This is a genomic window from Pandoraea sp. NPDC090278 (genome assembly GCF_044772185.1).
GTDB lineage: Bacteria > Pseudomonadota > Gammaproteobacteria > Burkholderiales > Burkholderiaceae > Pandoraea.
In genome coordinates this window covers 1556037-1671379 of the sequence record NZ_JBIVYJ010000001.1, presented here as the reverse complement: position 1 = coordinate 1671379, position 115343 = coordinate 1556037, and the positions used below count along the sequence as shown (strand labels likewise).

Here is a 115343-nt window from a genome sequence, read left to right as displayed (position 1 = left end):
GCACTCGCCACTGGAAGCGGTCGCCAGTTGGCGGGTAGAGCGGCAAGGTGGGGGCAACCAGGTTTTGTACGGCGGCGACGCTCGGGGTGTTCGATGCCAACTCACTCAGATTTGCTGCGCGTAACGACTTGCGAGGCAACATACCGTTTGTACCCGTCAAGTGTAGTGAGAGGCTTTCTTCTGGTAGCTCGTCCATCGTTTCCCAGGCGTGGCCGCCCAGTACAAGCCAGGTCTCATGCTGGCCCGAGGCACCGGTGCGCACGCGCGTGTGGAAGTATCGCTCGGGCGCCTCATGGCGCAGCATGCCGCCGCGGTGCTTGAACGACGAGAACGGTACATAGGGATAACGCTGCGCCGACGTCTGCTCGAAAGCGTCGACCGCGTCCACGGCGTAAATCTCGGTATGCTCGCCTGGATGACCGGCCGGCAGCACACGGTACTCGGTGCTGTGATGGTCGACCGCGATGGGTTGGGCGTCGAGCGAAAACAAATTGATGACTGGCGCACAGAAAAGACGTACGTTCGTTTCATCAAATGGTTGGTCGACCGGGTACGGGTGCGATAGGACGAACTCAAATTCGAATGCATGGGCCTGCTGCGGAAGGCTGGCGATATCGAAACCGCAGAGATCGACAAACAGGAATTTCTCTCGAAACGAGAAGTACTCGAGCAGCAATTGATAGCCTGAGAACGCGTTCTCAGCCTTCGGCCAGAGACGTTCGTCGACCGAGAAACCGGCCGGAGTCACCGAGATTCCTGGCAGAGACACTGCCTCACCACCACGGACCTCGGGAATTCGGCACAGCACCGCATCGACGTGCCGAGTCAGCGCGAGGTGCACGGAGAAGGCCGTCGGCAAGTCGGCATTCAGAAAGAGGCGAAGGCGGGCGAGATCTGTCTCGCCGCGAAGCGCTGTGGTGTCGATGGAGAAACCCAGACGGATAATCGAGCGGCCATCCTGTCGGACTGCCGGGGCCGCATGGGTTATGCGAATTGGGTGGAGTGCAACTGGCTGAGTCGTTCGGTACTCGCATTGCACGTTTCGCGGCGGGGCGCCCTCATGTGCGCCCGGCACAGCAATAGCCGACGAGCGCACCACCACACCAGGATCCACCAGCTCGGTGCTCTGGATCTTGTCTGCCTCGGGGCGTAGCTCCACGATGGACAGCGAGGGAATCATGCGCAGGTAGTGGGGCCAGAGCAGGCTCACCAAACCTTCGGTGAGCTCAGGGAGCTCGTCGTCAAGCTTTTGGCGCAAACGGCCGGTGAGGAACGCGAAGCCTTCATACAGGCGCTCAACGGCAGGATCGAGTGCACCGACACGGTCCATGTTGAGCATGCGCGCGCGGTCTGGGTGGGCACGTGCGAACTCCTTACCCGCCTCGCGGAGGTAGCGCATTTCGGCCTCGTAGTAACGCAGCGTCGGATCGTCGTTTTGCATGATCTATGGGGCTTATTGCGAAGTGAGTGACCGAATCGGGTCGAGTACCGTCATGTCAGCGCGAAGGTCGGCGATCCGACGGGTGAGCGCCATCTTGTCAATGTCTTTACGAGTGCTGGAGGCCTTGAGGGCTTGTGCCAACTGTTGCTTGATGTCAAAGGCGAGTGTCGGCTCCCACTGGGTCAGCACAAACGAGCGCGTGGCGCTGTCGAGTTCGCTGAATAGTGCGATGGCGGTATCGCTTCGGCCAGCCTTCTCAGCCACGCGAGCCATGACGAGGCGTTGCAGGAAGCGGTGACGGTGCGACGTCATTCCAGGCAGGGCTTCGATCCAGGCGAACGCGGCTTCCAAACCCTCGTTAGCGAGTTTCTCGCGCGATTGCGTTTCGATTTCGCGCCAGCCGCCGACAGAGTCCGTTGTGTCCGATAGAACCTCGGCAAATACCGGAAACGATGCGAGACTTTCCCCTGCGGCCAGATCATGTACAACCGCGTGTTGTGCGAGCCACTCGCGCGTGACGTCGTCGGCAAATGGAATGCCGTCGTCGAATGTGAGACGTTCGATGCCCGGAAGCCGCTGCAGGAACAATGCGATGTCTGTGCGCAGCAAATCCGCCCAAGCGGAATGGGGTGCGCCGGAGTGCCCAAGTGCGACATGCTGAAAGTACTGAAGGTCGAGCCAGAAATGATTCGCCAACTCCACGAACGCCTCCTCAACGCGTTCAAGCAACTCGGGCCATTGCTTCTGAAGCATCAGACGTTTGAGGTGCTGGCGAAGCTCTGCACGGGGCGCGGCGAGCCGGGACTTCCCGGTGACGTCTGTCGGCGGCAAATCCTGCAAGGTGTCCCAGCGAACGCTTCTGACGAGGCGCGCCGCACTCAAGTAGCCGTGTTCTTGACTGCGCAGCCACCGCGCCATCACGCGAGCCTGTGCGAGCACATCGTGCGCGGTTTTCACAGGCTCAATCGATGCAGCGACAGGCGATGCCTTCGTCGCCTCTGAAGTGTTATCGGCGGTCGCGCCGGCGGCTGACACAGTGCGTTCAAAATGCGAAACGAGCGCTTGCAGGTTCGGTCGCGATGTCTCAGGCCACGTGCTGGCGTGCGCGAGCAATACGTCGAGCGCGGCCATCGTGCGCTCCAGATCTTCACGCGTGATGGGGCCGCACGCCGCAAGCTGTTCAAGTACGCGCGGTGTGCTCAGCATGTCGAGCGCACCGCAGCGCGCTTGCGCCCGCGTGGGGAGCACTGCATCGCTGAAGCGATCGACGAGTGCGGCAGCGAGTTCCAGTCCGTCGGAAAAGCCGGCGATACCGTCTCGGCGAAGACGTGCCGTGGCGTAGTACCCAGCGAGACGAAGATCTTTGCCCACAACTTTGATGAGGTGCTCGCAGTGATGCGTGATCGCGTTATCGTCGATTTCCGATAACTTGCCTGCCTCGTCCTTGACGGTGAAGAACAGTTCTTCGTAGGCAGGATCCCTGCCGGCGCCATTCTCGTTGCCGCTCCTGTCTGGGAGTGGTGTGAGCCAATCGCTCCACGCGTCGAGCCGGGCGCGAGCGAATTTCTCCGCATGGCGAATGGCTGGGAACAAGCGGTTGAGGAGTCCGGCGAGCATCATTCGACCCTCACTTCAACGGGGGTACCCTTCCTGGTGCCTTGGCGTGTGCTCGCGAGTGTTTGCGCATTGATCGTATCGATGGAGGCACGCCTGTCGTGTTTCGGTTGAGCAAAGGGCCGACCCGCCCCCGTCGTGAAGATGCGCGAGGGCAACTTGAAGTGCCGCAATGTCAGCACTTCGAGTGGACCAGCACCGACGTCGCTACGTAACTGAACACGCAACGGCCTGCCCGCAGTCTGGTCGGGCACCCAGCTCAGCACGTAGCGTGCGCTGTCTTGCTGCGTCACCTGCGCACGTTCGAGCAGGCGGATCAGGCCGAACCGGCCTTGCGCATCGAGTGCTGAGCGCAGGCCGCCCTGCGCCGTTTGCCATTCCACATGCGTGACGTTTTCCAGCGTCTGACCCGGCCACTCAAATGGCTCCCAGGCCTCGCGTTGATTGAAGTAGTGAAAATGTTTGTCGGAGAGCACGAAGCGCACGTCGGTAATGCCAGGGGTGGGCACGCCGCGCAATTCATATCGCATGCGAGCGTCGCCAGAGGGGAACAGTACGATCGCCACGCGTGTAAGCCGGTTCAAGCCATCCAGAAATGCCGGATCGACGCTGAGGCCACCCTGATTTGCCCCCTGAGTGGCCACCCAGCGGTCGCCTTGTCGCTCGATGACGCCGGCGAGCTGCGTGGCAGCAAACTGCGCGATCACGCCATTGTCCGCGCGCATGAAGCGGGCCATCTCGGGCAGGGACGCATCGTTGTCGGAGTCCGCAAACGGATATCGCCCACCGAATGCCTTGTTCCAGTCGGCGACGATGGCGGTGCGCCACAGATCGTTCAGGTTCGCCGCCGCTGGCTGCACTACGACTTGCCACGCCTGATCGAGCGGGGCTTGCAATACGTCGCCAAAGCCGGACCACTGGCCGCCGAGACTGGCAGCGAGACGACTGGCGTAGTCTCGACTGTCGGCGATCTCGGAGGTCTTGCCTTGCAACACGGCTTGGGCGGCCACGCGCGACATGGCATCAGGGTCGTTGGACGCCACCATCTGCTGAAGCTTTAGACGCATCGCCGTGACGCGCTCCAGGTATCGAGACAGGCTCAGGTCACCGGCATCGGTCAGTGGAGATGTGCGGTTCGTGTGGCTGCCTGCGCGACCATTGCCTGCATTGACGAGATCGCTACCGGTCAGTCGCAGGATTGGGCCAAAGGCGCTCGCTAGCGGCGCGGTCGTGGTGGGGCCGCGCTTGGTCGGATCTTGTTCGTGCCCCACCAGTTGTTGCGCCCGGCCCAGCAGGTCCGCTGCCAGTGACTGAGATGTGACCCCTGTACCGGCCTGGTAAGTGATGGCGTTCATGAGTGCGACCATCGGCGAGCGCTGCGGGTCACCCAACAGCAGCAGTTGGTCGACAGTGCCGGTCAGTGTCGACGCGCTTTGCCAGCGCAGGCTGTTGAGAAACTGCTCCCACGCGCGTGCGTAGTCGTCGAAATAGCGCTGCTGTAGTTCGGCCTTCAGAGCCGAGGTGTCACCCTGGTTGCTCGTGCTATCCGACAGCACCCAGTCTGCGCCGACGTCTTGCCGTGCGCTGGCTTCGTCGATGGCGCGCGAGATGCGCTCGTCGAAGGCCGCGCGGGTGAACACGCCGGGAACGGTCTGAGTGGTGCTGAACAGCCCTCGACTCGACGTATCGCCGAGCAGGCTCGTTAGGGTGATCGGTGGGTACTTGGCCTGTGCTTCGTCGATGATCTTCTCGTAGATGGCATCGGTGGAATTCTGGATGCCGCGCACGCTGACAATCGTTTGTCGGGTGGAGGCCACAAGGCTTTGATCGGCGGGTGTCGCCAACGATACGCCGCCGCGTGAGGTGCCGAGATGGGAGGCGAGGAACGCGAGCGTTTGCCCGCGCAGGTCGTTCCAGGTACCGGCAGAGACATCGGCGTTATCGGGGCGCACGGGTTCGTTTGTCGCCATGAGCTGCGGTGTGAGGAACGCGCTATTAGCGCGTGCCGGTGTGGCAAGCATCAGGTAGGCCTTGAGCGTGTCGTAGGCGACGTTGGCCTGAACGTTACCGCTGTCGGCGATCTCGGCGTCGGAGAGAGACGCGAGGCGCATCAGGCGGGCTTCGAGGGCCTGACGCACCGGTGTCACCAGGAGGACCTGGGCCGCGTGGACGTAGCCAGGCCACACGGCATCGAGAATCGCACTATCCCGGTTCAGACCGAAGCGTGTGGACCAGGGCGCACCGTTGCGTTCCCGTACCTCAAACGTGTCGATCTGACGGTCAAGACTATTGAGTGCGAGCATCTGCTGCCCACGGTCGGGTGCTTGATTCCATTGGGTCAAAGCGTCCGAGACCGATCTGATCGTGGCTCGGTTGTGCAGTCCGGATAGATTGACGCCCAGTATCCAGATGAACATGGCGCCGGTGACGAGCCAGGCAACTGTGCCCGATGGTGAGAAGCCGACGCGGCGGCCATGCAGCTTGCGGCTGTGCTGAGCAATGGTCTGCCAGAGCTTGGGGTGCGCGATGCCAGACGTGGTTTGATCTGACACGGTGCTCGCTGGGGCGAGTGGCGCGAAGAAGATGCCGTGGACAGAGTGGCGCCAGAACGATGAGGCGGCGGTCTGACTGATCAAGGTGCACAGGGTGTCACACTTATGTGTGACATGCTGGGCTAGGGTGGCGACGGTTCGCTGGTGCGGATCCTCACTCAGGCGGGCCACACCTGCGTCTGAGAGGGTGTTGGCCAGCATGGTCATCGAGGCCTTGACGCCGTTCTCGCTGATGCGCTCACCCGTCCAAAGCAGACCGACGATTTCGCTTGCGTCCTGTGCGTTGACCTGCCCGGTGGTGTGATCTGCGCCTTCCAGTCGAGCGACGTCGAGTAGATAAGCAGGGGCAGCCCATCGTAGCGCTCGGTTGATCCGGGCGAGTTGTGGCGCCAGATTCTCGGGTGTAAGTGAAGTGTCGCCGTCGCTGATCGCATCGCTGGAAGCAAGCGCGACAATGGCATCGATCGGGCGGCGGCGCCGCATGCGGCGAATTTGCTTGAGCCACTCCTGATCGTGCGCGTCGAGTTTGTCTGCGACGAAAAGCAGCACAGACTCGGCTGTGAGTACAAAGCCGGTTGAAGCAAGCGCGGGCGACAGTCGTTGGACGAGCGGCTTGGGGCCGGTGACGAGGATCCATCGCTCGCGATGTCGCCAGCGCCGGCCGTGACGTTCCCTGAGTTGACTGAGCAGCGAGTCATGCCTGGAGTCGGCCATACTCGAATTGGGTGCGAAATCGGCGGGTGAGACCTTGTCTGCGCTTCCTAGGGTGCTACGAAAGCTCGACAGCACTTCCAGTGAAGCCACCCACCGGACAACCAGCTCCAGATACTTCAAGAGAAGCAGAATGACGAGAAGACTGCAGAGCAACGCGAGTTCGATCGTGATGCGTCGCTCCAAAGACCAGCCCAGGTGCAATCCTCTTACCCAAAGCGTAACGGCCACCACCAGAAAAAGGATGCTCGCGCCAAGCCCGAGGTAGAAGCCGGCGGATCGTGCTTTTGGTGATTTCATACGTGATTTCTACAGACGGATGCACTGAGCGTCCCCTGTTCTGCACTCAGAACAAGTTGCGGTGTTGCGCATGTGCGGGTGTTCTCTAGAGCCAGCGCGAGCGCGAGCCACGGGCCGGTTAAGGCGGTATCGCCTACCGAATCTCTCAGCGGACGAAAATCGACCTGCTTAGAGAATCCTTGCTGGCGGATGGGGCCTTCCTGATCGCCGGCAACTCCGTGTGCCCAAACTCGCGGGAGACATTGCGGATCACATCCACCCCACCGGGACGCGAGAGAAATGACGGTTGTTGCGTCGTCCATGGATCCCAACGCCGGGCGGTGAACAAGCAGTGCTGGAGTCTGCGGCTTGCCTCGACAGAACAAAATCGCGACGCCTGCTTCAGCAACTCCATTGGAGAGCACCTGACTTATCGCTGGCAGTAGGTTCAGGCTGACGACGAGTTTCGCTGCGGGTGAGGCGGGCTCATCCAACCATGCGTCGAACTTAAAAAAGCGGAATACCTTGCGGGAATGGCGTGACTAACACCTTCAGATCGGGACGGAGTCTGCGGATATGGTCCTCGAGCGCTTGAATAGCCCATTCCAGTTCGACCGATGCTGAGACGTGCGCAGCAACGTCGAGGCGGGCATTTGCAGGTAGCGCTTGCAGTGCATCAACAATGTGCTTGAAAAGGTGCTCATACAACCAGTCGACGAGTCGTGTGTGCCGTCCAAATTCGTTCAGCATGTTGCCTGCGGCATAGGTGCGCCCTGGCATGTCGATCCAGCGTGCCTTGACCTCGACGCCTGCTTGCGCAGCACTCGGACGAGCCACTGCTTTGACCGAGCCGTCCAGAATTCCGGCAAGCTGGTTTTCTACGGGATCGGAGGAAAAGCACCAGGTATGACCAAGCACGATGAGCGGCACACTCGCCGCGTTGTGGCATCGCTGTTCTAGGGCATCGCATTCAACGTTATAAGCAACGGCACTGCTGCGCGTTACGTCCGCATACCCGAGCCAAATGCAGCATGAGAACGCCCATGCCGCGACGGATAGTCCAACTGCATATGCCAGGAGCGAAGGCGTGTTGCTTGACACGTCGGTAGGCCACAGCGCGAAAGTCAGTGCTGCACCGACGAAGAGTGTCACGGCGAGCGTGGCGATTGCTGTGATGAACGACAGTGATGCCGGTTCCGGAACGGGCTTACGCGCGGGTACGCGCTCAAATTCGATGGGCATTGAGACTTAGACCACCTTTGCGCCGCCGGATGATGCGATCAGATGCGCACCACAACGGGTTCGATGCCCATCGCAGGAAAGCAAGGTCGTACCGAACTTCATTCGGCGATTGCCTTCAACGATCTCGTTCTCACCGTGTATCGGGCACGACACCCTGGCACCCACATGGGCTGCTCGGCGGCCATTGACCGTGATGCGTTCGGTGCCGGACAGGACTGTGCCGCCGTGAGTCGTGGCGTCGCCTTCGTATGCGAGGTTATTCATCAATGTGGTGGCCGAGCCTGGGCCTGTTAGCTATAGAAAGAACTGCGATGATCGCGTGTGGCACGTTTCTGTTTATGCGAAATCGCCTCTCCCCTTCATTGGTTGATAAGTTCTTTAGTTATCGAGGATCTTTCCTTGAATGGGTAGTTAATTGAAGACCCGGTTTTAGATGTTCCATCAATCCCTGGGGGGGGATTTATTTTCGATTTCTTTGTTTTCAATAAATCTCTTGGGAATTGTTTTTTCGTTGTACGTATATGCGGAAATCTTGTGGTGGTATCCAAGATATTCTGCGGATTGGGAGTTCATTGGCCATCTCGCTTGTATGACGATATTCATACTATTGAAATATAAAATTGAGGTGATTTCCGGGCTTGCTCCATTTATCGGAAGTTCGTCGATTGGAAGGTTTTCTCCATCGACGCATTGCCAAGAAATAATTAATGAGTATGGCGGTGTGCTCAAGGGGTCATTCTTATCATATTGATAATTCCTGTTAATATGAATTGAGCAGCCGGAGCGAATCTCGTCGGCCGAGATGATTCTGGGGGATCTGTCTGTCAGACTTGATGCCGCTACTGTGCCGCAGATCGTAGAGAGAAATAAGATGATTGCGACGATATTCTTCACCATCCATTCTCCGATGTGAGGTTTTGGTCCCAGGCGTCCTTGCAAGGTTGGACGCCTTTATTTATAGCTGCGAAAGCTCTTTCTGCTGCGGCCTTTCTTCGGGAAAAGTCTTTCATATCAGGATCGAGCGGTGAGTTGCGTCGATGTTAACTTTTGCCAATTTGGGATGTTTTCTGGGGTGCTTAATCGCACTCGACGTTATGAAATTCAGCGTGAATCTATTGGTTTGAAATTTTCCTTGATCATGTTCTTATATGCGGCAGAGTTGATCGATGTTTCATTCTGGCAGGTGAGATTAAATTTATTTTCGCCGTTTTTATGTATTGCGATTCCAGAATTTAATTCCGGACCATCATCGGTTCTAATGGTTTTGTCGTATAGGTAGTAGGTGTATTCAAAATTGGAAAACCGAACGTGCGCTTCCCCACCGCCAGAATATTGCGCGTAGGAAAAAAAGAATCGGTCTTCGAGCCCATTACCATTCCCTGAAATCACAAGGTCGATCTTCCCAGAATTTCCATGGTGATACGAAAACGACGTATCTTTTCTCGATTGGCAGAGCGATGATGTTGATGGCCCATTTATGCAACTAAATACAGTTGATTATTCGTCCAAGCACAATCCTTCTGTGTGAGAATTGTTTGAGAGGAGCAGAAATATTGCAGGAAAAACCAATGTCCTTATAAGTTTTGGTAGGTCATTCCGGTAATAAACAAAGTAGTGGTGCAATTTTGTTGTGCCTTGCATGTTTGTCTTCCATCCATTCTTGTTGACATTAAAATGTAACAATCGTTTTATTTTTGATGTTTTTAATTTAATTAATTCGATAAAATTTGTTTTGTTGAGAATTTTGAATTATTTTTTTGCGAATTTCGGTGTTAAATATTGTTGGAATTTAGTGGGTGATGTTATTGAGAGGCTGGTGATGAGTCGGCATACTTCTCGTAATGGCTCGTTCTGGTATTTTTCTTTCAAGTTTTCGGGCCTTCATGTCGGAGACGTACTGTGCATAGAAAATTTCGGCATGCGAAAACATTTCCATAGACCAATAAGCGTCGGCGAGATTTAGCTTGGCCACTGTGCGTTCTGGAAATTTCTCAATTATTTGCTCGAGAATGGCCCTTGCATCGGAACTTCTGCCGCCTCGAATTAAGAAGTATCCAAGGTCGTTTATGTCCCTGACGTTTTCTTCCGTGATGTTCGATATCATCTCCGAGATTTGGTAATCGAGAAGGGAGGAAAGGTACATCTCTAGGGTCTTGGGGGTTGATATCGCGCTTCGAAATCTCCTTAACTCGGTCGCGATTGCCGCGCGTACGATCTTCGGCGATTCGTAGGTGTACGGTCCCCGCTCCCCGGGGGGGAAGCACGGTTTTACGCGTGCAACTTTTTGCCAGCGAAGGGGAGGGGAGTCCAGCTTCTCAGGCCGTTCTCCAGTTATTTCTCGCGTCAAACACCAATTCTCTCTCTCAGGGATCCACTGGTATACATAACGATAAATTTGGCCTCCTCGACTTATACAGCTCCCGTCGATGGCGACTTGCTGGGTGCCATGTATAGGGAAAATGGACATTGAGCTACATTCATCGAATTTTTCGACATAATATGAAAGTGGTTCTTTCAATGACTGGGAGCGGTATTCAATCATTAGTCCAGAATTGTTTGGAGTAGATTGAAATGTGAATTTTCCAAAGCTCCCTGTTTCTTCGAAACTTCCGGAGAAGAAATTTGACTGACTTTTCGCGGAAATCGGAAAGTAAACGGAAAAAGAAGAGAGCGATAAAATTGCTAGTATTCTCAGCGTTCGCACTATGGCTCCTAGATTTTCAAGATAACCCTAAAATTCGTAATCTCGTCTGGACATACTCTCGGACGGTGAAATTCGTAGGGATGCCGTACCACCCCCTATCCTCTTTTTTGCCACTTTCCTCGTATAGGGCGACATAGCGCTTGTATCCCTTGGCTGCTTCGCTAGCAGATTTAGTAGCAATTCCGTGTTTTCGGAGTCCGGGGTCGTTCCACATCCCCCAGGCTACTGATGCGCGTTTCTCGTCGTGCGCTGTGCTTTCTTCGAATTTGTAGGATCCATTTCTATTGAGGCGAAGGCAATTTGTGATCCCAAGAACGTCAACTGCACGCATAAAATACGATAATCTGTCATCGTATCCATTAAATCCGCCATTGATTTTTCGTGTTAACCATATAAAGTCATCGCCATCGCCATCGCTGATGGGGATGAGGGAGCTATTAATGCTGTAAAACCAAGCGGCAGAAAGCATGGCGTGTGGCGATTGAGAAAGTTTATTCATTGCGTCGGTGTTGGAGGTGAAATCCTCGCCGGAATATTCTTCATAAGCTTTATAGTTATTCTCAAATGTGAGTTGCAGTAATCCTCTGCCTCTCCAAGGATCATATGGAAGTGACCCTCTGCCCGATGATTCCACTGTTGCACTAAACTCTGCGCTTTCGTGTAATATTTGCGCCAAAAAATGCGCTCTCGATATGCACGAATTAAAGTGGAAATCATTGAATGCTGTATTGAGCGATTCGATGTAGCTGTCTAGGCGGTCTTGTCTTGCATGCGAAGCGATTCGCCGTAGCTGTGTGACGGACATCTCTCTGCCGTTGCACTGGCAGTCTGCTGCCGTCTGAAAATTCGCCGCCAGCGCAATCGGATTAATGTGGAACACGGAATTCGCCGGAAACCCCGGGACCTTCCTGCTGACGTCCTCCCACCAAACCAGCTTCTCGATGCGCTTCTTTTCCTCGGCGGATTTGGCCGATGGACCTGTTTTCGCTTCTAGGGCAGCAAATAGCGCGGTCCATCTGGAGGGAATCGACCACTCACTCTCGTGCTTGACGATCAGTCGCGATGCGGCGCGCATAGACCATGGGGAGCGCTCCGTACTGCTTGAAACGGGCATGTGGGTCAAGTCAAACGCGGCTCGTTCTCCGTTGCCCGTCTTGAAGATGGCGTCGTGTACCTTTTGCATAAGCGGGCTGAGCTTGGCTCGCGCACCCACGCCCGGCGTGTCTGGTGCCGCCGCATATTCAACCCAACTTGCAGCGTCGGTGAAAATCGTACGGGACGTATCGTGATCGGCTGCGATGCACTCGAAGTCAGCCCATTCCTGCGAAAACTCGAGCGTCACCTTCCCCGGCGAATGGTTGAAGTCGCGGACCCAACCTTCGATAGGCTGTCCACGCGAATCCGCGCTCTGGACGCGCCACCATGCGACCTTCCGACCAATACTGGCGTCGACTTTTGGCTCGGTATGCGTTCGCTCCTTGTCGCGACCTAGCGCCACCGTTGCGTAGGTCTGGACCACTTCTGTTTTGCCCGTCTGCGGTTCTGTCCCTTTGGGCTCACCGTTTCCCGGTCGCGCGTAGAGCACGGTGCCGGGCGCAACTCGCAAAATTGTTGGCTCGGAGGGCAATCCGAGCTTTGCCCAGTCCTTTGGATGGGCTCCATGACTGCGAACCCAATCGCGAGACTTGTTGATGTATGCACCGATGTCGCTTGCGGCGAACGTTTCGATGTGGACCTGGCTATTGGCACCAGACCCCGGTTCGAGCTTGTCGTAGCGTCCGAGATGGCCTACAAGATCACCGGCCTTGATCGGGACAGGCTTGCTGGGAAACTGTATGTTGTCGAAAACATCGCCCGGCATCATCTCTTGAACGAGCGGACCGCCGTTCTCCTCGCCTATGCAAATCCACCCGCCGGTTATCGTGTCCAACGTCGCATGTTCTCCCTCACGACGAGCAATAATTGTCTTTCCTTGGAGGTCTACCGTCTTGAGCTTTGCCCAGCCATCCTTGGGCGTCTCCAGAGTCACGCGTGCGCCCTGGGGCAGGATGGCGAGAGCACGGCCATTGGCCCGAGCGCGTACCCGCAGACCGCGCTGCGATGTATCGGGCAACTGACCTTGTTTGCCTTTTTCGGGGGAATCCTGTGCGTATTGCGAGACTTCCCACTGCTGCGGCCAATAGGCCGGCTTTGCCCAAGACGAATGCTCCCGTTTCAGGTAATCGTCGTAGGCCATCAAGTGCATGTACAGGCTGAGGAACTCGAGCGTTTGGTTCTTCGGAAACTCCATCTTGTGCCGCACAAGCGCGAAACCGGTACTGTATTGCGCCGCTGTCGTCTCGGATCCTCCACCCTCGGGGCGTTCGCTTGTCAGGTTGCGTTGATTGAACCGGTAGGCAACGACTTCGCCATCGGCAATGCATCGCACGCCAGCGGCAAGATCCAACTGGCGTCCGAAGCCTGCAGCCGTGACGTGAATCCCACCGTGCCACATGCCAAACCGACCGACGAGATAGGCACCGGACGACTCGCCACTGAGTAGCCCTTGGTAGATTTCGTGTTCGTCGGAGAATTGAGCCGGCGAGCTATTTCCAGCGTTTCCCTTTTTTTGGAAGGGGAAAGCAAACGGAAGAGGCTTCACTTTTGTGTCGTTGCCTGATGCAGGGCCAACTGCAGGTACTGAAGAATTCGTTGTCATGCCTGTGTGTTACTCAGAAATACTGACGTTCGTTTGGCGCTTGAGCGGCTCAGGTTGCGAGGCAGTCCAGGAGGTGAACCTGAACGAGCCGCCTTCTGGTGAGAGCACGCTCAGATCTCCGTGCAGGTTGATCTCCCCAGCAGGACTACCCATCACAATCTTCCCGCCTGACAATTTGATATAGGCCCCCGAACCATCGCCAATCGTCACGCACTTCTTGCCCGTGAGCAGGAGCTGACCGTCGGCCGAACTGACGGACATGTCGCGCAATGCCTGCAACTCCATGGCATCCGACTGTGCCTCGATCTGAACCTTGCCTTTGGCGGCGAACAGACGAATGCCGAGCTTGCCGGCGAGGAACGACAGTGCCTCGCCAGCGGCAACGGTGATCCGCTTCATGACACCGATGTCGATCCCATCGCCCGCCGTCACAAACATCTGCTTCTGAGCGGCGAGCTGCATGTCGCGCCCGCTGGTGACACCGACACCTTCCGGTGCACTCGCCACAATGGCAGGGCGTTGCAACTGACTCAGATGCTGCTCAATCAGTACGCGTTGCGCGTCGACGTCGGCCAGCACTGCGTTAGCGGCAGATGCCACGGTGTTGAGGGAGCTCAGAATCTGTTGCGCTTGACTGAGCGTTTGATCGGCAATCGGCATGGCCAGATGCTGCCCCGTAGCACCCGCTTGCGCCTCGGCGGAGAGCAACAAGCCCTTGGCGCCACGTGCTGCAGCGTACCCGTCGGTTCGAAGCTCGGCCCCCGTGCCGCGGACCTTCGCTTCCAGATCCACCATATGCCCAAGATTCAACTCACTGGCCTGGTAAGGCGTCGAGAGATGAACGTGCTCTGAGCCGCGCAGATCTTCCATGCGCTGCACGTTGCCTGCTGCGGTGGTGATCAGGTTGCGCGTCTTGTTCTTGCTGGTGACGAGGTCGGCCTGCTCGCTGTTGTGCATCGCGCCGATGATGACGGGGCGATCCGGGTCTCCGTTGGTGAAGCTCAACGCAACTTCGGCACCATCGATCAGAGGGAAGTGATGCCCGTACTTGCCGCCGCTGTAGGGCTTGGCCATGCGCACGGGGCGGCTGGTACCGCCCGGGCTCCATGCATCCAGATCGAACGGCAGCTTCACGACATAGCGACCATGCTCGTCGAGGTAGGCGTACTGATAGCTGTTCGGGGAGGTAATGCGAGCAGGCAATATGCCGTCAACAACCGGCTGAGTGATCGCATCGAGGTGAGTCCGCCACACACGCTCCGACGGAATCCCCTCGAACGCGGTCCAGAACGCTTCGCTGCGGCTGCCACGCGACTTGATCGACGTCACGAAGATGCCGTGCTTCGCGTCGCCGGGTTTCGGCTCGACGCCCAGCACCTCACCCGTTTCCAACCAGAAGGGATTGCCCGTGCCGGAAAACGTCAGCTGACGCGCGAGGTGTGCCTCGTGACGAATTCGCGCAATGCGATCACCTTCTTCCGGTGTCTCGTAATGCTCACCCGAGTGATAGTCGATCGCGTTGGTCGTGTCGTCATCGCGCACGGCGCTTTGCTCGACGAGCAACGAGGTATCAGCCGCACGATGATTGTAATCATGCAGACGGACTGCCTCGGGCACGCGACGCGTACGCTTGTGCAGTGTCTTGATGGATTCGGCGCTGCTAGATTCCAAGCCGCCGTCGGGAACATATGGCAGTGAGCGCTGCTTGCGCGCATAGGCGTCAACGTCATCGCCAAACACGATGACCGCTCGGTCCTCATGCTGTTCAAACCGGAACCACACGCCTTCCTGCGCGCACAGGCGCTGAATGAAGGCGATTGTGGTCTCGCGGTACTGTGTGACGTACTCGCGCCGCTTGTAGTCCTGGTCGCGCAACTTGAAGATGAAATCGACACCGGCAGCGTACTCCTCGTGCCGCAGGATCGAGGTGACGATCTCCTCGAAGTTCTGCTTCTGGAAGAGCCGCGTGGACACCGCCCGATTCAGGTCGGCCAGAGTGGGTTCGAGCACGACGCGATAGCGTGTCTGATCGGGCGTCATCTCGAATTCCTCAAACTCCGTAATCAGACCGTGAATGGTGTACGCCGGTGATTGCAGACTCGCTGCCGCCTGCGCGAACGCTTTTTCGTATGCATCCGGGCCGACCGGCTGAATGCTGAAGCGAGCCGGTCGTCCCAGCACGGATGCCATTGGGATGCCGGCAGCGGGGCTTGTGAATTCAATCTCATAGCGGTAGAGCTCGCTGATCCGGTCGGATCCCGTGAACTTCAATACCGAGAATGGCGCCGCCTCGGGGTGGGGCGCCAGTTTCAATTCATAAGCCTGAGTGGGCAATATCGACACGTCAGCTCTCTTGCAAAAAAAGGCAGGTACGAACAGCTTCACGGCATGCCAACTGACATGCCGTGAAGCCTATGTGGTCAAGCGGGACTTACCCCTTCGCCTTCGGCAACTGCGACACCAAAGAAAGACCGATATCCATGCCTTCCACCTGGAAGTGCGGCACGATGAAGAGCTTCGTACGGAAGAAACCTGGGTTGTCGTCGATGTCTTCGACGATCACCTTCGCTTCACGCAGCGGATGTGACGCTTGCAACGCATCACTCGGGTCGTTCATTTCCGTCACGAGCCCCTTGATCCAGCTGTTCATCTCGAGCTCCAGCACACGACGGTCCTTCGTCATGCCGATGTTTTCTCGCTGAATCAGTTTCAGGTAGTGGGCGATTCGCGAGAGCAGGAAGATGTACGGCAGGCGCGCGTTGATACGGCTATTGGCCGTGGCTTCCTTCGTCTCGTACAGCGCGGGTTTCTGCGTCGAGCTTGCCGAGAAGAAGCACGCGAAGTCGTGGTTCTTGTAGAACGACAGCGGAATGAAGCCGAGATTGGCGAACTCGAATTCGCGCGTCTCCGGAATCAGTACCTCGGTCGGGATCTTCGGTTGCACACCGGTGCCCAGGTCGTACAAGTGCACCGGCAGGTCATCCACGCGACCACCGGCCTGCGGGCCGCGGATCTGCACGCACCAACCGTTGTTCATGAAGCTGCGCACCATATTGGCCGCGAACGCAAACGACGCGTTGACCCACAGGTACTTGTCGTGGTCCGGTCCCTTGACGGCTTCCTCGTAGTTGAAAGCACGCACTGGCGTGGTGTCGCGGCCGTACGGCAAGCGACCCAGCGTGCGCGGCATGGTCAGCCCCACGTAACGCGCATCGTCCGTCTCACGGAAGCTCTTCCACTTGATGAACTCCGCCCGGTCGAGATAGTTGCCGATGTCCTGAATGGCGGCGACTTCCTCCATCGTCTTCTTGCCGAAGAATGCCGCGCCGACCGACCCGATAAACGGCATGTGCGCGGCCGCTGCAACCTTAGAGATATTGCGCAGCAGTGCCACGTCCATCGGCGAGTTCTCGAACTCAAAGTCGCTGATCATGGCGCCAATGGGTTCACCACCCGGCGTGTCGTATTCGTCAACGTAGGTCTTGCGATACAGGCCGCTTTGAATGAGCTCCGGCGCGTCGTCGAAGTCCTGCTGCAACGCCGCTTTCGAAACGTCGAGCACTTCGATCTTCACGTTCTTGCGGAAGTCTGTGCGCGAGACCAACATCTTGAGCCCGCGCCAACGGCCTTCGAGCGCTTGGAATTCCTGCGCATGCATCACAGCGTCGAGCTGACGGCTGATCTGGCGATCCAGTTGGCCGATGTGGAAGTCCAGCAACGACTTATCCAGACGGTCGACCCCTTGGCTGGATTTCGACACCAGTTCGAGAAATGCGCCCATGCCGCGAGCGATACGCTCGTCAGCCGACGCTTCAGCGAGCATGTCGTTATCGCGAAAGGCTTCAATCGGACGCGCTTGCGTCACGGGCTGGAGGTTGATCTTGCTGCACAGCGAGGCATACACGCTGTCGTGGGCAGCCTTGGGCGTGTCATGAGCGTCCAGCGCCACTGCCTTGGGCGCGGCTTGTTGCGATTCCTTCGACTTCATTTCGGTTTCCGCCTGCGTTCGTGGATTGACTTGATGGTGAGATGCGGTGAGCGCCCGTTAAGGCGCCTCGCGCTCAGGCGTGGCCTTCGGGCTGTGTGGCGGCCGTGGCGATTTGAGCCAGCTCTCCACGCAGCTTGTCGGACAGGCGCTTGTCCTTGAGCACCTTCTCGAACTCGCGGCGGAATCCGGTGTTGTCGAGCAGATTGGATTTGAGATCGCGCAGCAGATTGCGCATGGCAAGCAACGCTTGCAGTTCCGGAATCTGACGAGCGACCTGCTCCGGCTCAAAGTCTTTCATCGAACGGAATTGCAGGCTCACCGGCATATCCGAGTCGTCACTGGCGAGCGTATTGGGGGCGGCGAATTTGAGGTCTGGCGCGTAGTCGGCGAGCACCGCATCGAAGTTGTTCTTGTCGATGTTGACTTTGTCGCGCTCGGCAAGCGGGGCCTGCTCGCGACCGGCACTGAAATCCCCGGCCACCAGCATCTTTAGCGGGAGTTCGACCTTCTTCTGGGCACCACCGGTGTGCAGGTCAAGAGTGATCGATATACGGTTGCGCGGAATTTCTCTTTGAAAGCTGTCCAATTTACTCACTTTCCATTTCGGCGTTGATGAATGCCATCGCTTGATGCGGACTGCTGAGCGATTAGGCGAGAGAAAGGAAAGCTATGTAACACGCTCAATTTGTTGGAGTCAAAAAGCGAAGCGGTTAGTGCAATTCGCCTAAGTGCTCACTATTTGGGAGATTGCTCATTGACGCTTAATGGATGAATTTTTTCTTAAAATGAAGTCGTTGTCAGATCTCTATGTCCGGGAAGGGGTTTGCGCAAATTTCGATACCGATCAACGCTGTATTGTCGATATCAAAAAATGAGAAAACTAGATATAGGATAAAACTTATTTTCAAGTTTTTTTGTAGTTCCATTTTGATCGATTGTTTGGGTTTTTAGACTTGTTTTTGATCGGCATCTGTTTAGAATTCGCCGCCTTAGGTGAACGGCTCTAGGGCAATTTTGATGCGCATCGAAAAACCGCTTTGGCACGAAGGGCTGATTCTCTCGCCCCAGCATTTTCAGCAGCAGGATCGTTGGGCCGGATTCTCGCTTCAGCAGATCATTGGTGGCACGCTGACGTGTCCATGGGGAACGCTCGATGTGGAAGTGGATGAGCAGGCGCTCGAGGCGGGGCGGCTCAAGCTCAGCCGTCTCAAGCTTCGATTTCCCGACGGGACGCCGATCGACACCACGCTCGCAGACACATTGCCCGTAGCGCGTGATCTTTCGCATGGGCTAGCCCCCGACATTCAATCGCTCACCGTGCTCGCTGCCTTAGCGCTGCCGGACGCCAATGGCTCGAACTGCCAACTCGAAGCCACACCTTCCTCGCGCCCACGTCGTTCATTGCGCGACTACGTCAAAGTCATCGACCAGTTCGGTACCGAGTCGACAGAGATTGCGGCAGAGCGACACGCGGTGCGATTGCTGTTCGACTTCGAGTCTCACGCGGATGACACGGTGTGTGCCATTGCGCGTCTCTCACGCGCTGCCAGCGGGCAGTTCCGTGTCGACCGCGAGTTCGTACCGCCTTGCCTCGCGCTCGCTGGCCACATACGACACGTTGAGCGGATGGGGCGAATCGGGGACATCCTGCACGCCAAAAGCCTGACGCTCGGTACACGGCGCAGCGAACGGCTCGACCAGGTGGCGCAGATCACTGAGTACGGCGTGGCTGACGTCCAACTTTTCTGGCTGCTTCACTCAATTCACCAGGCGTGGCCTCAACTCAGGCACTTTGCGCGTTACCCGAACCGTCCTCCCGAAGCCCTGTATGTCACGTTGGCACAGTTGACGAGCACGCTGATGACGTTTTCGACGCAAGCGCACATTGGAGAGATCCCCGAGTACGACCACGAACGCGCCGATGAGGTGTTTGCCACACTCGAATCAATCATTCGCGAATTGCTGGACGCGATCATTCCGTCGCGCGTCGTGCCGATCGGGATGCAGCGAAAGTCTGCGTCCACCTGGACGGGGCAGATTCTGGACGAGCGGATTGTCGAAGGAGCCGTTGACTGGTACGTGTCGGTCAATGCGCCGATGCAGGCGGCGGATATTACGCAGCACTTCCCACGACTGTGCAAGATCGGTGCGCCGGATGATGTCGAGCGCATTGTGAATTCCGCGCTGCCGGGCGTTCCTGTCAGTGCAGTCCAGCGTGTGCCGTCTGCGATCCCGGTGCGCCTGGACAACCAATACTTCGCGCTCGATGGTGCGAGCGAAGCGCTCTCCCGCATGCTGGCGGCGCGGGCGTGTCAAATCTATTTGCCGGTGTCCCTTGCGGAAGCGTCGGTGGAACTCTATGCGGTGCTGCGCTCATGACCTCGACTGTAATTGAACCTGCTGGCACGGAATCGTCTGACGTTTCAACGGCATCAGCGAATGTGACACCCTCGAGACTGCCCGCTATTCGGCCGTTCGTGCGCGACGCAGCGTTGCTGGTTGCAACACTCGCCGCCGGGGGCAAAGCGCCGGATCCCATTGGGCTGGCTCAACGTGCTGCGGAACTACTGGACGCGTTCGACGCAGCACTCCTGCAGACTGGGATCGACGAGCAGGTCAGAACGGACGCAAGCGTGGCGCTATGTGCATTGCTGGACGAGACTGCGTTGCGCCATATGGACGAAAGGGACCGTGCGGCCTGGGAGCTCTCGCCATTACAGGTGCAGCGCTTTGGGGTTCACGATGCGGGCGAGCGCGTGTTCACCCGCCTGGATACGTACCTCGCCATGTCAACCACAGCAGTGGAAATTTTCGAGTTCTACAGCGCCATATTGGGCCTCGGATTTGTCGGGCGATACATTCTGCTCGGCGACGCTGAGCGACGCAAGCTGATGACGGTGGTGGACAAGCGAATTGCTCAGCACCGTCCACATGTGCACCCATCGTTCGTCGTCGAGCGGACAAGCCGACGTTTTTTAGATCGGCTCTTCCATCTGTCGCCATGGATGATTGCAGGATTGGCGTGTCTGGTGGCCGTTCTTGTCTGGGGCGGCTGGAACGCAGCGCTCGACGCGCAGGTATCTCACCTGGAATCCACGCAGGGAAGGGCGGTGCCCGGTGCCACGGGGAGCGTCGGTGAGTAACTTGCGCTCGGTGTGGCCGTCAGCGTACCCACATCGCACTATTGCGATGCTGGCCACAACGCTCCTGCTGTCCGTGCTTTGGTTACTCAGCCCGATAGTCCCAGCGTTGTCGATCCTGCTCACGGTGGTGATCGTTGGCGTTGCGTTCCTATTCCTTTGGCTGCGTGCCAAGGGATCGTCTACGCCGCACGACGAGGCGGCGGGGGAGCTCGAGGCGTCCTTACGCTCGGCGCTTGGTTCCGCCACGGGTGACTCGCTTGCCTGTACGCCGGTCTTGCTCGTTGTGGGGGACGGTCTCGACGCCATTTTCGACCGGAGCAGTCGCAATAATTTCGTCCGGCACGCGGGCGGTGCCATCTGGCTGCGCGTGGACAATCCCGCAGATCTGCCTCGACTCGTGCGTGCAACCTCGCGATGGCGAGGCGGCGTCGTACCTGACGGTATCGCCATCACTGTATCTCCCGCGCTCCATTCGGATACGGACGCACTGGAACAAATGCTGCGTGGCGTGCGTCAGGCTTGCGCCGATGCGTCGCGGATTGTCGGCCATGGACTTCCCGCATACGTTGCCATCTATCAACGCCTGTCTCCCGTAACCTCCGATAGCGAGCCGCAATGGTTTGGGACTGCCTCGCAGGGTGCAGAAATTGATGCATCGCGGTTGGAGGGCGTTGTGGTGGCGGCAGAGCAGGCCGCGCAGCGCTCGGAAGGCGCCGTAGCGGCGGTGCATCGCGCGGCTGCCATGGCGTCAATCGTGCCTTGGTCGGTTCGCGTCATTCGGGAAGTGCTGACGGGGGGCGATGTGCCCACGCGTCGCGTGAATGTTCGGGGGATTGCATGGGCTGATTGCGGCCCTGCGCTCCATTGGGAGCGCCCTTGGGAGCGAAGTGCGGCAGCGCATACCCGCGTACGGATTGCAGGCGCACCGGCGACCCCCCAGCCATGGCCATTGCCTATCCCTTTTGCAGACGCGATTCGCCCCCGTGCGCATTTGTCTGTGTTCTCACGAACCGTGCTTCACATGCTGACACTGACCGCTTGCACCGCCGCGCTCGCCTTTTGGGCGGTGGGCAAGAACAACGAGTCCTTGCTTCAGCGTGTCGAGACCCATCTCCAGCGATACGCCGCCGTTGAGCAGGCGCACGCCGCAGAAAAGCGCGACGCGCTGAAAACACTGGTCGACGATCGCGATCAGATCGATCGTTACGACCGTCTTGGCGTGCCGTTGCGGCTGTCATTCGGTCTTTATCACGGGGCGCACCTGGTCCCGCCGCTGGGGCGTGCCATTGCCTCCTACGTGCCACCAGCCGCACCACCTGCGGTCATCACGCTCGACAGCATGTCGCTATTTGACACCGGCAAAGCGTCACTCAAGGCGGGCTCGACCAAGCGCATGGTCGATGCCGTTGAGATGATCAAGGCGCATCCCGACAAGCGCGTGCTTGTCGCAGGCTACGCGGACAACGTCGGATCTGCCGATTTCAACCTGAAGCTCTCGAACGCGCGAGCCGAAGCCGTGCGCGACTGGCTGGCAGAGGCGTCGGGCATTGCTTTGACGCAGTTCGCGATTCAAGGCTACGGCGAGACACGTCCGATTGCGAGCAATGAGACCGATGCCGGGCGCACCAGGAACCGGCGTGTCGAGATCACATTGGTGCCCGACGCCGGAACCTGATTCCCGTAGATGTGTCCCCGAACCCGCCGGGTTTCGGGATTGAACCGCCCGAAGGCATGTCCTTCGGGCACTTGTTGCAGCAACCAAGGAGCAATGCATGGCAATTCCTGGCTACATGTTTTTGACTGACGACGCAGGCAAGAAGATCGACGGTTCGGTGACGGTCGGTGGCCGCGAGGGCAGCGTGGAACTCGTGGCGTATGAGCACGACGTCTACATCCCGACCGACGGCAATACCGGCAAGCTCACGGGCACGCGCGTGCACAAGGCGTACCGTCTTACCAAAGCCAAAGACAAATCCACGCCGGAGCTCTACAAGGCTCTGACGTCGGGCAAGACGCTTCAGACGGTCACGATCAAGGAATACGAGATCGACAGCGCGGGCAAGGAAGAGGAGTATTTCACGACCGTGATGGAGAACGTCAAGGTCGTGAGCGTGAAGGCCAAGATGCTCGACATCAAGGATCCGGCCTATGAGAAGCACAACCACCTCGAAGACGTGGAACTGCGCTACGAAACCATCCAGTGGAAGTACGCCAACGGCAACATCCAGCACAAGGATTCGTGGAATGAGCGCGGCGGCAAGGCTGCCTGATGTTGTAACGCGTGTCGTAACGCGTTAGCGAACGGCTGGTTACCGGTGCGGCCGTATGGGCGCACCGGTTCGGTCATCTTCCCCGCCCCTCGGAATACTCCCCCGGTTCGACATGACCTCTCGCGATACCCCCTACCTGCTGCAACACCTGAACACCCATTGCGCGACAGCGCTCGAATCCGCCGCAAGTCTTTGCAGAATGCGACTCGCCGATGAAATTACTGTCGAACATTGGCTGTTGAAGCTCCTGGAGGCAGGGGACGGAGACATTCCCGAGATCCTGCGTCACTACGGCATCGAAGCGGAGACCGTCTGGGACGCGTTGATGACTGCAATCGACCGCGCACCGCGCAATTTGCGAGACAAACCAGCATTGTCACCACAACTGGCTGCCGTGTTGTCTGACGCGTGGACGCATGCCAGTGCTGAAGGCACTGACGTGTCGATTCGCTCAGCCAACGTGCTTCAAGCGATTGTTGATGCGCCGCACGTTCTGCGTGCACGAGGCGCATGGCCGCTACTGAGTGTGAGCAGCGCGCAAATCGCAAGACTTCTCCTGCGGCTTGGCGACCGGACCTGTGAGAAGCAGTCGACACTTGATTCTGCGCCTCTGAGCGTTGGAGACTCGCCGGTGGCGGAGAGTGCCGGTACTCGTGACAAAAAGATCCCGGTGACGAACGTGACCGCTGGCGCATCCGTGCCGTCGCAGTCCGACGCCTTGACTCGCTATGCAATCGACCTGACCGAAAAGGCCAAGGAAGGCAAAATCGACCCGGTTTTCGGCCGCGACCGCGAGATTCAGCAAATGGTCGACGTGCTGGCCAGACGTCGCAAGAACAACCCGATTCTGGTGGGCGAACCGGGCGTGGGTAAGACGGCGCTGGTCGAAGGGCTCGCACTGCGCGTGGCCAATGGGGATGTGCCGAACGTCATCCGAAACGTGCGCGTTCTGACGCTCGATCTCGGATTGTTGCAGGCGGGGGCCGGGGTCAAGGGCGAATTTGAGCAGCGGCTCAAGACCGTCATCGAGGAGGTGCAGGCTTCCAGCGTGCCTGTTTTGCTGTTCATCGACGAGGCGCACACGCTCATCGGAGCTGGCAATGCCGCTGGCGGTGCCGATGCAGCCAACCTGCTCAAGCCCGCGCTGGCGCGTGGCGAGCTGCGCACCATTGCCGCGACGACGTGGGCCGAGTACAAGGAATTCTTCGAGCGGGACGCCGCGCTTGAGCGTCGCTTTCAGATGATAAAAGTCGACGAACCTGACGACGACACCGCATGCCTGATGCTGCGCGGGCTCAAGGCGCGCTATGCATCGTTTCATCAAGTCCATATTCGCGACGAAGCGCTGGTCGCTGCGGTAAAACTCTCGCGCCGCTATATTCCGGCACGTCAGTTGCCGGACAAGGCCATCGACTTGATCGATACGGCGGCGGCGCGGGTCCGTATGAGTCTGGATACGGCGCCGGTCGAATTGCAGCGAGGGATCGCCACCGTGAGTGCGCTGGAAATCGAACAGGCAGCGTTGACGGCGGATGTGGTCGAGGGCATTGGTGTGGCCGATGGGCGGCTCGATGCCACTGAGCAGGCGCTGAAGACTGCGCGTGCGCACGTCGAAACACTCACGGCGAATTATGCGAAGGAGCAACGACTCGCCGTCGCCGTGCTCAAGCACCGCGACGCCCCTCCTGCCGAGCGCGACGGGAATGCGCTGTCGCATGCATGTGTTGCGTTTGCCGAGGCGCAAGGGCAGATACCACTCGTGTGCGTTGATGTGGATGCGCAGTCCGTTGCGCGCGTGGTTGCGGAATGGACGGGGGTTCCGGTCGGGAATCTGGTGTCGGACGAGGTGAATAATCTGTTGTCGCTAGAAGCGCGACTTGCCGCTCGTGTGGTCGGCCAGAACGAAGCTGTCGAGGCAATCGCGGAGAACCTTCGCACAGCTAAGGCAGGGCTGAGCGCCGAACACGCGCCGTTGGGCGTGTTTCTGTTGGCCGGGCCGTCGGGCGTCGGAAAGACGGAGACAGCGTTGGCGCTTGCCGACGTGCTCTTTGGGGGCGCTGCCGCGCTGACCACGATCAACATGTCGGAATATCAGGAGGCTCACACGGTCTCTCAGTTGAAGGGCTCGCCGCCGGGCTATGTCGGCTATGGCCGGGGTGGGGTGCTGACTGAGGCCGTGCGTCAACGTCCGTACTGTGTGGTGTTGCTCGACGAAGTCGAGAAAGCGCACCGCGACGTTCTGAACATGTTCTATCAGGTTTTCGACCGTGGCAGCATGCGCGATGGGGAAGGGCGTGAGATCGATTTCCGCAATTGCGTGATTTTGATGACGTCCAATCTGGGGAGTGCCACGATCGAGGCGACCACCGAAGAGAATCCAGACATCGCGCACGGTGCGTTGCTCGATGCAGTGCGTCCGGAGTTGGTCGCTCATTTTCAGCCGGCGCTGTTTGCACGTTTTCAGACGGTGCTTTACCGCCCTCTGACCGGGGAGGCGCTGTGCTCGATTGTGGAGAAGAAATTTGAAAAAGTGGCCGCCCGGGTTGCTTCACAGTACGGCTCCATGTTCGCGGTGGACGAAGCGCTGGTGCAGAAAATTGCGCAGGATTGCGGCAGCTTTCAATCCGGTGCGCGAAGCATCGATGCGCTGATGAATCGGCGGATTCTGCCATCCATTGCGCGTGAGCTGTTGGTCCACACGGCGCACGGCGATGTGCCGAAGTCCATTTCGCTGAAACTGGCGGCCGATGGCCAGATCGATATCGACTTCGTCCACGATGGGCGTAACAGCCAAGATCGGGTGGCTGAGTCGGTGGACAACGCGTGACGGCGGGGCCATCGCTTTACGACGTCTTGTTGGGACACATTGACGGGGAGCCGATCGCTGCCCATGACGACAAGACGCTCGAAATACTGAGCGTACAGCGTAACGTGCATCGCATTCTTAATACCCGTGCTGGGGCGATGAAACATCTGCCGGACTACGGGTTGCCAGACCTGAGCCGAATCTATCGCGTGCTTCCCGCATCGGCGACTGAAATTCAGGCGCAGTTGGAGAGGACATTGCTTGCCTATGAGCCTCGGATCAAGGCCGTAGAGATCGCGTCCGTGAACGACGCCGATCCAGGTGTCCTGATAAGTTTCGAAATGACGTGCTATCTGAGGAAGACTGGATTGGTTCGTTTCGGCACCTATTTCGAGCCTCGTGGGCACGTGAGACTGGTCAGACGGCGTGACGGGATGTGACGCCGCCCTTGTTGAGACAAGATTGCACTGTCAAAACGCGGAACTGAACACCTAGCAAGTGGGCGGTGAGCGATGTTCGCAAGCCGCCCACCGCGCAAATGAGGGATGCTCATCGTCCCTTATCAACAGGCAAGAGGCGGGCGACACGACACACACGCGTGTACCCATCTCGCTGCACCACGATGACTACTCCCTCGCTGCAATCCATTCACTATCCGGTCGTCTTCACGGAGTCGTCGTGCGAGCCGATGAAATGCCAAACGCCTTGCGGATCCGAAATACCGCACAGCGTGCGCGAATCACGGACGCTCGCTGACATCCTTGGTCCGACGTCCGAGCGTGGCTCACACGGGGAGGGCGACGCTGGGGCGGTATTCGATGATCCTCAGACTCCCGGATTTGTCATCAAGGTCTCACATGCCGGGGCGACCGACGTAGACGCCGAGTTGGCGGCTGTGCAATGGAGTGCGGAAAAGTGGACGCGGTTCTACGGCCACGGCAGCGCGGAACCGTTCGTTACTGCGGACCATCGTGTTTGCGTGCGGCTGAAAAAGATTCCGGGGCAGCCGATGCACAAGATTTGGCCGTCCGAGTACGGCACGTCGAAGCACGACATCATGCTCTCCATCGACTTGCTGCAAGGGCGACTCATCGATGTTGGCCTTCGGCACGAGGATATTTCCACGAGCAACGTGCATTTCGACCTGGAAACGAAATGCTTCTGGCCGACCGATTTCGACACTGCCTCGACGTTCACATCTTCTGAGATGACGCCGGAGGCGGCATCGCCCGGCCCGCTGGCGTCTGACCACAAGATGTTTTCATCGCTGCGCAAGCGCGTGGCTGCGCTCATGGACAGCCACGCCCCGGAGGTTGTCGAAACGTATGCCGTACTTTCCGAACTCATCGGTCCGGACGCCGTCGTCAGTCACGACTTGCAATGCGGACAGATCTTTCCCGATCCGAAAGACGATACGCGCGTGTACAAGCCGCTGTTCAAGTTCGAGTTTGACGATTTCGCGCCGGGCGTCGAAACAGGGCCGAAGGAATTGTCGCGGGCCGTCAATGAGAAGCGCATGTTCGAGCGCTACTACGGCGAGGGCTCCGCAGATTTGATACGCACGAGAAACGGCTACTACCTGCTGCACATGAAACGGGTGCCGGGCGTGACGCTCGATGCATCGGCACCGACGCCGCAGAGGGCCATCAAGCCGCCTATCGGCTGACGCGTTTGTTCTTGCGCTCAGTCCTTACGGAACAGTGACAGCAGGCCGTCGAGTCCTGCGTGGTTGAAGGCGACCGAGGCCTTCTCCCGCACCACCGGTTTGGCCCGGAATGCCACCGACAGGCCAGCGATGGCCATCATCTGAAGATCGTTCGATCCGTCCCCCATCACGATCGCCTGCGCAGGCGTCGCGCCGAACTGCGCCGCCACTTCGGCGACCGTGCGCGCCTTGACTTCCGCATTGACGATCTCGCCGAGCACGCGTCCGGTGAGCTTGCCGTCGACGATTTCCAACGTATTGGCGCGGGTGACGTCGAGATTCAGACGCGGCTTCAGACGATCCGTGAAGAACGTGAAGCCGCCCGAGACCAACAGCGTGCGAATGCCCAGTGCCTGAACGCCACGTAGCATTGATTCGGCACCCGGGGAAAGCTGCAAACGCTCCTCGTAGACTTTTTCAAGCGCACTGGCGTCAAGTCCCTTCAACAGCGCCACGCGTCGCGTCAGGCTTTCGTTAAAGTCCTTGATCTCACCGCGCATGGCGGCTTCGGTGATGGCCGAGACTTCCGCCTTCAGCCCGCAGTAGTCCGCAATTTCGTCAATGCACTCAATGGTGATGAGTGTCGAATCCATATCCATCGCAACGAGCTTGAAGTCCGTCAGTCGTCGCTGGCTGTCGACGATCGCGACGTCCACGCCGTATTGCTGCGCGAGCGCGTCGATCGCGCTTCTGAGGGCTGGCGTATCGGTGACGTCCCGAACGCGTGCAACCCCTTGTGCCATATCGAGAGCGCTGTGTGGGGCCAACGCCTGAATCGCCGCTTGCGGCACAGGCAGCGGTGCGTCTGCCGGTTGCGTTGCTGCGCCCGAGCCGGGGTTGGCGGCCGTGTGGGGTCCCAATATGACGAGGTCGTGAGCCATCTGAAAAGGAAAGTAATCGATTGCGCAAATATCGCGTGGAAATCCCCGGTTTTGAGGGCGTCGCGTGCGAATGGAACCGCATTTTACCGTGTTGCGACATTGGGAGCTGCATTTCCCAATGCGTCGAAGTTGGGCGAAAAGTGAACGCAGCGGCATTCCTCCCGGCAGGAGTATCGGAGCGCCGTTACCGATCGTCCTCCGAAGGAGAGAATGTGCCGATGCTTCCATCGCTATTGCATTACGCACCGACCACCTACGCGCCCCCCTCAACCAATGTGTCGCCACCTGACGACCGATCCCAGCGGACATCGGCCCGTCGGACGCTCGCGAACGAGACATCGGCCGAGACTGCCGTCGACAGCTCACCGCAGGCGGTTCCCATCGAAGCGGTGCTTCCTGAGTCGCTGGCCGGGCAGGACTGGCGAGCCCGTGTCGTCTGCGGTCTGGTGTTGCGCGCGCCTTCGCACTGGGGGCCAGTGTCCTCCGACATTGCATTTGCGCTGCTGGATCGGCGCGACGACCTGCATGACGCTTCCCGGCAACACGGACTGGCCCGGTTGGCCGGGATGATGGGGGCGGCGGGGTTTGTACTGCGTGAGGGGGAGGGGGGAGCGCCGAGAGCGCTGCTGTATGAAGGCGGTCGTTTTGGCATCCGTGTACGCCGAGAGAGGCGATGGGCTTCCGGCGACATGCCGTGCGATGGCCTCTGGCATGCCGTGCTGGCGGCGCTTGTCGCAACGGAGTTGGGGGACATCGATCCGTCGTTACTATCGAAACTCCCCGGCTTGTTGGCACGCTTGGTAGCGGAGGACCCCGGTTTCGCCGTCAATGCGTGGCAGTCGCACCTTGCTGGCAACTTGTCGGAATTTACGCCGGACGCCACCGCAGCGCTGGGCGACGTAGCGTTGCAGTGCGGTTCACGGCTGGTGGTAGCTGCAGCCGCTGCGATAGGCCTCACGTATGGCCTCGCTCCAGACGTATTGCATTCGTCAGCAGTCACAGCGGGCGACGACGCGCCGCTGCCTTCCACCGAACTGATCGGGGCCGAGGCGCCGGGATGCCACGCAGGGACTGGAGTGTTGGGGACCGTCGTGCCGCTGGTCGGCGCGTTCGCGTGTGGCGCGCTGGAACTGGCGGCGGCGGCTCGACTGTACGCCGCCGTTCCTTCCGAGCGCGCGGCAGTGGCCTTGCATCGCGCACAGCATCTGTCTGCCTATGCGCTTTTGCTGCCTTCGTTGACGGCGGACGAATTGCGGCTCCTGATGTCGACACTCGGCGAGAAGTTCGCCGAGGTGGATGTCTTCGACGTGGTCGCGACGGTGCAATTTCGTCTCAGAGAACGACCGACGCCGATGACACCGACCGGCGTGGTTTCGTCCATCAAGTGGCAAAAGCTGGTTCGCAAGGCACGGCAACGTGAGCACAGCCGGTTTCACTTCGAAGCGCCCGGTTGGGCGCAAGCGCTTGAGTCTGCGTTGCAACTGGCGCAAGGGGCGAATTTGCTGACGCCGTTCGGGAACGTGGTTCAGGAGGCGCATGCCCAGCGCCGTTGGGCGCAATGGAACGCCGAATGCGATGCATTGGATGCGCAAGCGCTTGAGAACGCGCCGCGTCGCTTGCCAGCCTTTGCGGGCGAGCCGCCATCTGTCGCGACACGCCCCAAGGGCAATGTGTCGTCGCGCGTTCCGGCGGATCTGTACGACGGTGGTCCATACGATTGGCAACGAGACCTTTCAGTGAGGCGCTTCGGTCTTGCGTCGTCAGAGAATGCCTGCTCGGATTCGTCTCATTGGCTTGTGACGGCAGTTTCGCAAGCCGTTATGACTTCGTTGAGCCCGAGTGCATGGGGGCGCCGTTGGCTGCCGGTGACCGGCGTGCTGAGCCTTGGCGCGGTCGCGGGCGACGTCATGCGAAACCGCTTTCTCTCAAGGGGCGACCTTGCCGAGTCGACATCCGTCGACACCGATGCGCCGCACAGGGTGCCGCGAGAGCTTCGACCTTTCCACCACCTTGCCCCGCAGCGCGAGGGAATAGAGCTGGCCCAGACCGAGGAACCGGAAACGCTGGAAGACATGCTGAATCTGGTCGACGCGACCAACGCTATCGAAGCATCTGCCAACGTGATGGAAAAGCACCGCAGCCAGGCGCAGGCGGTCATCGAAAAGCAGATGGAAACGGTGCTGCGCAAGCAGGGAAAGGGAGCGACCGCCCTAGGGTATCGCACGGCATTGCCGTGGAGCGCAGAAGTCGAGGTGACCTACAGCAAGGCCGGACGCTCGCCGGACACCCGAGGATTTACGTTTGCGTTCAGTGAAGAGTACGAGACCAAACGTTTCACAGTGCGCGACATCGCGATAGGCGCGCACTATTCGGACGAGTACGAAATAACCGGCGGCTACAGGCGCGTTGCCTCGTTGCGTGTTTTCGACAACGCGGCCGTCCCTTTGCTGATGGCCGTGAACCGGGACGACTTCCGAACCAGACTACAGGAACGGGACGAACGGCAACTCAGTGCACTGGAAGCGTCGGGCGAGCTGATGGCCGAGTACGCGCGATATGTGCAAGAGGTCTTCACAGGCGTGCTGTTTAACGCGACGTCGTTCGATTGGGAGCGCCAGATACCCCCTGGTAGCCGGGCCGGGAGCTCCATGCTGGCCCATCCGCAGACTGTCGGAACACGTACGCGCGTCCGGGTCGGTCAGGGGCCTGTGCGCCTGATTTCGTTCGACGGCGAGATACTGCCGGACTTGCTCTCCGTGCAACAGCCGGACGGCAATGCGGTGCTGCTGATTTCGATCAAACACGCGACGTACTTCTGGTGGTGGCCCGGTGTCGAGGCGACGCTGGAGTTTCAGGAGTTCATCAGCCTGCACATGTCGCCCATCGACTTGCAGCGATTGGAAAGTCCGTTACGTCGAAGTCGCATGAGGTATCAGATCGACCCGGGATCTACGAAGAGCCATTGGGCATGTGCACCGTCCAACCGGGAAGTCGGCGAGGCAGCGGCAACGGCATCGCCTCGTGGGGCACTCGACGCGCTGTATGACGAAGTCACGCTCAAGCCTTACTTCAAGTTCGAGACCTGTCCGTCGCTGCACCACGCCCTTTGGACGGCAAAACTGCGCCGGGCGCATAGTGACCGCGATCTCGTGATCGTCACGCAAAAGGTACGCGACGCACGCCGTCTGAACAGCGTTCAGCAGATTGTGCTCAATTACGTGAAGCTACTGGGGCCCGCCATGATCGCGGCCTTTCGGAGCAAGGGGCGTATCGCGAGCGCCATCATGTCGCTGGCGTTCGAAGTGGGGCCGTACTTTGGCACCTACGCGTTGCTCGCCGAGCGGGCCAAGTCGGCGGATCTCGAAGAACTCAAACGTATTCATCGCGAGATGTCGGTGTCGTACGCGGTGGCCATGATGCTTCGCGCGGTGAACTCTCCGACGCTCGACGCCATCGCCGACATGATCGTTGGAGATAGGGAATCGACACGCGTCGCATCTCAGCACCTCAGGAGCTTCATGGAGGCGTGGCCGTTGGTGAGTGAACAGCGCAAACAGTTTGCCGACGACGTGCGCGCCATCGTCAGGGGGGAACGTCGTGAAGGCTCCCTCAACCGGCAACCGGCGTGGACCATATTCACGGGCATCAAAGCCTACCGGAATCTGCTGACCGACGGTGCCCAAACAGAACCGATGACGGCGGACGAGCGGCACGTCGACCGGTTTCTTGGGGTCGGTCGAAGGCAGGTCATGACGCATCGTGAGCTGATGCGATTGCCCGAAGGCTACTGCGTCGCGCTGACGTATCCCGATGGCATCATGTTTTTTGCAGCGGTGACGAGTGGATCGGGCAAGCTGTTGGGGGCCGCTACCGACGACGGTGACGGCACCATCATGCGACGCACGCAACTGCCGATCCTTCGCATGGAACGCATTGCGCAGGATGTCATTGCCTTTCTCGACGATGGCAGCGTCATGTGTGGCTCCATGAAGGCGCATCTCTACGTCGAGCCCTTGCGCGACCGCGTGCCGCTCTGGCGGCAATCCGAGCAGAGTGAGAACGGCGTCTGGCCGCGAGTGCCGACACCTCCCACGCTCTCCACCTCGACGCCTGCGTCGCCCGAGCTCGCATCGAATCGCGCCGCCGAGAGCGGAGCGGGATCACGGTCCGCCGTCGGTCGTTCGAAGCGTGCGCTCGACCAATGGGGAAAATTCGTGGATGCCTGGTATGCGCGAGCCGGACGTATCGTGCCCGGCGGGTCCTTGACGGGGACGCCTGCGAACAAGGCCTCATTGCCGCTTGCTGTTGCCTCGGTGAGCCCGATGACCCCGACACCTTCGACACCTTCGACACCGATGAGCATCGTCTCGCCGAGCGTCGGTGCGTCGACGCCGTCGCCTGTGGCGATGGCGGCCTATTGGAATGCGCCGACCTTCAGGTTCGCGTTCGAAGAGGTCGTTTCTCGCGTCACACGAGGGCTGCTGCTCTGGCATTTGCAGGCGTCACCCGTTGCGCAGTCGGCGCCGACGGCGCAACACCGATTGATATTGCGCGCGCTACAGGACGACATGACATTCCGTCCGGTCACGGTGAATGCCGTGCGAGTACCCGGGGTGGTCGGAATCATCGGCGACGAGGGTTGCTTACTCCTTTCGTTGACGACCTGCGAAGCAATAACGGCGAGTGGGGAAGGCGAGGGCACATCGACGCCGCGCATTTCTGCAGACGCGAGCGAACCGCTGCGAAGGTTCGTCGGGATGCACGTGACTGAGGATATCGCCGAGCGCCTGCGTGGCCAGGCGATGAGCGTCGCGCTCGATGTCGCGCAGGCGAGCGACGCGCAGGCGGGCAATCGCGACACTCGCCGGATCATCGACGATCTTCGCAATCGGGTCGAGCGGGCGACGCAACGCGGACACACGGTGGACGGCGGAATTCTCAGACTGATAAGGCACGCCGTGCGCGCATTGTCGGGCGTCGATGCAGCGGCATTCGCCGCTGGCATTCGGGGCGTGACCCGCGAGGTACCCCATAGCGCGTCGGATGTCGTCTATCTCAACGAGCGGGTCGACGGGCCACAGTCTGCCCCGAGCGTCGAGCTGGCCTACGACCTCGGTACGGCGATCAGAGAGTTTTCCGACGAGGTGTTCCTGCGAGCGTCGTCCGACGAAAGTCTTGCCGACGCGATAGTGTTTGCGACAAGGTTTGTCGACCCGGTGCAGCAGTGCCGCATTCTCGCGCGGGTGAGCAACGACGTTGCGAGCCTGATCGAGTCGGGGATGGGAGATACCGAATTCGTGACGGCGATGCTCGCGGCCGGACGCGGTTTGGGTGATGGAAAGTTCGGTGCCGCGTTTGCCAGCATGTGGGAGCAGGTTCCCCGGAATATCGGCGCTTGCGGGCGACAGACGACGGCGCCGCAACTCGTGCAACTGCGCGGTACGCGTTCACTGCAACAAGTGCCTCGGGGTCACCGCATTCTCGCGAGACTGGCTTCTGCTGACGACGACCCTCAAGGGGGCTACGACGACATGTTGAGTCTGGGCGAAGGGCGTGTCGCCGTGGCAAGTCCTGTGGGCACCGAGCTTGCGCCGCGCTTTAATCTGACGTCGTTCGATCTGACGCGCGCCGATAGCGATATTGTCTGGTCCGACGACGTCGGTGCCTGGCGTCGCGACGCCAGGCATTTCGACTTCTGGATACAGAGCGACACCCCGGGCGTCTTCGCCGAACCGATTCAGCAAGCACTGGAGACCGGGAGCCTGAACTCTGCCGCGTTGACGGGCGCGCTGCTCGCGCATTCGAGCCTGACGGCATTGCAAGCCGAGCGCGCTGGGGCGAGTGGGTGGGTGTTGGACGACACGACGATGAGGATGCTCGAAGCGTCGACCGAAATATTCACCGGGTATGGGTTCAGGGACATTCGATATCGCCTGATTGTGGCCTGGTCCGAGCCCGACCAGTTTAAGCCTGCGCTGTCGTTTGCCTTGGTCGGTATGGGCGTAGGGGAGACGTTCAGGTCGTGGGTGACGAGCGGCTATGTCGATCGCGTCGTGGCCGATCTCCTGCCGAGGCGGACCTTGGGAAATGCGCCACGGCTCACCGACGATATCTGCGTTGCGAGTGAGGTCGACTGGGCCTACCTCTATCAGGAGCACAGCGCGACGCGGTGCATCAAGTACGTCGATTTCGACACGGCCGATGCTGCACTCGCTGCGGCGCGCGCCTACACCACGCTGCCCGGCGTGTTGCCCGGCGACTTCATACCGGAGGGCATATTGCTCCGGATGCCTGTCTGGTCGAGCGGTTCGGCTTTGACACCCTGAAAAGGGGTACGTCAGTCGGCGATCCGTCGCGCCCGGCTTGGCGGCAGCGCGTCGAACTTGTGCCACACGCGTCGCAGGTGACGACTCGATCCGAATCCCGCACGCTGCGCAATGTGTTCGAGATCGAGATGACTATTGCCGAGCATCTCGCGGGCGAGCGCGATGCGCAGCCGATGCAGGTAGTCGATGGGCGCGACACCCGCGTGCTCGCGAAACAGACGCGTCACGTGTCGCTCGCTGGTGCAGGCGATGTCTGCCATCGCAGCAAGGGTCCAGTCGTGCGCAGGGTCCGCAGCGACGGCGTCCTGTACGCGATGCAGGGCGGGGTGCAGATGGTTGCGGCCTTCGAGCCACGGCGACAACTGGGGATCGGCACCGGCGCGTCGCGCGTACACGACCATCTGACGGGCGACGGCTGCAGCGCAAAGCGGGCTGGTCGCGTCGGCGATGAGGGTGAGCATCAGATCGAGACCGGCGGTGACGCCCGCACTCGTCCAGACGTTACCGTCACGCACATAGAGCCGGTTGTCGGCGACGCGCGCGCCCGGGGCCAGTGAGCGAAGCTCGTCGCAACTGCCGTGGTGTGTTGTGCAGGCGAGCGTGTCGAGCAATCCCGCGCGTGCCGCAAGCAGCGAGCCTGTGCAGATACATGCCAATTGGTGCGTCGGGCGGACGACCCGACGAAGCCATTCGACGGCTTGCACTTCGGCGTCCGGCGTCGGGGATGTGCCGTCCGATGGCACCGGGAGCGGCTTCTCCACGGTGCCAGTGACGACCAGCCATGCGTTGTCCGGCACCGAAGCGGGCAGCACGTCGAGCGGCGAGAGGCGCAGGCCGATCGACGTTGCCACTGTCGGCTGCGTGCCGACGTAATGCAGCTCGAACCGAACCTCGTCCTGTTGATGGTTCGCGATGCGCAACGCTTCCGCCGGTGCGGCAATATCGAGCAGCAGCGCATTCGGCATCGCGAGAAGATACACGGGTTGAAGTCGTGGCATTGCAGCAACCGTTTAGGACGGATTCAGACGGAGGTTCCCAAACGTTACACCGCCGCGAGCGCCTCCTCAACCGTCACGATCCGCGCGAAGCGGTCGACGAGCACCGTCTCCGTGCGTTCCTTGAGTTCTTCGACTGACAGTTCGCGACCGGTGCGCGGGTGCTGCATCGGGAACGTGAGCGTGGCTTCGGTGACGAAGTCGACGGCGTAACCGGCGTCGGAGGCGGCACGCGTCGTCGTCTCACAGCACTGCTCGGTGCGAATCCCGGAAACGATCAAGCGGGTGATGCCATGATCGACGAGCCATGCCCCGAGCGTGGAGCCAGCCAACGCGCTGTGCTTGACTTTGTCCACCGTAAAGTCCGGTGCAATACGCAATTCTTCGAGCGTACGCACGAAGCCGGAATCGCGGGAGAACGTGCCGGAGCCGATGTGGAAGACCTGCACCACAGGCACGCCACGTGCTACCGCGCCGTCGACGAGCGCTTGCTGACGGGCGAAGTATTCGGAGAGGTCGTCTTCGCGCCAGTAGGGGCGGGTGCGGAACGATTCCTGGGCGTCGATGACGAGCAGGGCAGTGCGCGACGTTTGTTGGGTTTGCGACATGATTGCGACTCCATTACGTGGGTGACGATGGTGCCATCTTACGTGTCTCCCGTGTGCTCCAATAGACCAGCCGAAGACCAGAATCGGACGGATTCAGACATTGGTGTTCACTTCGTGCTGTGCCGCTGAATGGCGGTAGTTGGCTGGCCTGTCGAGCGTATTCCCAAACGCAAGCTCATGCGTGACCGCAAGCGATACCTGATGGTGACGGGGCACGTTGTCGCGTGACGATGGCTGGCATCGATGACGTCAAGGAGTCCTGAATGGAGATCAATCCACCGAGTCAGATGCGGTGCGAAGTACGCGCGACAGACACGCCGCACGTGGCGGCGTCACGCTTGCACCGCCAATATTCGGCGCAAGGCGCGAGCATGTCCGCGTGCCTCGATGGCCTGGATTGGCGGGTGCAGGTCGTGTACCGGAACATCATGACGTCCGGGCACTGGGGGGAGGTGGCTGCCGCGCTGGTCTGCGAACTGCTGGGCATCGACGCAATGGCGGGCACACGAGGCAGCGCCCCGCTTGAGACGTCGGTGGCCAGGATTTGCGACGCATTGCTGCCCGGCATGACGAGCGTGGCGGTTTCGATGGGGGACTGGGTCCGACAGTTCGACGACGCATGGCCGATCTGCTTCGACGGGCGGCGCTTTGGCGTGTGGTGCAACGGCGGGCCGGTCTGGTCGCCCGAAGCGCAGGGTTTCGGCGGGTTGTGTCACGCGCTGTGCGCGGCCGCCTGGAAGTGTGATTTGGCGAGTATCGAAGACATCGACATCGCCCCGATGCTGCATGCACTTCCGACGCTGATCTTGCAGAATCCGGCGGCAGCCGCTGCCGCGTTGGAGGCTGTGCTTAATCACCGGCAGCCGTCGGCACAGGGCGGGTTGAGTCCCGTGCGAGCTCTGAAGCTGGGCGGCGCTTTGCTCGCAGGCGGGGCGTGTCTGGCGATGGCATGGCCAGCAGCGTTCTTGTTGGCGGGCGCAGCGGAAGCGGCGGCTGTCGGGGTAATGCTGTCGTCGTTGCCGCGTGGCCGCGATTCGACAGAACGTATCCGGTTGGCGGGGTGGCTTTCCATTGTGTTGCCCGAATTGACGGTCGATCAGATCCATCGGCTTTGCGATCGCCTGGAGGGGTGTGACGCCCGGATCGATGTCGTGCTCCTGGTCGCAGAACTCAAACTTGCGCTCATGGACGGCAGTGGGCGCTCCCCGAATGAGGTGATCGAACAGCTGCCCGTCAGCGCGATGGAGCAGGAGGCGATAACGCGTGATCTTGACGCCCGGTCGTTGGAGCGTCTCACGCACAGTCACGCGTTGGAGGCAGCGTTGTATTTCTTGTTAGACACGGGCGTGCTGACGCGCTCGTCGCAGGAAATCTCGACCCGACCGTACACCCTGCGTGTGGGGGATTGGTACGAATGGCTCGAACAACTCGACCGCAATAGTCCCCACGTCTTACGACTTTCCGATCGTGCCGCACCGCCAACCTGCGCTGCACAGAGCGAATGGCGAAAATTTCGCTCCAACCATCTCACCCCTGCGGCGCAAGAGACGGCCCTATCTACTGATCGGCGTGCAGCGCACGTGATCTTCCCGCCCGCGAATCACTCGACTGCGCGTGCATGGATCGCGAGCGTACGAGCCCCTGGTGCGAAGACGCCCGCCCCAACGTCAGGCGGATCTTGGGGCGGAGTGTCGGCGGCACCATTTGAGTCGGATCCGATGTTGCCACCCACGGTGGATCAGCAGGATCGTGTCAGTGAAGCATTCACGAATGCGGGACGCGAGGTTGGAGCGATGACGGCAGGCGCCGTGCTACGTCGATTGCGTGAGGGGGCGGCGAATCACGGCACCTTGTTGATGACCGCTGGCGGTGCCGTGGTGACCACCTCGCTGCTACTTCTCGCCTACCTTATGGGCCATCGCACAACGCGTAGTGATGACGTTGACGCGCAAGGGCATGCGGTCAGTCCCGAGACCTCCGGCGACGATCCGTCGATACCGGAGGTTCCGCTCGCCCTACCCGTCGCACAGCATCGAACCGATGACGATGTGTCGGCTAATGGACCGGCTGTCGTGCAGAACGACGCGCCTGTGACTCGGGCCGAGGTCGATATTCGTGCGTCGCTAACGCCGCAGCAGATACTCACGCTGTCCGAATGGGTTGGATGGCATGGGACTGTGGGGGGCGCCGCCGAGTATCGTCGTTATCGAGAGCAAGCGGTGTTGCACACGAAAGAACTTGTGCAGGAAGCCTACGTCGCGTTTCACAAGGAACGCAACGATCCCGGCGAGGTGGATTGGGACGCCAGAGTGGAAGTGCAATATCAGGAGCACGGCTTTTTTCCTGTCGCAGGCAACACCGGTGTAGGGCTCAAATCCCGACGTGAGTTTAGTCTTTTGCAGATCGCATTCGGACATCACTATTACGAGGAGCGTCTGTCGATCGGCGGGTCATGCAAGGTGCGCGCCGTTCGCGCCAGTTCTGCAAACGGGGCCGACGCGTTCGAGCGAACGCAAGAACTGCTCAAGACGGTCAATAGCGATGCATTTCGTATCTCGTTGCACAAGCTCGACCTGGAACGCATCGAAACATTGAGTACGTCGGAGGACGCGATCGCCGGTTTTTCGCAGTACGCCAAAGCCATCCTGGTGAACTTGCTCATCAAGGTAAGGGATGTCGATCGGCCTTCCGATGCCTTCTGGAAGGCGGCACCGGATAAGTTGCAGTCCTGGGAGATGATCGAGTCACAGCTTCAACTTCAACTGTTGACGTATCGAGGGACGGTCACGCCGGGTCTGGTCGCCTTGACGCACGCCCCCAGTCGTACGGCGTTGATCTTGTCTATCAAGCAGCAGAAGTGGTTTTGGTGGCGAAAAGAAGTCGAATTGCGCGATGATTGGCGAGATTTCATGCGGGACCACCTCTCGATACGAGACAGGGTCGAACAGGGTAATGCGTTGTATTTGATGGAATCTCGTCAATTCTCCATTGGCTCGGTCTGCGATTCTGGGGAGGGGTGTGTGCGAGTGAGACCGGGATTGCGAAAAGCTTTTGGGGGTGTCGACAGATTCAGTTCTCTCGTGCCTGGGTTTTGGGCATTCGTCGAATCCTCCGACATCGAGAAGGCGTTGTGGCGGGCCGAGGTCACTCGGATGCGTCAAAATCTCGATATGCAGGTGGTCACCCCTGAGATACGTGGTCGGCGCGACTGGGACGATTTTCGCGTGGCTGTTCTGCAAGGCTCGATGGTATTTTTTCCGATTGCGGGTGGCATGTTTCCGGCGGCTTCGGCAGCGGTCGACTGGTCGTTCAGACTCACCTACGCGGGCGTGACGGCCGTGCACCTCTCCGTGCTTTCTGAGCGTGCCGAGCACGCAACCCTTAGCGAGTTGGAGTCGATATATTCGAACATGCGTTTCGGCATGCTGATGTTGCTGGTGAATCAGATACCAGCGGCGGAACCGCTTGCGAAATGTGTACGCCTGGGCCTCGGCTTCGCTAGCAATGCGGGTCGCCAGATCCTCCGGCAGGTGAAACATCTGGCCAGAGCGGGCAAGCCGATGATTGCGATGCGGCGAAAACTATTGGCGGATCTGGCGAAAGAGCTGCGAATCGCTCCGCTGCCACTCCGGCAGCTTGAGGCACCATGGGTCCCGTTGAAGGCGCTGAAGAGTCGGGTCCATGTATCGGAAGATGTGGTGCGTGGATCGGCATCCCCGGCGCCGACAGTGCCTACCGCTGTCTTGCACTTCATGGGCACGAGCGCAACGCTGGTCGATTCGGAAGACATGCTTCTGCGCATGCCGCCCGGATATCTTGTCGCTTTCGTTTCAATCTCAGTGGCGCCGACGGAGCGCATCATTTATGCGGGTATCACCTGCGGCAGCGGCACAATTCTCGGAAGCTGTACCGAAGCCGATGTGGAGCCCTTGCCCTACAGGCGATTCGATATGCTCGAACTTCGGGGCAAACATCGAGGAGCGTTGTCGTTTTGGGACACAGGCGTCGTGGAGTGCGACGCCGAGTTGTTCTCCGTCTGGGTGGAATCGCCTGTCGACGCGTTGACCGAAATCAAAGTGAGTGAGGGGGTTCTGAAGCGCGTTCGCTCCGAGGTCGAAAGGCAACGCTCTGCGCCCCCCGTGCGAAACATGCCCATGGACAACATCGTTCGCGCCCCTCGCGGCGACCTCGCTCACGCAAGCGATCCGAGCGTGCCGAAATGGGACGCGATGGTTTCGAAGTGGCGGGCCTGCCGGTATGGTGCCGCAATGGAGGCTTCTCCATCGAACGATGCGAGCGTTGCGGCGCAGGCGATGACGTCCACTACCGCAACGCTTTCCGAAAACCCCGGTGGGGCGACGGGGGCATCGATTTCGACGATGGTGTTGAACCACCACTGGACGCCCGCCTTCAAGACGGCACTGAACGACATCTTCGAACGGGTCGAGGCAGGGTTGCTCCTCTGGCACTTCGGGCGTACGCCGGCGGCACAGCGGACCATGATGAGCGCACGTCTGAAAGGCGCGACCGGCGTGCGCACCCTCTCGCTCGGCGGTATCGAGATACCGGGCGTTGTCGCAATGCAAAGTGGGCAGGACCATTTGCTGATGTCATTAACGACCGGTGAAGTGTCCTGGGAAGGCGGCCTCCAGGTGGCGGCAAATGCGCCGTTGCGACGCTTCTTGCAACGACACGTCAGCGACGCCGATGCCGCACGGCTGGCAAACCTGCTGACAGGAGACGCGCAGTCCGCGCCGGGGCAACGCCCTCACGAAGTCGTTTTTCAACCGCCTGCCCGCGATTTCATGGCGCTCGTGGATCGATCGAACGCTTGGCTGGCCAATCAGATTTCCTGCTTTGGCAACGTTGACCCGCCTTGCGAACCTGTCGCACGGGATCACGATTTTCCGTACCTGATCGCGGCGGCGGCAGCGCATTGCCCCGACGGTGAGGGACAGACGATCGTCAATCTGGTGAACGCGCTTGCTAGGCCGAACGAGCGTGACGACTTGCCCACCGAGCACATCTTCCGTAGAGACGCCGACAGTCCTTGGCGCGAAACGCCGGGGTTGCCGTTCGCTCGCTATCTCGGTGAGTCGATTGCAGGGGCCGCTTCCGATCTCTTCGTGTTGGATCGCTTGCCAGGCAACACCGTATCGATGGAGCAGCGAGTGTCGGATCACGTCGCGCGCAGCCGTGAGCGCTATGCCTTGCATGTGATGCGCAGCGAATTTGCGGATCTTGTCGGATTCGGCGTCGGAGACGAAGCGTTCGGCGTGGCGATGTCCGTGGCTGCCGACACACTTCAGGAAGGTCGTTTCGGACCGGCACTCGCGACGGTAAGCGGTGACCTGTTGCCGGGATATTCCGACTGGGCTGACATGCGGCAAGCCGACGAGCCGCGTCGCATTGCCGACGTATCCGACATGCGACGCATACCGCCGGGCTACCGGATTTTTCTGACGTCGGAGAACGCGCTCGACGAGCGCGTGACCGGTATCCGTGACGAAATGCTGAGTTTGGGCAATGGCACCGTCGCCGCATGGCGTATCCAGGGAGGGGGCGTCAGACCTTCGTTCGCGCATCGACGACTGGATCTGCTGTCGGAGAACGGCTGCCTGAACGTCGCGAGCGACGGGGTAACACTGGTCGATGGGACGCCAGTCGAGCTATGGGCCGAACCGGGCACGCCCGGCGTATTTGGCAGGATGCCTGAGGACGCACCGGCAGGCGGTCGCATAACGGACGTCGGCATTTTGGCTTCGCTGCGGGCGAATCGCGTGGTCGATGCGCAATGGCGGCGCAACGCCGGGGAGGTGGGCTGTCGTTTCGGCGATGACACGACGACGCTGATGGCCACGATGGCGCGGATTCTGGCCGAAGGCGGCGTGGTCGATATCAAGTACCGTCTGGTGGCGAGTTGGTCCGGTCCGAATCAGGCCTTTCCGGCAGTGTCGCTGACGCTCACCGGTCAGGCACCGCAGACGATGCTGGCGAACGGCGAATCGGGGCGTCTGGTTGTGGATCTTTTCATGTCTCGACCCTTGGGGAACGACGTCTCGTCGGCGCAAGCCATCCAGAGCGAGGGCGACTGGCTATCTACCTATCGGCAGCATGCCCGGGGCCGGTATATCCAGTTCCGGGAGTTCGCAGACGTGTCCGCCATCGTCACCGCACTTCGCGAGTACGAGACGGTGCCGGGGATACTCGCGCACGATTGGCGGGAGGGGACGGTGCTGATCAGCCCGCCGCAGTGGGGTAGTCACCACGCGCCGGGCTGGCACCCGAATCGTCGGGCGAGCGTATGTCTAACGACCCGCGCGCCCGACTCGCGCCCTAGATCGTAGCGCGTACGCCGACGTTGTCCGATTGCGCCCGATGATAGAGCGCAGCGGCCAGTGCAACGTCCTGCGCACCCATGCCGAGCGACTTGAAGAGCGTGACGGATTCGGCGTCGGTGCGTCCCGCGTGCGTACTGATGACCAGTTCGCCGAGTTCGGCAAGCAGGTCGTCCGGCCCGATGCGGCCTTCGGCAGCGGCGGCCAGATAGTCGCCCGATTCGTTGATCGTCGATTCGCGACGGTCGACGAAGAGCTGCGCACGTGCCATGAGCGACGTGTCGGCCTCGCGATGGCGCGGGGTGCTGCTGCCCACCAGATTGACGTGGGCGCCCGGTGCGATCCATTCCGCTTGCAGCACCGGATCGGTTGAGTTCGTCACCGTCACCACAATGTCGGCGTCGCGCACGGCCGCCTCGACACTCTGCGCCGCTTCAAGGCGGAAACCGTAATTCGGTTGTTCCTTGTCGACGAACGCCTGCGCCGAGGCGAGCGAGCGGCTTGCCACACGCACATGTCGCAGCGGGCGAGCGGCGGCAAGTGCAGCAAGATGCCAGTGCGCCTGATGGCCAGCGCCGATCAGGGCAAGACGGGACACGTCATGTCGGGCGAGCAGACGCGTCGCCAGTCCCGTCACTGCGGCGGTACGAATGCCGGTGATCTCGGCGGCGTTCATCACGGCGAGCAGTTCGCCCGTCTCGCCGCTCATCAGCAGCACGCAACCCTGGTGGGGATCCTTGCCGTGCGCGCTGTTCCCCGGGAAAAAGGTGCCCACCTTCGCGCCGTAGACCGGTGTGCCGGACACCGTTGCGCTCAGGAACGCAGGCATCATCCCCAGCAGGCCCTTTGCGCCGAGCGTCTCGGGAGGCCGGACGATCTGACGCAACGGCAGGTGAATCTGCTCGCGAGCGAGCGCACCGAACATGTCGGACATGACAGGGATTGCATCGGCCACCGGCATGAGCGCGGCAATTTGCGCAGCGTCGAGCAGGAGAACGGGCGGCGAGGAAACAGTGGCGGACATTGGGAATCCTGGTCAGCCGTTCGCTTCGGCGGCGAGGGCGGCTTCGATGTGGCGGTTGAACGTCGCAGTATCGGTGTTCGTCCCGCACAGCAGGACACCCACGCGCTTGCCCATGAGCTTGTCGCGCAGCGGGCCCATCAACGCAGCCGTCGCAGCCGCACACGCCGGTTCCACTGCCAGCTTCAACTGACGGAAGAGCGTGAGCATGCCCGCGCGCATTTCCTCGTCGGTGACGGTCACCAGTTCGTCGACGTGACGACGGCACAGCGTGTAGCCGTACAACTCGGTGTGCGGCGCCATGAGACTGTCTGCGATCCCGGTCATCGGCCCCATCTTGATCGGGCCGCCCTGCGCGAAGCTCTGGGCCATCGCGTCGGCGCCCGCAGGCTCCACGCCGTAGACCTTCACGTGCGGTGCGAACAGCTTGATGGCGGTGGCGACACCCGAGATCAGACCGCCGCCGCCAATGGGGACGATCACGGCGTCGAGGTTCGGGGCTTGCTGGATCCATTCGTAGCCGAGCGTGGCGGTGCCGAGAATCGTGCGATAGCCGTTGAACGGGTGCACGAAGTAGCGGCCTTCCTCCTGTTCCACGCGCTTGACGATCTCGAACGCCTCATGGACGTTTTCGGCGAGGATCAGGTCGGCGCCGTACTCGCGGCACAGCGACGAGCGGGCCGGGCTGGCCGTCTTGAGCATGACCGTCTTGGCGCCCACACCCATCGCCTGCGCCGCGTAAGCGACCGCCACGGCGTGGTTGCCAGCGGATACGCACGTCACGCCTGCCTTGCGTTGTGCATCGTCGAGCGAGAGCAGGTTCGAGAACGCGCCGCGGGCTTTGAACGTCCCCGACGCCTGCAACAGTTCGTACTTGAACGTCACTTCCGTGTTGCCGAGCGTCGGAAAATCGCGGCGCGTGAAGACCGGCGTCGTGCGCACGAAGGGCTGCAGCTTTTCGTGCAGTGCGGCGATGGTGTCTTTCGTCGGGACGGGTTGGCCGTCGATGATCTCGTCGTGCAGGGCAGGGGTCGATTGCGTCACTTGAACTGTGTCTCCGTAGTTAGGGAATCCGGCGCGATGTCGGTGCTATCTCACTGCGATGCGGGGCAGGCAATGTCGCCAGCCCCGCATCGCTGCACCGATGATCGGACTCGGACTCAGCGCATGCCGATCTTACGGCTGCGCAGCAGCGCGGTAATGCTGATGAGCGCTGCGAAAATCAGATAGAAGCTTGGCGCGAGCTTGTTGCCCGTAGCGCCAATCAGCCACGTGATGATAAACGGTGCGAAGCCGCCGAACACGGTCGCAGCGATGTTATAGCCGAGCGAGAGGCCCGTGGTACGCACCTGCACCGGGAAGAGTTCCGTGAGCAGGGCGGGCAATGCGCCGAAGTAGGTCGTCATCAGCAGGCCGAGCACGATCTGGAACACCATCAGCGAGCCGAACGTCGGGTTCGCGTCGAGGAAGCGGAACATCGGGTAGACGAGCACCAGCAGCGCCACGGCGGCTGCGAGCATCGGCTTGATACGACCGTGCGTGTCCGACCAGTGACCCACGATTGGCGCGACGATCAGTTGCACTACGCCGGTGAGCAACACCGCCGAGAAGGCGGCCGACGACGGCAGCCCCAGTTGCTTGACGGCGTACGTCGGCATGTACAGCACAAGGTAGGTCGCAACGGTGGCCATCACCACCACGCCGATGGCGAGCAGCAGGCGTTCCTTCTGGTCGGCGAAGGTGTCGCGCAGCGGGTTTTGCGTCGGTTCGATGTCGAGGAACTCGGGCGTCTCGTCCAGACGGCGGCGAATGTAGTACGCCACCGGGCCGATCAACAAGCCGAAGAAGAACGGCACGCGCCAGCCCCACGAAGCCATTGCTTCGGGCGACAGGTTGCCCGTCAGCAACGCGCCGAAGCCTGCGGCCAGCAGCGTCGTGAGACCTTGCGACGCGACCTGCCAGCTTGAGAAGAAGCCACGACGCTGCGGCGCGTGTTCAGCGAGGAACGCCGTTGCGCTGCCGAACTCGCCGCCTGCCGAGAAGCCTTGCACCATACGGGCGATGACGATGCCCACCGGCGCGAGTACACCGATGGCGGAGTACGTCGGCATGATCGCGATGAGCAGCGTGCCGACCATCATCATCAGGATCGAAAGGGTGAGGGCGGCTTTACGTCCCGCGCGGTCGGCGTACGCGCCGATCACGATCGCGCCCAGCGGACGCATGAAGAACGACACCCCGAACGTGCCGAGCGTGAGCAGCAGCGAGACCGTGTCGTTGCCAGTCGGGAAGAACAGTTTCGCGATGGTCACGGCGAAGAAGCCGTACACCACGAGATCGAACCATTCGAGCGCGTTACCGATCGAGGCCGATACGATCACACGCCAGGCGTGTGGGGAAGTGCGGCCGGCCTGTGCCGTCGCGTTGGGGGCTGCGCTTGCGCTCATGGGCGAGATCTCCAAAACCTGTCTGGCGTACGTACTTGTTATCTTGCGGATGGATGTCCTGTGCGCCCTTGTTTTTTTTAGGCGTCTGTTACTGCGTGCTTCATTGGGACTACCTGGGTCTTGCCTGAAACCGGTAATGCACTTGCTGCGAAGGCAACGGGCCGCATCCGACGAACGGAATACGGCCCGGTTGGACGGCGCTCGCGCCGACCGCGTCCCTGAATTGTTGTATCGGCCCGAAGCGATCCGGGCCGACAGTCACACTCAGGCGCCGACGGTGTTGCTGCGCAGCAGCTTTTGCAGGAACGACTCGCACTGCGCGATCTGTTCGAGCGATACGAACTCGTTCGGCTTGTGGGCCTGTTCGATGTTGCCCGGGCCGCACACGATCGAGGGCACGCCTGCGAGCTGGAACTGACCCGCTTCGGTGCCGTAGGCGACCTTGCGCTTGTCGGTGTCCTTGGTGAGCGCACGCACGAGTTGGGTGATGGCGTCTTGCTCCGAGGCGTCGAGCGCCGGGGCCGCCGCAATCTTCTTGAACTCGATGCCTGCGTTCGGATGCTCCTTCTGCATCTTCGGCACCAGCTCGTTCACGGCGTATTCCTGAATGCGCGCGAAGATGCCGTCGGCGTCGACACCGGGCAGGTTGCGATATTCGAAGACGAACTCGCACAGGGCCGGAATCGTGTTCAGGGCGATGCCGCCCGAGATCGTGCCCGTCTGCGCCGTGGTGAACGGCACATCGAACAGTTCGTCGAACGGGCCGTTCTGCTTGAAGTGATCGGCCAGATCGCGGATGTAGCAGATCAGGCGCGCGGCGTACTCGATGGCGTTCGACCCCTTCGGCGTGAGCGACGAGTGCGCTGCATGACCGCGCACGCAGCACTGGTACGCGTTGATGCCCTTGTGCGCGACGATCACGCGCATGCTCGTCGGCTCGCCCACGATGCAGCCGTCCGGGCGGATGCCGCGATCGCGCAGTTCGGCGAGCATGACGGGCGCGCCTACGCAGCCGATTTCTTCGTCATACGAGAAGGCGAAGTGGAACGGCGTCTTGAGCTTGGCGTCGCGCATCTGGGGCAGCATCGTCATGACCGAGCCGATGAAGCCCTTCATATCGCACGTGCCGCGGCCGTACAGGTTGCCGTCGCGCACGACCGGCTTGAACGGATCGGTGTCCCATGCCTGGCCGTCGACCGGCACGACGTCGGTGTGACCCGAGAGGACGATGCCGCCTTGCGTGTTGCCATCGGCAGCGGGCAGGGTGACGAACAGGTTGGCCTTACGCTTCGTGGCGTCATACGACAGCCACGGCTCGACACCGGCGTGTTGGAGGCTGTCGCGCACCGTCTCGATCAGGCCGAGGTTCGATTCGCGGCTCGTGGTGTCGATGCTGACCAGCTTCGAGATCCAGTCGACCGATGCCGGCTGAGCCTCGTTGGTGGCCTGCGGGGCGATAGCTTGGGAAGCGCTTGTCATTCGAATCTCCGGGAATCTTCCAGTCATACGATCAATACGTTCAATGCGTCGATCACGTTGAATACGTATTGCTACTGGGAAATGTTACTCAAAAATAATTTAGAGGTAAAAGGTTGTGTGAACAACCATTCTTGCCTCGCGGGAAAACACACGCCGGGCGCGGGTTTGCCCGGACGTGCGAAAAAGCGGTGAGGTGGAAATTGCTGCGGTGCACACGAGGTTTGCTCGTTTTATTTGGCTTTCGCGGTGTTCCGGGCAAGCATCGTGTGCAGGGGATGGCATGAGACTCAGGCAGCTTTCGCGCTGGGTGACCCGAGCGCGCGCAGCGTTTCCTTGATGGCCCGGACGCGGTCGGTGAGTTGCGCATGCTTCACTTCGATGCGCAGCTTGTCTTGTCCGGCGAGCTTGATGTGGCGGTGTTTCTGCACCAGTTCGATGATGCGCATCGGGTCGACGGGGGGCGTCGGTTCGAATTGCAGCGCGATGGCTTCTTCGCTGGCGTCGATCTTGATGATGCCGAGCGGTTTGGCCAGCAGACGCAGCCGGTGCGTCTCGATAAGCGCCTGCGCCTGTTGCGGCAGCTTGCCGAAGCGGTCGACGAGTTCTTCCTGAATCGTGTCGATGGCGTCGGGATGCGTGCCGTTCGCGAGACGTTTGTATAACGAGAGACGCTCCTGCACGTCGCCGCAGTAGTCGCTCGGCAGAATCGCAGGCACGTGCAGGTTGATCTCCGTCGTGGCGGCGAGCGGGGCGGTGAGGTCCGGCTCGCGACCGGCTTTGAGGGCGCTCACGGCGTCCGCCAGCATGTCGGTGTAAAGCTGGAAACCGATCTCGTGAATTTCCCCGGACTGCTTGTCGCCCAGGACTTCGCCCGCACCGCGAATTTCCAGATCGTGCATGGCGAGGTAGAAGCCCGCGCCGAGTTCTTCCATCTGCTGAATGGCTTCGAGACGGCGCTGCGCCTGCTTGGTGAGCGACTTCGGGTCGTGCACGAGCAGATAGGCGTAGGCCTGATGGTGCGAACGCCCCACGCGGCCGCGCAACTGGTGCAGCTGCGCCAGACCGAACTTGTCGGCGCGATGCATCAGGATCGTGTTGGCCGTGGGCACGTCGATGCCGGTCTCGATGATGGTCGTACACAGCAGCACGTTGGCGCGTTGTGTCACGAAGTCGCGCATCACGCGTTCGAGATCGCGCTCGTGCATCTGGCCGTGGGCGACGACGATGCGCGCTTCGGGCACCAGCGCTTCGAGTTGCGCCTTGCGGTTCTCGATCGTCTCCACTTCGTTGTGCAGGAAGTACACCTGCCCGCCGCGCTTGAGTTCGCGCAGCATGGCTTCGCGGATCACGCCGTCTTCCTCGCGTCGCACGAAGGTCTTGATCGCCAGACGCTTCTGCGGTGCGGTGGCGATCACCGAGAAGTCGCGCAAGCCTTCGAGCGCCATGCCCAGCGTGCGCGGGATCGGCGTGGCGGTCAGCGTGAGCATGTCCACTTCGGCGCGCAGCGCCTTGAGCGCTTCCTTCTGACGGACACCGAAGCGGTGTTCTTCGTCGATGATCACAAGGCCGAGGCGCTGGAACTGGATGTCGTTCGAGAGCAGCTTGTGCGTGCCGATCACGATGTCGACCTGACCTTCGTTGATCGCCTTCACGCTCGCGTTCACTTCCTTCGTCGTCTTGAAGCGTGACAGCTCGGCGATGCGCACCGGCCAGTCGGCGAAGCGGTCGGAGAAGGTTTGCGCGTGCTGTTCGGCCAGCAGCGTCGTGGGCGCGAGAATAGCGACCTGTTTGCCGTCGAGTACGGCGATGAAGGCAGCGCGCAGGGCGACTTCGGTCTTGCCGAAGCCCACGTCCCCGCAAACCAGACGGTCCATCGGGCGGCCACTTGTCATATCGCCCATCACGGCGGCAATGGCGGCGGCCTGATCCGGCGTTTCTTCGAAGCCGAAGCTGTCCGCGAACTTCTCATAATCGCGCGGCGACAGTTCGAACGCGTAACCCGAGCGTGCGGCACGGCGGGCGTACAGGTTGAGCAGTTCGGCAGCGGTGTCGCGAATCTGTTGTGCGGCTTTGCGCTTGGCCTTCTCCCACTGGCCGGAGCCGAGTGAGTGCAGCGGTGCGGTGTCCGGATCTGCGCCGCTGTAACGCGAAATCAGATGCAGTTGCGAGACGGGCACGTACAGCTTGCTGTCGCCCGAGTATTCGAGATGAAGGAACTCGGTTTCGCCTTCGCCGAGATCCATGCTGACGAGGCCGTGATAGCGGCCGATGCCGTGCTGACTGTGGACGACCGGGTCGCCGACCTTCAACTCGGCCAGATCGCGCACCATCGAGTCGACCGAGGTCGCCTGCTCCTGGCGGCGCTTGCCCGCACGGCGGGCGAGCCCTTCGTACAGTTCGTTCTCGGTGACGAAGGCGAGGTCTTCCGTCGGCAACAGGAAACCGGCGGCCATCGGGGCGACGCCGATCGCGAAGCGCGTGTCCGACGTCAGAAAATCTTCGAACGATTCGACGGTTGCCGGACGCAAATCGTTGTCGTGCAGCAGTTGCAGCAGCGTCTCACGACGGCCAGCCGAGTCGGCGCACAGCAGCACGCGCGCGGGCGTACGTGCCAGATAGGCGCGCAGGGCGGCGAGCGGGTCGTCCGCACGACGGTTGATGGCCAACGGAGGCAGCGGAATCGCCCAGCTACCGTCGCCGGGCGTGGGCAGCGTCAGTCGCGCGAAGGGTTTGGCGAGCGTGAAGAAGTCCTGATCGAGCAGGAACAACTGCTCCGGCGGCAGCACCGGACGCTCGCGGTCGTGCGACAGGAAGTTGTAGCGCTGGCGCGTGTCGTTCCAGAAGCGGTTGATGGCCGCGTCGAGATCGCCGACGAAAACGAGTTGCGCGTCTGCGGGTAGATAGTGAAACAGCGTGGCTGTCTCTTCGAAGAACAGCGGCAGGTAGTACTCGATACCGGCCGACGGCACGCCGCTGCCAATGTCCTTATAGATCGGGCTGCGGCTGGGATCGCCTTCGAAGACTTCGCGCCAACGGCCCCGGAAAGCCGTGCGTGCGGGTTCGTCGAACGGGAATTCGCGGCCGGGCAGCAGACGGACTTCCTTCACCGGATACAGGCTGCGCTGGGTGTCGGGATCGAACGCGCGAATGCTGTCGATGGTGTCGTCGAACAGGTCGAGACGGTACGGCAGTGGCGAGCCCATCGGATAGAGGTCGATCAGGCCGCCACGCACGCAGTATTCGCCGGGGCGCATGACCTGACTCACGTGCTCGTAGCCCGCGAGCGTCAGTTGCGACTTCAGACGCGCTTCGTCGAGCCGTTCGCCCTGCGTGAAGAAGAACGTGTAGGCCGCCATGTAGCTGGCGGGCGCCATGCGATAGAGCGCCGTGGTTGCGGGCACAAGCACAATATCGCAGCGCTTTTCGCCCAGATCGTGCAGCGTGGCAAGACGCTCGGAGACCAGATCCTGGTGCGGCGAGAACGTGTCGTAGGGCAGTGTCTCCCAGTCGGGGAGCAGGCGCACGCGGGCTTCCGGCGCGCACCACTTCAGCTCCTGCTGAAGACGTAGGGCGTCGGTGGCTTGCGCGCACACCACGGCCAGCAACGGCAGGCGCTCGCGATTCTCTTCGAAATAGCGGGCGATGAGCAGGGCGTCGCTCGATGCGTGCGAGCCGGCGAATGCGTAACGCTGTCCCGCTTTTACGAGCGGCACAGGCACGGTATTACGGGATAGGGCGTTGGCGGAGGACATAAGAAAACGTTGCAGAAATGGCAAAGCACGGGGCTCCATTCGCATGGGGCCCCGTGACAGTCAGTGTCTATTATAAAATCCCTGCTTTATCCTTACCTGCGTTTTATCGTGAGCGATCGACTTTTTGCCGTGATCCCGTGTGCCGGGGCCGGTGTACGCGCCGGGGCCGACGTGCCCAAGCAATACCGAAGCGTCGGCGGACGTCCCATGCTTCACTATGCGCTCGCCGCGTTCGACGCCTGTTCCGAATTCGCGCAGACCGTGCTGGTGCTGGCGCCGGACGACAATCATTTCGACGGACGACGCTTCGGCACGTTGCGTTTCGCCGTGCGCCGCTGCGGCGGGCCGTCGCGCCACGCGTCGGTGCTGGGCGGGCTTCAGGCGCTTACCGAGTTCGGCGCGCAGGACACCGACTGGGTGCTCGTGCACGATGCGGCGCGCCCCGGTATCACGCCTGAGCTGATCCGTACGCTCGTGGGTGCGCTGCGCGACGACCCCGTCGGCGGTATTCTGGCGTTGCCGGTTGCCGATACGCTCAAACGTGAGCAGCCCCCGGTCGAGAAGGGCAAGCTGGCGGCGATTCAGGCGACCGAGTCGCGCGACGGGCTCTGGCAGGCGCAGACGCCGCAGATGTTCCGTCTCGGCATGCTCCGTCACGCGCTGGAAGACGCGCTCGCCGCCGGGGCCGAAGTCACCGACGAGGCCAGCGCCATCGAGCGCATCGGTCACGCACCGAAGCTCGTGCGCGGCAGCCTGCGCAACTTCAAGGTGACGTATCCCGAAGATTTCGCGCTGGCCGAGGCGTTCCTCGGCACGGCCAAACCGGCCTGAGCATCGACCGGCCGACGTGAACTGACGTCCCGTATTTCCGCCTCTGGCGATTTCAAGATTCCACATGACTGAACAAGCTGTTTCTCCTGTTTCGCTGGCCGCGCTGTCCAAACTCCGTATCGGTCAGGGCTACGACGTGCATGCACTCGTGCCGGGCCGTCCGCTGATCATGGGCGGCGTGACCATTCCGTTCGAGCGCGGCCTGCTCGGCCACTCGGACGCCGACGTGCTGCTGCACGCCATCACCGATGCAGTGCTCGGTGCTGCTGCGCTGGGCGACATCGGTCGTCACTTCCCGGACACCGACCCGACGTTCAAGGGCGCGAACAGCGTCGTTTTGCTCAAGGAGGCGATGCGCCGCGTGCGTGAGCAGGGTTACGAGATCCTGAACGTCGACTGCACGGTCATTGCACAGGCTCCGAAACTCGCGCCACATATCGCAGCGATGACGCAGTCGATTGCGGACGCACTGGGTGTGAGCGTCGCGCAGGTGAATGTCAAGGCGAAGACAAACGAAAAGCTGGGCTACCTCGGACGTCAGGAAGGCATCGAAGCGCAAGCGGCTGCGTTGCTGATCGGACGCTGATGTTGTCGAGAATCGCTTAAGTCGCTGGCCTTACCGTCAGCCGGACAAAAGCAAAACGGCGCTACCGGGTTCGTCCGGTAGCGCCGTTTTTATTGGGCGACGACGTGTGTCGTGCGCCGCATCGAAGCTTAGGCAGCTTCGGCAGCGATCACCTGAGCCGCGGCATTGATGACGGCGGCGATACGGCCGACGTCACGCAGTTGCGCGGTGCTCATGCCGTGCTCGGCGGAGAGCAGATGCGCGTGCGACTTCACGCAGAAGTGGCACTTGCCGACGATGGACGCGGCCAGCGCGTACATCTCGAAGCGACGCTGGTCGACACCGCCACGCGTCGCGTAGCCGTTCATGCGCAGTTGGGCCTTTTCGTTCTTGAGCTCGGCGTTGTCGGCCATCTCGAGATACGGATACCAGGTGTTGTTCATGCCCATGAGCGCGGCTGCGGTCAACGCGCCTTCAAGCTCTTCCGGGGCCAGCACGCCGGCTTCGCGAATTGCCTTGACGAGCGGCTGGCTCTTGGCCGCAAATGCGGCGGCGAGGGCCACGCCAACGGCGTCATTGCCTTCCAGCGAGGAGCGGACGATGGTGCCGTCGAGGTTCAGGCGGATGTCCTTGGCGTAGTCAGGGATCTGCGCCTTAATCGCGGTGATGAATTCCATAAATTTCTCCTATTGCTTTGGGCTGAAAAAGCCCGCTTGCGCGGGCTTCGGGAGACGCTTAGAGCGTTTCACCGCCGACTGCACGGTTGCACGGGCAGAGTTCGTCCGTTTGCAGACCGTCCAGAATACGCAGAACTTCTTCCGGGTTACGGCCGACGTTCAGGTTGTTCACCGACACGTGCTGGATGACGTTGTCCGGGTCAACGATGAACGTTGCACGCAGTGCCACGCCAGCTTGCTTGTCACGCACGCCCAGTTGGTCGATCAGAGCACCGGTCGTGTCGCCGAACGAGTAGTGGTTCAGCTTGTTCAGGTCCTTGTGCTCACGGCGCCATGCCAGCTTCACGAATTCGTTGTCGCCCGAGCCGCCGAGCAGCACTGCGTCGCGATCCGAGAAGTCGTTGGCCAGCTTGCCGAATTCCACGATTTCGGTCGGGCACACGAAGGTGAAGTCCTTCGGGTAGAAGTAGATGATCTTCCACTTGCCCGGGAACGAGGCTTCGGTGATCGTTTCGAAAGCCGACACGCCGTTTTCTTCGTGGTTGTTGAAACCAGGCTTGGCCGCTTCGACCGAGAACGCTTCGAGTTTATCGCCGACAGTCTTCATCGATTACTCCTAAATTAGTGCGGTTTATGTCGTGATGTCGCAGAGACATCAAAACTAGCAACTGACCGAGTTCACGCGATCCCGGTCAACCAAAGCAGTATACGCTATCAAACCTATGATAGCAATAGCTTATTTTTATGCGGGGGATAGTTAAAACAAATCCCGTCGATAGGATTTTGCGGCTTCGGGCGAGGCCAAGCCTTGAGCATAGCCAAATTTTCGCCCGATCACATCAAACACTTATTTAGCAAGCGGAAATGACACCGTGATTTCAAGTCCGGAGCCGGGGTGCACGTTACGCAGCGAGGCGTGGCCTTTGTAGCGCGTTGCGATGCGCTGCACGATGGCCATGCCCAGGCCCGTCCCGTCGGCCTTCGTGCGGGCAGTGTCCACACGATAGAAGGGACGGAACACGAGGTGCAATTGTTCCTCGGGGATGCCGGGGCCGGTATCTCGCACGCGCATCTCGACCCGTTCGCCGAGAACGCGCGTGGAGATGTGGACGTTGGCGACGTCGGTTTGCGCGTCGCGGCCGTACTTACGAGCGTTTTCGATCAGGTTCGTGAGCAGGCGCTTGAGGTCGGTACGCTCGGCCAGGATCAGCGCGGTATCGGCAAGTTCGACGCTGATGTTCAGCTCTTCGCGTCCGTCGAAAGCGCTGGCCGTATCGCGCGCGATTTCGGACAGATCCACGGCCTGTGCCGCGCGCGAAGCGGGGCGTGCGTAATCGAGGAAGCGGCCGATGATCTCGTCCATTTGCTCGATGTCGCTGATCATGTCGCGTTTGACCGTTTCGTCCGACGGACTCATTTCGGTCTCGAGACGTAAGCGCGCGAGTGGTGTGCGCAGATCGTGTGAGATGCCCGCGAGCATTAGCGCCCGGTCGGACTCGAGCCGGTCGAGTTCCTGCACCATCTGATTGAAACTTCGGTTGGCCTCGGCCGCTTCGCCCATGCCGCGCTCGGGCAAGGGGTCGGGACGCTGACCTTCACCGATAGCGCGAGCGGCGTGGGCGAGTCGCGCGAACGGCCGGTTCACGAGCGCCGTGATGAACGCCGCGCCGATAAGCGAGAGGGCGAGCGCGAACGTCCCCCAACTGAACAGTTGAAGGCCTGTTGCCGTGTCGATCCGGTCTTGCTCGATGGCGACCCAGTAGTCGTCTTCATCGATCTTGAAGCTGATCCACATGGCGGGGATCTCGTTGACCGAGGCGGCGATGACGGTGTCGGTGCCGAGGCGTCGCTGTACGTCGCGCACGATCAGGTCTTGCACGACGCCGCTGGGTTGCTTCTCGATCGAGTCAGCCGGTTCGCGCGGATAGACGCGAATGCCTTCGTTGCTCTCCAGATCCTGAAGGAGCGCACGGCGCAGGTCCGGCTCGGAATAGAGCAGGGCGGTGCGTGTGAGTTTGACGATGGAGACGAGTTGCTGCGCGACGCGCTGTGCACGCGGCTCGCGTTCGATCACGCGAAAGCTCTGATACCACGCGGCGAGGCTGACGCCGATGAGCAGTGCGATGAGGAAAAAGGTACGCCAGAACAGACCGCCGAACAGCCCGCGTACCATCCGAATCGGATGCATGGGGTTGCTCCGTCTAATGCGTGACGTGGGCGGGTCGGAAGGTCCGAAGCGCGCAAGATTCGAAATGACGGAGGCTCATGGGAGCCACGGCGAACGACATGAATTGCAAGAATTGCGAGGTGAGGCAAGACAAGACGCCGGTGCGCGAATGGGTCGCGACCGGCGTCGTTTTGCAGCGCGAGACGTGATGCGCGATCACGCGCCGCCGTCCGGGATGAACACGTAGCCGAGGCCCCACACCGTCTGAATGAAGCGGGGGCTGCCCGGGTCCGGTTCGATGAGCTTGCGCAGACGCGAGATCTGCACGTCGAGGCTTCGGTCGAAGACTTCGTATTCGCGGCCGCGCGCGAGCTCCATGAGCTTTTCGCGCGAGAGCGGCTGGCGCGGATGACGCGCGAAGACCTTGAGGACCGAGAACTCGCCCGTCGTCAGGGCAATTTCCTGGCCGTTCTTGGTGAGCGTGCGCGTGGCGAGGTTCAGGGCGAAGTCACCGAACTCGAACGTCTCCATGGTTTCGCTGGGCGCGCCCGGGAGTTCAGGCGGGGCCTGGCGACGCAGGACGGCGTGAATGCGCGCGACGAGTTCGCGCGGATTGAAGGGCTTGGGAAGATAGTCGTCAGCGCCCATCTCGAGGCCGACGATACGGTCGACATCCTCGCCTTTGGCCGTTAACATGATGATCGGCGTGCGGTCATTCGCGCCACGCAGACGGCGACAAATAGAGAGACCGTCTTCACCGGGGAGCATCAGGTCCAGCACGAGCAGATCGAAGCGCTCGCGCACCCAAAGCTTGTTCATGGCCGTTGCATTTTCGGCCACAAAGACATTGAAACCCTGTTCCCCGAGGTAACGACGAAGCAGGTCGCGCAGGCGCGGATCGTCGTCGACAACCAGAATTTTGGGAGAGTTTTTGTTTTCCATGCCACGTATCTTAGCCCGAAATGTTGCGAACTGAGGAGGCCGCCAAAGCGGGTTACAAAGGGTTACACAATTTACCCTACGGCTTGTGCGCTGACCATAGGCAGTGGGTACACTTGCACCCCTGCCAGGGCAAAAACAGCCGCATGGCATGAAGGACATACGCACAAGATGAGATGGGCTGCTGAGTTTACGCTACTGTTCGGGGGAATCATGCTCTGGGGACACCTGGGCGTGACCTATGCCCGTCCCGTCGCGCATTTCAGTACGCAGCATCAGGGCGCGAGTGGCCCGCAGGTGCAGCGCGCGGCCCCGGCGCCTTCGCCGCGCAACCCCTCCAAGAATGCCCCGGCGAGCGATCCCAACGCCGATCGCCGCAACGACGACCTCCCCAATACGCCCCCTGGGCGACGTCCTAATGGACATATGTCGCCGGAAGATCGACGATTGCTGCGTCAACACATTCAAGACGCCGTGCGTGAACTGTATAGTCACTGACACGACGCTCGCGTTTCCCCTTGTCCGATCCGTTCGGGCCAGATGGGATACGCCGCGAAACGCTTCTTCCGAAAACGCCAGTGACGCCACTTTGACGAGAGCGTGACATGAAGCAAAACCGAACCCCGCCAGCCTCTGCCGACGCTGGCTTTTTTTGCGTCCGAAAAACCGAGTTCGGTGATGAATTGCCTATTTCGATGGCGTCTCCCGGGACGGTCGGGGCATCGGCACCCTCGGTCGCGTCCCGATCGCCACTATTAATTAGGGCGAAAATCCTTTCCGTGCGTGCGACGGTTCTCTCGGGGGCGGCAGCGGCGGTTTGCCTGGCGTCGCCGGTCGCCTATGCCGCCGGTTCGCGTCACGCGGATCCGCAGCACGCTACCCAGTCGACGCGTACCAAGACATCGAAATCGACGACGTCCGCGGTCGATGCATCCCGGCGCGAACTGACGGCCGATGACGCACGCTATCTGCTCACGCGCACCGGCTATGCGCCGGACGCCCGTGAGTTGGCCCCCTTCGTCGGCCTGACCCGCGCGCAGGCCGTCGACCGGCTGCTTGAGCAGACGCGGCGGACAGCGGTCACGCCGCCTCCGGCGTGGGTCTCGGAGCCGCCGTTGGCCAGTGTGCCCGTCAAGGACCTGACCGACGCGCAGCGTCGCGAGCAGAACGAGCGACGTAATCGTATGGCGGCGTCGCTGGCCGCGTGGTGGGCCCAGGAAATGGCGACCACGCCGTCGCCGCTGACCGAACGGATGACGATGTTCTGGCATAACCACTTCGTCTCGAGCGACGACAAAGTGCGTGAGCCGTCCGTGCTCTATCGCCAGAACGTGCTGCTGCGCGCGAACGCGCTGGGCAACTTCGGCGTGATGCTGCACGAGGTGTCGAAGGACCCAGCGATGCTCATCTATCTGGATGGTGCGAACAGTCGCAAGGGACGACCGAACGAGAACTTTGCACGTGAGGTGATGGAGCTCTTCACGCTGGGGGAAGGGCATTACACCGAACAGGACGTGCGCGAGGCGGCCCGCGCCTACACCGGTTGGAGCATCGACAGGCCGACGATGACCTACGTCTGGCGTCCAAATTTCCACGATACGGGTGTGAAGACGGTGCTGAACCAGACGGGCGACTTCGATGGCGATCAGATGCTCGACGTTCTGTTGGCGCGCCCCGAAACAGCAGTGTTCGTCACCGGCAAACTGTGGCGCGAATTCGTGTCGGCGACACCTGACCCGGTGCAGGTCGAACGGATTGCTGCGGCGTTCCGAGAGAGTGGCTACGACATTCGGGTCGCGTTGCGCGCCTTGCTGCTCACGCCGACGTTTTGGGATGCGCGTGCGCGTGGTGCGCTGGTGAAGTCACCTTCCGAGTTCGTGACGGATGCGGTGCGGCAATTCGACATCGGCTATGACGATCCGCAGATGCTCGCGCAGCAGATGCGTGTGCTGGGGCAGGACCTGTTCCGTCCTCCGAATGTGAAGGGCTGGCCGGGCGGCGACGCGTGGATCGACAGCACCACGCTGCTCGCGCGCAAGCAGTTCGTCGAGCGCATGTTCCGTGCGACGGAGAACGCCAACGCTGGTGGTCCGTCGATGACGGCACCGTCCATGTCGGCGAGTCCGGGCGTGCAGCGCGCGGCGCTACGTCCCGTGCAGCCGATGCCGCGAACGGTGGCGGGCGCGCGTTTCGATCTGTCTCGCTGGCTGCAGCCTTATACGCTCGGGCCAGTCGATGTGCCAGACGTGGGGGCACGCGAGTCTTTGCAGCGTGCTGTGTTGCCGCTGGCACCGGCGGCACCGCAAACGCCGGGCGTCAACAGTGCGGCGTTTCTGCAAGCGCTATTGATGGACCCTGCGTATCAGTTGAAGTGATCGAAACGATGATGCCGATCGCGAAGACTGGTGCTATGGGAGTGGATGCGACGACAGGGACGTTCGAGGCAGGTCGGGCGACTGAGACGATTCGGGCGCTTGGGATGCAGGACGATGGCGAGTTTGGTGACGGGTATGTTTGCGACTTGCGCTTGGGCGGTGAGTCCGGGCGAGTCATGAGAGGTGTGAGATGCGTCGACGCGATTTTCTGACGTTCGCAGGTGGTCTCGGGGCGGCTTGGCTGGCACCGACGCCCGTGTTGGCCGCTGCGCGCGATCTGTCCGGGATATTGCCGGGTGGTGGCGGCAACTACGGCAATTTGCTGATCCTGATCGAGCTTAAGGGCGGCAACGATGGCTTGAACACGGTCATCCCTTATGCGGACGCGATGTATGCGAGCTTGCGTCCGACGATTGGCATCAAGCGCGAGCAGGTGGTGCAACTGGACGAGCACAGTGGTTTGCACCCGGAGATGCGGGCTTTGTTGCCGATGTGGCAGGCAAAGGAGTTGGCGATTGTGCAGGGTGTGGGGTATCCGCAGCCGAATCTTTCGCACTTCCGGTCGATTGAGATATGGAATACGGCGTCGCGCTCGGACGAGTATTTGCGTGACGGATGGTTGTCGCGGGCGTTCGCGGAGCGGTCGGTACCGTCCGGTTTCGACGCCGATGGTGTGATCGTCGGCAGTGCGGAGTTGGGGCCGTTGAGCGGTGGCGCGCGGGCGGTGACGCTGACGAATCCGGCGCAGTTTTTACGCGATGCGAGTCTGGCGTCGACGAATGCTGCGCAGGTGAGCAATCCGGCGTTGGCACACGTGCTGCGGGTGGAGAACGACATCGTGAAGGCGGCGGACGGTTTGCGTCCGCGCCAGGGACAGTATGTCTTGCGCACGCCGATGCCGCAGGGAGCTTTCGGCAATGTGGTGAAGACGGCATTGCAGGTAGTCGCCGCGGCGGATTCCCCGAGCGGTGTGCCGCAGCCGGGGCGTGGCGTGGCGGTATTGCGTCTGACGCTCAACGGTTTCGATACACATCAGAACCAGATGGGGCAGCAGGCGAACCTGTTGCGTCAGTTGTCGCAGGGGATGATGGCGTTGCGGGCTGGGCTGACCGAGTTGAACCGATGGCAGTCGACGATGATCGTGACGTACGCCGAGTTCGGACGGCGTCCGCGTGAGAATCAGAGTGGCGGGACGGATCACGGCACGGTCGCGCCGCACTTCATCGCGGGCGGACGTGTACGCGGTGGCTTGTATGGCGAAGCGCCGAGACTGGATCGACTGGATGGCAACGGCAACTTGCCGTTTGCCGTCGATTTCCGCGACGTCTACGCGACGGTACTGCAGCGCTGGTGGGGCCTGAACGCGCAGCCCGTGCTGGGCGGCGCATTCAAGCCGTTGGATGTGATGCGGGTTTGAGTGGTGGGGCGCGACTGCTTGGGCTGCGGCGGTCGCGGATCTCTGGCGCAGCGGCACGCGCCGTGTCACGCCCAAGTCGCGACGTCCCAATTCGGCACGCTCAGCGCGCGCGCCACGCTCGCCAGAATTTGCGCAACGGCGTCAGGTCGATGCGCTGGTGGAGCACTTGATAGTCGCTCGCGGCGACTTCGTCCATCAATGCCAATTGCAGCGCCGCGAGGGCGAGCAGCGGACGTTGCTTGCGACGATCCTGTTTAGGGATCGCGGCGGCGGCGCCGGTGATGGCCTGACGTGCACGTGCGTGCTGGAACTTCATTAGCTCGACGAAGGCGGGCGAGTACTTGCCGTTCTGAATGTCGGCGGCAGTGACGCCGAAGCGCTGAAGTTCGTCGATGGGGAAATAAACGTAGCCGGAGCGCGCGTCGACACCGGCGTCGGTGACACGTCGACCGAGCGTGATGGCGTGGCCGAGGGCGCGCGCAAGCGCGGGCGTTTTCGGGTCGTCGAAGCCGTAGACTTGGGACGTGAGTTCTGCTGGGGCACCACCAGCGGCGTCGCAGTAGTGTGTGAGGCCTGCGAAGTCGAGATAGCGCATCTGCGAGAGATCCATCTCGGCGCCGTGCAGGACGGCTTCGAAAGCTTCGCGCGAGAGCTTACTGTTCTGCACGACGGGAAGGAGTGCTCGCGTGACCGGATGTGCGGGGTTGCCAGCGAAGAGGCGAGCCAGTTCCTGACGCCACCAGTCGAGCTTGGCGTGTGCGACGCCGGGGTCATGAACGGCCGAGTGAATATCGGCGATTTCCTGACAGAAGGCGTGGGCGGCATAGGCGGCGTCACGCTTGGACGGCGGCAGTTGGAGCAGGGCGTAATAGAGCGCGGATCCGGGCGGGCCTGCTTTCTGGCGGCAGTATGCGTTGGCCTGTGTGGCGTTGGCGGGGGAGCCGGAGGCGTCGTCGGCGGTCTCGTGGGGTTGCATGCGAATGGGGTATCGGTTTGGTCAGGTGCCCGGAAATCGGTGCGCAGGCGCTTGGGCGCGTAGCTGAGCACTGGGGGGCAGAAGCCATGAATTGGTGCGAATTCTAGCATTGCGAGCCAATCGGACGCGTGGGACGGTGTGGGCTCGAGCGGAGATTGCCGGTCGAAATCGGTTCGTGTAGAATACGCGCCTGCTTTGACGCATGCAGCGGGGCGGCGACAAGTCGCCCTTTTTCATGTCCGACAGGACGCAAGCATGTCGTCGACCCGATGCCGGGATGTCGCACCTAAAAGGTAACGACGCCCACGGGCTGCGAGGATGGCGAAATTGGTAGACGCACCAGGTTTAGGTCCTGACGCCCGAAAGGGTGTAGGGGTTCGAGTCCCCTTCCTCGCACCAACTCCCCGTTTTGGCATCGGTTTCGTAGGTCTCACTTCTTCCCGAAATATCTCGCAAACGACCTGCCTGTAAGGCTTGGCGGGGTTCTTTGCGCGAATTCCGATTGTTCGCCGTACGTCCCCGATTTCATCGCTTCACGGGCAAACGCATCATCCATTTTGATGAAGACGCAAACGCACCGAAGCATCTAATATTCCGCAGCGAAAAGGCCGGGCAGGGTGACCGGTCGAAAAATATAACTAAGGGGAACTCGATGATTCGCGCATACCAACGATGGATCCTGTTGGCAACGGTCCTTTGCGTTCAAGCTGCGGTTTCCGATGCGGCAGGGCTGAAGACGGGAGACACGCGTCAAGCTTCGGGGACGTCCAGTCCAGCGCCCTCCGGAAATACCTCGGGAGGCAACGTGAATGTTCAGATATTGATGAATACCATCAATGCTCTCCAGCAGCAGAACAATGCGCAACCAACCCCGACACCTACACCAGCGCCGTCCGCCGCCCCCTATGTCAACACCGCAACGCCTGAAATTACGCCTGCGCCCACGAGTGCGGGATTTGATTGCCAGGCGCTAATCGCGGAAGAAATGGGGCGTGTTCCGAAGCAGGATATCGTCGAAGCGCGTTTCAATATCGCGAGCATCGAATGGCGCGACGTGTATCAATGGGCGCGAAGTGACAACGCCGACTATGTCAGATCGCGCTATGACGAGTTGGCGGCGCGGCTGGCGGACCCCCAATTCGCGAATCGGCGGGCGTCTACGCAATGCAAAATGAACGCACTCGCCGCCAGACTCAATGAACTTGGTGCCAGCGTAGCAGACCCTGGGTCGGTAACTTCACGCGGATCCGTCCCGAATGCCGGGAGCGACGCCAAAGCGGTCACGCAGGCCCATCGGGCGCGCATGAGGGACGTCGTGAGTTCGTCTGCCTCAACTCAGAGCAGCGGCGCCGGCCGGAAGCGGAAAGTGCTGCCCCAGTACGCGAGTTGCTTACGCATCGTCGATGTTCGCTCCGACAGCGACGTCAAGAACATGTACTGGTACGCCGTTGAGAACACGTGCGGCGAGGCACTCAGCGCGCATTGGTGCGAGGGGAAAGGATGCTCGAAACCTACCCAGGCGGCTGACATTGCCGCCGGTAACAAGGAGCCGAGCTGGATGCATGCGGCCAGCGTCTTAGACGTGCGCTTCCGCGGTACTGCATGCATGCAGCAATACAACGGGAAGAACGTCCAATACGATAAGCAGCGCAACCAGTGCTGGATCTTGACCGACTGAGTCCAGAGAAGGATCAGCATTGGAACACGGCGCCCCGGGCCGACTCAGACGAAGTTGACTCCCGGCGGCGCTGCCTCTTTTCAATCCAAGCGACGTCCCATATCCGAAGGGCACAGCCACTTAAACGTCGCGATGTTGCCCCTCAGAGCTATGCCCTTACACGAGGGTGCAGCGGATTCAGGGGGCTGAGGAATGCGCTGATCGCCATGAGTCCGAGAAGACCATCCCAAAAGCTACCGCGCGTTTGATGCTGGAAGGGAGCGAACATACGCGTTGCTTGAGCAACTTGGCAAAAGTGAGCCTACGTATCGTAGCCCTAGTTTGGTTTATCTACGCAGCTAGCACACGTTCAAGCGGATGGTTCGTGGTTGCTCATAGTCTTTGTCCTAGTTCTTGCTATCGTCGCGCGACGAAGTGGATCCTCATCGCTTCGTCGGAACTCAATATTGACGGAGATTTCGGGCAAGTCGGCGACTCCCGAGCCACACGTCCGTGTCCGTAGCTGAGTCCCTACGCACCCCATCCGAATTTCAGCCCCTAGACTCTGTTCATGCATGGCAGTCCCCTGTCGTGTGTGTCGTGAGAGGAAGTGCTTGCCCCGGCATTGACGAATGTCGGGGCTTTTTTATTGCTCGGTGAGGTACGCGAGTTGTCGGTCGCCTTTGGTCTTCTTCTTAGATTTCTCTTGGCAAGCGACGCGTGCTCTTGATCGTGCGTACCCGTCAAACCCGTGCGAGATGGCGATGTCGGGGGGATTCGAATTCGAGATGGCGGCGCTAACGTCGCATCCCCAAATTACGGATGTGACCCGCGAGTGATGCCGCTCACTACACTCGCTTTTGCATGGTCGCTCCTTCCCGTCCATGTGGTGGTTTTGGCCCCGACGATCTCGCCGTCGGGGCATTTTTTTGCGTCGTGCATGGATGTCAACGAAGTTCAATTACTCCCACTCAAACGCTTTCTTTTTCCACTCGTAGGCGAAGCCGAGAACGAGCACACCGAGAAACGCGATCATCGCCATCAGGCTCACCATGCCTGCTTCGCGCAGTGAGACCGCCCAGGGGATGGTGAAGGCCAGTTCAATGTCGAAGATGATGAAGAAGATTGCGACGCGATAAAAGCGGACGTCGAACTTCTTGCGCGCGTCGCCGAATGCGTTGAAACCACATTCGTAAGGGGAGTTCTTTGCGTCGTCAGGCCTGCTTGGCCGGATGGGTTTGGCTACGAAGAGTAAGCCCACTCCCATCACCAACGCCACGATGAGAAAGAGAAGTGCCGGGTAGTATTCAGAGACGTCCATCAATCGATCCAATCAAAAGAAGCGCGCGCCGGTGGCAACGCAAACGTGCGAACGCATACCTTCGCACACGCCAACCGGTGCATCGAAGCGAATCCCAAACCAAGTCATAAGCAACACCAACACGAGACGCGCAAGCGGCTCGCCGGTTCTAAAGGCCTAAGAATGGGGTTGTCGATTACGACGAGAGTTTCATGAGGATCAGGCCACTGACGATCAACGTTGCGGCGGCGATGCGGGCGGTGCTGACGCTTTCGCCAAGCGCGAAAATGCCGACGACAAATGCGCCAACGGCACCGATGCCAGTCCAGATCGTGTAAGCCGTGCCCAGCGGAAGGGATTTCATGGAAACCGATAGCAAACCAAAGCTAGCGGCCATCGTCACGAGAGTGACTACAGAGGGAATGAGCTTCGTGAAGCCAGCAGACTGCTTCATCGTATAAGCCCAAAGGACTTCCAGAACACCTGCAAGCGTGAGATAGATCCAAGCCATACGGCTCTCCAAAAAAGAGCCGGGCCGTCCCGGAGTGTCTCGTCACAGGTGAGGTCGTCCCCACGCCCGCCACTATACGAGTTCAACCGATTCTGCGCAATGTCTCCACGGTTTATCCGAGATTGATGGGTAGGATCGCTGGCGACAGATGATCAGGATCGTCATTGGCATGTCGTCAGTGTGTCCTGAGTGGTCGGAGCAGCAATGGAGCACCCCGGAAGCCAGGATATGCGCGAGGCCATCGAGCGCCTAGCCACCGCAATGGACAGGTCGCGCAAGGAACTGGAAGGTCTCGCCAGACGCGACGTGGCACTGCGCGCACGGTATCGCACCTCAGTCGCACGCGTCGCAGAGCTCGCTATTCCCGATCTCCGTCGTAGGACGCTCGAACAACTGCTCACCGAGCATCGCCTATTTGTCGACGACGCGGTGCTCGACGTCTTTGCCCGAAATAGCGTCATGGCCCGGATCTTCAACACGCGCCGGTATGCCGCGTCGGTAACCTCATTGCGAGATAGTTTCTGCGACTACATCGGTCGCTCCGGTAAGGCACCGTTCGCGTCGGCGCGTGCGGAAATCGCTGCAATCGAAGCATTGATGGTAGGTGCGCGAGCGGAAGAGGCCGATGCCGCCGGTGTCCTGGCTGGTATGCGGATCGTGCTTGCCAACGAGATCCAGATTCCTGGCGAACTTGTTCCGGATATTCGGCTTGTCTGTCGTCCGCGATCGAGAAAGGCAGCCAGCGTCGCGACGTCCATCGAGAGCGGTACAAGCGGTGTTGTCAGTGAGCATTCCGGCATCCCGCAAGCCGTCCGTCAGTTTGCGCTCTCGGTAGCCGTAGCGTGACGGAAGTGCAACCGCGACGAACTGAAGCAGAAGGACAGCAGGACGTAAGAACGTCAACGTGAAAAGTGCGATGAGCGGGGGATCAGGGCCCTGTTCTGAACCGAGTTGGGTCTATGTCTGAGGGGCGGAATAGGGCCCTGGTCCCCCGCGGGGTTGAATCCGGAACGTGAAGCAAAAGCCCGAAACAACACCAAAGCCGATCAGCAATACAAACCAATACAAAACAGCGAACGACCAACAAACGCTCAACGCAATCGAGGGCTATCGTCGAAAGCCGGGTGATGACATCGGCATCGGCGTCGTCGGGTGATTTCGTAACGTTTGGAGAGATCGTGTTGTCGGCAAAATTCTCGTTGTTTGGGGCGCGTATGCGCGCGCTTAATCTGACCTTCGTGGCGTGTCTTGGCGCTCCGGTCCCCGGCCTTGCACAGGGCGTAGAGCATGGGGGCACGATGAGCATGGTGCACACAGGCGACGACGTAAGCGCGGTAGCAAAAGTCGTCGGTGATGCGTGTCAGATCGACGTGCAAGGTCGTCCCGGCAAGAAGTTCTCGCCCACGCACATCAGTGTGCCGTCGGCGTGCAAGACACTCACCGTCCAATTGATCCACACGGGCAAGAAACCCAAGCTGGCCGCAGGGCACAACTGGGTGTTGGTCCGCGAGAGCGACGTCCATGCAACCATTGCCGATGGTCTCGCGGCGGGTCCCGACAACGAGTGGGTCAAGCCGGGCGACGAACGCGTGATCGCGAAGACTGCGATGATCGGTGGCGGTGAGCGGACGTCGGTAACCTTCGATGCATCGAAGCTCTCGCGTGGCACCGCCTACACCTACTTCTGTTCCTTCCCGGCCCACGCCGAAATGATGCGCGGCACGCTATCCATCGACTGACCGAGCCTCAGCCAATCCGGAGCATCGGAATCTCCGTCGAAAGCGCGTCGATAGCGCAGCGCGTCTTCGACGGCAGATAGGGCGACTTCGGCCACACCACGTGAATCGCTTGCGGACGCACCCCGCAACGGCTACGCACCACCACCAGCCGTCCTGCCGACGCATGTTTCTCCAGAAACCAGCAGGGCAAATACACCAGCCCAAGCCCGGCAATCCCTGCATCGGCAATCGCCTGAACATCGTCGAGACTGAGCTGACGCGTGATCTGCAATGCGTGCTCGACGCCGTCGTCGTCGAGCATGTGCCACCGCGCCATCGACCCGCTGCGCGAATACGAGATGCCGGTGTGGGCAGCGAAATCGTCCGGCTTGACGGGCATGCCGTGCTCCGCGAGATACGAAGGCGACGCACCGATGCTCATGTACTGCGTGCCGATGCGTCGGGCGTCGAGCGTAGCGTTATCGCGTAACTCGCCGATGCGCACCGCCAGATCGATGTTCTCCTCGATGAGATCGACGCTCCGGTCGGAAAACGAAATATCGATTTGCAGCTTGGGATGCTGACGCGCCAGTCCGAACAACACCGGCGCGACGCATTGATGGCCGAACGCAATCGGCACACTCACACGCAGGCGTCCGCGCGGCTCGCTCAACCCGCTCTCCACCTCCGCTGCGCCTGCGTCGAGTTCGGCAAGCGCCCGCACGCATCGCTCGTAATAGACACGTCCCGCTTCCGTGAGCGTGTGACTGCGCGTCGTGCGATGAAGCAGACGCACCCCGAGCCGCGCTTCCAGTCGCGAAATCACCTTGCCGATGGCCGAACGCGTCAAATGCATGCGCTCCGCCGCGAGCGTAAAACTGCCAGCTTCGATGACCTGAACGAAGACGGCCACGCCGTCGAGTTTATTCGTCATATTGGGTCTTTAGAGTCGCGTATTGCGGGAAGAAATATCAGTAATAGGGAATCTGGTTCCCGATATATTACCTCTGACTTCATTCCTGTTCGCGAATCCCATGACACCCTCACGCGCGTCCCAAAACGCACTGGCGCTTGCCGCCGTCTGCCTGACATCGCTGATGTTCGGCCTTGAAATCTCCAGTGTCCCGACCATCCTCTCCACGCTGGAACGTGTACTGCCTGCGGATTTCCGGGAAATCCAATGGATCATGAACGCCTACACACTCGCCTGCACCACGGTGTTGATGGCGACAGGCTCGCTCGCCGACCGGTTCGGACGACGTCGCGTCTACGTCATCAGCATTGTCGTGTTCGCGCTGACATCGCTCGCCTGCGGGCTGGCGCAGAGCGCGCCGGTGCTGATCGTCAGCCGCTTCCTTCAGGGGATGGGCGGGGGCGCGATGCTGATCTGTCAGGTTGCGGTGCTCTCGCACCAGTTCCGCGAGGGACGCGAGCGCAGCAAGGCGTTCGGCGCGTGGGGCATCATCTTCGGCATCGGTCTGGGCTTCGGTCCGATCATCGGCGGCATGATTGTTGCCGTGGCCGACTGGCAATGGGTCTTCCTCGTGCACGTAGTGCTGTCGATCGTGGCACTGGGGCTCGTGTTTGTCGGTGTGCAGGAGTCTCGCGACCCGCACGCGAACTATCTCGACGTCCCGGGCATCGTCACGCTGTCGCTGGCGACGTTCGGTCTCGTGTATTTCATCACGCAAGGGCCGGATCTCGGGATGGGCAGTCCGCAGGCGCTCGGCATCGCAGCGGCGACCCTCGTCAGCTTCGTCGCCTTTCTCTGGATCGAGAAGCGAAGCCCGCGGCCGATGTTCGATTTTTCCGTGTTCCGCATCCGCCGCTTCTCCGGCGCGATGTTCGGTTCGATGGGCATGAATTTCAGCTACTGGTCGTTCATGATCTATCTGCCGATCTACTTTCAGGGCGCACTCGGTTACAGCAGCGTGAACGCGGGGCTGTCGCTGCTGGCGTACACATTGCCGACGCTCGTGGTGCCGCCGTTCGCCGAGCGCTTGTCGTTGCGCATCGATGCCCGCCGCGTCATCCCGCTGGGTCTGTTCACCATCGGCCTTGGCTTCCTGCTGATGAAGATCGGCTCAGGCATGGCCCAAGCCAGTTGGCTCACGATGTTGCCCGGCAGTCTGCTTTGCGGCGTGGGCCTGGGCATGACGAATACGCCCGTCACCAATACCGCCACCGGCGCAGTGTCGGCCAATCGCGCGGGGATGGCGTCGGGGATCGACATGAGCGCGCGACTGATCAGCCTCGCTATCAACATCGCGCTGATGGGCTTCATTCTGCTCAAGGGAGTCACCACGTCGCTGGCAAACGCGTTGCCGGGCATCTTCGACGCGTCATCGCTGCGCACGCTTGCTGAGAAAGTGGCCGCCGGAAGTCTCGAGCATCTCACGCAAAACAACGCGGCGCTCGCAGCAGCCGATCCGCAGGGGCAGATCGTGCAGGCCGCGCTGGTGCACGGCTTCGGGTGGGTGATGGTGTACGGCGTGGTGGGTGCGTGGGTGCTCGCGCTGCTGAGCGTGGTGGCGTTCGGGGCGGGCGGTCGAGACGTCGAGGTGACGTCGGCCGCCGAGCGAGTGTGTGAGCCGATGCTGTAACGCGCTTGGCCGCCAACCCGCGACAGTGCTTACGCCCGAGTCCGGTAAGCCTTGAGTTGAGGAAAGGTCTCCTCGTCCAGCGAACCGAATTCGCCGCGCTGATAGGCCGACATCCGGTCGTTGAGCTGTTCGACCGTGTTCATGACGAACGGGCCGTGTTTCGCCAACGGCTCGTCGAGCGCCGGTCCGGACAACACCACAAAGTGGCAGTCCGGCCCGGCACGCAAACCGATGGTGAGGACGTCGGTCGTCGCGCGCTTGCTCAAGCCGACGGCGACCGCTTCGCCAGCGCCCAGTTGCCGGGTCGTGCCGTCGGCATCGACCTGCAAATGCCCCGTCACCACGGAGACGGTGGCATTCCAGCCGCGCGGCAAATCGTGGTGGAAGCTGGCGCGATCCGTGAGGAACCCGTCGAGCAACGTGAACGGTTGGGGAAGCTCGTCGTTCTTCCGCGCCGTCACCCCGTTGCTTGCACCCAAAACCACTCGCACACGTACACCGGGTGACACTACCTCGGGGATTTCCGAGGGTTCGACGTCGAACGCATACGGCGCGTCGTACTTCTGCGACGCGGGCAGATTGACGAAGATCTGCAATGCATGCACGTGATGATCGTCACCTTCGGGTTGCTCGGTGTGCACCGCACCGCGTCCGGCGGCGAACCAGTGCAGAGCGCCCGGAACGATGGGGCCGTAGTTGCCGAGCGAGTCGTAGTTGACGTGTGCGCCGACGGCGTCCTCGAACATGTAGGTCACCGCCGAAATTCCGGCATGCGGATGCGGCGCAAAGGTCGGGGCCGTCATGTGGAAATGATCCAGCATGACGACCGGGTCCATCAGCCCACCGAACGTCTGTTCGGCGAAATGCTTGGCGCGAAAGCCATCGCGAATGGTCATGTCGTGACCGCTCACGACCTCCGAGATCCGCACGAATTCGCTGCTATTGCCGACGTTGCTCATGTCATCTCCCCGCATCTTGAATGGGGTCAATCATAGCGACGCGAGCCACGACGGAATATAGGCGGTTCGGTAACTCGAAGTTACGCAGACGGAACAATCGCGATGGCCAGTGCTTTAGAACCGATAGCTCATCACCAGCTCCGCACGACGGTCGTTACCCAGCAGCCACTGGGTGTTGTTGTAATAGGCCGTTTGCACGTAGTGCCGATTGAAGACGTTGTAGACGCGTCCGGTCAGCGTGAGATCGCGACGCGGCTTCCACGCAAGCGCCAGATCGACGGTCGTGTATGACGGCAGCGTCAGCGTATTCGCGGTATCGGCGTAACGCTTGCCGACGTACTTCAGCCCGCCGCTGGCCGTCCACGCCTGTGCGAAGCGCCAGCTCAGCCACAGATTCGCCATCTGCTGAGGCACGTTCACCGGAATGTTGCCCGCCCGCGAGACGGACACACCGCCCACGCTTTCGTCGAACTGGTCGTACTTCGCCCGCAGCCACGTTCCATTGGCGTCGATGCGCACGTCGCGCGTCAACTGCGCCCCCACGGTCAGTTCCACGCCACGCGACGACTGCTGGCCGACCTGAAGACTGACCGACGGATTGAGCGGGTCGACGGTCAGCAGATTGTTCTTGACGATGCGATAGACCGACAGCGTGCCGTCGACGCGACCGTCGAGCCAATCCTGCTTCACGCCGAACTCGATCTGCTTGCCCGTCGCCAGATCGAACTTCGCTTTGGCCGGTGTGAGCGAGAGCAGTGACGTGATGGGGTCGGCGGCGACCGAGTACTGGCCGTACACGCTGGTGTTCAGGGTCACGTCATAGACCGTGCCCACGCGCCAGCCGGTGTAGCTGAGGTCCTTGGAAAAGGCAGTGCCAGCGATCAGATCGTCGCGATTGATGCTGGCGTGGTCGTAGCGCACGCCGCCGATGACCGACCAGCGCGACGTGACCTTCAGACGGTTCTCAGCGAAGAACGCATATTGATTCGCCTGCGACCGGTACTTGGGAAAGGTGCCTGTCACGTTCACGAAGTTGCCGGGGGCGGGGTTGTACAGATCGACGAGCGACGTGCCGGAGTAGGGCGAGTTATTGGTGTGCTGGAACGTCGTGTGATTGAACTCGAAGCCTGCCGACACGGCGTTTTCCATGCCGAATACGTGACCCTTGAGCGTCGCGGTCGTGACGTTACCGATCTGTTCCTGATCGTGAAGGATCTCGGTGTAGCTGCTGCGCTGCACGAGGCCGGAGGACGGCACATAGTTGTAATACTCGGCGTCCTTCCAGTGGCGCTTGCTCTTCATGCGATACAGCGTGCTCGTGATCGTGAGATTGTCGATAGGGCGCCACGTGGCCCCCAGCGTCGCCCAACTGTCACGAAACGTGATGAGCGAATCGCCCACGTTGTAGTTCTTCTGATAAGTCGCTGGATCGAGACGCCCGTTCACGAGCGGCACGCCGAAGTACTGCATCGGATGCTGATTGCCCTCGGCGAGTGTGGCCGTCACGGAAAAGCGCGGCGTGAAGTCGTACTTGATGGCAGCCGAGAACGACGCGTTGTGCGAGTTGCCCCGGTCGACCCAGTTGTTCGAACTGTTCGCGCTCGCATCGAAGCGATAGGAGAGCTTGTCGGTGATTGCGCCGCCGCTGCCGAACGCCGCGCGGCCGGCTTTCTCGGTGCCGATGCCGAGCTGGATTTCGTTCTCGATGGGCATCTGCTCGGGCTTCTTCGGCACGATGTTGACCACACCGCCGATTGCGCCTTCGCCGTAGATGACCGAGGCCGGGCCGCGCAAGACCTCGATCCGCTCGACGGACCACGTGTCGAACGGGAACGTGACGCCAATCGCACCGTATGGACGCACGCCGTCGTAAAGCTGTGTCACGGACGCGCTGCCGACGAAGCCGCGCGCGCCGAGTTCCGATCCGCCATTGCCCGGATGGGGCGATGCGTTGATGCCGGTAGCGCGACTGACGGCGTCGACGATGTTCGCATCGCCGCGTTCCACGAGTTGCTGCCGGTCGATGACCTCGACGCTCGCGGGCGTCTCCTTGATGGAGAGGCCGAGACGACTACCGGTTTGCACCGGTTCGTCGAGCGGTTTCACGATGTTCGCCTGTACCTGCGTGGCAGGGAGTTCGACGTTTTGCGCGCCGTTATTTGTGGTGTTGGCGTTGTTGCTGTTGTCGGCAGCGTGCGCAAGGGCGCACAGCGAGCCAATGGCCACCGCGATGGCGGTGCGCACTGGAATTGACGTTTTCATGACGCTGTCTGGTTATCGTTGTCGGGCACACGCGGGCCTTAGGTCGCTGGGGTCGCTGGGGCCACTGGACAGCGATGGGCTGACGTGTGCAGGCCGCCGCCGGTCGGTGTGCGACGGGCGTCAGCCGTGAAAATCGGAGTCGATGCAATGAGACGATCGAACGCGCCCGCCCGCGCATCTACATCGCCTTGGATATAGGCGACGCGACATGCGGGACATCGGTGAGACGAACGATCTGAGGGCGTCAGGCGCGCGGCGGGGCGCGCGACGGCGGGGTGAGACGCAGCGGCGTGCCGCTATGGGGCAGCGCTGGCGACAGCGTGACGCGTGGTCCGCCGACACGTATGTCGGCCAGCGTCAGCGGAGAAGGCGGAAGGGGTGGCGTGTGCGCGAGCAGCGAGCAATAGCCGCAGGCGGCGGTCGTCGCGTGCGTGACCGGCGCGTGCCGACCCTGTGCTGCCGCTTCGTCGAGGCTGGTACAGAACGCGCTCGACAGCGCGTCGTCGATGGACGACGGGTGCGCGCGTAGATACTGGCTGATCAGCGGCGCGCAAAGCAGCATCCACATGGCGGCGAGGCCGACCCATGCGAAGCGTTTGCTGCGTGACCATACCGGCATGTTCAGGGCGCGCGGCGACAAGCCGCATTCGTGACGACGAGCGGCGATGCTATCACGCGGTCACATCCGACAATTCGTTGTCCCGGACAAATTCACGACGGATGCGACGCCTTGCGGCAATTTGTCGCGCAGTCATGGCAACACCCGCTGAGCGCGCCTGGAATCGTTGAGCTTCGTTGAACAAGGTCGTGAGCCGTTGCCGTGAAAACGCATACCCGTTTCGTGTTTCGAGACGCGAAAACGCTAAAATCGTAATTTAAATAACTATTTGTTAGGAGTTCGTCGCATTTTGAAAGAAGTTCCCGAGAAATTCGCATTAGGCATCGTGTAAGGCTTTGTTAGACTTCATCGGCATCCTAACGGCGATGGAGACTTGCGATATGCCCCCTAGTATCGAATGTCGTACCCGTGGAACCGTGTTGTGGAGTGTGATTGTCGGTTTGACGGTGTTTCCTGCGCCGGTCGCGTGGGCGGCGGGTGGTTCAGGTGCTTGTTCTTCGACGCCCGGGGCGACATGCACGGGCGGCACGGCGGGAAGTCCTAACGGTGGCGCGGGTGGCAATGCCAGTGACGCCAACGGGACTGGCGGTAGCGGGGGCGGTGGCGGCGGTGTCGATGCCAACGGCAATGGTGGTAGCGGTGGCGCGGGTGGCGCAGGCGGCACGGGGGCCGGTGGTGGCGGTAACGGTGCCAATGGCACGGCGGGTTCCGGTGCCGCGATTTTCCCTGGTGGCGCGGGTGGCACTGGCGGGACCGGGGGTAATGCCAACACTACCGGGACGACAGGCAACGGTGCAGGCGGTGGTGGTGGCGGTGCAGGTGGCGCAGGTGCTGTGCTCTCCGCCGGTGGGACGAACACCACGACCGTGACCGGCGGCAACGGCGGCAATGGCGGTGGTGGCGGAGGCATGGACTCCCTCGGTACAGGCGGCGGTGGGAATGGCGGTGGGGGTGGCGCAGGCGGCGCAGGCGTCGTGCTTACGTCGACCGGTGAATCGGCCAACAATGGTGCCGTCGTCGGTGGCAATGGCGGTAACGGCGGCGGAGGCGGCGGTTTTGGTAGCACTACTCAGCAAGGTGCCGGTCACGCAGGCAATCTCATCGCGGGCAATGGCGGCAACGGCGGTACGGGCGGCGACGCCGTCGTCTCCGCGCAAGGCGGGACGTTCACCAACAACGCGGGCGCGACCGTCACCGGCGGCAACGGTGGCAACGGCGGCGGCTCCGGCTCGGTCAGTGCCGCGGCGGGTGTGACGCCCTACGGCGGCAACGGCGGTAACGCAGGCGCGGGCGGTAACGGCGCGACACTCTCGGGCGGCAGCTCGGTCTCCAACAGCGGCACGATCTCCGGGGGTAACGGCGGCAACGGCGAAAACGGCGGGTTCGCGCTCGCCACGTCCGGCACGTCTGCCATTGCGGGCAACGGTGGTCTCGGCGGCGCAGGTGGTGTCGGCGTGTTGGTCAACGCCAGCGGCAACGTCGTCAACCAACAGAGCGGGACGATTCGCGGCGGCGACGGCGGCACCGGCGGTGGTGGGAACGCGCAGAGTCAGGTCGCGCCGGGTGGCAACATCACTGGGGGCGTCGGTGCCGATGGCGGCGCTGGCGGCGACGGCATCCGGCTCAACGGTGGCGGCACCGTCACCAACAACGGACAGATTCTTGGCGGCGCAGGCAACCGGGGCGGCGGCGCGGGCAACAGCACCGGCGCGGGCACGGGCGGCGAAGCGGCCTCAGGCGGCAACGGCATTACCCTGAGCGGCGGCACGGTGACCAACAATGCGACGGGCCGGATCGTCGGCGGCACGGGCGGTGACGATAGTGCAGGCGGGGGCGGCAGCGGTGGCGTCGGCGGCGACGGCATCACGATGACCGGCAGCGGCACCGTCACCAACGCGGGCACGGTCCTCGGCGGCGAGGGCGGCAACGGCGGGAACGGGTCGAACACCGCAGGTGGCTCGGGCAGTGAGGGCGGCGCTGGCGTGCGCATCGGCGGCAGCGGTACCGTCACCAATGTGGCGGGCGGAAGCGTCAAAGGCGGCGCGGGCGGCACAGGCGGTGGCGCAGGAAATGCGACGTCGGCCGGTGGCAGCGGCGGCGTGGGTGGCGCGGGCGTGATCGTGACCGACGGCGGCACCATGACCAACGCGGGCACCATCACCGGCGGCGACGGCAATCGCGGCGGTGGCGGTGGTGCGAGCAGCGTCGGTGGGACCGGCGGCGCAGGTGGCGCGGGCGTGCTCGTGACCAACAACGGCGGGCGCATCGTCAACACCGGCACCATCAATGGCGGCACCGGTGGCGGCATCAGTACCGGCGGAACGGGCGGCCCGGCAGGCGTGGGCGGCGTCGGCGTTCAGGGACAGAACATCACTGTGGTGAACAGCGGCACGATCAACGGCGGGCTGTCGGGCGCGGGTGTGCAGACGGATGCCGTGCGCTTTACTGGCGGTACGAACTCGCTCGAAATCGATGCCGGTTCCGTGATCAGCGGCACCGTGAACGCGAATACCGGCACGAACACTTTCATCCTTGGCGGAACGCAGAACTCAGCGTTCGACACATCGTTGATCGGTCCCGCTGCGCAGTACCAGGGGTTCACCGCGTTCCACAAGACCGGCACGAGTGTCTGGGCGCTCAACAACGCAACCACGGCCCTGACACCGTGGACGCTTTTCGCAGGCACGCTCGTCGTCAGTCAGGATGCCAGCCTCGGCGCATCGAACGGCACGTTGACGTTTAATGGCGGCACGCTGCAACTCGGCACGAGCTTCGATCTGGCGGCGAACCGTCCCGTGGTCCTCGATACCGGGGGCGGCACGATCGACACGCAAGCGTTCAACTCGACGCTCTCCCAAGGCATCACCGGCACTGGCGCGCTGACGAAGCTCGGCTCGGGCATGTTGCTGCTCAACGGCAACAACAGTTACAGCGGGGCGACGAACGTCAACGCCGGTGTAATGGCCGTGGGCGATGCCACACATCCGACGGCCGCACTCGCTGGCGGCGGCACGGTCACGGTGGTGAGCGGTGCGACGCTCGGTGGCTATGGCAGTGTGACCGGCAACGTACAGAACAACGGCACGCTTGCCGTCGCCAACGCCGTACCCGCATTTGCATCCAGCAGTGCGGGCAATTTCACGGTGCAGGGCACGGTGACGAACGCGGGGTTGCTGCAGCTCGCGGGCAGCACCGTGGGCAACACGTTCACGGTCGCCGGGAACTACGTCGGCCAGAACGGTCGGGCGACGTTGAACACGCAACTCGGCGCCGACAATTCGCCGACGGACAAGATCGTCGTCAGCGGCGGCAGCGCCAGCGGGTCGACGGCATTGCGCATCGTCAACGCGGGTGGCACGGGCGCTCAGACACTCGGCGACGGTATTCAGGTCGTGCAGGCGACGAACGGTGCGACCACGTCCACCGGTGCGTTCAGCGGCGGCAACGCCAATGCTGGCGCTTATACCTACTACCTCTATCGGGGCGGAGTGAGTGCGGGGACGCAGAACAACTGGTATCTGCGCTCGACGACGCCGGACACCGGCGGTACCTTGCCGCCGCTCGTCGTCGACCCGGTCGTGCCTATCCCGCCAACGACACTGCCGGGCACACCGCTGTATCGCTCGGAAGTGCCGGTGTACGGTGCGATTCCGTCGCTGATGCGCGAATTGGCCGTGCAGCAGATCGGCACGTTTCACGACCGGCTCGGCGGACAGTCGTTGCTCACCGAGGACGGCAAACTCGGTGCCGGATGGGGGCGTGTCTGGGGTGATCACATCTCGCAGGATCTCGGTGGCGGCGTGAATCCGTCGTTCAGCGGCACGATCTTCGGCTTTCAGGTCGGGCAGGACATTTACGCGGCGTCGACCGAGAGCGGGCATCGTAATCACTACGGGCTTTTCGCAGGCTATGCGCGCGCCAGTGGCGACGTGAGCGGGTTCGCACTCGGCGTGCCCGATCTGGCGGTCGGCTCGTTGCAGATGAATGCCTTCAGCTTCGGGGGGTACTGGACGCATATCGCGCCGAGCGGTGCCTACACCGACACGGTGTTGATGGGGACGACGTCGTCCATCAGCCCAAGTTCATTGCAGGGCAATACCGCGTCGACGCGCGCGAACGCGTTCACGGCGTCGGTCGAAGGTGGGCTGCCGTTCGCGGTGGCGCGCGACGTGACGCTGGAACCGCAAGCGCAGTTGATCTATCAGCACTCGCACATCAACGACCTGACTGATCCGGCGGCGAAGGTCACCTTCAATAGCGCGAACGAGTGGATTGGCCGACTTGGCTTGCGTCTGCAATCGCAGTTCCAGGCCAGCGGGGTGAACTGGAAGCCCTATCTGCGGCTGGACGTGCTGCGTTACTTCGGCGGCACCGACACGGTGACCTACTCGGGGCAGGACAGCTTTTCGACAGGCGTCGGGTCCACGCAAGGGCACGTCGGCGGTGGGGTGTACGCGCGGGTGAACCAGAAGGTGAGCGTCTATCTGACGGCTGGCTACTGGTTCAATCTGGGCGGTGACCACCGTCGCACGGTCGAGGGGAACGCCGGGGTTCGCTTGACGTGGTGAGCCTGAGGCGGATTTAGCGGCGCAGGCGAGACAATTTGGCGGCGGGCTGGTAATATACGTTTCGTAGCTATTTCGTATATAGGGGCCCGCCCAATGGGTATCGTCAAGATATCGGAGCAAATGCATGAGGCGCTGCGCAATACCAGCGGCGCGCTCAGTCGCTCGATCAACGCGCAAGCTGAACACTGGCTGCGCGTCGGCATGCTCGCCGAATTGAATCCCACGTTGAGTTACGGCGAAATCTGCCGTCGACTCATCGAATCCGATGGCGCGCCGGTCAGTGAGACCGGCGCTGCCGCTTCTCCAGCAACCGGTGCACCCGTCACCGTCATGAATAAGGTGGCCTAATGGTGCGCGAACGCGTTGTCATCCGCTCGAACGAAGAAATTGCCCTGTCGCGTCATGCCGGGGAACTGGCCGCACAAGTGCTCGCGATGATCGGCGAGCATGTGAAGCCCGGTGTCACGACCGACGAACTCGATCGCCTTTGTCACGACTTCATCGTCAATGAACTGAAGGCGATCCCGGCCAATATCGGCTATCACGGGTATCCGAAGACGGTGTGCGCATCGGTCAATCACGTGGTGTGCCACGGGATTCCGGGCGACAAGAAGCTGCACGACGGCGATATCGTGAACATCGACGTCGCCCTCATCAAGGACGGCTGGTTCGGCGACACGAGCCGCATGTATTACGCGGGCAAGCCGAGCATCATGGCCAAGCGTCTGGTCGACACGACCTACGAAGCGATGGTCGCAGGCATTCGCGCGGTGCGCCCCGGTGCGACGCTGGGGGATGTCGGTTACGCCATTCAGTCGGTCGCGCATCGCGAAGGCTTCAGCATCGTGCGCGACTACTGCGGGCACGGCATTGGCACGACCTATCACGACGATCCGCAGGTGCTGCATTACGGACGTCCGGGCACGGGCCTGACGTTGCGCCCGGGCATGATCTTCACCATCGAGCCGATGGTCAACGTCGGCAAGCCGGATACGAAGCAACTCGCGGACGGTTGGACCGTCGTCACGCGCGACCGCTCGCTCTCGGCACAGTGGGAGCACATGGTGGCCGTCACGGAGACGGGTTTTCAGGTGCTCACGCAATGGCCGGACGGGCTTGGCGAATATGCACGCTACGGTGCGCTCGATGGGAGCACGGCGACGGCGGCGAATGCGGCCTGATTGGCGGCGGCGTCGGCACGACGCAGGACGTCATTGAAATGAAAAACGGGGCGCAAAGTTTGCGCCCCGTTTCGTTATGCGTCGCGATTTACAAATCGTCCGGCGCGCCGTCCATCAGCAGTAACTGATTGGCATAGCGGTGATACAGCCATCCGCCGACGCCGCAAGCCACGGCGAGCCACGCAATCGAGAACACCGTCTTCAGAATCAAGGAGCCGAGTACCGCAACAGTGACTTCCGGTATGAATTTGAGGACCACCGCCAGCAACACTGTGATCACGATACCGGTGCCGAAGAGCGGCAGGAACGTCACGAATGCGGTTCCGAACATCGACCAGAAGTGTCCGCGCGAATCCTGCCACGCGGCGCCCCAGCGTTTGCTGCGTCCAACCGCAACCTGCGCATAAATGAGTGAGATGCGCGTGATGACGAAGACCGCAGCGCAAGCCATCAATGCGATGAACGTGGCGAGCAGGGCGTAGGAATGGCTGTTTCCGCTCATCCGCGTGGCGAAGCCGACGATAAATGCGGGAATGAAAACCGCGATCATCATGGCGATCACGAGTTGCAGCGATAGCCAGATATAACGCCACACGTCGCGACCGTACCAGGGCGATTGCCGGGCGACTTCCGGGCCGAGGATGACATAGCGCAGGATGTGAACGGTAAGTACCGCGAACGCGATCAGATTGACGAGTCCGACGCCAAGCGACATAAGCGCGATGTTGAGGCGGTAAATCGCGTCGCCCCCTTGCGCGGCGGCGCTGGCGAGTTGCTTCAGCGAGATGCCAAGTGCCGATGACACGAGCACAATGATGGTCACTATCAGACTGAGTAGCGGCCGATTACGTAACGCGTTAAAACCGTCGATCCATGCGCCTACGAAACACTGCTTGAACGTTATCGGTTCCATGTCGCCCCCTGAGCGATGGTCACTTCGTTGATCGAAGCTTGTACGGCGTCAGTGCGTTACAACGCAGCCATTCTTGCAGATCGGTTCAGGGCTGACAATCGTGGTAGGGGAGTGTTGGCGGCCTGCGACGCCGGACCGGCACCGCAGGCAAATGCAGGGTGGACGCTTCAGGCGTTCACGACCTTGCGCAGCACGTCGGCGTGCGTGACGACGCCCACGAGCCGGGCGGCATCGTCGAGCACAGGCAGGGTGCCGTGGCGTTGCGTCGAGAGGAGCGCGACCAGTTCGGAGAGCGGCATGCCCGCGGTGGCCGATTTGAGGTCGCCCTGCATCAGATCTCGAACGGCCGGGCGTTGGCCAGCCCCCAGCGACACGCCGAAGCGCGGCCAGTTCTGACGGCGCGCACGTCGCGTGTGCAGATCGTGCCGCGTCAACAGTCCGATGACGCGTGCTTCCGAATCGACCACGGGCACGGCGTCCAGTCCATGACGTTGCAGCAGACGCCACGCCGCAGGGACTTCTTCATGCGCCTGTACCTTGGCAAGCGGCGGGGCCATCACGTCGGCCGCCGTCAGTTCCTGGGCGCGACGGGCGAAGGCTTCGCGCTGCGTGTCGCGCATCAGGCTGGCCAGATCGTCGGCCGAGATGTCGAGCAGTTCGCTGCGACGGGCGAGGGCCTTTTCGGCATCTGCCGTCGTCACGGGAATCGCTTGCGCATTGACCGGACGCGCCGGTGCCTGCGCCTTCATCGCGTGCGGGTAACGGTGGCCGGTGATCGCGTGATAGCCGATGGCCGAGCCAAGCAGCATGACCGACTGAAGCGCAATCGGTTCGAGCACGAAGCCGTAGCCGAGCGCATGAACCGCCGGGCCGCCCAGCACTGCGGTGAGGGCGACCGCGCCTGACGGCGGGTGCACGCAGCGAAACGTGAACATCAGCGCGATGGACACACCGACCGCAGTCGCGGCGGCAATGACGGGCGTCGGAATAAACATGGCGCACGTCACGCCGACGACAGCCGCCACGAGATTGCCGCCGAGAATCGACCAGGGTTGCGCGAGAGGACTGGCGGGCACGCCGAAGAGCAGAACGGCGGACGCGCCCATCGGGGCGACCAGCCAGGGGATGTAGGAGGCGGGGCCGAGCAGCCACAGCATCAGGCCGCCGGTCACGGCGATACCGCATAGGGCACCGATGCCTGCGCGCAGACGCTCGCGCCAGTGAACGGCCACCACGGCGGGCAGAAAACCCGCCATCCAATCCTTCACATCACGTCGTGTCATTGCCATGTCGTCCCGCTCCATCGAACGCACCTTTCTGGGGCGTCGTCTTGATATTTTGTGCATGATATATCGTATATCGATGAATTGGGAGGGCAGGAGCGCGTGATTTTAATGCTGCAACGCAGCGAAATCACCGCCCGAAGCCAGCGGGCATCAAAGCGGCGCACCAAATCGAGGAAAACGAGACGGAAAGGGCGTGAAGCTTGCTAAGGCAGGAGGGATTGGGCGGGGCGGGAGACGGGAGTGGGGCGCATGCAAAAACGAAGCATCAACGAAATACGGCAGGGCGCGATGCCCTGCCGTACGGCTGGCGAGTCAGCGGAAATTCACGACGCCGACGAGTGGTCAGGGCGTCGGTCGGCGATCAGCGCCCGCCGACGATCTGGACGATCACGCCCGAACCGTTGACCAGCAGGAAGTCGCCGCCCACGCCCACCCAGTGGTGGCCGCGTTTCGGCGCGTCGAGATGGTACTGACGGTAGTCGTCGACGCGGTATTGCGCATCGCGGTATTGCTGCGGCACGCGGTCGCCCTTGCGCCAGTCGGGATGCTGCCACGCGGAATCGTCGCCGGGGCCGCGTTGGGCTTGCGGGGGCGGCCCACCATGCGGACCTTTTTGCGGGCCATGACCCGGAGGACCACCATGCGGACCACCCGGCTGATGTCCCGGGGGCGGGCCACCCGGGCCACCCATACCACCCTGAGGCGGCGGGCCGCCCTGTGCCAGGACGAGAGAAGAGGAAACCGCCAGACCGGCGGCGAGGCACAGCGACAGTGTCTTGCGCATCTTCATTATTTGCACTCCTTATCGTAGGGTCGGGGGACCGAACGCGGGGGAAGCATTCGAGATGACTTGCCAGCGACGGCCGTCGCCTTTGCGCCGTTCGCATCGCGCACAAAACAGCGCAAATGACGAAAACGAGGCCAAAAAGACGAAAGCCGTGCGTCCATCCTACCATCGCAACGCAAAAAAAAGCCCGGACATGCCGGGTGTCGTTTGACATAGGGCATGCGCCGGGCAAGCAGGGACGCAGGGAAGAAACCTTTGGGATGGGGCTCGACGGTGCGAGCGCACCGCACGAGGCGCATCGAGACCGGCGGCTCGCCAGGCACGCGTCGGGGGCAGGTCAGCGCGCCTCTCGTCTTGGGGGCACGAGCGCGGCCGCCGGTTCGATGCATCCATCAGGGCGCGACGTTCCCGGGGGGAAGAACGCCGCGCCTGCTGCCGGGACATGTCATTCAACACAACATGCCCCGACCGTTCACGACGCGTTTCAACGCGCCGCGATACCACTCAACTCACAAAGCCGTCACTCAGCGGGCCGCCACCGTTGCACCAGTCGCGTTCGCCGTCGGTATGGCTGCGGGTGCGCCGTCGGCGGGCGGCTTGGGCAAATCGCCCCAGCCGCCGCCCAGTGCGCGGATCAGGTTGACGGTCGACACGGCTTGCGCACCGGCCAACTGAACCGCGCTGCGACGTGTTTGCAGCACCGTGCGCTCGGCGTCGATCACATCCAGATACGCAATCGAGCCTTCCTGATACTGCGTGCGCGAGAGCTGTGCGGCGCGGCCCGACGCCTTCACGGCATCGTCCTGCGCACGCGTTTGCTGCGCGAGCAGACGCAGATTCGACAGGTTGTCTTCGACTTCCTGGAACGCCACGAGCACTTGCTGACGGTAGTTCGCGACGTCTTCTTCGTACTGCGCACGGGCACGCGACAGATTGCCGCTACGCGCGCCGCCATCGAAAATCGGCATCGAGAGCAGACCGCCGACAACCGGACCAAGCAAGAACGTGCGGCTCGACCAGTTGAACAGATCGCCCAGCGTGGCCGCTTCGAATCCACCCGAACCGGTCAGCGACAGCGAAGGGAAGAACGCCGCCTTCGCGACACCGATGCGCGCATTCGCTGCGGCCATCGCCCGCTCGGCCGCCGCGATGTCCGGGCGACGTTCCAGTAACGCAGACGGCAGACCTGCGGGCACTTGCACAGTGACCGGCACGAGCGGCGAGGGCGCGAACGAGAACTCCGCAGGCGTCTTGCCGAGCAGAATCGCCAGGCTGTGTTCCGACGCGGCACGCAGACGCGCAACTGCCAGCGCGTCGGACTGCGCCGTGGCCAGTTCGGCCTTGGCGCGGGCGACGTCCAGCTCGCCGATGTCGCCTTCGGTGAAGCGTCGTTGCACCAGCTTCAGCGCTTCTTCGCGCAATGTGACCGTCTGCGTGTACAGCGCCTGCTCGGCGTCGAGTTCGCGCAGATTGAAGTAGTTCTGCGCGACGTCGGCTTGCAACGCCAACTGCACCGAGCGGTACAACGCTTCGCTTTGCTCCGCGTCCGCGCGGGCGGCAGCGACGTTGTCCGACACACGGCCGAACAGATCGACTTCATAGCCGACGCTCGCTTGCGCACGCCACAGCGTGTACGGCGCGATGTTCGTGCCGTCCGGCTGCAACTGCGAGGCGGGCGAGATCTTCTGACGCGACGGGCCGAAGCCAGCGTCGAGCGTCGGGAACAATGCCGCACGGGCCTGGCGCTGCACGCCGCGCGCTTCCTGCACGCGGGCGGCGGCCGCCTTCAGGTTCTGGTTGGCGGACAAGGCATCGGCTTCGAGCTTGTCGAGCGTTGCGTCGCCGAACACCTTCCACCATTCGCCGCGCGCCAGCGCTTCCGACGGCTCGGCCGTCTTCCACGTGCCCGCTTCACCTGCGGGCAGTGCGGCTTCCTTGAAGGCCGTCGGCGTCCCCTTGTCGGTCACCGTCGGCACTTCGTACGTGGGAGCCATCGAGCAGCCCGCCACCACCAGCAGGGTGGCGAGCAAACCCGAGACGCCCAGACTTCTTTTCATCCATTGCGCTTGCATGATTGGCATCCTTCAGACTTCGGATTTGACGTTGGCGGGCATGGTCGAGGCGTGCGCGCTATGCAGCGGCTTCTTGCCCGCCAGCGTACGCAGCAGCACGTAGAACACCGGCGTCAGGATCAGACCGAAACCGGTCACACCGATCATGCCGAAGAACACGGCCACACCCATCGCATGACGCATTTCCGAACCTGCGCCCGACGACGTCACCAGCGGCACCACACCCATGATGAACGCGATAGACGTCATCAGAATCGGGCGCAGACGCAGACGGCTGGCTTCGATAGCGGCAGCGATCGCCGTACGACCTTGCATTTCCAGTTCCCGCGCAAACTCCACGATCAGAATCGCGTTCTTCGCGGATAGCCCCACCAGCACCATCAAACCGATCTGCGTGAAGATGTTGTTATCCCCTCGCGTGAGCCACACACCGAACAGCGCGGACATGATGCTCATCGGCACGATCATGATCACGGCCAGCGGCAGCGTCAGGCTTTCGTACTGTGCAGCCAGCACCAGGAACACCAGCAGCACCGAGATCGGGAACACCCACAGCGCGGAGTCGCCAGCGAGGATCTGCTGATACGTCAGGTCCGTCCATTCGAACTTCACACCGCGCGGCAAGGTTTCCGCCGCGATACGTTCCACAGCCGCTTGTGCCTGACCCGACGAGTAACCCGGGGCCGGGCCGCCGTTGATGTCGGCTGCGGTGTAGCCGTTGTAACGCACCACCATTTCCGGACCGTACGTCGGCGAGACCTTCACCAGCGACGAGAGCGGGACCATGTCGCCATTGACGTTACGCGTCTTGAGCAGGCCGATGTCGTCGGCGTGCGCACGATACGGCGCGTCGGCTTGCACACGGACCTGATACACGCGACCGAACTTGTTGAAGTCGTTCACGTACAGCGAGCCGAGGTAAATCTGCATGGTGTCGAACACGTCGGTGATCGGCACACCCAACTGCTTGGCCTTCACACGGTCGAGGTCGACGTTCAGTTGCGGTACGTTGATCTGGTACGACGAGAACGTCGGGCCCAGTTCCTTCGTCTGCGAAGCCTTCTTGATGAACGCCTGCGTGGCGTCGTTCAGCGCTTCGTAGCCGAGTGCGCCACGGTCTTCCACTTGCAGCTTGAAGCCGCCGAGCGTACCCAGACCCAGCACCGGCGGGGGCGGGAACACGGCAATGAACGAGTCCTTGTTCTTCGCGTATTCGCCGTTGAGCTTCGCCGCGATGGCACCGGCCGACAGCGACTTGTCCTTACGCTCGCTGAACGGCTTGAGCGTGACGAACACGATACCGGCTGACGACGAGTTGGTGAAACCGTTCACCGACAGACCCGGGAACGCCACGGCATTCTTCACGCCAGGGGTCTTCAGCGCGATTTCCGACATATCGCGAATCACCTTGTCGGTGCGGTCGAGCGACGCACCGTTAGGCAGTTGTGCGAAGGCGATCAGGTATTCCTTGTCCTGCGCGGGCACGAAGCCACCCGGAACCACCTTGCCCAACAGCATCGTCACGCCCAGCAGCACGGCGAAGATCGCCATCATGACGGCCTTGCGACCGATCACGCGGGTCACGCCCTGACCGTACTTTTCCGAGCCGCGATGGAACACACGGTTGAACGCGCCGAAGAAGCCACCCAGATAACGGTTCATCTGACGCGTGAGCCAATCCGGCTTGGCGTGATGGTCCTTGAGCAGCAGGGCGGCCATAGCCGGGGAGAGCGTCAGCGAGTTGAAGGCCGAGATCACCGTCGAGATGGCGATGGTCATGGCGAACTGCTTGTAGAACTGACCCGTCAGGCCCGACATGAAGGCGAGCGGCACGAACACGGCAACCAGCGTCAGTGCGATGGCGATAATCGGCCCGCTCACTTCACGCATGGCCTGATACGTCGCTTCCTTCGGCGAGAGACCGGCGGCGATGTTCCGCTCGACGTTTTCCACCACCACAATCGCATCGTCCACCACGATACCGATGGCTAGCACCATCCCGAACAACGACAGCGCGTTGATCGAGTAGCCGAAGCCGAGCAGCAGGGCGAACGTACCGACGATGGACACCGGCACGGCGAGCAGCGGGATGATCGACGCACGCCACGTTTGCAGGAACACGATCACCACCAGCACCACGAGGGCGATGGCTTCAAGCAGCGTGTGCACAACGGCTTCGATCGACGAGCGAACGAACTGCGTCGGGTCATACGCGATGCGGTATTCCACGCCCGGGGGCATGTCCTTTTGCAGGTCGGCCATCGCGGCACGGACGTCGTCCGAAATTTGCAGCGAGTTGGCGCCCGGCGACTGGTTGATACCGAGACCGATGGCGGGCTTGTTGTCGAGCAACGAGCGCAGGCTGTACGACGACGCGTCAAGTTGCACGCGGGCCACGTCGCTCAGGTGCGTGACAGCTCCGTCAGGCGAGGTCTTCAGAACGATGTCGCGGAACTCTTCTTCCGTATTCAGACGACCGCGCGTATTCACGTTCAACTGCAACGGCGTATTCGGACCGGCGGGCGTTGCGCCGATCACACCGGCGGCCACCTGCACGTTCTGTTCGCGAATGGAGCGCACCACGTCCGACGCCGTCAGGCCGCGCTGTGCGACCTTGGCCGGATCGAGCCAGACACGCATCGAATAGTCACCGGCGCCCCACATCTGCACTTCACCCACGCCCTTGATTCGCGAGAGGCGATCCTTGACGTTGATGAGCGCGTAGTTGCGCAGGTAGGTCATGTCGTAACGGTCGTTCGGCGAGATCAGGTGCACGACCATCGTGAGCGTGGGCGAGGACTTGATCGTCGTCACGCCCAGGCGCTGCACGTCGTCCGGCAGGCGCGGCAGCGCTTGCGAGACACGGTTCTGCACGAGCTGCTGAGCCTTGTCCGGGTCAGTGCCCAGACGGAAGGTCACCGTCGTGGTGAGGTTGCCGTCGCTGTTGGCCTGCGACTGCATGTACAGCATGTTTTCCACACCGTTGATCTGCTCTTCGAGCGGGGACGCAACGGTTTCGGCGATCACCTTCGGGTTAGCGCCGGGGTATTGAGCGTGCACGACGACCGACGGCGGAACCACTTCCGGGTATTCCGAAATCGGCAACTGGAACACGGCGATCAGGCCGGCCAGCAGCGTGAGGACCGAAAGCACGCCCGCAAAAATGGGCCGGTCGATGAAAAATTTTGAGATGTTCATGACGAAACTCTGGGGTGTCGTTCAGCGTGCAATGTTGCTGTGTGCCTGCACGCGCATTTCTCGCATCAAGTGCTCGACAGTCGTTGCAAACTTACGAACGCGATGCGGTTTTTGCCACGGCTTTCGTAGCTGCGACCGATTGCGTCTTGCTGTCGTTTTGCGAAGTCTTCTGGGTCGTCGGCGCGTCGTTAGCGGCGGCTGCGGGTGCCGGGGCAGGAGCCTTGGCGGCGTCGGCCGTACCGGACGGTGCGGTCGTTGCAACGGCCGTCGGCGCGATGTCGTGCGCGTCGCCCGTGTCACCGGCCATCTTCACCACCTTCGGCGTGACGGCGTCGCCCGGACGGATGCGTTGCAGACCGTTGACGACGATGCGCTCACCGTCCTTCAGACCGCCTGCGATTTCCACCAGGCCGCCGTGGCGTTCGCCGAGCTGCACTTCGCGGTACTGCGCCTTGTTGGCCTGATCGACCACCATCACGTACTTCTTGCTCTGGTCGGTGCCGACAGCGGCTTCGTCCACCAGCAGTGCCGGGTGCGGCTCGCCGCCACCGACGCGAATCCGTGCATACAGCCCCGGGAGGAGCGCGCCATCGGCGTTGTCGAAGCGCGCACGCACGCGGATCGTGCCGGACGTGGTGTCGAAGCGGTTATCCACCGAGTACACCGTGCCCTTGCGCGAATAACCCGACTCGTTGGCGAGACCCAGATCGACCGGCACGCCGTTCGTCTTGGTGTCCTTCGCGAGATAGCGCAGGTACGTTTGCTCGTCGACGTCGAAGGCCGCGTAGATCGGCGAGACGGACACCACGGTCGTCAGCGCAGGCGATTGCGCGCCTGCCGAGACGGTGTTGCCGACGGTGATTTCCGCGCGCGAGACGCGACCGGCCACCGGCGCCACGATCTGCGTGTAGCCGAGGTTGATGCGGGCCGTTTCCAGCGCCGCTTGCGAGGCCTTCACGTTGGCGACGGCTTCGCGTGCTGCGTTTTCCTTCTGGTCGAAGTCCTTCTTCGCGATGGCGTTATCCGCGATCAGGCGCTGCGCACGCGCGAGGTCGGTGCTGGTGAAGACGTCACGCGCCTGCGCCGACGCGAGTTGTGCTGCGGCACGGTCGACTTCGGCAGCGTACGGACGCGGGTCGATCGTGAAGAGGGCGTCGCCTTTCTTCACGAGCTGGCCGTCCTTGAAATGCACGGCGGTGATGGTGCCTGACACGAGCGGCTTGATATCGACGCGATCCACGGCGTCGAGACGGCCGGAGTAGCTCTGCCAGTCGGTGACGGTGCGCGAAAGGACGTTGGCAACGTCGACTTCGACGGTCGGCATGACTTGCGCGGCGGGCGTGCTGGCATCGACGCGCACGACAGTGAGCGTGCCGATAGCCAGGAGCGCGGCCGTGGCGGCAGCGGCGATAAGTACGGGTTTGCGAGCGAGGGTGGTCATTATTCAAATCTCCGGGATCGGATTGGACTCACTGGGTAGAGCCGGTGGCAGGCGGTGCCAGCCGACGTGTCAGGAAGGTGGCCACCTCCCGCAGCGCTGCGGGCAGGGCGGCCAGGCCGTAATGGGACGCGCTGCGATGGCGCGTAACTTCTGTCGGCACGCCGGCCGCGATGAGTTCGGCAGCGTATTTTTCAGCTTCGACGTGCAACAGGTCGTGTTCGGCGGAGGCGATCAGCGTGGGCGGCAGGCCCGCGAGACGGCGCGATTCCAGCGGCGCGGCGTACGGATGCAGACGCTGCGTCGCGTGCGGCAAATAAGCGCGATAGCAACGGGCGCACTCGCTGGCTTCGATGTCGCTCGGCGTGCGACCGTCGGCCAGACGCGTCATGCTGGGATCGAGCAGCGGTGCGAGCAGGGCCTGTGCCGACACGGTGATTTCGCCCCGATCTCGGGCAATCATCGTGAGAGCGGCGGCAATGTTCCCACCAGCGTCGTGCCCAGCCACGGCCAGACGGCGCGGGCTGGCGCCGTAACGGCGAGCGTGACGGTGCAGCCAGAGAGCGGCGCACCAAGCGTCTTCGGGGGCAGCCGGGAACGGGTGTTCGGGGGCGAGCGAGTAGCCGACCGAGACGACCAGCGCCGGGACGTTGGACGCAAGGTAGCGTGCGGCGGCGTCGCCATCGTCCAGCGAGCCTTTGCAAAAGCCGCCGCCGTGGAAATACAGCACGGCGGGCAGATGCGCTTCAAGCGGCACAACAACACCCGGCTGACCGGCATGTGCGTCGGCAGCGCCGGGCGTGGCGAGGCCGACCGGCCGGTAAAGGCGCAGCGTGACCGGCGCCGAATGGCCCGGAATGCTGACCTCTTCGATGCGCAGTCCGTCGTCGGTGCTGAGCAGCTTGCCGGTTTTACCGGCTTTACCCGGTTGTACCGACTTTCCCGAGGGCGACTTGGCGTTGGCTGACATATGGCTTCGGGTTCGCGCGAGCGATACCCCTCTGATGACATTCGATGGAGCGAAGTCTAGAGGCCACGGACATTGGGATAAACGCCTATAATTTGGCAACACTGTTCGGCCAGCTCGACTAATCGGTCTCGGCCTTATGGGCATTGGCTTATGCCGTCGACCAATAAGCATATGCAGTCGCGACGGGGGCGAGATTTCCTGAATTTCGTCCGTTCGGCCAGTGCAACAGTGTCTTCAATGGGGAAATATCATGGATCGCTTGCAAGCGATGCAGGTCTTCACGCGGGTGGTCGAGGCGAACAGCTTCTCGCGTGCCGCCGACAACCTTGGGTTGCCGCGTACCTCGGTGACCACGATCATTCAGAATCTGGAGTCGCATCTGGGCACGCGTTTGCTCCAGCGTACGACCCGCAGACTCAACCTGACGCCCGACGGCGCGGCTTATTACGAGCGCTGCCTGCGCATCCTCGCGGATATCGAAGAGACGGAATCGTCTTTCCGCGAAAGCAGCCAGCGTGTGCGGGGCAAGCTGCGTATCGACATGCCGGGCTCGCTCGGCAAGCTCGTGGTGCTGCCGTCGCTGTGCGAATTCCACGACCGCTATCCGGAAATCGAATTGATGGTCGGCATGGGCGACAAGCCCGTCGATCTGATTCAGGAAGGCGTGGATTGCGTGTTGCGCGTGGGCACGCTTCAGGATTCGAGTCTCGTCGCGCGACGCGTGGGCATGTTTCAGAGTCTGACATGCGCGTCACCGGCTTACCTTGAGCGCATGGGTATGCCCCATACGTTGGACGATCTTCAGCGCCACACGGCCGTGCACTATTTTTCGAGCCGCACGGGCCGCGTGATCGAAGAGCAGTTCGTCGTGGACGGCAAGGAAGTCGAAATCCACATGCAGGGCTCGGTCGCGGTGAACGACGCCGAGGCGTATCTGCAACTCGGTCTCTCGGGCTTCGGCACCGTGCAACTGGCGCGCTTCATGGCGTTGCCGTATCTGCAATCGGGCCAACTGGTCGAGATCCTGCACCAATGGAAACCGCCCCCCATGCCGATTTCGGCGGTGCACCCGCATAATCGCCATTTGTCGCCCAAAGTGCGCGTATTTGTCGACTTCATCGCCGAAATCTTCGAGCGCTGCCCGTTGCTTCAGGGGCTCGACGAAACGGCCGGGCAGTGCAAACCGACCGTGGCCGCGGCCGACGACAGCGATATTCGGTGGGCGGCGTACGGCACGGAAATGTCGCCGCAAGAAGTGGTGGTTTGAGCGATTTCTGCGCGCGTGTGAAATGGCCTCAATGGAAAAATTGGGCCCTTTCATCGCAAACAGATGGGGGGCGTCCTATCCGCTCCCCCGCTCAATACCACCATGCAGTTCAACCCCTCTCTGGATCTCCCCACCCCGGTACTTCCCGGCGGGACTGATTCTCACCGCGACACCTGCCCGCTGACCGCCTCGAATCCGCTGTCGCGCGAAGGGGTGCGATGATTGTCGACGCAATTCAATCGCTCAGAAGCGCGCTCCACCCATCGCGGATTCGCGAATCGTCATCGGCTCATCTGACGCAGTCGATGAACACGTTGCAGGATCGTCTGCAGCACTGCTCTCCGGGCTCGGCCGAACTCACCAAAGCGATTGAGCGGGTCGAAGCCGCATTCACGGGGAACGATGGCTGGCCACTCATCAAGCACTGCTTTGAGCGCGACGTCGACCGCTCGGCGTTCGTCAAACGGCTCGTGCGCAATCACATCTCCACGACATCGGTTGGTCTCGAACACGTTCGTCGCAAGGTGTCGGACGCGCAGCTCGACACCGTCGCTACGCAACTTTGTAGCGCGTTAAGACCGCATATTCGTGAGGAAATCGTCAATCGCTGGTCGCACGCCGAAGACACCGGCGTGCATGTGACGGAAGGTGGGTTCATCGCAGTCGGTATTCCGGGCACGGACTTTCGTCTCTCGCTGATGGACGCCGGGTTTTCGCACCAGGGGTTGAATCTGTCACAGGCTGAGGTCACGCAGTTGTTGCTCGCGCGACCTGACGGGACGCCTCCTGGCACTACGTTGCTGGACTTGATGTCGGGGTTCACGCAGGACCATGCGTTGGCCAGCTTGCGCATCATCGGCGCGGCGGTCGGAGGCGATGGCAGCTTGCTGCCCGGACTTGACCCGGAGGCGGTGCGTAGCGTCGCCGCTGCGGCGCACGACGCACGCTCGCAGGTCACCGGTTCGCTGGCCGAAAGGGAGCCGCTTGCGCGGTTCTTCCATTGGGTGGGGGATGACCTTCGGGCGGGCCAATCGAGGCAGGCGATCGCGACGATACGCGCGCAAACGCCGCCGCCGGAAGACCTGCGTTCGGACGGGATCGTACGGGCGCTGCTTGCGTCCGGCGAGGATGTCCGAAAGGCGAATGGCTTACGCGTCGGCATTGAGCGCCACCGCGCGGCATTTCACTACGACCGGGCTGCGCAGCCGCGTCTAGCCGCCGAACAGTATCTGGCTGCGGCAAAGATTTTTGCGGCGGCCGGAGATCGCATGATGGCCGCCGGAAATTACGCGAATGCTGCGGAAAAACTGTCGGCTTGCGAGACATTCACGCCGATGGTGACGGCACTTGCCCACGCCATCGAGATATATGGAGACGACTTCCGAGCCGTGAGCAAGCTGGGCACGCGCTGCGCGGAGGTCTTCGCCGTGCGTGGATTTCACGTCAGTGCCGCCATGGTCCATGAACTTGTCGTTACCCGTTTTGACGTGCTCGGGCGTAACGCCGGAGTGAATGCTGCGGCCCTTGACGCCCTGATTGCCGATCATGTGGCGAAGGCGGAAGCGGCGTTCGCCGCCGTTGGACTATCTGCGTACGACGAGAATATTCCCTCCCTGATCCGGGCTGCCATCGATGCGAGATTGGACTGTTTCACGACGACGGAGGGGCTTCAGGGCGACGGGTACCGCATACTGTTCGAGGACCACAGCGACGTGATCTCGGCAGAGGAGTTCGACATGCGCGCGCCGACCGAGTGGCTATTGTTGCGCAGAGGCTTATCCACGGCATCTCATCAAGTCTATGAACTGATGACTAGCACCACGCGGCATGCGCTGATGTCGAATGGGAGTTCTCACCCATATTTGCGACGGACGTTGACCGCATCGGATTTCGTCGACGGTATCGATGCGCTCGACATGCTGACGGCCGCGACGGCTAGGACGGTCGCAGCAGGTTCCGTCATACCCGAGAGTACGCCGCAGCCGGAAACCAACGTGACAACCGAGTGGACGAGGCTGTGATGGAGCTTCAAGGCACTACTGCATCGATAAGTACCGCATCCCAATCGCCATCCGAGCGATCGCGCGAATCGTCGACGGAATTGATTCGCGCATTCGACGAAGAGATCGCACCCTGTGCAGCGAACTCGCACGGCTTCTACGCTGCAATAGAGCGTCTTGTGCAGGGATTGAGTGCGTCGGATGTCTGGAACGCGCTGGGCACGTGTTTTCAAGCCGACACTCAATGCGGATCGATGGTGAACCTGCTCGTGATCCAGCACTTGAGTACGTCCGTCAACGGCATGGCCCACGTTCTCAATTTGTTGAGAAGTACGGTTAAGTTAGCGGCTGGCGCAAGTAAGGTGCTTCGTTCGCTCACGCCCGAAGTGAGATCGGAGATGGTGAGCCGCTGGTCGGATTCGGAGCAGACGTCGGTCTACATGACGCCCAACCATTTCATCGCAGTGGAAATACCTGGCACCGGATTGCGCTGTCCAGTAATGTGCGTCGGGCTACCAGGGCGTGGGCTGGGTTTGACGCAGTACGAGGTGACGCAACTGATTACGGCGCGGCTTGAAGATCGGACTGATGGCGCGACCGCGTTGAGTCTCCTGCCAGGGGTTGCAGTTCATCAGCGCTACCTGACATGGCACCTGCTGGCAGCGTTGATCGGTGTCGACGGGAACCCGTTGGATGGCGTGGATCCGGTGGCCGTGCGCAAACTTGCGATAAGCCTGTTGGACGCATTCAAAAGCGTTGACGAAACGCCTGCCATTCACGAGTCTCTTTGCATGTTCTTCGATCGGATGGGGGATGACGAAGGTGCTGCCCGGTCGTATGAGCATTTAGCACGGACGCATGAGCGAATGGCGCACCACGTCGCGCCCCGGAAGAGTGAAGGCCTATATCTGCAGGCCGCAAATTTCCGGTCGATTGCGGCAAGTTGCTTTGAGAAAGGGGCGTCCCTCAAGGCGGCGGCGACACAGTATCGCGAAGCCGGTGCCAGTTTTGCGAAAGCCAACGAGACTTCCCGCGCGCACGAATACTACGAGCTGGCCGCTGTGAGCATGTCCCGTGCCGCCGCAGTGTGTGACGTCGAATCGCTACTCGGCAGCCTGCGCGAGCCCAGCCACAGCGATCTGGCCAGCTTGTGTTTGCTTCACGAACGATGCGCCGAGATTTTCGCCGCGCGGGAGCGTCTTGTCAGTGCGGCACTGCTTCATATCCTGGCCGCCGATTACCTTGTGGAGCATCGGCCCAAACGTCTCGGTCGCGATGAAGTCACCGCGCTCGCTACGCACCATCGACGTCGCGCACGAGACTATTTCAACGTTGCCGAACTTAGTGGCGCACCACAAGATCTGCGTCAACTGGTTTGGTTCTCCATCGAACGACGGCTGGACGAACTCACCTCGCAGCATGGGCTTTCGGGAGAAAACTATGTCGTCAGATTCGTGGACGCGCGCGACACCATCTCGTTCCACGAATTCGAAGCCACGCCAGGCGATGCGTGGGTGCTGATGCTCACGGGGGAGCGGCCGAACGGTGTTCGAATCTACGATCTCGTGACGGCGCACACGATGCGACGGCTTGCACCGACGCGTCGATTGACGGGCGTCGTGTCCAGAGGCGAACGGAAGTGGCCGCACCCCATATTGCCTCGTGCGTTCGAGGCCGGGGACTTTATCGAAGGTGCCGGGGTCGTCGACATGATTCTGTCAGCACCTGGCCCGGAGATTCCGCCGCCAGGCGCTTCCAGATAACCGCTTAGCGCGCGCCAGCCTCAGCCACGCGTTGCGCGATGTGCGCCAGTGCTTCGTCCACCTGATCGATGAGGATCAGGCACAAGTCGCCGGGTTGCAGACGGGCGAGGGCGGTGTCGATGGCGACGAACTCGCCGTTGATCTCGTCGACGTAGCTCGTACGGCGAGCGTCGACCAGTCCTTCACGCAGCAAGCGGATCACTTCGCCGTCTTCACGGCCACGCTGGCACTGGTCCTGATAGAGCAGCACGTCGTCGAACGCGCCGCCCAGGATTTCCGTCTGACGGCGAATGTCTTCGTCGCGACGGTCGCCCGCGCCCGAAATCACCACCGAGCGACGACGCGCGGGCATGGTTTCGATGGCCTGCGTGAGTGCGGCAATGGCGTCCGGGTTATGGCCGTAATCGGCAATCACCGTCGCGCCCTTGTAATCGAACACGTTGAAGCGGCCCGGGGCCGTGCCAGCATCGTTCACGAAGGTCGCAAGACCGGCGCGAATCGTAGCTGCGTCGATATGCAACGCCCATGCCGCACCGATGGCGGCCATCGCGTTCTCGACCTGGAAGCCGATGGCGCCGTTGCGCGTAAGCGGAATCGCCGCCAGCGCGTAACGGGTTTCTTCGCCGCCGTGCGCCGTCACGATGTGCGCGCCGTCGACGTAGACCACGCGCTTACCCTTGGCACGGTGCGTGGCAAGCACCGGATGCGTGGCGTCGGCCGTGAAGTAAGTCACGTCGCCCGGGCAGGCGTCGGCCATGCGCGCGACCATCGGGTCGGCGGCATTTAGCACGGCCATGCCACGCGGCGCGACGTTGCGCACGATCACACTCTTGAGCACCGCGAGATCTTCGACCGTGTTGATGTACGACAGGCCGAGGTGGTCGCCCATGCCGATGTTGGTTACCACGGCGACGTCGCAACGGTCGTACGCCAGACCTTCACGCAGCAGGCCGCCACGCGCCGTTTCGAACACGGCGGCGTCGACGTCCGGGTGCATCAGCACATTGCGCGCGCTGCGCGGGCCGCTGCAATCGCCGGTATCGATGCGCTGGCCGCTGATGTAGATACCGTCCGTGCCGGTCATGCCGACACGCAGGCCTTGCTGACCGATCAGGTGGGCAATCAGGCGAACCGTGGTGGTCTTGCCGTTCGTGCCCGAGACTGCCACGAGGGGAATGCGCCCGTCGTCGCCGTCTTCGAACATGGTCGAGACGATGGCTTCGCCGACTGCGCGTCCCTTGCCGTACGACGGCTGAAGGTGCATGCGCAGGCCCGGCGCGGCGTTGACTTCGACAATGCCGCCTGCCTGATCTTCGAACGGCTTGATGACGGTTTCGCACACGGCGTCGACACCGGCGATGTCCAGACCGACTTGCTGAGCGGCCGCAACGGCGCGCGCGGCGATTTCGGGGTGGACGTCGTCCGTCACGTCAGTGGCGGTGCCGCCCGTCGACAGGTTGGCGTTGTTGCGCAGAACGATGCGCGCACCGGCATCCGGCACGGAATCGGCGTTCAGGCCTTGCTTGGCGAGCGTCGCCAGGGCGATGTCGTCGAAACGAATCTTGGTCAGCGACGTGGCATGGCCTTCGCCACGGCGCGGGTCGGCGTTCACCGTCTCGACCAGTTGACGCACGGTGTGCACGCCGTCGCCGGTGACTTGCGGTGGATCGCGGCGGGCTGCGGCCACCAGCTTGTTGCCGATGACCAGCAGACGGAAGTCGTGACCCGGAATGTAGCGCTCGATGATGACGTCGCGGCTGATGTCCTGCGCGGCTTCGAACGCCTTCTCGATCTCTTCGCGCGTGCGCAGGCGCACGGCCACGCCCTTGCCCTGGTTGCCGTCGCGCGGCTTGACCACGACCGGGGCGTCGATTTCCTGCACCAGCTTCCATGCGTCTTCGATGTCGCGCACCGTGCCGCCCAGCGGCACAGGTACACCGGCCGCATGCAGCAGCGTCTTGGTGAGATCCTTGTCCTGTGCAATCGACTCGGCCACGGCCGACGTGCGGTCGGTCTCGGCGGCCTGAATGCGGCGTTGCTTGCTGCCCCAGCCGAATTGCACCATCGACCCTTCGGTCAGACGACGGTACGGAATGCCACGGGCGACAGCGGCGTAGACGATCGAGCCGGTCGATGGGCCGAGGCGCACGTCTTCATCCAGATCGCGCAAGCGATAGAGGGCATCGGCCAGATCGAACGGGCCGTCTTCGAGGGCGGCGTGAATCAGTTGCTGGGCCAGGTCGAAGGCAAGGCGTCCCACCGGCTCTTCGCTGTACTGCACCACCACCTGGAACGTGCCCGGTTCGATGGTTTGCGTCGTCTGACTGAAGGTCACCGGGCAACCGGCGGCGGCTTGCAGATGCAGCGCCGTGGTCGCCAGCGCGTCGGCCAGCGAGACCGGGCGCTCTTCAGCGTCGGGCGTGAGCGCGGGCAGCTCGGGGAAGCGTGCGCGCAGTCGGGCCTCGAAACCGGCCAGATTGCCGATCGAGTATTCCAGATCGGTGCACGTCACAATCGCCTCGATGGCGGTGTGACGGCTCCAGAGGTTCGGCCCGCGCAATGCGCGGATGCGGGAGACTTCCATAAATTGCAATCCCTGTCTGTCCACTTCGCGTCCCTGTATATCTCAATATGGCAGATGCGTGGCGAGAAAAACGACTGTGGTTAGGGTCTGTTCACCTGTATTCAGGGCTCGTGAACGTGTTCTACCGGTTGGCTGGCAAGGCACCCGCAGCGCCGCTTGGTCGCTCCAAGCAAGCTGCGGGTAACGCCGCCAGACGGCCGGTAGGGCACGTTCCCTCCGGGTTGCCTACCCAAAGGGGCGATCGCCGCGTCATGACCCTCGCGAATATTCCCGATATTCGCTTCGGCTCATTCCTTGCGTTCGCCCCTTTGGCCAGGCAACACGAGTCCAGAATACAGGTGAACAGACCCTAGGTATCTGGTGACTATCTATATATAGAGACGGCGGTGGAAGAGTTGTCTACCGTCCGCCGCTCGACATTCAACTTTCAGTGCCTTTGACTCAGGCTGCCAGCGCGCGCATCGGCTGACCCATCCACAAATGGACGAGATCGAGCATCGCGGCTGCACCGCCTTCGTCGGCCTGCAACACAAGCAGATCGCCGCTCGCGAGCTGGGCCAGCGCGGCCTCGGCGGCGGCGCGGCGTTCACCGGCGTCCGTCACCTGCACCTTGCGACCGGCGGCGTCGATGCCTGCGCGCAGCTGAGCGCGTGACTCGGACGACTCGCGCTTGCGCGCAATGCTCAAGTCGTCGCACAGCACCACGCGATCAAACGTTTGCGCCAGAAGCTTGCCTTCGGCCTGAAGGTCTTCGTCCATGCGGTCTGCACCCGGGCCGTAGACCACGGCGCGGCGATCGGCGGGCAGGGTGGCGAGGGCGGCAGCCAGTGCGGTGAGGGCCGGGGCGTTATGCGCGTCGTCGACGATCACCGTCGCGCCTTGCTTCTCGAACAGCGTGAAGCGGCCCGGGGCATCGACCTGACCGACGTCGAACGTCGTCACACCGGTGCGAAGGATATCCAGCGCTACACCCATCGACCACGCGGCGGCCACAGCAGCCAGCACGTTCTCGATCTGGAAGGCGACGCGTCCGGCGTAGGTCAGCGGCATGTTGGCCGTCGCCCCGATGGCGGTTTCTTCCGTGCCGGTCGCGAGGATCACCTGACCGTCGCGCACGAAAACGACGCGCTTACCGGCGGCGCGGTGCGCCACGATGGCCGGGAGTTGCTCGTCCAGACCGAAGAAGATCACGTCGCCGTCGCACAGCTCGGCCATTTCCACGACCAGCGGGTCGCGGGCATTGAGGACCGCCACGCCGTCGGGCAGCACAACGTCGATTTGCGTACGCAGCACGCTGAACATGCGGTCGACGTCTTCGACGAAGTACTGACCGAGATGGTCCGGACGGTCGATGTTCGTGACGATGCCGACCTGACAACGGTCGTAGGCAAGGCCTTCGGACAGGATGGCGGTGTTGTCGTTTTCGAAGATGGCAGCGGTCACGCTGGCATTCATCAGCACGCGATTCGCGGCGTCCCAGTTGGCGCGGTCGCCGCCTTGCACCAGACGCTTGTCGAGGAACAGGCCGTCGCTGCAAGCGAGACCGGTATGTTCGCCCGCCAGTTGCAGCAGGTGCGTGAGCAGGCGTGCCGTGACCGTCTTGCCGTTCGTGCCGGTAATGCCGACAACCGGGATGCGGCCCGCGTCGCCATCGGGGAACAGATGATCGACGATGGCGCGTCCGACCGGACGCGGTGCGCCGTCGGCCGGTTTCAAGTGCATGAGCAGGCCGGGACCGGCGTTGACTTCCACGATCGCGCCGCGCTGTTCGGCGAGCGGACGGGAAATGTCTTCGGCGACCAGATCCACGCCAGCGATGTCCAGACCCACGATGCGGGCGGCCAGCGAGGCATGGGCGGCCACGCTCGGGTGAACGCGGTCAGTCACGTCGAAGGCGACATTGCCGTTACGCTGGATCAGGACATTCTTGCCTTCCGGCGGCACGGAATCTGCGTCGAAACCCTGACGCTTCAGTTCGAGGCGCGCCGACGAATCGATGCGCACGCGATTGAGCGGCTGGTCTTCGGCGCTGCCGCGACGCGGGTCGCTGTTGATCTGGATCTCGATGAGTTCCGAGACGGTGTGCTTGCCGTCGCCGGTCACGGAGGCCATTTCGCCCATCGCCGCGGCGACGACGCGACCGCCCACGACCAGCAGACGGTGCTCCAGACCCGTGACGAAGCGCTCGACGATCACGCCGTTGCCTTCTTCGAGGGCCACACCGAACGCGGTCGTGACTTCTTCTCGCGTGGTGAGATTGATGAACACGCCACGGCCGTGATTGCCGTCGTACGGCTTGACGACCACGGGCAGGCCTATTTCCTCGGCGGCTTCCCAGGCGTCTTCCGCGCTGTCGACCAGACGGCCTTCCGGTACGGGCACGCCGCACGATTCGAGCAGTTGCTTGGTCAGGTCTTTGTCGCGCGAGATGCTTTCGGCGATGGCGGGGGTGCGATCGGTCTCGGCCGTCCAGATGCGACGGGCGGCGGCGCCGTAACCCAGTTGCACCAGATTGCCGTCGGACAGACGCAGGTGGGGGATGTCGCGGTCGTCGGCGGCGTCGACGATGCACGCCGTGCTCGGGCCGAGACAGTGTTTGTCGACCAGGCCGCGCAGTTCTTCGACGGCGGCTTCGACGTCGTACGAGCGGTCTTCGATGGCAGCCATGACCAGATCGCGGGCCGCAAACAGGGCGGCGCGGGTCACGTCTTCATGCCAGGCGCGCACAATCACCTTGTAGACGCCCGAAATCGGGGTCTCGCGTGCCTTGCCGAAGCCGCCGGGCATGCCAGCGAGGTTCTGAAGTTCGAGCGTGACGTGCTCGAGAATGTGGCCGGGCCACGTGCCTTCGCGAAGGCGCTGAAGGAAGCCACCGCGCTCGCCGATGCTGCAACGGTGTTCGATGAGCGTCGGCAGCCATTCGGACAGCCGCTCGGGGAACCCCGGGATCTTGTTAGACGGGAACTCTTCCAATTCCCCGATATCGACCCATGCCTCAAGCACCGGCCGATATGTCCACATATTCGGTCCGCGCAGCGACAGGACATCGAAAATCTCAATGTCTTTCTTTTTCATCTAAGGCTTTAATTCACGCGTCAGGGCTGGTACACAAAAGCCGGCAAGGCCGATTTCATGCGGCACAGCCGGTCGCGCTCTTTCAGTTAACTGGATGCTTAACGCAAAAAATCCGTGAACGGTTGACACCCGCAACAATATTTCGATGTTGCACCGTGTCATGCGGGAACTCCGTGCCGCAAAAAGCGTCGCTGTGGTTATACTTGCGGCAATTTTGCGGACCTGACAGGGAAAGTCCGCGTCGATTCTTCTCCGTTTGCCTCGATGTCCGCCCCTTGAGGACACGTCTGCCGCATCAATGACCGACACCTCCGCCGCCACTCCGTCCGACGCCTCTGCGGATTCGCCCGCGCAAACCTCCCTTGCGTCCCCTGTGTCTTCCGCTTCCGCCCGGAACGCTGCGGCAGAACCCTGGTACCCGGATCTCGCCGCGCAACTTGCCGATGGCGAGACGGTGCTCGCCTGGTTGCCCATCGATCTTGACGCCCAGTTGCACTTCGCCCGGGGCGTGGTCGTGGCGACCGAGCGTCGGGTGATGGCGCGCGAAGCGCGGCGCGATGGCGGGTCGAGTCAGTCGCAGTGGCAATCGTGGCCCTATCATGCGGGGCTGTCGCTCACGCATACGGACCACGCGGGCGTGGGCTCGTTGGAGTTGTGCGATGCGCGGCAGAAGCTGGTGAACTGGCGTTACACGCTCGGCCACAATCCGGCGGCGCTCACGCTGATGGACACGATCGTGCGTCAGCGCGACATCCACGTGGCCGGTCACGCGGCGGTGCATGAGGTGGAAGAGGCGGGCGTCTGCCCGATCTGTCAGGCGGAACTGCCGCCCGGCGTGGACGAATGCCCGCAATGCAATCCCGAGGTAGAAGCCCCGCCGTCGACATGGGCATTGCTTCGATTGTGGCGTTTCGCGCGGCCGTATCGCTTTCAGTTATTGGCCGGTTTCCTGCTGACGCTTTGCGCTACGGGCGCGACGTTGATCCCGCCGTATCTGACGATGCCGCTCATGGACAACGTGCTGATCCCGTTCCAGAACGGCCAACCCATCGATTACCACCTGGTGGGAATGTATTTGTCCGGTCTGTTGGGCGCCGGTCTGGTTGCGTGGGTGCTCGGCTGGGCGCGCACGTATCTGCTCGCAAAGGTGTCGGAGCGCATCGGCGCGGACCTGCGCACGGCAACGTATTCGCATCTGCTGCGGCTGTCGCTGGAGTATTTCGGCGGCAAGCGCACGGGTGACCTGATGGCGCGTATCGGCTCGGAGAGCGATCGCATCTGCGTGTTTCTCTCGCTGCACTTGCTGGACTTCGCGACCGACGTGCTGATGATCGTCATGACGGCGGTCATTCTGGTGTCGATCAATCCGTGGCTGGCTGTCGTCACGCTCTTGCCGCTGCCGTTCATCGCATGGCTGATTCATCTGGTGCGCGACCGCCTGCGTCACGGCTTCGAGAAGGTCGACCGGATCTGGTCGGAAATCACCAACGTGCTCGCCGACACGATTCCGGGTATTCGCGTGGTCAAGGCGTTTGCGCAGGAAAACCGTGAGGTCGCGCGCTTCAAGGAAGCCAACCGCCACAACCTGATGGTCAACGACCGGGTGAACAGGGTCTGGTCGCTGTTCACGCCGACGGTGACGTTCCTCACCGAAGTGGGCTTGCTGGTCGTCTGGATCTTCGGTATCTGGCAGGTCTCGAAACACGAAATCACGGTCGGTGTGCTGGCCGCGTTCCTCACCTACATCAGCCGTTTCTACACGCGTCTGGACTCAATGAGCCGCATCGTCTCGGTCACGCAAAAGGCGGCCGCAGGCGCTAAGCGCATCTTCGACATTCTCGATCACGTCTCGAACGTGCCGGAGCCGGTCAATCCGGTGCATCTGAAGGAAGTGAAGGGCGCGATCGACCTGCGCGACATCGGTTTCCGCTACGGCAACCGGGCGGTGATTCGCGGCATGGATCTGCGCATTGCGCCGGGCGAGATGATCGGTCTGGTCGGTCACAGCGGCTCGGGCAAGAGCACGCTGGTGAACCTGATCTGCCGTTTCTACGACGTGGCCGAAGGATCGATTCAGATCGACGGCGTAGACATTCGCGCGCTGCCGGTGTCGGACTTCCGTCGCAACGTCGGTCTGGTGCTGCAGGAGCCGTTCCTGTTTTTCGGCACGATTGCCGAGAACATCGCTTACGGCAAGCCAGAAGCCACGCGCGCCGAGATCGTCGCAGCGGCCCGTGCCGCCCATGCGCACGAGTTCATTCTGCGTCTGCCGCACGGCTATGACTCGCTCGTGGGCGAGCGCGGTCAGGCGCTGTCGGGCGGCGAACGTCAGCGTATCTCCATCGCCCGCGCGCTGCTGATCGATCCGAGAATTCTGATTCTCGACGAGGCGACGTCGTCGGTCGATACGGCTACGGAAAAGGAAATTCAGAAGGCGCTCGACAACCTCGTCAAGGGACGCACGACCATCGCGATTGCCCACCGCTTGTCGACGCTGCGCAAGGCCGACCGGCTCGTGGTGCTCGATCGTGGCAAGATCGTCGAAGTGGGCAACCACGACGAACTGATCGCCCGCGAAGGCGCGTACTACAAGCTCTATCAGGCGCAACAGCGCAATGTCGATACGGATGTCGACGAGGTCATCGCCTCGGCCGAAGCCGCTGCCACGGTCGCGGCAGTGACTGCCGCACCGGCACAGCCGCTGTCCATCAACTAATCGCCGACTGACCGTCAACAGAACCGTTCGCGAAGACTCTTATGCAGATCGATTTCACCCTGTCGCGCAACGCCTTCGGCCGTTTGGTGCTGACCGATGCCGAGGGCGTCGCCCATGAAGGCGTGGTGCCCGTGCGGGCCTTTCCGATTGCCGCACCGGACGAAGGGCTGGCGCTCGTAAGTACGGAAGGGCGCGAGCTGGTCTGGCTCGACTCGCTCGACGCGCTGCCTGCGGCCATGCGCGTGCTCGTCTCGGAGGAGCTTGCCGCGCGCGAGTTCATGCCCGAAGTGCTGCGCATCAAGGGCGTGTCGACGTATGCGACGCCGAGCACGTGGACCGTCGAGACGAACCGTGGTGAAGCATCGTTCGTGCTGCGCGGCGAAGAAGACATTCGCCGTCTGGGTGGGCAGACGCTCCTCATCACCGATAACCACGGCATTCACTTCCTGATTCGCGACACGGGCACGCTGGACAAGCCCAGCCGCAAGATTCTCGACCGCTTCCTGTAACGTCTGGTTGCACGATTCGGGTTAGCGCACTTCGCTGCACCTCTGCACACTGGTAAAATCCATGCTTTTGATTTTGCGGTGATGCCGATGTGGTTCAAGAATCTTCAGTTGCACCGAATTCCTGCCGGTTGGTCCATGAGCGTCGCGCAAATGGAAGAGGCGCTCGAGAAGCACGCCTTCCGTGAGGGCGGCAGCCTCGAAATGCAAGTGCAGGGTTGGGCGCCGCCGCGCGATGGCGGCGAGCTCGTGCACAGCATCAATCGACAGTTTCTGCTGGCCTATCGGGCCGAAAAGAAGTTGCTGCCGACGACCGTCGTCAATCAGGTGACGCGCGCCAAGGCCGCTGAGCTTGAGGAGCAGCAAGGCTTCAAGCCGGGCCGCAAGCAGATGCGCGAGCTCAAGGAGCAGGTCACGGACGAGTTGCTGCCGCGTGCGTTCGGCATTCGTCGCGACACGCGTGTGTGGATCGATCCGGTCAATCGCTGGCTGGTCATCGACGCTGCGTCGCCCGCCAAGGCCGACGAAGTGCGCAGCCTGCTGCTCAAGACGCTGGACATCATCCTCGAGAACGTCGAACTCAACGAAGCGCCGGTGTCCGTGATGACGTCGTGGCTGGCTGGCAATGAAGCGCCGGGCGGCTTCACTGTCGATCAGGACGTGGAGCTGCGCTCGAATACCGACGAGAAGGCGGCCGTGCGTTACGTGGCGCACCCGCTCGACGGCGCGGATGTGCGTCAGCACATCGAAGCTGGCAAACGCTGCACGAAGCTGGCGATGACGTGGAACGACCGCATCTCGTTCGTGCTGACCGACGCGTTCATCATCAAGCGCATTACGCCGCTCGACATCATCAAGGACGCTGCCGACCCGACTGCGGAAGGCGAAGCCGAGAAGTTCGATGCCGACGTCGCGCTCATGACCGGCGAACTCGCCCGCATGCTCGACGATCTGGTCGAAGCTGTGGGCGGTGAACGTCAGATGGACAAGGCGGCCTGAGCTGGCTGAGCGGGAACGTTGGTGAGCCTTGGTGCTCGCCGACGACTCACGTAAGACAAAACGCTGCGATACCTGAAAGGGTGTCGCGGCGTTTTTGTTGGCGAGTGTGTCTTCTTGCGAGACCGCTTCAGGACTGCGCTTCGGCTTCCAGATCGATCAGATAGACGCCCTGCGACAGTCCTTGTTTGACCTGGCGCGTGGCGTCGTCGACGCTCACTTCCAACGCACCCGCCTCGATGGCCTCATAAGCCTGACGCACGACGTCGGACGGCGCGCTCTTTTCGGCGTCGATACCGCTCGTGAGATCGGTGTCGATGTAGCCCGCGTGTAGGCCGATCACCTGCGTGTTCTGTGCGCTCAGTTCGCGACGGACACCGTTCGTCAGCGACCACGCGGCCGACTTGGTAATGGCGTATTCGGGAATGTTGGTCGACGTGATCCAGCTCACGATCGACAGCACGTTGAGCAGGGCACCCCCGCCATTGTTGCCGAGGACGGGGGCGAATGCCTGCGTCATGGCCAGCACGCCGAACAGGTTGGTTTCGAGCGTTTCGCGCAACAGCTCGGCAGCGCCCGGCTTGGTCAGGCCTTGGGTCGGGCGAGCGATCCCGGCGTTGTTGATGAGCAGGGTCACGTCGCCTGCGAGTCGTGCAGCGGCGGCGACGTCGTCCGGGTTATTGACGTTAAGCTTGACGGGAATCACGCCCGGCAGCGTCACCTTCGACGGATCGCGTGACCCTGCGTAGACCTTCTTCGCGCCGAGCGCCAGCGCCTGTTTGGCAAATTCGAGGCCCAGGCCACGGTTGGCGCCAGTCACGAACACAACCGCATCTTTGATCTTCATTTCACTGCTCCAGCAAGGTAAGTGGGCCGCGCCAGTCAGGCGGACGGCGTCCGGTTTCGGCTATACTTCATCACGATTGCGATCGCCATCGTCATTTGCGTTGCATTGTGCCGAGATTGTTAGGCTGGTGTCAATGGTGATCGACATTGTCTTTTTCGATGAGTCCGATAGCGGCGATTGCGCCGTCGTCAGACGAGGAGCGGTAAATGGGTATTTCCAGAGAGCAGGCCGCAGAGAACCGCGAGGCCATCGTCAGCGCGGCCGACCGGCTGTTTCGCGAGCGTGGCGTCGATGCGGTCGGGCTGACGGCGTTGATGAAGGAGGCCGGTTTCACGCAGGGCGGTTTCTATAACCACTTCAAGTCGAAGGACGCGCTTGTCTCGGCCGTGATGGCGCGCGCAATGGCCGCCAACGAGGTGCGAATGGCGCAAGGCATGGGTGAGGCGTCGGCGTTTGCAGCGTCGGGCGATCCTGCTGTCCCTTCGAAGGATGGTGTCGAGCAGTATCTGTCGACGGCGCATCGTGACGACGTCGCGTGCGGTTGCCCGGTGGCCGGGTTCGCAGGTGACGTGCCGCGCATCGGCGAGGAGGCGCAGGCGTGCTACGCGAAGGGGCTGGCGGCGTCGCTCGAACGGATGACGGCGGCGGGCGTTGCCCGGGGGCTAACGCTGGAGCAGGCGACGCGCAATGCCATGGCGCGATTCTCGCAGATGGTCGGCTCGTTGATCCTGTCGCGCGCGGTGGTCGATGCCGACCCTGCGCTTTCCGAGGCGCTGCTTGCGGCAGGGCGTCAGGCGATTGAAGCGTCCGACGCGGGGCGCGCGAACGACTGAGGGCTGGCGCTGACGAAGCCGCGCGTCTTAATCCTGCGACCACCGCCATGTCGCGCGCAACTGGTCGCGCAGGAAGTCGATGAACACGCGCGTGCGCGGCGCAACGTGACGGCTATGCGGGTACACGGCGTGCAGCGGTGCGGCCGGGATCCGAAGCGACGGGAGTACGCGTGCCAATCGTCCTGCCTGGATATCGTCGCCGACGTCAAAGATCGATTTCTGTGTGATGCCTGCGCCATGCAGGGCGAGTTCGTGCGCGGTGTCGCCGTCGTCCACGACGTAGGTATCCGGCACTTGCACGCGTAATGTTTCGGATTGCGATACGAATCGCCAGTCCCCGTTGGGCGAATTGCCAAACAGAATGCAGTCGTGCTGCCGCAGATCGCCGACATCCTTGGGCGTGCCGCGTCGTTTCAGATACTCGGGCGACGCGACAAGCACCCGGTAATTGGGGGCCAGCTCCTGCGCGATAAGGCTTGAATCGGGCAGGGTGCCGACGCGAATCGCCACGTCGATGCCGTGCGCGACCAGATCGACCCACAGGTCGCTCAGTGAGAGATGCACCTTCACGTCCGGATGCCGCTCACGAAACGCCACTAGCAACGGCGTCAGATGTCGACGCCCGAAGGCTCGCGGAGCGCTGATACGCAGCACCCCGCCAACCGTACCCGCCTGACGCGTCATCAGTCGCTCGGTCTCGGCAATCTCCGCCAGAATCCGCTGGCAGCACGCATGGAACACCTGCCCCTCTTCGGTGAGCGCCTGTTTGCGCGTGGTGCGATTGAGCAGCCGCACGCCGAGGCGTTGCTCCAGCAGCCCGAGCCGTTTGCTCACGACAGCGAGTGACAAGCCCAGCTCGCGTGCGGCTGCCGACATGCTGCCGGTCGCGACGACTCGGTCGAAGAGCGTGAGATCCAGTGTCTGGTCGATCATCGCGGTGAGATTGTCAACTATTTGGAGAGAGTGATTCAGTTCTGCGGGGGATTATCGTCTTGCGCGGCGAGGATCACAATAGCCTCATGACGTTGCTTCCGAGTTGCGACGTCGCAGTTGTCTTCCCCTTCCGATTTCATCGATCTCATTCTGGAGTCATACCATGTTCAATTTCGAAGGCCAGCGCGTGCTGGTGATTGGCGGTAGTTCCGGCATTGGCCGTGCCGCCGCACAGGCGTTTGCCAAGGCAGGGGCGGCCGTCACGATCGCCTCACGCAGTCAGGCGAAGCTCGACGAAGCGCTGGCGACCATCGGCAGCACGGCGCGCGCCGTCGTGCTCGACACCGGCGACGTGGCCGCCGTCGAGCGATTCTTCGCTGATCACGCGCCGTGGCAACACGTCGTGATTTCCGCGGCGCAAACGCCGACCGGTCAGGTGCGCAAGCTCTCGCTCGACGACGCGCACGCGGCGTTCGACAGCAAGTTCTGGGGGACGTACCACGTGGCGAAGTTCGCGCGTATCGAGGACGGCGGGTCGCTCACGCTGACGTCGGGGTATCTGAGCGTGCGTCCGAACACTTCGTCGGTGGTGCAGGGGGCGATCAACGCTGCGGTGGAAGCGTTGGGGCGGGGGCTGGCGCTGGAGTTGTCGCCGGTTCGCGTCAACACCGTGTCACCGGGGCTGACTGCCACGCCGCTGTGGAACAAGCTTGCCGAAGCGGACCGCGAAGCGATGTATCGCAACGCAGCGGAGCGTTTGCCTGCACGCCGTGTCGTCGCGGCCGAAGACGTGGCAAATACGATCCTGTATCTCGCCGGTACGCCAAGCGCAACCGGTTCCACGGTACTGATCGACGCGGGCGGCGCTATCGCCTGAGGTCCCTCGATCAGGCCTGTGCTGCCCCGAAAATGCTGCGCCGCCACATCCTCCCGGTGTCCAACCTGCATCCATTTTGATGTCACGCAAACGCGGTATACCCGAATCACTTTCGGGTACCTATTTCGATAGGGATTGCCTAGAATGAAGTCGTGCCATCCCGTGACATCGAAGAAAGGAGGCCACCATGCTTACAGGGAGCTTGATTGGGACGTTGGTGATTGCGCTGGTCGTGGGCGCGGCAGTGGCCTGGCTGGCGAATCGCAACTGGTGCCGGGAGCATCCGGCGGCGCGCCATACGTGGCGACGCCACCGTCGTGACGTCCGGCACGGTTGAACCGTGCGAGAAGTTTGGGCGAATGGCCCGGACAAATGAAAAGCCCGCCTTCCGGCGGGCTTTTTTGCGACTACTGACACCTCTACAACTGGCTGGGCGCTCAGGCAACGGCCTGAAGGAAGTACTTGCCCTGAACAGTCAGGCGGGGTGACTTCGCTCCCGTCTCCAACTCTTCCCACTCGATCAGTTTGCTCTCAAGCAACGATTCGAGGTCAGGGCGATCCAGCTCCACTTGCTCCGGAGCATCCTTCACCAGCATCAGGGTGGCAAATTCATGATGACTCAGCATCTTCGTCTCCCGGTTTGCGGTTCCACAGGGGGTCCCTCGTCAGGGACTTTAAGGATAGGTCACGAAAAAGACGCTTGCGCGACAAAATTCGTACTTTCGATGCTGCTTTGCAGCACTTCTCGTGTTGGACTTTCCCACGCAGAGAATAGGCTTTGCTGATGACATTGGCATGTCAATCGTCTAGCATTTCGCAACGCAATAAACGTATTCAAAATGCATCGTGCTGCTGCGTTGCGGCAATGGTGCTTTTTGGGCAATTTGCGGGGGTGCCCGGGGGTTGCCCCGCTTATTAGCGGTTTGCTGGAGGTCAAGGGACGGTAGAATGGCCCAATTTGCCAGCAATCGCGCACAACAACCTGACATGCCGCAAAAGAAAACGCCGTACTTCGAGTTACGCAGTGGTGCTGTAGACACGCTGCATTTCGTAGTCAAGACGCCTCAACTGGACACCTTGCGCACCGAACTGGCGCAACGTTTCGAAGCGACCCCGGAGTTTTTTGCTGGCGACACCGTCGCCATCGACGTACGGCGTCTGGCCGGCAACGAACGCGTCGCCGTGCCTGCGTTGGCCGAAATGCTGGCGGAATTCCGCATGAAGCCGATCGGGGTCGTCGCCAACACGGAACAAGCGGGTTGGGCGGTGGCCGACGGTCTGCCACTTCTGGATAGTCACGAGCGCCACGAGCGCCGTGCGCCGCGCACGGCACGCGACGATGAGTCAGCGCCGCAGGCAAGCGCCGAGGTAGTGTCTGTTGCCGCGGCACCGGCGGTTTCTGAGGCCTCTTCCATCCCCTCAACCATCATCGACAAGCCGTTGCGTTCGGGTCAGCAGGTCTATGCGAAGGGCGACCTGATCATCCTCGATCTGGTGAGTTATGGGGCCGAGGTGATCGCGGAAGGTAATATTCACATTTACGCGCCGCTGCGGGGGCGGGCACTGGCAGGGGTGAAGGGCAAGCTCGACGCGCGCATCTTCTGTACCTGTCTTGAGCCCGAGCTGATTTCCATCGCCGGTATTTACCGGACCGGCGAATATGCACTGCCGCCCGATGTTCAGGGGCGCTCGGTGCAGGTGCGGCTGGTAGACGACAAATTGATTTTCGAGCCCCTCGGGCTCAAGTGATTCGTAGCTAATTTCATCCTCAAGTTTGGGAAGGCATCGACAGATGGCAAAAGTGATTGTGGTGACCTCTGGCAAGGGTGGTGTCGGCAAGACGACAACCAGCGCCAGCTTTTCCGCCGGCCTCGCCTTGCAGGGGCACAAGACGGCAGTCATCGATTTCGACGTCGGCCTGCGCAATCTCGACCTCATCATGGGTTGCGAGCGCCGCGTGGTGTATGACCTGATCAATGTGATTCAGGGCGAAGCCAACCTCAATCAGGCGCTCATCAAGGACAAGTCCTGCGAGAACCTGTTTATCCTCCCCGCCTCGCAAACGCGTGACAAAGATGCACTCACGCAAGCGGGCGTCGAGAAGGTCATCAAAGACCTGACCGACATGGGTTTCGAATACATCGTGTGCGATTCGCCGGCCGGTATCGAATCGGGCGCGTTGCTCGCGATGCACTTCGCCGACGAAGCGCTCGTGGTGACGAACCCGGAAGTGTCGTCGGTCCGTGACTCGGATCGCATTCTGGGCATTCTGTCGTCGAAGACGAAGCGTGCCATCGATGGCAGCGAGCCGATCAAGGAGCATCTGCTCATCACCCGTTACAACCCGAAACGTGTCAACGACGGCCAGATGCTGTCGCTGGAAGACATTCAGGAAATTCTGCGAATCAAGCTCATCGGCGTGATTCCGGAATCGGAGTCGGTGCTCCATGCCTCGAACCAGGGTACGCCCGCCATCCATCTGGATGGCACGGACGTAGCCGATGCGTATCGCGACGTGGTAAGCCGATTCAAGGGCGAAGACAAGCCCATGCGCTTTACCGACTATCAAAAGCCGGGCCTGTTGCAGCGCATTTTCGGCTCGAAGTAAGGAGCGCCCATGTCCTTCCTGTCTTTCCTCCTGGGGGAGAAGAAAAAGACCGCCGCCGTTGCCAAAGAGCGCCTGCAGATCATTCTGGCGCACGAACGCACGGGCTCGTCGCCGCCTGCCGATTACCTGCCGGCACTGCAACGCGAGCTGGTCGCCGTCATCTCCAAGTACGTGAAAATCGCGCAAGACGACATCAAGGTCAGCGTCGAGCATCAGGACAACCTGGAAGTGCTCGAAGTGAAGATCGAATTGCCGCAGACCTGAACGGTCACCGGTGATCCGGCGGCTTCTTTGCAAGACGCCGGTGTCTGAAGAGCGAATAAGCGAAAAGCCCGCCACCCTAGATTCAGGGTGGTGGGCTTTCGTCGTGCTTGCGGCATGTGTTGGACGGAGGTTGCGTCAGAACTTGTAGTCGGGGTTCTTCGGGTCGAACGTGGCGTCCGTCCACTGCTCCTTGCGCACCTTCTCGAAGCGCATTTCCTCGACCTTCTGCCCGGCGGCGTCCCACGCTTCGATACCTCGCGGTCTGCCCGTCTTCAGATCGAGCAGCACGCGGGACTTGTTGGCGTAGTGCTGTGGCGGCCCGGACGGGGCCTCCCATTCCAGTGCCAGCACGCGAACGCCATTCGATTCGGAGACCGATATTTTCGCTGGCTTCTCGGAAAGTCCGGCGGCGCGAAAGCTCTTGCCGTCGTGTGCAATCTGATCGGCGATGAAGGCGAAACCGAGATCGCGCACCGTGTGGTTCGACTGCGAGCGGGCGAGCGAGCCGTCAATGCTGCTCCAGATCGACGTGAAGCCGAGGATGCCGCCAAGGTGTCCGTACATCTCCTTGGGACGTTTCGTCTCGTCATAGATGATTTCCTGCCCGGCGTGCGCGCCGTCAGGCTGCCACTTCGCGTAGATCTGCAACGGGTTCTCGCGAATCTTCACGAGCATGCGGTCGGGCGTGGTCTGCCACTGATTGTTGATGCGTTCGTGACGCGTCAATTCGTACTGATACTCCGGCAATGCCGAGGCCTCCGCCTTCAGAAAGCGCACGAGCGCTTCCGGCTGGATGGCCTGGATGCTGGCGACGATCTGCTCGTCGGGCATCTTCGCCAGTTCGCCGCTCTTGATCGTGCGTGCGAGCCATTGCGTTTGTGCTGCGACGGGCAGGGCGGCGAGCTTCGCGGTGTCTGCGTCCGGGGCGGCGGTGGACGTGGACGTCGATGTGGCGGGTGCGCTCGCCTGCCCGAGCGCACTGGAAGGAGCCAGCACGCCCGCGAGCGCACCGAAAGTCAGTGCAGCGGGCAGCATGGCCAGCGTCAATGTCATTCTCATATTGTTATCTCCCTTTATCTCCATGTGGTGCTGTGAGTCTCTCGCTACCTCCCTGAGACCGGTTCACGCAGCTCGCGCCGCAGGATCTTGCCGACCGTCGACTTGGGCAGTTCGCCCTGACGGAATTCGATGATGCGCGGCACCTTGTACGCGGTCAGATGCTTGCGGCAGTGCGCGGCCATGGCTTCGATGGTGAGCGTCGGGTCCTTGGCGATGACCACAAGCTTCACGCGCTCGCCAGCCACCGGATCGGGCACGCCGACGACCGCGGCTTCGCGCACGCCGGGGTGGAGCATCACCACGTCCTCGACCTCGTTCGGATAAACGTTGAAACCCGACACGAGAATCATGTCCTTCTTGCGGTCGATCAGCCTCACATAGCCGCGCTCGTCCATGACGCCGATGTCGCCGGTCATCAGCCAGCCATCGGCGTCGAACGTTTTGGCCGTCTCCTCGGGACGATTCCAGTAGCCGCGCATGACCTGCGGCCCACGCACGCACAACTCGCCCGGCTCGCCGATGGGTGCCCACGTGCCGTCGTCGCGCTTGAAGCGCACGTCGGTCGACGGCGCGGGCAGGCCGATGGAGCCGGAAAAGTCGACCGTGTCCATGTGCTCGATGTCCACGGGGTTCATCGTGACAATGGGGGAGCATTCGGTGAGGCCGTAGCCTTCGATGATCGGCTTGCCCGTGACCTGCTTCCATCGCTCGGCAATCGCGCGTTGCGTTGCCATACCGCCAGCGAGCGACAGCTTCAGTTTGGAGAAGTCGCGTGCACGGAAGTCGGCGTTCTCGAGCAGACCGTTGAACAGCGTGTTGACGCCGGTCACGCCCGTGAACGTTTCGTTGCGAATGATGTAGACGACTTTTTTCACGTCGCGCGGATTCGCAATCAGGATGTTGCGTCCGCCCAGACTCATGAACACCAGACAGTTCAACGTCAGCGAGAGGATGTGATACATCGGCAACAACGACAGATTGACTTCGATGTCGCCGTCGAGCTGATCGGCCGCCCACGCCTCCGTTTGCAGCAGATTGGCCAGCACGTTGCCGTGCGAGAGCATGGCGCCCTTGGCGACACCGGTTGTCCCGCCGGTGTACTGGAGAAAGGCGAGGTCTTCGCGCACGAGCGGCACCGGCGTGGCCTTCAGCTTTGCGCCGCTCGCAAGCGCCTGACGCAGCGCAACGGCCTGCGGCAAGCGATACGGCGGCACTTGCTTGGCGATGTGCCGCATCAGGAAGTTGACGGCATGTCCCTTGATGTTCGCGCCCGGCTGAAGCAGATCGCCGATCTGCGTCACCAGCACATTGCGTACTTCGGTGCCGGGTAACGCTTCCTCCAGCGTTTTGGCGAAGTTCTCGAAGACGACGATGGTCTGTGCGCCGCTGTCCTGCAACTGGTGCTTCAGTTCGCGTGCGGTGTACAGCGGGTTGACGTTGACGACGACAGCACCGGCAATGAGGGTGCCGAACAGGCAGATCGGATACTGAAAGCAGTTGGGCATCATGAGCGCGACGCGCTCGCCTTTCTTCACGCCTTGCGCTTGCAGCCACGCGGCGAAGGCATGGGCCTGACGGGACACCTCGCCATACGTGATCTCACTGCCGAGACTCACGAAAGCGATGCGGTCGCGGTACTTCTCGATCCATTCGTCGAACGCCTGCACGAGCGATGCATAGCGATTGACGTCGATGTCGGCAGGTACCCCGGGAGGGTAGGCACTGAGCCACACGCGTTCCTGCTGAACGGCTTGATCCATCGTTGTCTCCGTTGAAGTTTTCTGCATTTTTATGCGCCGCCATGATCGCGATGTGGCCGATCTTTTGTCGGCTCGCTGTCGTTCGCCCGGCGGCGTTTGCAACTTCCCCTGTGTGGCTTTGCTCGTTGTTTTGTGGCTGTTGTGTTTATCGTTCCAGCATTGCGACGACACCCTGACCGCCAGCCGCGCAGATCGAGATGAGGCCGCGGCCGCCACCGCGCTGGGACAACAGCTTGGCGAGGGTGGCGAGAATGCGCCCGCCGGTGGCGGCGAACGGATGGCCGCATGCGAGCGAGCTGCCGTTCACGTTCAGTCGCTGACGGTCGATACTGCCCAGCGGCGCGGACAGTCCCAGCTTGTCGCGGCAGTACGCGGGGTCTTCCCATGCCTTCAGCGTGCAAAGCACCTGCGCAGCGAAAGCCTCGTGAATTTCGTAGAAATCGAAGTCCTGCAACGTGAGTCCCGCCTGTGCGAGCATGCGCGGCACCGCGCAGGCCGGAGCCATCAGCAAGCCCTCGCGCTGCGATTCGTCCGGATTGAAGAAGTCGACGGCCGCCGTTTGCGAGTACGTCAGATAGGCGAGCACCGGATGGTTATGCGCCTTCGCCCAGTCTTCGCTCGCGAGCAGCACGCACGACGCACCATCGGTCAACGGCGTGGAGTTGCCTGCTGTGAGCGTGCCTGTAGCGCTACGGTCGAACACCGGCTTGAGGCTGGCGAGCTTCTCCAGCGTGAGGTCGGGGCGCAGGTTGTTATCGCGTTGCAGGCCGCGAAACGGTGTCATCAGATCGAGGAAGAAACCGCGCTCGTACGCTTGCGCCAGATGCTCGTGACTGGCGAGCGTGAGCGTGTCCTGCGCGGCGCGTTCGATTTCCCAGCGCTTTGCCATCAACTCGCAATGCTCGCCCATCGAGAGGCCCGTGCGTGGCTCGCCGTTGCGGGGCAGCGCCGGGTTGAACAACATGCCGGGACGCACCTTCGCCAGCGCGCCAAGCTTGCCGCCGGTGCTGCGCTGACGGTTCGCTTCGAGCAGGATCTTGCGCAGCTTCTCGTTGACGCCGATGGGCGCGTCCGATGCCGTGTCGACGCCACCGGCAATCGCCACGTCGATCTGACCGAGTGCGATCTTGTTGCCGGTGAGGATTGCTGTCTCAAGACCTGTGCCGCAGGCCTGCTGGACGTCGTAGGCGGGCGTTTGCGCGGCGAGTGTGGTCGACAACACCGACTCGCGCGTCAGGTTGAAGTCGCGGGCGTGCTTGAGCACGGCGCCCGCCGCGACTTCGCCGAGCGTCTGGCCGTGCAGATCGAAGCGGTCGATGAGACCCTGGAACGCGGCCGTGAGCATGTCCTGATTCGACGCCGTGGCGTAGGCCGTGTTCGAGCGCGCGAAGGGAATGCGATTGCCGCCGAGGATCGCGACGCGGCGTAAGGCGGGGGCGGGCGCAGTGGGTTTGAGGGCGCTCATGGCTGGTCCGGGAGATGGGTCTGTGAGGATGAGGAAGACGAAGAGGGCTGGGCCGAAGACGCGCCGCCGATGGGCTGACAGCGTCCGCGCAGATGCGGGACGGTGCCTGCAGCGTCGCGCAGTTCGAAATGTTGAGCACGCGGATGAGCGTCCGGTTGCACATGCGGTTGTGCGGGTGGCGCACGCCAGAAGGTGACGTCGCCGGGCAGCAGCACGGGCGTCTTGAATTCCACCAGCAGATCGATCGGGCCGGAAGCGCTCACGTCGTCTGGCAGCACAGCCGCGAGCGTTCGCGCGAAGCTCCACATCCCGTGAATGATCGGGCGCACAAAGCCGAACAGCTTCGCCGTGAGCGGCCACAGATGGATCGGGTTGTAGTCGCCCGAGATGCGCGCATATTGACGTCCAAGGTCCGCCGGGACTGCCCAGGTCTCCGCTTTCGTCAGTGACGGATCGGCGCTCAACTGTGCCTGATAGGGGGCGCCGAGTGCGTCGCGCACGCCGGTGCGCAGGTACAGACTCTCGCCGATCCACACGACGATGTCGTCGCGACGCGCCGTCGTGACCACCGTGAATACCTGTCCTTTGTCGTGTGCGGACAGCGGGCCGCACCGCACATCCAACGTCAGACGTTCGCCCACGTTCAGCGTCGCGAACTGCCGGATCCGGTTTGCCAGATGCACCATACCGAGCATGGCGAATGGGAAAGCACGGTCGGTCATCAGCAGCATGTGAAGCGGGAAGGCGAGCAGGTGCGGCCACGTGGGCGGCACGCCCGTCGTCTGTGCGAAGCCACACAGC

The 115343-nt window shown here is 61.8% G+C and carries 81 protein-coding genes and 1 tRNA gene (2 of these 82 cut by a window edge); 35 read left to right on the top strand and 47 right to left on the bottom strand.

Going from position 1 to position 115343, the window contains the following annotated elements:
• From tssF to tssB, 11 genes are all read right to left on the bottom strand, one after another.
• Window positions 1–1441: the 5' portion of a type VI secretion system baseplate subunit TssF gene (tssF, locus tag ACIQWO_RS07070; RefSeq protein ID WP_402821060.1), read on the bottom strand. 377 nt of this gene lie to the left of the window's left edge; 1441 of the gene's 1818 nt are visible here — the first part of the coding sequence; it begins with the start codon at window positions 1439–1441; its stop codon lies beyond the left edge, outside the window.
• 12 nt (window positions 1442–1453) lie between these two features.
• Window positions 1454–3061, bottom strand: a complete 1608-nt coding sequence (gene tssA / locus ACIQWO_RS07065; RefSeq protein ID WP_402821057.1) for a type VI secretion system protein TssA — start codon at window positions 3059–3061, stop codon at window positions 1454–1456.
• Window positions 3058–6618 carry an ImcF-related family protein gene (locus ACIQWO_RS07060; protein ID WP_402821054.1) on the bottom strand — a complete coding sequence of 1187 codons (3561 nt, stop codon included), beginning with the start codon at window positions 6616–6618 and terminating at the stop codon, window positions 3058–3060. Before ACIQWO_RS07060 ends, tssA begins: the two co-directional genes overlap by 4 nt.
• Window positions 6619–7104: 486 nt before the next feature.
• The gene (locus ACIQWO_RS07055) at window positions 7105–7839 is read right to left on the bottom strand and encodes a hypothetical protein (protein ID WP_402821051.1); all 735 of its coding nucleotides are present in this window, start codon (window positions 7837–7839) and stop codon (window positions 7105–7107) included.
• 6 nt (window positions 7840–7845) lie between these two features.
• Window positions 7846–8103, bottom strand: coding sequence for a PAAR domain-containing protein (locus ACIQWO_RS07050; protein WP_402821892.1), 258 nt, complete (start codon window positions 8101–8103; stop codon window positions 7846–7848).
• A 177-nt stretch (window positions 8104–8280) separates the two neighbouring features.
• On the bottom strand, window positions 8281–8736 hold the full coding sequence (locus ACIQWO_RS07045; RefSeq protein ID WP_402821048.1) for a hypothetical protein: 456 nt from the start codon (window positions 8734–8736) through the stop codon (window positions 8281–8283).
• Window positions 8737–9628: 892 nt separating this feature from the next.
• The gene (locus ACIQWO_RS07040; protein WP_402821045.1) at window positions 9629–10543 is read right to left on the bottom strand and encodes a tetratricopeptide repeat protein; all 915 of its coding nucleotides are present in this window, start codon (window positions 10541–10543) and stop codon (window positions 9629–9631) included.
• A gap of 16 nt (window positions 10544–10559) precedes the next feature.
• Window positions 10560–13241, bottom strand: a complete 2682-nt coding sequence (locus tag ACIQWO_RS07035) for a glycoside hydrolase family 19 protein (RefSeq protein WP_402821042.1) — start codon at window positions 13239–13241, stop codon at window positions 10560–10562.
• A 9-nt stretch (window positions 13242–13250) separates the two neighbouring features.
• Complete coding sequence (locus ACIQWO_RS07030; RefSeq protein WP_402821039.1) at window positions 13251–15584, bottom strand: type VI secretion system Vgr family protein; 2334 nt, start codon at window positions 15582–15584, stop codon at window positions 13251–13253.
• A gap of 88 nt (window positions 15585–15672) precedes the next feature.
• On the bottom strand, window positions 15673–17229 hold the full coding sequence (gene tssC, locus ACIQWO_RS07025; protein ID WP_402821036.1) for a type VI secretion system contractile sheath large subunit: 1557 nt from the start codon (window positions 17227–17229) through the stop codon (window positions 15673–15675).
• A 73-nt stretch (window positions 17230–17302) separates the two neighbouring features.
• Window positions 17303–17815, bottom strand: a complete 513-nt coding sequence (gene tssB / locus ACIQWO_RS07020) for a type VI secretion system contractile sheath small subunit (protein WP_402821889.1) — start codon at window positions 17813–17815, stop codon at window positions 17303–17305.
• 431 nt (window positions 17816–18246) lie between these two features.
• Between tssB and tssK the strand changes: the two genes are divergently transcribed.
• From tssK to ACIQWO_RS06985, 7 genes are all read left to right on the top strand, one after another.
• Window positions 18247–19608 carry a type VI secretion system baseplate subunit TssK gene (gene tssK, locus ACIQWO_RS07015; protein WP_402821034.1) on the top strand — a complete coding sequence of 454 codons (1362 nt, stop codon included), beginning with the start codon at window positions 18247–18249 and terminating at the stop codon, window positions 19606–19608.
• Window positions 19605–20372 (top strand): DotU family type IV/VI secretion system protein, encoded by a 768-nt coding sequence (locus ACIQWO_RS07010; RefSeq protein ID WP_402821031.1) that lies wholly within the window; start codon window positions 19605–19607, stop codon window positions 20370–20372. The genes tssK and ACIQWO_RS07010 overlap by 4 nt, the downstream gene beginning before the upstream one ends.
• Before the next feature lie 1021 nt (window positions 20373–21393).
• Window positions 21394–22047, top strand: a complete 654-nt coding sequence (locus tag ACIQWO_RS07005) for an OmpA family protein (protein WP_402821028.1) — start codon at window positions 21394–21396, stop codon at window positions 22045–22047.
• A 97-nt stretch (window positions 22048–22144) separates the two neighbouring features.
• Complete coding sequence (gene tssD, locus ACIQWO_RS07000; protein ID WP_402821025.1) at window positions 22145–22642, top strand: type VI secretion system tube protein TssD; 498 nt, start codon at window positions 22145–22147, stop codon at window positions 22640–22642.
• A gap of 112 nt (window positions 22643–22754) precedes the next feature.
• Entirely contained in the window at window positions 22755–25469 is a 2715-nt protein-coding gene (gene tssH, locus ACIQWO_RS06995) for a type VI secretion system ATPase TssH (RefSeq protein WP_402821022.1), read from the top strand.
• Entirely contained in the window at window positions 25466–25888 is a 423-nt protein-coding gene (gene tssE / locus ACIQWO_RS06990) for a type VI secretion system baseplate subunit TssE (protein WP_402821020.1), read from the top strand. Before tssH ends, tssE begins: the two co-directional genes overlap by 4 nt.
• A 65-nt stretch (window positions 25889–25953) precedes the next feature.
• Complete coding sequence (locus ACIQWO_RS06985) at window positions 25954–27114, top strand: hypothetical protein (protein ID WP_402821018.1); 1161 nt, start codon at window positions 25954–25956, stop codon at window positions 27112–27114.
• Window positions 27115–27131: 17 nt separating this feature from the next.
• Here the strand turns inward: ACIQWO_RS06985 and serB are convergent, their stop codons facing one another.
• Window positions 27132–27896, bottom strand: a complete 765-nt coding sequence (gene serB / locus ACIQWO_RS06980; protein ID WP_402821886.1) for a phosphoserine phosphatase SerB — start codon at window positions 27894–27896, stop codon at window positions 27132–27134.
• A gap of 356 nt (window positions 27897–28252) precedes the next feature.
• Here serB and ACIQWO_RS06975 point away from each other — a divergent pair, with 356 nt between their 5' ends.
• Window positions 28253–34360, top strand: coding sequence for a hypothetical protein (locus tag ACIQWO_RS06975; RefSeq protein WP_402821015.1), 6108 nt, complete (start codon window positions 28253–28255; stop codon window positions 34358–34360).
• 11 nt (window positions 34361–34371) lie between these two features.
• Here the strand turns inward: ACIQWO_RS06975 and ACIQWO_RS06970 are convergent, their stop codons facing one another.
• Window positions 34372–35358 (bottom strand): GlxA family transcriptional regulator, encoded by a 987-nt coding sequence (locus tag ACIQWO_RS06970; RefSeq protein WP_402821012.1) that lies wholly within the window; start codon window positions 35356–35358, stop codon window positions 34372–34374.
• A gap of 44 nt (window positions 35359–35402) precedes the next feature.
• The gene (locus ACIQWO_RS06965; RefSeq protein WP_402821009.1) at window positions 35403–35963 is read right to left on the bottom strand and encodes a cysteine hydrolase family protein; all 561 of its coding nucleotides are present in this window, start codon (window positions 35961–35963) and stop codon (window positions 35403–35405) included.
• A gap of 263 nt (window positions 35964–36226) precedes the next feature.
• On the opposite strand from ACIQWO_RS06965, the gene ACIQWO_RS06960 reads away from it, so the two are divergent.
• Entirely contained in the window at window positions 36227–42310 is a 6084-nt protein-coding gene (locus ACIQWO_RS06960) for a hypothetical protein (RefSeq protein WP_402821006.1), read from the top strand.
• On the opposite strand, the gene ACIQWO_RS06955 is transcribed toward ACIQWO_RS06960, so the two are convergent.
• The 5 genes from ACIQWO_RS06955 to mfd form a co-directional block, all read right to left on the bottom strand.
• Complete coding sequence (locus ACIQWO_RS06955; RefSeq protein ID WP_402821003.1) at window positions 42300–43325, bottom strand: ornithine cyclodeaminase family protein; 1026 nt, start codon at window positions 43323–43325, stop codon at window positions 42300–42302. The two genes, ACIQWO_RS06960 and ACIQWO_RS06955, sit on opposite strands and share 11 nt — an antisense overlap.
• 12 nt (window positions 43326–43337) lie before the next feature.
• Window positions 43338–44366: a threonine/serine dehydratase gene (locus tag ACIQWO_RS06950; protein WP_402821000.1), complete on the bottom strand. Its 1029-nt coding sequence runs from the start codon at window positions 44364–44366 to the stop codon at window positions 43338–43340.
• Between the two features lie 116 nt (window positions 44367–44482).
• Window positions 44483–45769 carry an MFS transporter gene (locus ACIQWO_RS06945; protein WP_402820997.1) on the bottom strand — a complete coding sequence of 429 codons (1287 nt, stop codon included), beginning with the start codon at window positions 45767–45769 and terminating at the stop codon, window positions 44483–44485.
• Window positions 45770–46033: 264 nt separating this feature from the next.
• Window positions 46034–47248, bottom strand: coding sequence for an acetylornithine deacetylase (gene argE / locus ACIQWO_RS06940; protein ID WP_150574475.1), 1215 nt, complete (start codon window positions 47246–47248; stop codon window positions 46034–46036).
• Between the two features lie 287 nt (window positions 47249–47535).
• On the bottom strand, window positions 47536–51000 hold the full coding sequence (mfd, locus tag ACIQWO_RS06935) for a transcription-repair coupling factor (protein WP_402820992.1): 3465 nt from the start codon (window positions 50998–51000) through the stop codon (window positions 47536–47538).
• A 108-nt stretch (window positions 51001–51108) separates the two neighbouring features.
• On the opposite strand from mfd, the gene ispD reads away from it, so the two are divergent.
• Together ispD and ispF are read left to right on the top strand one after the other, a co-directional pair.
• Complete coding sequence (gene ispD, locus ACIQWO_RS06930; protein ID WP_046292234.1) at window positions 51109–51831, top strand: 2-C-methyl-D-erythritol 4-phosphate cytidylyltransferase; 723 nt, start codon at window positions 51109–51111, stop codon at window positions 51829–51831.
• A 64-nt stretch (window positions 51832–51895) separates the two neighbouring features.
• Window positions 51896–52417: a 2-C-methyl-D-erythritol 2,4-cyclodiphosphate synthase gene (gene ispF, locus ACIQWO_RS06925; RefSeq protein WP_052252789.1), complete on the top strand. Its 522-nt coding sequence runs from the start codon at window positions 51896–51898 to the stop codon at window positions 52415–52417.
• Window positions 52418–52545: 128 nt separating this feature from the next.
• On the opposite strand, the gene ACIQWO_RS06920 is transcribed toward ispF, so the two are convergent.
• From ACIQWO_RS06920 to ompR, 4 genes are all read right to left on the bottom strand, one after another.
• The gene (locus ACIQWO_RS06920) at window positions 52546–53073 is read right to left on the bottom strand and encodes a carboxymuconolactone decarboxylase family protein (protein WP_150574472.1); all 528 of its coding nucleotides are present in this window, start codon (window positions 53071–53073) and stop codon (window positions 52546–52548) included.
• A gap of 58 nt (window positions 53074–53131) precedes the next feature.
• Window positions 53132–53680 carry a peroxiredoxin gene (locus ACIQWO_RS06915; protein ID WP_046292231.1) on the bottom strand — a complete coding sequence of 183 codons (549 nt, stop codon included), beginning with the start codon at window positions 53678–53680 and terminating at the stop codon, window positions 53132–53134.
• Window positions 53681–53920: 240 nt separating this feature from the next.
• Complete coding sequence (locus ACIQWO_RS06910; protein WP_402820983.1) at window positions 53921–55261, bottom strand: ATP-binding protein; 1341 nt, start codon at window positions 55259–55261, stop codon at window positions 53921–53923.
• 195 nt (window positions 55262–55456) lie between these two features.
• Entirely contained in the window at window positions 55457–56182 is a 726-nt protein-coding gene (ompR, locus tag ACIQWO_RS06905; protein WP_010808867.1) for a two-component system response regulator OmpR, read from the bottom strand.
• A gap of 210 nt (window positions 56183–56392) precedes the next feature.
• Between ompR and ACIQWO_RS06900 the strand changes: the two genes are divergently transcribed.
• The 3 genes from ACIQWO_RS06900 (at window position 56393) to ACIQWO_RS06890 (ending at window position 59971) form a co-directional block, all read left to right on the top strand.
• The gene (locus ACIQWO_RS06900) at window positions 56393–56677 is read left to right on the top strand and encodes a hypothetical protein (protein ID WP_402820965.1); all 285 of its coding nucleotides are present in this window, start codon (window positions 56393–56395) and stop codon (window positions 56675–56677) included.
• A 446-nt stretch (window positions 56678–57123) separates the two neighbouring features.
• On the top strand, window positions 57124–58554 hold the full coding sequence (locus ACIQWO_RS06895) for a DUF1800 family protein (protein WP_402821883.1): 1431 nt from the start codon (window positions 57124–57126) through the stop codon (window positions 58552–58554).
• A 190-nt stretch (window positions 58555–58744) separates the two neighbouring features.
• The gene (locus ACIQWO_RS06890; RefSeq protein ID WP_402820963.1) at window positions 58745–59971 is read left to right on the top strand and encodes a DUF1501 domain-containing protein; all 1227 of its coding nucleotides are present in this window, start codon (window positions 58745–58747) and stop codon (window positions 59969–59971) included.
• A gap of 100 nt (window positions 59972–60071) precedes the next feature.
• Here ACIQWO_RS06890 and hpnD read toward each other — a convergent pair whose 3' ends face one another.
• Window positions 60072–60947 carry a presqualene diphosphate synthase HpnD gene (hpnD, locus tag ACIQWO_RS06885; RefSeq protein ID WP_402820960.1) on the bottom strand — a complete coding sequence of 292 codons (876 nt, stop codon included), beginning with the start codon at window positions 60945–60947 and terminating at the stop codon, window positions 60072–60074.
• A gap of 312 nt (window positions 60948–61259) precedes the next feature.
• On the opposite strand from hpnD, the gene ACIQWO_RS06880 reads away from it, so the two are divergent.
• Window positions 61260–61346 (top strand) — tRNA-Leu (locus ACIQWO_RS06880).
• A 103-nt stretch (window positions 61347–61449) separates the two neighbouring features.
• The gene (locus tag ACIQWO_RS06875) at window positions 61450–62625 is read left to right on the top strand and encodes a hypothetical protein (protein ID WP_402820957.1); all 1176 of its coding nucleotides are present in this window, start codon (window positions 61450–61452) and stop codon (window positions 62623–62625) included.
• Window positions 62626–63565: 940 nt separating this feature from the next.
• On the opposite strand, the gene ndhC is transcribed toward ACIQWO_RS06875, so the two are convergent.
• Together ndhC and ACIQWO_RS06865 are read right to left on the bottom strand one after the other, a co-directional pair.
• Window positions 63566–63925, bottom strand: a complete 360-nt coding sequence (gene ndhC, locus ACIQWO_RS06870) for an NADH-quinone oxidoreductase subunit A (RefSeq protein WP_402820954.1) — start codon at window positions 63923–63925, stop codon at window positions 63566–63568.
• Window positions 63926–64100: 175 nt separating this feature from the next.
• A complete protein-coding gene (locus ACIQWO_RS06865) occupies window positions 64101–64415 on the bottom strand; it encodes a DMT family transporter (protein WP_402820951.1) in 315 nt (104 codons plus the stop codon).
• Window positions 64416–64619: 204 nt separating this feature from the next.
• Between ACIQWO_RS06865 and ACIQWO_RS06860 the strand changes: the two genes are divergently transcribed.
• The 3 genes from ACIQWO_RS06860 (at window position 64620) to azu (ending at window position 66154) form a co-directional block, all read left to right on the top strand.
• Entirely contained in the window at window positions 64620–65261 is a 642-nt protein-coding gene (locus tag ACIQWO_RS06860; RefSeq protein ID WP_402820949.1) for a hypothetical protein, read from the top strand.
• Window positions 65262–65427: 166 nt separating this feature from the next.
• On the top strand, window positions 65428–65571 hold the full coding sequence (locus ACIQWO_RS06855) for a hypothetical protein (protein WP_402820946.1): 144 nt from the start codon (window positions 65428–65430) through the stop codon (window positions 65569–65571).
• 22 nt (window positions 65572–65593) lie between these two features.
• Entirely contained in the window at window positions 65594–66154 is a 561-nt protein-coding gene (gene azu, locus ACIQWO_RS06850; protein ID WP_402820943.1) for an azurin, read from the top strand.
• A 7-nt stretch (window positions 66155–66161) separates the two neighbouring features.
• Here azu and ACIQWO_RS06845 read toward each other — a convergent pair whose 3' ends face one another.
• Window positions 66162–67067 (bottom strand): LysR family transcriptional regulator, encoded by a 906-nt coding sequence (locus tag ACIQWO_RS06845; RefSeq protein ID WP_402820940.1) that lies wholly within the window; start codon window positions 67065–67067, stop codon window positions 66162–66164.
• A 100-nt stretch (window positions 67068–67167) separates the two neighbouring features.
• Between ACIQWO_RS06845 and ACIQWO_RS06840 the strand changes: the two genes are divergently transcribed.
• Window positions 67168–68736, top strand: coding sequence for an MFS transporter (locus tag ACIQWO_RS06840; protein WP_402820937.1), 1569 nt, complete (start codon window positions 67168–67170; stop codon window positions 68734–68736).
• 29 nt (window positions 68737–68765) lie between these two features.
• Here the strand turns inward: ACIQWO_RS06840 and ACIQWO_RS06835 are convergent, their stop codons facing one another.
• From ACIQWO_RS06835 to ACIQWO_RS06825, 3 genes are all read right to left on the bottom strand, one after another.
• Window positions 68766–69695, bottom strand: coding sequence for a pirin family protein (locus tag ACIQWO_RS06835; RefSeq protein ID WP_402820934.1), 930 nt, complete (start codon window positions 69693–69695; stop codon window positions 68766–68768).
• Between the two features lie 114 nt (window positions 69696–69809).
• Complete coding sequence (locus tag ACIQWO_RS06830; RefSeq protein WP_402820931.1) at window positions 69810–71957, bottom strand: TonB-dependent receptor; 2148 nt, start codon at window positions 71955–71957, stop codon at window positions 69810–69812.
• 244 nt (window positions 71958–72201) lie between these two features.
• Window positions 72202–72597, bottom strand: a complete 396-nt coding sequence (locus ACIQWO_RS06825; protein WP_402820928.1) for a DUF2946 family protein — start codon at window positions 72595–72597, stop codon at window positions 72202–72204.
• 359 nt (window positions 72598–72956) lie between these two features.
• Here ACIQWO_RS06825 and ACIQWO_RS06820 point away from each other — a divergent pair, with 359 nt between their 5' ends.
• The 3 genes from ACIQWO_RS06820 to map all read left to right on the top strand — a co-directional run bounded on the left by ACIQWO_RS06820 (window position 72957) and on the right by map (window position 78325).
• Window positions 72957–77144, top strand: a complete 4188-nt coding sequence (locus ACIQWO_RS06820) for an autotransporter outer membrane beta-barrel domain-containing protein (protein WP_402820925.1) — start codon at window positions 72957–72959, stop codon at window positions 77142–77144.
• Window positions 77145–77237: 93 nt separating this feature from the next.
• Complete coding sequence (locus ACIQWO_RS06815; RefSeq protein ID WP_150574424.1) at window positions 77238–77492, top strand: ParD-like family protein; 255 nt, start codon at window positions 77238–77240, stop codon at window positions 77490–77492.
• The gene (gene map, locus ACIQWO_RS06810; protein WP_402820921.1) at window positions 77492–78325 is read left to right on the top strand and encodes a type I methionyl aminopeptidase; all 834 of its coding nucleotides are present in this window, start codon (window positions 77492–77494) and stop codon (window positions 78323–78325) included. Before ACIQWO_RS06815 ends, map begins: the two co-directional genes overlap by 1 nt.
• A gap of 88 nt (window positions 78326–78413) precedes the next feature.
• On the opposite strand, the gene ACIQWO_RS06805 is transcribed toward map, so the two are convergent.
• The 7 genes from ACIQWO_RS06805 to ACIQWO_RS06775 all read right to left on the bottom strand — a co-directional run bounded on the left by ACIQWO_RS06805 (window position 78414) and on the right by ACIQWO_RS06775 (window position 88989).
• Window positions 78414–79238 carry a hypothetical protein gene (locus ACIQWO_RS06805; RefSeq protein ID WP_402820918.1) on the bottom strand — a complete coding sequence of 275 codons (825 nt, stop codon included), beginning with the start codon at window positions 79236–79238 and terminating at the stop codon, window positions 78414–78416.
• A gap of 167 nt (window positions 79239–79405) precedes the next feature.
• Entirely contained in the window at window positions 79406–80521 is a 1116-nt protein-coding gene (locus ACIQWO_RS06800) for an HPP family protein (protein ID WP_402820915.1), read from the bottom strand.
• Window positions 80522–80885: 364 nt separating this feature from the next.
• Window positions 80886–81314, bottom strand: coding sequence for an RcnB family protein (locus tag ACIQWO_RS06795; protein ID WP_402820912.1), 429 nt, complete (start codon window positions 81312–81314; stop codon window positions 80886–80888).
• A 521-nt stretch (window positions 81315–81835) separates the two neighbouring features.
• Window positions 81836–83383 carry an efflux transporter outer membrane subunit gene (locus tag ACIQWO_RS06790; protein ID WP_402820909.1) on the bottom strand — a complete coding sequence of 516 codons (1548 nt, stop codon included), beginning with the start codon at window positions 83381–83383 and terminating at the stop codon, window positions 81836–81838.
• 12 nt (window positions 83384–83395) lie between these two features.
• Window positions 83396–86581 carry an efflux RND transporter permease subunit gene (locus ACIQWO_RS06785; protein ID WP_402820906.1) on the bottom strand — a complete coding sequence of 1062 codons (3186 nt, stop codon included), beginning with the start codon at window positions 86579–86581 and terminating at the stop codon, window positions 83396–83398.
• Between the two features lie 91 nt (window positions 86582–86672).
• Entirely contained in the window at window positions 86673–88022 is a 1350-nt protein-coding gene (locus tag ACIQWO_RS06780) for an efflux RND transporter periplasmic adaptor subunit (RefSeq protein WP_402820903.1), read from the bottom strand.
• Between the two features lie 28 nt (window positions 88023–88050).
• On the bottom strand, window positions 88051–88989 hold the full coding sequence (locus ACIQWO_RS06775; RefSeq protein WP_402820900.1) for an alpha/beta hydrolase: 939 nt from the start codon (window positions 88987–88989) through the stop codon (window positions 88051–88053).
• Between the two features lie 250 nt (window positions 88990–89239).
• Here ACIQWO_RS06775 and ACIQWO_RS06770 point away from each other — a divergent pair, with 250 nt between their 5' ends.
• Window positions 89240–90256: a LysR family transcriptional regulator gene (locus tag ACIQWO_RS06770; protein WP_402820897.1), complete on the top strand. Its 1017-nt coding sequence runs from the start codon at window positions 89240–89242 to the stop codon at window positions 90254–90256.
• Between the two features lie 281 nt (window positions 90257–90537).
• Here ACIQWO_RS06770 and ACIQWO_RS06765 read toward each other — a convergent pair whose 3' ends face one another.
• The gene (locus ACIQWO_RS06765; protein ID WP_402820894.1) at window positions 90538–90768 is read right to left on the bottom strand and encodes a hypothetical protein; all 231 of its coding nucleotides are present in this window, start codon (window positions 90766–90768) and stop codon (window positions 90538–90540) included.
• A 12-nt stretch (window positions 90769–90780) separates the two neighbouring features.
• Between ACIQWO_RS06765 and ACIQWO_RS06760 the strand changes: the two genes are divergently transcribed.
• Complete coding sequence (locus tag ACIQWO_RS06760; protein ID WP_402820891.1) at window positions 90781–92277, top strand: hypothetical protein; 1497 nt, start codon at window positions 90781–90783, stop codon at window positions 92275–92277.
• Window positions 92277–94019, top strand: coding sequence for a hypothetical protein (locus ACIQWO_RS06755; RefSeq protein ID WP_402820888.1), 1743 nt, complete (start codon window positions 92277–92279; stop codon window positions 94017–94019). The genes ACIQWO_RS06760 and ACIQWO_RS06755 overlap by 1 nt, the downstream gene beginning before the upstream one ends.
• Window positions 94020–94023: 4 nt before the next feature.
• Here ACIQWO_RS06755 and cphA (ACIQWO_RS06750) read toward each other — a convergent pair whose 3' ends face one another.
• Together cphA (ACIQWO_RS06750) and cphA (ACIQWO_RS06745) are read right to left on the bottom strand one after the other, a co-directional pair.
• Window positions 94024–96603 carry a cyanophycin synthetase gene (gene cphA / locus ACIQWO_RS06750; RefSeq protein ID WP_402820885.1) on the bottom strand — a complete coding sequence of 860 codons (2580 nt, stop codon included), beginning with the start codon at window positions 96601–96603 and terminating at the stop codon, window positions 94024–94026.
• Window positions 96604–97044: 441 nt separating this feature from the next.
• Window positions 97045–99678, bottom strand: a complete 2634-nt coding sequence (cphA, locus tag ACIQWO_RS06745) for a cyanophycin synthetase (protein WP_402820882.1) — start codon at window positions 99676–99678, stop codon at window positions 97045–97047.
• 298 nt (window positions 99679–99976) lie between these two features.
• Between cphA (ACIQWO_RS06745) and ACIQWO_RS06740 the strand changes: the two genes are divergently transcribed.
• The 3 genes from ACIQWO_RS06740 to ACIQWO_RS06730 all read left to right on the top strand — a co-directional run bounded on the left by ACIQWO_RS06740 (window position 99977) and on the right by ACIQWO_RS06730 (window position 103899).
• Complete coding sequence (locus tag ACIQWO_RS06740) at window positions 99977–102394, top strand: ABC transporter ATP-binding protein (RefSeq protein ID WP_402820879.1); 2418 nt, start codon at window positions 99977–99979, stop codon at window positions 102392–102394.
• Between the two features lie 41 nt (window positions 102395–102435).
• Window positions 102436–102903: a DUF1854 domain-containing protein gene (locus tag ACIQWO_RS06735; RefSeq protein ID WP_150574413.1), complete on the top strand. Its 468-nt coding sequence runs from the start codon at window positions 102436–102438 to the stop codon at window positions 102901–102903.
• Window positions 102904–102990: 87 nt separating this feature from the next.
• The gene (locus tag ACIQWO_RS06730; protein WP_150574412.1) at window positions 102991–103899 is read left to right on the top strand and encodes a recombination-associated protein RdgC; all 909 of its coding nucleotides are present in this window, start codon (window positions 102991–102993) and stop codon (window positions 103897–103899) included.
• A gap of 127 nt (window positions 103900–104026) precedes the next feature.
• Here the strand turns inward: ACIQWO_RS06730 and ACIQWO_RS06725 are convergent, their stop codons facing one another.
• Entirely contained in the window at window positions 104027–104743 is a 717-nt protein-coding gene (locus tag ACIQWO_RS06725; protein ID WP_402820874.1) for an SDR family oxidoreductase, read from the bottom strand.
• A gap of 206 nt (window positions 104744–104949) precedes the next feature.
• Here ACIQWO_RS06725 and ACIQWO_RS06720 point away from each other — a divergent pair, with 206 nt between their 5' ends.
• Window positions 104950–105576 (top strand): TetR/AcrR family transcriptional regulator, encoded by a 627-nt coding sequence (locus tag ACIQWO_RS06720; RefSeq protein WP_402820871.1) that lies wholly within the window; start codon window positions 104950–104952, stop codon window positions 105574–105576.
• A 27-nt stretch (window positions 105577–105603) separates the two neighbouring features.
• Here the strand turns inward: ACIQWO_RS06720 and ACIQWO_RS06715 are convergent, their stop codons facing one another.
• Window positions 105604–106509 carry a LysR family transcriptional regulator gene (locus ACIQWO_RS06715; protein ID WP_402820868.1) on the bottom strand — a complete coding sequence of 302 codons (906 nt, stop codon included), beginning with the start codon at window positions 106507–106509 and terminating at the stop codon, window positions 105604–105606.
• A 163-nt stretch (window positions 106510–106672) separates the two neighbouring features.
• Here ACIQWO_RS06715 and ACIQWO_RS06710 point away from each other — a divergent pair, with 163 nt between their 5' ends.
• Window positions 106673–107386 (top strand): SDR family oxidoreductase, encoded by a 714-nt coding sequence (locus ACIQWO_RS06710; RefSeq protein ID WP_402820865.1) that lies wholly within the window; start codon window positions 106673–106675, stop codon window positions 107384–107386.
• 187 nt (window positions 107387–107573) lie between these two features.
• On the top strand, window positions 107574–107723 hold the full coding sequence (locus ACIQWO_RS06705; protein ID WP_174989897.1) for a hypothetical protein: 150 nt from the start codon (window positions 107574–107576) through the stop codon (window positions 107721–107723).
• 100 nt (window positions 107724–107823) lie between these two features.
• Here ACIQWO_RS06705 and ACIQWO_RS06700 read toward each other — a convergent pair whose 3' ends face one another.
• Window positions 107824–108012, bottom strand: coding sequence for a hypothetical protein (locus tag ACIQWO_RS06700; protein ID WP_039397952.1), 189 nt, complete (start codon window positions 108010–108012; stop codon window positions 107824–107826).
• Between the two features lie 361 nt (window positions 108013–108373).
• Here ACIQWO_RS06700 and minC point away from each other — a divergent pair, with 361 nt between their 5' ends.
• Genes minC through minE form a run of 3 tightly spaced genes read left to right on the top strand, consistent with a single transcriptional unit; the run spans window position 108374 to window position 110258 of the window.
• Entirely contained in the window at window positions 108374–109135 is a 762-nt protein-coding gene (minC, locus tag ACIQWO_RS06695; protein ID WP_402821880.1) for a septum site-determining protein MinC, read from the top strand.
• 43 nt (window positions 109136–109178) lie between these two features.
• Entirely contained in the window at window positions 109179–109994 is an 816-nt protein-coding gene (minD, locus tag ACIQWO_RS06690; protein WP_039397956.1) for a septum site-determining protein MinD, read from the top strand.
• Between the two features lie 9 nt (window positions 109995–110003).
• Window positions 110004–110258 carry a cell division topological specificity factor MinE gene (gene minE, locus ACIQWO_RS06685; protein WP_039397958.1) on the top strand — a complete coding sequence of 85 codons (255 nt, stop codon included), beginning with the start codon at window positions 110004–110006 and terminating at the stop codon, window positions 110256–110258.
• A 135-nt stretch (window positions 110259–110393) separates the two neighbouring features.
• On the opposite strand, the gene ACIQWO_RS06680 is transcribed toward minE, so the two are convergent.
• The 4 genes from ACIQWO_RS06680 to ACIQWO_RS06665 all read right to left on the bottom strand — a co-directional run.
• Window positions 110394–111317 carry a DUF1571 domain-containing protein gene (locus ACIQWO_RS06680; RefSeq protein ID WP_402820859.1) on the bottom strand — a complete coding sequence of 308 codons (924 nt, stop codon included), beginning with the start codon at window positions 111315–111317 and terminating at the stop codon, window positions 110394–110396.
• Window positions 111318–111361: 44 nt separating this feature from the next.
• Window positions 111362–113077, bottom strand: a complete 1716-nt coding sequence (locus ACIQWO_RS06675) for an AMP-binding protein (RefSeq protein WP_402820856.1) — start codon at window positions 113075–113077, stop codon at window positions 111362–111364.
• Window positions 113078–113222: 145 nt separating this feature from the next.
• The gene (locus tag ACIQWO_RS06670; protein WP_402820853.1) at window positions 113223–114542 is read right to left on the bottom strand and encodes an acetyl-CoA C-acetyltransferase; all 1320 of its coding nucleotides are present in this window, start codon (window positions 114540–114542) and stop codon (window positions 113223–113225) included.
• Window positions 114539–115343: the 3' portion of a MaoC family dehydratase gene (locus ACIQWO_RS06665; RefSeq protein ID WP_402820850.1), read on the bottom strand. The gene runs 215 nt beyond the window's last position; only the last 805 of its 1020 coding nucleotides appear in the window; its start codon lies off the right edge, out of view; it ends in the stop codon at window positions 114539–114541. The genes ACIQWO_RS06670 and ACIQWO_RS06665 overlap by 4 nt, the downstream gene beginning before the upstream one ends.

Coding starts and splice junctions, on each gene's coding strand:
- tssA (WP_402821057.1), bottom strand. CDS start 3,061: ATGATGCTCGCCGGACTCCTCAACCGCTTGTTCCCAGCCATTCGCCAT.
- ACIQWO_RS07060 (WP_402821054.1), bottom strand. CDS start 6,618: ATGAAATCACCAAAAGCACGATCCGCCGGCTTCTACCTCGGGCTTGGC.
- ACIQWO_RS07055 (WP_402821051.1), bottom strand. CDS start 7,839: ATGCCCATCGAATTTGAGCGCGTACCCGCGCGTAAGCCCGTTCCGGAA.
- ACIQWO_RS07050 (WP_402821892.1), bottom strand. CDS start 8,103: ATGAATAACCTCGCATACGAAGGCGACGCCACGACTCACGGCGGCACA.
- ACIQWO_RS07045 (WP_402821048.1), bottom strand. CDS start 8,736: ATGGTGAAGAATATCGTCGCAATCATCTTATTTCTCTCTACGATCTGC.
- ACIQWO_RS07035 (WP_402821042.1), bottom strand. CDS start 13,241: ATGACAACGAATTCTTCAGTACCTGCAGTTGGCCCTGCATCAGGCAAC.
- tssC (WP_402821036.1), bottom strand. CDS start 17,229: ATGAAGTCGAAGGAATCGCAACAAGCCGCGCCCAAGGCAGTGGCGCTG.
- tssK (WP_402821034.1), top strand. CDS start 18,247: ATGCGCATCGAAAAACCGCTTTGGCACGAAGGGCTGATTCTCTCGCCC.
- ACIQWO_RS07010 (WP_402821031.1), top strand. CDS start 19,605: ATGACCTCGACTGTAATTGAACCTGCTGGCACGGAATCGTCTGACGTT.
- ACIQWO_RS07005 (WP_402821028.1), top strand. CDS start 21,394: ATGCTGACACTGACCGCTTGCACCGCCGCGCTCGCCTTTTGGGCGGTG.
- tssD (WP_402821025.1), top strand. CDS start 22,145: ATGGCAATTCCTGGCTACATGTTTTTGACTGACGACGCAGGCAAGAAG.
- tssH (WP_402821022.1), top strand. CDS start 22,755: ATGACCTCTCGCGATACCCCCTACCTGCTGCAACACCTGAACACCCAT.
- serB (WP_402821886.1), bottom strand. CDS start 27,896: ATGGCACAAGGGGTTGCACGCGTTCGGGACGTCACCGATACGCCAGCC.
- ACIQWO_RS06975 (WP_402821015.1), top strand. CDS start 28,253: ATGCTTCCATCGCTATTGCATTACGCACCGACCACCTACGCGCCCCCC.
- ACIQWO_RS06970 (WP_402821012.1), bottom strand. CDS start 35,358: ATGCCACGACTTCAACCCGTGTATCTTCTCGCGATGCCGAATGCGCTG.
- ACIQWO_RS06965 (WP_402821009.1), bottom strand. CDS start 35,963: ATGTCGCAAACCCAACAAACGTCGCGCACTGCCCTGCTCGTCATCGAC.
- ACIQWO_RS06960 (WP_402821006.1), top strand. CDS start 36,227: ATGGAGATCAATCCACCGAGTCAGATGCGGTGCGAAGTACGCGCGACA.
- ACIQWO_RS06955 (WP_402821003.1), bottom strand. CDS start 43,325: ATGTCCGCCACTGTTTCCTCGCCGCCCGTTCTCCTGCTCGACGCTGCG.
- ACIQWO_RS06945 (WP_402820997.1), bottom strand. CDS start 45,769: ATGAGCGCAAGCGCAGCCCCCAACGCGACGGCACAGGCCGGCCGCACT.
- argE (WP_150574475.1), bottom strand. CDS start 47,248: ATGACAAGCGCTTCCCAAGCTATCGCCCCGCAGGCCACCAACGAGGCT.
- mfd (WP_402820992.1), bottom strand. CDS start 51,000: ATGTCCTCCGCCAACGCCCTATCCCGTAATACCGTGCCTGTGCCGCTC.
- ispF (WP_052252789.1), top strand. CDS start 51,896: ATGACTGAACAAGCTGTTTCTCCTGTTTCGCTGGCCGCGCTGTCCAAA.
- ACIQWO_RS06920 (WP_150574472.1), bottom strand. CDS start 53,073: ATGGAATTCATCACCGCGATTAAGGCGCAGATCCCTGACTACGCCAAG.
- ACIQWO_RS06915 (WP_046292231.1), bottom strand. CDS start 53,680: ATGAAGACTGTCGGCGATAAACTCGAAGCGTTCTCGGTCGAAGCGGCC.
- ACIQWO_RS06910 (WP_402820983.1), bottom strand. CDS start 55,261: ATGCATCCGATTCGGATGGTACGCGGGCTGTTCGGCGGTCTGTTCTGG.
- ompR (WP_010808867.1), bottom strand. CDS start 56,182: ATGGAAAACAAAAACTCTCCCAAAATTCTGGTTGTCGACGACGATCCG.
- ACIQWO_RS06900 (WP_402820965.1), top strand. CDS start 56,393: ATGCTCTGGGGACACCTGGGCGTGACCTATGCCCGTCCCGTCGCGCAT.
- ACIQWO_RS06890 (WP_402820963.1), top strand. CDS start 58,745: ATGCGTCGACGCGATTTTCTGACGTTCGCAGGTGGTCTCGGGGCGGCT.
- hpnD (WP_402820960.1), bottom strand. CDS start 60,947: ATGCAACCCCACGAGACCGCCGACGACGCCTCCGGCTCCCCCGCCAAC.
- ndhC (WP_402820954.1), bottom strand. CDS start 63,925: ATGGACGTCTCTGAATACTACCCGGCACTTCTCTTTCTCATCGTGGCG.
- ACIQWO_RS06865 (WP_402820951.1), bottom strand. CDS start 64,415: ATGGCTTGGATCTATCTCACGCTTGCAGGTGTTCTGGAAGTCCTTTGG.
- ACIQWO_RS06860 (WP_402820949.1), top strand. CDS start 64,620: ATGGAGCACCCCGGAAGCCAGGATATGCGCGAGGCCATCGAGCGCCTA.
- ACIQWO_RS06845 (WP_402820940.1), bottom strand. CDS start 67,067: ATGACGAATAAACTCGACGGCGTGGCCGTCTTCGTTCAGGTCATCGAA.
- ACIQWO_RS06840 (WP_402820937.1), top strand. CDS start 67,168: ATGACACCCTCACGCGCGTCCCAAAACGCACTGGCGCTTGCCGCCGTC.
- ACIQWO_RS06835 (WP_402820934.1), bottom strand. CDS start 69,695: ATGAGCAACGTCGGCAATAGCAGCGAATTCGTGCGGATCTCGGAGGTC.
- ACIQWO_RS06830 (WP_402820931.1), bottom strand. CDS start 71,957: ATGAAAACGTCAATTCCAGTGCGCACCGCCATCGCGGTGGCCATTGGC.
- ACIQWO_RS06820 (WP_402820925.1), top strand. CDS start 72,957: ATGCCCCCTAGTATCGAATGTCGTACCCGTGGAACCGTGTTGTGGAGT.
- ACIQWO_RS06815 (WP_150574424.1), top strand. CDS start 77,238: ATGGGTATCGTCAAGATATCGGAGCAAATGCATGAGGCGCTGCGCAAT.
- map (WP_402820921.1), top strand. CDS start 77,492: ATGGTGCGCGAACGCGTTGTCATCCGCTCGAACGAAGAAATTGCCCTG.
- ACIQWO_RS06805 (WP_402820918.1), bottom strand. CDS start 79,238: ATGGAACCGATAACGTTCAAGCAGTGTTTCGTAGGCGCATGGATCGAC.
- ACIQWO_RS06800 (WP_402820915.1), bottom strand. CDS start 80,521: ATGACACGACGTGATGTGAAGGATTGGATGGCGGGTTTTCTGCCCGCC.
- ACIQWO_RS06795 (WP_402820912.1), bottom strand. CDS start 81,314: ATGAAGATGCGCAAGACACTGTCGCTGTGCCTCGCCGCCGGTCTGGCG.
- ACIQWO_RS06790 (WP_402820909.1), bottom strand. CDS start 83,383: ATGCAAGCGCAATGGATGAAAAGAAGTCTGGGCGTCTCGGGTTTGCTC.
- ACIQWO_RS06785 (WP_402820906.1), bottom strand. CDS start 86,581: ATGAACATCTCAAAATTTTTCATCGACCGGCCCATTTTTGCGGGCGTG.
- ACIQWO_RS06780 (WP_402820903.1), bottom strand. CDS start 88,022: ATGACCACCCTCGCTCGCAAACCCGTACTTATCGCCGCTGCCGCCACG.
- ACIQWO_RS06775 (WP_402820900.1), bottom strand. CDS start 88,989: ATGTCAGCCAACGCCAAGTCGCCCTCGGGAAAGTCGGTACAACCGGGT.
- ACIQWO_RS06770 (WP_402820897.1), top strand. CDS start 89,240: ATGGATCGCTTGCAAGCGATGCAGGTCTTCACGCGGGTGGTCGAGGCG.
- ACIQWO_RS06755 (WP_402820888.1), top strand. CDS start 92,277: ATGGAGCTTCAAGGCACTACTGCATCGATAAGTACCGCATCCCAATCG.
- cphA (WP_402820885.1), bottom strand. CDS start 96,603: ATGGAAGTCTCCCGCATCCGCGCATTGCGCGGGCCGAACCTCTGGAGC.
- cphA (WP_402820882.1), bottom strand. CDS start 99,678: ATGAAAAAGAAAGACATTGAGATTTTCGATGTCCTGTCGCTGCGCGGA.
- ACIQWO_RS06740 (WP_402820879.1), top strand. CDS start 99,977: ATGACCGACACCTCCGCCGCCACTCCGTCCGACGCCTCTGCGGATTCG.
- ACIQWO_RS06735 (WP_150574413.1), top strand. CDS start 102,436: ATGCAGATCGATTTCACCCTGTCGCGCAACGCCTTCGGCCGTTTGGTG.
- ACIQWO_RS06730 (WP_150574412.1), top strand. CDS start 102,991: ATGTGGTTCAAGAATCTTCAGTTGCACCGAATTCCTGCCGGTTGGTCC.
- ACIQWO_RS06725 (WP_402820874.1), bottom strand. CDS start 104,743: ATGAAGATCAAAGATGCGGTTGTGTTCGTGACTGGCGCCAACCGTGGC.
- ACIQWO_RS06720 (WP_402820871.1), top strand. CDS start 104,950: ATGGGTATTTCCAGAGAGCAGGCCGCAGAGAACCGCGAGGCCATCGTC.
- ACIQWO_RS06715 (WP_402820868.1), bottom strand. CDS start 106,509: ATGATCGACCAGACACTGGATCTCACGCTCTTCGACCGAGTCGTCGCG.
- ACIQWO_RS06710 (WP_402820865.1), top strand. CDS start 106,673: ATGTTCAATTTCGAAGGCCAGCGCGTGCTGGTGATTGGCGGTAGTTCC.
- ACIQWO_RS06705 (WP_174989897.1), top strand. CDS start 107,574: ATGCTTACAGGGAGCTTGATTGGGACGTTGGTGATTGCGCTGGTCGTG.
- ACIQWO_RS06700 (WP_039397952.1), bottom strand. CDS start 108,012: ATGCTGAGTCATCATGAATTTGCCACCCTGATGCTGGTGAAGGATGCT.
- minC (WP_402821880.1), top strand. CDS start 108,374: ATGCCGCAAAAGAAAACGCCGTACTTCGAGTTACGCAGTGGTGCTGTA.
- minD (WP_039397956.1), top strand. CDS start 109,179: ATGGCAAAAGTGATTGTGGTGACCTCTGGCAAGGGTGGTGTCGGCAAG.
- minE (WP_039397958.1), top strand. CDS start 110,004: ATGTCCTTCCTGTCTTTCCTCCTGGGGGAGAAGAAAAAGACCGCCGCC.
- ACIQWO_RS06680 (WP_402820859.1), bottom strand. CDS start 111,317: ATGAGAATGACATTGACGCTGGCCATGCTGCCCGCTGCACTGACTTTC.
- ACIQWO_RS06675 (WP_402820856.1), bottom strand. CDS start 113,077: ATGGATCAAGCCGTTCAGCAGGAACGCGTGTGGCTCAGTGCCTACCCT.
- ACIQWO_RS06670 (WP_402820853.1), bottom strand. CDS start 114,542: ATGAGCGCCCTCAAACCCACTGCGCCCGCCCCCGCCTTACGCCGCGTC.